The organism is Pseudotamlana agarivorans (assembly GCF_018860245.1).
GTDB classification, from domain to species: Bacteria; Bacteroidota; Bacteroidia; order Flavobacteriales; family Flavobacteriaceae; genus Pseudotamlana; species Pseudotamlana agarivorans_A.
The window spans coordinates 288358-403700 of record NZ_JAHKPD010000012.1 but is presented as its reverse complement, the minus strand read 5'-3'; the positions used below and the strand labels follow the sequence as shown (position 1 = coordinate 403700).

Genomic DNA, 115343 nt, shown 5'->3' with positions numbered 1-115343 from the left:
GGCTACGTGCACACGATGGAAGATATGGCCGAAGCCGTTGAAGCCGTACTCAAACAGCTTCGTATTAGGCGTTCTACGTTCATAGGACATTCTATGGGCGGTTATGTGGCGCTCGCTTTCGCGGAAAAAAATCCCGATAACCTTAAAGGTTTATGTTTATTAAACTCCACTGCAAGTTCCGATTCTCCTGAAAAGCAGCTTAACAGAACCCGTACCATTGCAACAATAAAAAAAAACCACAACACTTTTATACGAATAGCGATTACGAATTTATTCCGACCTAAAAATAGAATCATTTTTAGAGATCAAATCAAGCAACTCATAAAAGACGCACAACAAACACCGCTTCAAGGTATTATTGCCGCTCTAGAGGGCATGAAAATAAGAGATAACAGAGAAGCCTTATTACATTTTACACCCTTCAAAAAAATGATGATCGCAGGAAAAAGGGATCCCGTTTTAAACTATGAAACCCTTCTAGAACAAATAGAAGGCTCTCAAGTAGAATTTATTGAATTTCCAGATGGACACATGAGTTTTATCGAAAATGAAAGTGAAATACTACACGTTATAATGCATTTCATCGAAAAATAACTGCTCTTTGTCGTTTTATTTGGTTTAATTTATATATTTAGTGCAACCCAAACCAAAAAACCATGAAGACAACGTCCAACAAAGTCGCTTTAATACCGAAAATGTATTGTACGCTATTCGGCCATGATTATCAAGTATCTAGAAATGTAACTTCACATGTTAAGGAGTATACTTGTAAATCCTGCAAAAAGGAATTAACCACCGATAGTAACGGAAATCTCACAGAATTGACACCAACTTTTAGAGAAATAAACACCATTTTAGAACGCGTGTACAATTCAAAAACAGAACGTTTAAGAGATAAATCTGTTAGTTCATCGATTTACCAACACGTTTAGCCCCCCATTTTTTACTACCCTTAAATTCGATTGGTTATTACGCGTTAAAATTTTTCCAGCCTTGTGCTTTAATAGGAATTCGCGTATCTGCTCTAGTCACTAAATGCATTCCTTCACTGGCTTGCTTCATATGACCAATAACCGTTAAATTTGGATTAGCCTTAATCTTAACGTAATCATCTTGAGAAATAGTGAATAGCAATTCATAATCTTCTCCACCATTTAATGCTACGGTTGTACTATCAATATCAAATTCTTCGCAAGTAGAAATCACTTGAGGATCCAAAGGAATTTTTTCTTCGTACAAATCACAGCCCACTTCACTTTGCTTACAAATGTGAATAATTTCAGAAGACAAACCATCACTCACGTCTATCATAGCCGTAGGTTTCACACCAAGCTCTGCCAATAAAACTGGAATATCCTTTCTTGCTTCTGGCTTTAATTGTCTTTCAATAATATAAGTATAAGGCTCCAAATCTGGTTGATTATTAGGGTTTACCTTATAAACTTCTTTCTCACGCTCTAGAACCTGTAAGCCCATATACGCAGCACCTAAATCTCCAGAAACCACTAATAAATCGTTAGATTTAGCACCGTTTCTATACACTTCTTCGTTAGCTTCAACTTCCCCAAGTGCGGTTACAGAAATAAGTAAACCAGTAGTCGAGGATGTCGTATCACCACCAATAACATCAATACCGTAAACATTAGCGGCCGTTTCAATACCTGCATACAATTCCTCCAAGGCTTCCAAAGGAAAACGATTAGAAACCGCAATAGAAACCGTTACTTGAGTGGCTTTTGCATTCATGGCAAAAACATCAGATAAATTGACAACAATAGATTTATAACCGAGATGCTTCAATGGCACATAACTTAAATCGAAATGCACGCCTTCAACTAATAAATCGGTAGTTACCACAACACGCTTATTCTCAAAATTTAAAACTGCAGCATCATCACCAATACCTTTAACTGTAGATGATTGCGTTATTTTAAAATTCTGAGTCAGGTGATCTATCAATCCAAATTCACCTAAATCACTCAATTGTGTTCTTTGCTGGTTTTTATCTTCTATCATGCTGCAAAAATAAGAAGCAATTTTCGTTTTTACTACCTTTATTAAGAAACATCATATTTAAATTAAACATCCTTAATATCTAACAAACACAACATAGGCTGCCCTAAACTTATTTCAAGCCCCCATAAAGATGCTAATTTCTACTATTATAGCTTCTTTTTTCGCTTCCGCGGAAGCATAAACCCAACATCACATGCTTTACAAACAAATACTAGGATTTAAAAAATTTTACACTTCGGTAATCTGATTATGAAATCTTTAAAATTTCCGTAATTCACAAACAATAATAAAAATCTATAAAACTATCTACTAATATAATGTTAGGTTACATGGTAATGCATGACTTATATTGTATATTTGCACTCTGTTTTTGGAATCTTTCTAAATAAAAAGAAAAACCACTTTTTAATAGATTGATTTTAAGAATTTTAAGATGGCATGTATGAAAGAAAATATTACATGATAAAATCTAATAAAAACTATGATAAAAGTTTCTGAAACTGCTAAAAAGAAAGTGATTGAACTTATGACCGATGATGGTTATGATGCTTCAACCGATTATGTACGTGTTGGCGTAAAAAGCGGTGGTTGTTCTGGTTTGTCTTACGATTTAAATTTTGACAAAGCACAACAGGATGACGATAAGGTTTTTGAAGACAATGGTGTGAAAATTATTGTAGACAAAAAAAGCTTTTTATACCTAATAGGCACCACCTTAGAATATTCAGGTGGTTTGAATGGAACTGGGTTTGTTTTTAACAACCCAAACGCCAACCGAACTTGTGGTTGTGGCGAATCATTTTCGCTATAATTTACAACCGAAGATTAAACTAGAATTTGAAAAATTAAAGTTAGAAGTAAACAAAGTTTCAACATAATTAAGTCTCTTAAACACGATTTAAGTTCAACTTACAACTATTAAAACTTTATACTTTAAAACATAAAACAGCATATGAGCAAGTATACCGAGGATGATTTACGCGAAGAGCTAAAAACCAAAGAATACGAATACGGGTTTTATACCGATATAGAATCTGACACATTCCCTAATGGTTTAAATGAAGATATTGTGCGTGCCATTTCTAAAAAGAAAGAAGAACCACAATGGATGACCGATTGGAGACTTGAAGCTTTTAGAGTTTGGCAAGAAATGACCGAGCCAGAATGGGCAAACGTGCATTATACCAAACCAGATTTTCAAGGTATTTCATACTATTCTGCACCAAATAGTAAACCTAAATACGATAGTATTGATGAGGTGGATCCAGAATTACTGGAAACATTCGCTAAGTTAGGTATCTCACTAGATGAGCAAAAGAAATTAGCTGGTGTCGCTATGGATGTGGTTGTCGATTCCGTTTCGGTAGCAACGACCTTCAAAAAAACACTAGGTGAAAAGGGTATTATTTTCATGAGTATTTCTGAAGCCATCAAAGAGCATCCAGAATTAGTTAGAAAACATTTAGGAACTGTTGTACCTACTAAAGATAATTTTTATGCGGCGTTAAATTCTGCTGTATTTAGTGATGGTTCTTTTTGTTACATTCCTAAAGGCGTAAAATGCCCAATGGAATTATCTACTTATTTCAGAATTAACCAAGCAGGTACCGGTCAATTTGAAAGAACGTTAGTGATTGCTGATGAGGGTAGTTATGTAAGTTACCTTGAAGGTTGTACGGCTCCAAGTCGCGATGAAAATCAATTACACGCAGCCGTTGTAGAGCTTATTGCTTTAGACGATGCTGAAATAAAATATTCAACAGTACAAAACTGGTTCCCAGGAAATGCTGAAGGAAAAGGAGGCGTTTACAACTTTGTAACCAAACGTGGTTTATGCGAGAAAAACGCTAAAATCTCTTGGACGCAAGTTGAAACCGGTTCTGCTGTAACATGGAAATACCCGTCTTGTATCTTAAAAGGTGATAATTCGGTTGGTGAGTTTTACTCAATCGCCGTGACAAACAATTACCAACAAGCCGATACTGGAACTAAAATGATTCATTTGGGAAAAAACACCAAATCGACCATTATTTCAAAAGGTATTTCAGCAGGGAAATCACAAAACAGTTACCGTGGTTTAGTACAAATAGGCTCACGTGCCGAAAACGCTCGTAACTTTTCACAATGCGATAGTTTACTAATGGGTAACGAATGTGGCGCACATACCTTCCCGTACATTGAAGCCAAAAATAAATCGGCCAAAATCGAACACGAAGCCACAACTAGTAAAATTGGTGAAGACCAAATTTTTTATTGTAACCAACGTGGTATCGATACCGAAAAAGCCATTGCCTTAATTGTAAATGGATTTAGTAAAGAGGTTTTAAACAAACTCCCAATGGAATTTGCTGTTGAAGCTCAAAAATTATTAGAAATTAGTTTAGAAGGAAGTGTAGGATAAAATTTTTAGCAAAAACACACTTAGTTAGCTAAAGTGTCGTTTTAAGTTAAAACCCATTCAAAATGAAAAAAATATTTTTTATCACATTAATTCTAACAGCATTTATAAGTTGTAAAAGCGAATCGAAAACGGAAGAAACAACTTATAACGAAGACGAACTAACTACCATAAAAGGTGAATTTGTGTATTTCGATGGTGCTGGTGTCTTGCAATCTCACGACAAAATCTATGGCGTGTTAAATTCAGGAAAACTTAAAGCGCTTGTAGAGCAAGCAGATGAAATCAAAGAAGAACCAACAGACATGGTTCAAGTAGAGATAAAAGGAAAAGTTACAGATCAAAAAGATGATGTTATCCTTTGGGAGCAAAAGGTTGAAATTGTAGAAATACTTAAAGTTAAACCTGCTTCTAAAGCCGCTAACAACATTGTAAAAATAGGAAACGAATAGTATGTTAAAAATTGAGAATTTACACGCAAGTGTTGAGGATAAGAACATTTTAAAAGGTATTAACCTTGAAGTGAAACCAGGAGAAGTGCATGCGATCATGGGACCAAATGGTTCTGGAAAAAGTACATTATCTTCAGTTGTCGCTGGAAAAGAAGAATATGAAGTTACCGATGGTAAAATATTTTTTAACGGTGAAGATATTGAAGAATTAGCTGCTGAAGAACGTGCCCATAAAGGCATCTTCTTATCGTTCCAATACCCAGTTGAAATCCCTGGTGTGTCTGTGACTAACTTTATTAAAACAGCCATTAACGAATCTAGAAAAGCAAAAGGATTAGAAGACATGCCTGCTAAAGACATGCTTAAACTTATTCGTGAGAAATCTGAATTGCTAGAAATTGATCGTAAATTTTTATCACGTTCTTTAAACGAAGGTTTTTCTGGTGGTGAGAAAAAACGTAACGAGATTTTCCAAATGGCGATGCTAGAACCAAAATTGGCCATTCTTGATGAAACCGATTCTGGATTAGATATTGATGCCCTTCGTATCGTTGCTAATGGTGTTAATAAATTAAAAAGCAAAGACAACGCTGTAGTCGTGATTACACACTACCAACGTTTATTAGACTATATCGTACCTGATTTTGTTCACGTTTTACACAACGGACGTATTGTAAAATCTGGCGGAAAAGAATTAGCGCACGAGCTTGAAGAAAGAGGTTACGACTGGATTAAGGAAGAAGCAGCGAACGCGTAGTTAGTTAATGGTTAATGGTTATTAGTTTTTGGTTATTGGTTTGCCGAACGCATACCAACAACTATTAACAAACACAAGTGTTTCAAGTTCATGGCGACTATCAAACGGTTTGAAGATTTAGAGACTTGGCAAGAAGCCAGAAGACTATTTAATCAAATAAAAGATATTGCTAATGAAACAGCTTTAAAAACTGATTATAGACTAAAAGACCAAATAAAAGCTTCGTCTGGTTCTGTAATGGACAATTATAGCTGAAGGTTTTGAAAGGGATGGGAATTTAGAATTTCGTCAATTTCTTTCAATAACAAAAGGCTCGGCAGGAGAAACGAGATCACAATTATATAGAATTTTTGATTCAGAATATATTTCAGAAGAAAAATTCAAAACATTAGTTTCTGAATATGAACAATTAAGCAAGCGGTTATCTGCTTTCATTTCATATTTAAACAAAAAAGATTTTAAAGGAAGCAAGTTTAAATAAAAGGGATTGAGTGAGCAACTTTAAACTTTTTAAACCTTAAACTTGAAACGATTTATAAAAATGGATTTAAAAGACAAATTAGTATCATCATTTTTAGCATTTGAAAACAAGGTCGATATAGACACCCACGTTCATAATGTGAGATCTGAGGCTATAAAAGTATTTGAAGAAAAAGGCTTTCCTACCAAAAAGGAAGAAGCCTGGAAATACACCTCTTTAAATAAAATATTAAAAGAAGATTACAGCGTTTTCCCTAAACAGGAAAATGCCTTAGATTATAAAGACATAAAAAAATATTTTATTCATGAAATAGACTCCTATAACGTGGTTTTTATTGATGGGAAATATTCTTCACATTTATCACAAACCACACACGATGGTATTGATGTATGTTTAATGTCTTCTGCGCTTACGAGTCCGAAATACCGTTTAATTATTGAAAACCATTTCAATAAAGCAGCGACAGCAGACAGTCTTTCTTCTTTGAATACCGCCTTTTCGCAAGAAGGTGTTTACATTCATATTCCTAAAAACAAAATTGCCGATAAACCAATTCAGTTTATCAATTTTTCAACAGGAACGGAAGCTTCTACACTACTTCAGCCACGTAATTTAGTGGTTGCCGAAGAAAATAGCCATGTGCAAATTATCGAGCGTCACCAAAGTTTAACGGCTAATCCTGTTTTAACTAATAGTGTGACCGAAATTTTCACAAAAAAACGTGCTATTGTAGATTATTACAAGATTCAAAACGATAGTAAAAACGCTTCATTAATAGATAATACCTTTATTAAGCAACAGCGTGAAAGTATTGCTTCGGTACATACTTTTTCTTTCGGTGGAAAATTAATTAGAAACAACCTCAACTACTTTCAAGAAGGCGAGCGTATCGATTCTATTTTAAAAGGGGTAACCATTCTTGGCGATAAACAACATGTAGATCACAATACTTTGGTACACCATATCGAACCAAACTGTGAAAGTCACCAAGATTATAAAGGTATCTATGGCGATAAATCTACTGGCGTTTTTAACGGAAAAATTATCGTTGAAAAAGAAGCTCAAAAAACGAACGCTTTCCAATCTAACAACAATATTTTGGTAAGTGATAAAGCATCGATAAACACCAAGCCACAACTTGAAATTTTTGCAGACGATGTAAAATGTTCTCACGGTTGTACGATTGGTCAATTAGACGAAAGCGCTATGTTTTACATGCAATCTCGTGGTATTCCTAAAAAAGAAGCCAAAGCCCTTTTGATGTACGCCTTTAGTAATAATGTTTTAAGTTCGGTTAAAATTCCAGAATTAAAACAACGTATTAACAAGATTATCGCTAACAAATTAGGTGTAAATATCGGGTTCGATTTATAATAAATTCCCTCGAAAGAGGGAATCTCTTTACCATACTGAAATTTTTATTTGAAGCTATCTCCCGCTTACGGGTAAGTTTATCCTGAGTTGGGTCGAAGGACGCTCTGCGAGGAGCTTCAACAAATGCCTCAATCGGGGCTAAGCCAAACAGCCATGTTCAAAGTAGAAGACATCAGAAAAGATTTCCCAATTCTTTCACGTAAAGTAAATGGCAAACCTTTAGTGTATTTTGATAATGCCGCCACATCACAAACCCCAAAACAGGTTATTGATACTATGGTGGATTATTATTCAAATTTCAACGCCAACATTCACCGTGGCGTACACACCTTAAGTCAAGAAGCTACCGATTTATACGAACAAGCCCGTTATAAAATACAAGCACATTTTAATGCGAAGTTTTCACATGAAATTATTTTTACATCGGGAACAACCCACGGCATTAACCTCGTAGCTAACGGATTTTCATCACTGCTTAAAAAAGGTGACGAAATTATTGTATCAGCCTTAGAACACCATTCTAATATCGTGCCTTGGCAAATGCTTTGCGAACGCACAGGGGCGCTGTTAAAAGTGATTCCAATGAACCAAGAAGGGGAATTGGTTATGGATGCATTTGATAAATTACTTTCAGAAAACACCAAACTTGTTTTTGTAAATCACGTTTCAAACGCTTTAGGAACGGTTAATCCTATAGAATATATTATTGAAAAAGCACACCAGGTTGGTGCTGCCGTTTTAATTGATGGCGCACAATCTAGTCCGCACATCAAACCAGACGTTCAAAAATTAGATGTTGATTTTTATGTGGTTTCTGCACATAAAATGTGTGGACCAACAGGCGTTGGGATGCTTTATGGAAAAGAAGAATGGTTAAAAAAACTACCACCATATCAGGGTGGTGGTGAAATGATCGCCGAAGTGACATTTGAAAAAACGACCTACGCCGATTTGCCACATAAATTTGAAGCAGGAACACCAAATATTGCTGGAGGTATTGTTTTTGGCGCAGCTTTGGATTACATGAATGGCATTGGTTTCGATACCATTGCAGCTTATGAACATGAACTTCTAGAATATGCTACCGAAAAACTTTTACAGATTGACGGACTTAAAATTTACGGAACTTCAGAACATAAAACCTCTGTGATTTCTTTTAATTTAGAAGGCATTCATCCGTATGATGTGGGTACCATTTTAGACAAACTTGGTATTGCGGTAAGAACGGGGCACCATTGTGCACAACCTATCATGGATTATTACAAAATACCTGGTACTGTACGCGCTTCATTGGCCTTTTACAACACTAAAGCGGAAATTGACACTTTATTTGAAGGTGTTAAAAAAGCAAAGATGATGTTGTCTTAAACTGCTTTTCATTTTCATTTCGTAATTTTATTACAAAATAAATTTATGAAATTACTCAGCCTTCTTTTATGTTGCTTTATAGCCATGAAATCTTGTGGAACAGTAGATGGTTCTAAACAAAACCATACTTCAGTAGATTCTGAAACTTCACAAATTCCAACAGAAAACATGATTACTTTTGAGTATACGGCTACAACACGTGGCTCCTATCATAAAATAAGAGTCATAAAAAATATGATTGTTGTTTCCAAAAAAAGAGGAAAACCGGGCGCTCCCGTTATTTTGGAAGCTTCAGAATGGGAAAAATTAAAAAACCTATTAGAGTCGGTTCCTTTAGATGACATCAAAACCCTAAAAGCCCCTAGTAAACATTTTGCGTTTGATGGTGCCGCAAAAGCGAGTCTAAAAATGACTTCCAATGAAAAAACCTATGTCACACCACCTTTCGATCATGGGAATCCGCCCCAAACAATCGCCCCTTTAGTTAAAGAACTGCTATCAATCTCCGAAAACATTGAATAGCAACATTTCTTATTGTATTTTTGCATAAAATTTGAGATTAATGAGTATAAAAGATATCCAAAATGAAATAATTGACGAATTTTCAATGTTTGAAGATTGGGAGGAACGTTACCAATATATGATCGATTTAGGGAAAGATTTACCGCTTATTGACGACCAATACAAAACGGATAGCAACATTATAAAAGGTTGCCAAAGTAAAGTATGGGTTCATGCTGAAATGGAGGATGGTAAATTAATATTTACCGCCGATAGCGACGCCATTATAACAAAAGGTATTATTGCTATTTTAGTGCGTTCATTTTCAAACCAACCCCCAAAGGATATCATCCACGCCGAAACTGATTTTATTGATCAAATTGGACTTAAAGAGCACTTGTCGCCAACCCGTGCCAATGGTTTAGTAAGCATGGTTAAGCAATTAAAAATGTATGCCATTGCCTACCAAACACAAATGAAATAACGTGTAACTTCCTTTGAAAACAGGGGTTTAATGCCATTTCCGCCTTTGCGGAAATTAAAAAACAAATTGAAATATTATGAGTGAAACTATAGATACTGCCGAATTAGGAGAAAAGATTGTAAACGTTTTAAAATCCATTTATGATCCAGAAATCCCTGTAGATATTTACGAATTAGGTTTAATATACGACGTTTTTGTAAACGAAGATAATGATGTTAAAATCTTAATGACTTTAACAACGCCTAACTGCCCTGTAGCAGAAACCTTACCATTAGAGGTTGAAGAAAAAGTAAAATCACTTGACGAAGTAAAAGGTGCCGAAGTTGAAATCACTTTCGATCCACCATGGACGCAAGAATTAATGAGTGAAGAAGCAAAGCTAGAATTAGGCATGCTTTAATATAAGTCCCATATTCAAAATAATAGTTTACACAAACCAAACATTCTAAAACCACTACTTTTTTGAAAGACGAAATTATAAATCGCGTAGCAAATAGTAAATTAGTAACCCTCGACCTTGAAGACTATTACCCAAAAGGAAATCGTGTGTTATTTGATATTAAAGATTGGCTATATGAAGGTTTTGTACTTCGCGAAAAAGACTTTAGAAATCAAGTTTCTGAATTTGATTGGAGCCAGTTTCAAGATCAGTTCGTGGCATTAACATGTAGTAGCGATGCTATTATTCCGGGCTGGGCTTACATGTTATTAAGTATTCACCTAGAACCTTATGCTACAAAAACATTAGTTGGAACACTGGACAACCTTGAAACCGCCATCTACCAAGATATTATTAATGATTTAGATGTTAGCGCGTTTTCAGACAAGCCTATTATAATAAAAGGCTGTTCGAATAAGCCCGTGCCTCAAAACGCTTACATCATGCTTGCTAATAAATTAAAGCCGTTAGCAAAATCAATTATGTACGGTGAAGCGTGTTCGTCTGTGCCCTTATACAAAAAGAAATAATTCATCCCTATCTTATAAATTAAAGAAAACTGAAAAATTAATCCATTTATTAAAACTGAAAACTATGAAAAAAACGCTACTAATCGGTGCTTTATTTATCGGTGTTATTTCTGTTAACGCTCAAACCAAAGACGAATTAAAAGCTTTAAAATCAGCTAAGGAAGATTCTATTAGCGCGCTTCAATCGGAAGTTGACGATCTAAAAAAACAAATTGAAGAATTCCCTGGTTGGCACTATGGTGCATTTGGTACTATAGGCGCTAATCTATCTGAATTCAGTAATTGGTACGCACAAGGTACACCTAACAATTCTGCTGGAAACATTACAATAACAGCAAACCCTTTTGCTAAATTAAACAGAGAAAAGTTTTTCTGGTACAACACTGCTAACATCAACTTAAGTTGGGTGAAATTTGATGATAAAGACGACCCTAATGACGATGATAGTTTTCGCCAAGCTACAGATGTTTTTACTGTTACATCACTTTATGGTTATAAGTTCACCAAAACTTTAGCCGCTTCAACATTAGGAGAATATAGAACAACACTTTTAAATAATTTTAACGATCCTGGATATCTTGATTTAGGTATTGGTATTACATGGACACCAATAAGTGAATTGGTGGTTGTGGTTCACCCCTTAAACTACAATATTGTATTTAGTAATGAAACTACTATTTTCGATTCTTCTTTAGGTGCTAAAATTGTAGCAAACTATGCCAAAGAATTCGGAAAATTAAAACTAAAATCTAATCTATCGATGTTTCAATCGTATAAAAGTTCTAATTTATCCAACTGGACATGGACAAACGGTTTAGCATATGACCTTTGGAAAGGTATTGGACTTGGTTTCGAGTTTGGTTTAAGAGATAACAAACAAGAAGCTTTAAACTTTGCAATCAACGAGCTTGGAGATCCTAACGCTACGTTTGATAATGTTGACAATGATTTACAAACTTATTGGACTTTTGGTTTAAGCTATGCTTTCTAACTAAAACTTCTTATTCTAAAATATTTAAAGCGCCCTTGTGGCGCTTTTTTATTGGCATATGATTTGTTCAAGTCACAGTTCGTAAAGGTTTTAGACACCTATAAACGAAGCATATTATCTTGCGATAACACAGAGGAGCACAGCGTATTTCACAGAGAGCCACTAAGTATTTTTAGACACAGATTTCACAGATTTTCACAGATTATTGCGTGCTACGGCTTTGCGTCTTATCGAGAGATATTTTGTTAGTAAAAAGGTTCTTAACTGCGCCGATCTGCCGATATACTGGCTCGAACAACGTCGCTAGAGTTGACTATTTCCGGGCTTCGATTTATAGCTATATAACTTTGCTATTACACAGAGGTGCACAGAGCGTTTCGCAGAGATACACGGAGTTTTGACAGAACCTCTAATAAACAGATTTCAGACACAGGCTTCACTGATTTTCACAGATTCTTGCGTGCTACTGCTTTGCGACTTGGCACCTTTTCGAGAGATATTTTTTCTGAACAAAACTAAATCCTAACCCCATAAAAACAATATCAATCCCCCCTAAATTTCTTCTTTTTATGCTTTCGTGTAAACAAACGCTTCAGGAAGGAATCACGCTTTTCGGCTTCACAGTTTAAATCAGACTCCACCTGTTGTGATGGCCTTTCGAATTTAGCCTTTGTAATGGCGTTAAAAGTTGTATCGGCATTCATTTTTTGGTAAAACTCCGCAAAAATAGGTAAAGCCGAATTAGCCCCCTGCCCCATGCCTGTAGATTTAAAACCAATACCGTAATTATCATTTCCTACCCAAGTTACGGTAACGAGATTTGGAGTAATACCTACAAACCAACCGTCTTTATTATCTTGCGTGGTACCTGTTTTTCCAGCGATAGCATTTTTTAAACCGTAACGACTTCTTATGCGTTTAGCTGTTCCCTCGTCTACCGTGGCCTTCATATACTCTAACATCACTTGACGTGTGTAATCACTGAAAGCTTCGTCTTCTGAAACTTCTGGCTTAAAAGAGGCAATAATATTGCCATTTCGGTCTTCTATTTTAGTGATATAATAAGGTTTTACGGGACGACTACAATTTACAAAACTGGTATAAGCTGCTGTCAATTCCTTTAAATTTACTTGAGCAACACCCAAGGCTATCGATGGTTCAGCAGGCAATTTTTTAGAAATCCCCATTTTCTTAGCTTGCTCTAAAACCTTTGGAATACCAACCTTGTTAAGCACCTTTACCGCAATGGTATTCACCGAATGGCTCAAGGCTTTTTCTAAGGAATAATTTTCATAGGTATCATTTTCAGAACTTCCAGAATTACTTGGGGTCCAGCTATCATAGTTGGTATAAGTTACCTTGGCTAACGAAAAGTATTCACAGGGCTTCATACCGTTTTGTATCGCGGCGGTATAAACTATAGGTTTAAATGTAGACCCTACTTGGCGTTCACTTTGTGTGACATGATCAAACTTAAATACGCGGTAATCAATGCCTCCAATATAAGCTCTAACAGCTCCAGTACTTGGGTCTACCGATAACATACCTGTATTTAATAATTTCAAATACTGGCTTATACTGTCTCTTACATTAATGTTTCTAACAGTATCACCTTCCCATGAAAACAACTCAACATCACGTTTTATAGCTAAAGAATCATGTATTTGAGCATCACTCAACCCTTGATCTTTATACTGTTTGTACTTTGTTAGTTTTTTTATTTCAGCATCAATAAGTTTATCATTAGTCCATGGTCCCGAATCTCCATAAGAATTTTCAAAAGCCTTCTGTAATTTCGTCATGTGTGCTTTCATGGCCTCTTCAGCCAATTGTTGCATTTTAAAATCTAATGTTGTATGCACAATTAACCCGTCTTTATAAAGGTCATACGGCTCTCCCTCTGGGGATGTAATCGTATCTAGAATAGCGGTCAATTCCTTTTTAACCTGTTCTCTAAAATAAGGGGCAACCCCCATATCATGATTAAATGAACGGTAATGAAGAACCACATCTTCCTGTTTAATGACTTCTAAAGAATCGGTCGGTAAATAGCCATATTTCTCCATTTGATATAATACAACATCACGCCGTTTTTGACTGCGTTCTAAGTTTAATCTCGGATTGTAATACGTGTTTGCCTTTAAAGAGCCCACTAAAATAGCAGATTCTGAAATCGTTAAATCTTTAGTGGTTTTATTGAAAAATTTCTGAGAAGCACTTTCAATTCCATAGGTGTTGTCGGAAAAAGGAACCGTATTAAAATAGAGCGTTAAAATCTCTTCTTTTGTATAAATTTCCTCCAGACGCTTGGCAATAATGCTTTCTTTAAACTTATTTACCACAATGCCAACAAACTTATAATGCTTTCTGCCAAACAAGTTTTTTGCCAATTGTAAGGTAACTGTACTTCCTCCTCCAGATGATTTATCTTGAAGCAAGATACTTTTTACAAAAACACGTAATAAACTTACATTATCAATACCATCATGCTGAAAAAAACGTACATCTTCGGTAGCTACAAGAGCGTCAATTAAATGCTTAGGAAAGTCTTCAAATTCCAATGGCTGTCTATCATAAATATAATATTTACCTATCAAGACCCCGTCCTTATCTAGAACTTCAGTAGATTCTTCTTGAATGATAGTACTTAAATCTTGGGTGGTAGGCACTTTTCCGAAGGCACCTAAATAAATACTAAAATATAAGCCAATAAAAAAAAGCAAAACAAATGCGCCTAAAATAAATAAGCCCTTGATCCATTTGTTTTGCCATAATTTTTTTATCAGATTCATGTTCTTATTTACAAGCTATTCTTCAGCATCGTAATCTGGATATAAAAACGCGTTATAAGGAAAACGTGTTACGTGAATTTTACGAACTTCATCGTAAACACGCTTTTTAAAGTCTTCTAAATTTTGCTTATTTAATGCTGAAATAAACAAAGCATTATCTCCAACCTTACTCATCCAGGTGCTTTTCCATTCATCAAGCGAGTAATGTCTTTCGGTACGTTCGGTTTCTAAATCGTCATCGTCAACATGTTCTTGGTGGTAAGCATCAATTTTATTAAAAACCATGATGGTTGGTTTATCTCCACTTTTTATTTCACCTAAAACTTTCTCTACAGAGGCAATATGCTCTTCAAAATTAGGGTGTGAAATATCGACCACATGAAGCAATAAATCGGCTTCTCTAACCTCATCTAAGGTACTTTTAAAACTATCAACCAGTTGGGTGGGTAATTTTCGAATAAAACCTACCGTATCACTTAATAAAAATGGCAAATTTTGAATAACCACCTTTCTAACCGTGGTATCTAGGGTGGCAAACAGCTTGTTTTCAGCAAAAACTTCACTTTTACTAATCACGTTCATTAACGTAGATTTCCCAACGTTTGTATACCCTACTAAAGCCACACGCACCATTTTACCACGGTTCCCACGCTGGATAGCCATTTGTTTATCAATGGTTTTTATTCTCGATTTTAGCAAAGCAATTTTATCACGAACAATACGTCTATCGGTCTCAATTTCTGTTTCCCCTGGTCCGCGCATTCCAATACCACCTTTTTGACGCTCAAGGTGCGTCCACATACCACGTAAACGCGGTAGTAAATATTCGCATTGCGCTAACTCTACTTGCGTTCTAGCGTAGCTTGTTTGCGCGCGTTGAGCAAAAATATCTAGAATTAAATTGGTTCTATCTAAAACTTTAACTTCAAGAATTTTACTAATATTACGTTCTTGAGCTGCCGATAATTCATCATCAAAAATAGCTGTACTGATATTATGTTCTTGAATGTACTGACGAACATCTTCCATTTTCCCTGTACCAATAAAGGTTTTCGGGTTTGGCATATCCATTTTTTGAGTAAAGCGTTTTACCGCATACCCACCAGCTGTAAAGGTTAGAAACTCCAATTCATCTAAATATTCTTTAGATTTTTCTTCATTCTGTTCCTTGGTAACAACTCCTATTAAAACTGCTTTTTCTAAAGCGACATCTTTCTTTTCAATCATGTATATAATATATACTACAAAGTTACATAAATGCAAGCATTATAATTAAAAAAGTATTTTACTAACTTTTATGAGTCCGATACGAAAGTCGATTTAGATTTAAGAAACACCTTATTTTAAAATTTAACCCTTATTTTTGATGTTATGACAGACCTTTTTGAAGACATTCCAGTACGCCTCGATATGCAAACCGTTGGGTTTTACAATCTTGAAAACTTATTTGATTTAGTAAAAGACACCCATATAAATGATGATGATTTTTTACCCAACGCTCCGAAACGATGGACAGCAAAACGTTATGAGAATAAACTTCGAAAATTAGGTTATGCCATTTCGAACATTGGTCGTAGAGAAACAGGTAAACACCCTGCTATTATTGGTGTTGCAGAAATTGAAAACAAAAAAGTGCTTAACGATTTAATACAATCGAAACACCTAGAGGATCACAACTACGGCTATGTGCACTACAACTCGCCAGACGAGCGAGGTATTGACGTGGCTTTATTGTACGACCAAGATATGTTTACGGTTACACATTCTGAACCGTTTAGTATTAAACTCCAGCATGATGATGGCTCACCAGATTACACGCGAGATATCCTGCTTGTTACCGGGCTTTTAGATGGTGAAGAAATTCATGTTATTGTAAACCATTGGCCATCTAGACGTGAAGGCGAAAAGGAATCGGAACCCAAACGTTTGGTAACTGCTTCGAAAGTAAGTGAAATAATTAGCTCATTAAAAGAAACCAATGAGGACGCTAAGGTTATAGTCATGGGTGATTTTAATGAGGATTCTAACAACCCAGGCATACGTGAATTGGTAAAAACGTCGAGTTTGTTCAATCTCATGGAGACGCTGCGTTCCTACAATAGAGGTTCGACGTATTACAAACGCAAATGGGATTTATTTGATCAAATTTTAATCTCGACAAATTTCTTTAAAGCTTCCGACACCCGTTTTGAATTTAGTACCGCTAATATTTTTGATGAAGATTTCTTAAAAACCTTTAGCGGCCCATACAAAGGTACACCTTATAGAACTTACGTTGGAAGAAAATACAATGGAGGTTATAGTGATCATTTTCCCGTTTATGCAATTTTTAAGAAGTGATGATTGCACTTGTGGTTTATCTAAACGCAAACCAAATTGTGATGGTTCGCATAAGCAATTGGCGGGCTAGTTGATAAACACTTTCAATCGTATTAGTGCATAAATAATTATTTGGGACGTGATATCACCCAACTTTTATTTTTAGCCTAAACGAACACCAGCTTTCTCAAAAATAGCCTGCAACTCTTTTTCAATCGGAAATGATTTTAAAGGTGGCACATTGGCTCCACCTGGGTTTCCTACTGGAATTTTTCCAACAAAGGATTTCACGCCGCCAAAAATAAGCCGAGGTATTTGCCCTATGATTTCCTTACGACTTTTAATTTTAATTCCGAATTGTAACATTTTAAAATGTACTAAAGTATGCGAGAAAGGATATTGTTGTCCGATGATATGAGCCCTTTCTAAATTATTCCAAGCACTTTCTAAATTTCCGATTGAAAGCTCATCTTGGTATTTATTCAATTCTTCCAGATAATATGGTTTAATACTTTGGGGTATCGTCGTGTAAAATTTCATAAGTGATTAATAAGTTTTCTACTCCGTTGTAATTCTTAAGTTCTGTTTTCTAAAGCGATATCAAAAGATTTGACCGAAATGGCTTAAAAGTATGTAACGAGCGTCTAACCTCTATTATATTATTCTACCAATATGGTATAAACGCCTGATTGTGGTTTTGATACAAAATCGGATCCTGTTATTTTTATTTCATTGTATACTGTGAAACTACAACAATTTTCAGATGTTCTTTCGGCATCAACATAAAAGTCAAACAGGTATTGGTTAGAAACATAAAATTTTAAATTAACAATTTCAGTTGAATATCCAATGGAATATATTTCAATTTGATTGATATTGTCATGAGTAATAAATTCAAAATCAACCGATTCATTACCATCTAAAGTGTTAATAATTTCAATATCTTGATAATCATAAGTTCCATTTGTAAATAGATTTTCTCCACTTACTTTATCTACAATGTCAAAATAAAAATTATTAGGCGGCGTAAAACAATCTTCGCAATCTTTAATAGCATCACAGCTTAACAAAAAAAATGTAATGATAATGAATATATTTTTTTTCATAAATACTTTTACTTTTATAGCTAATTATTCTAACAAGGCCGATTCAAACCACGATCAACGTGTTTTAGGCAAATAAAAACTCAATTCAAAAAAATTTACAAACCATTTTATGATTTTAGTGGGCAAAACCTAACGATTTGTTGTTTTTTATATTCTATATTTTTGAATCTTCCTTTTTTGTACCTTTCGATCCATTTTAACCAGCTCTTAAACCTCAAATTTAATTAATGCCAAATTCTTTAGAAAGTAAAAAATGGAAAAAAATCGCTAAGATTTTCATTGGTGCTCTAACCTCGTTTATTTTAGTGCTTCTTTTTTTTCCTTTGTTATTCCATGGTTGGATCTCAGAAAAAGTATCTTACTACGCTTCCGAATACCTGACCAGCGAACTTCAATTTGAGGATTCACGATTAACATTTTTCCGTCATTTTCCATCAGCTACACTTAGTATGGAAGACGTGACAATTTATGGATCAGGACCGTATTCTAAAGCCCCTTTTATTTCAGCTAAGACCTTAGACTTCACCATAAGTATTTGGAGAATTTTACTCACCGATGAGGTCGCTTTAGAAAAATTTGATCTTGATAAAGCGCAGGTTTCAATGAAAGTAGACCGCTTCGGTCGCCCAAATTATGGCATTTTCAAATCATCAAAAACACCCACAGATACAACAGAAACTACATCACCTTTTGTAACCCTTAAAGGGATTAAAATACAGGATGTCAATATTAGCTATATCGATGACTTAAGAAACCTGGATATTCAAGCAAAGGGGTTTAGTTACGACGGGGCTGGAAACTTTAAGCAGGGACAACTTTCTCTGGGTTCTGAATTTGAAATAGCTAAATTGGATGTTATTTTTGAAGATGTGGCCTATCTTAAAGATAAGCACTTAAAAGCGTCAATTTCTTCTGTATACAACGATAATACAGCTTCTGTATCGCTAGATAAAAATGATTTACAAATCAATAGTCTTCTGTTTTCGTTAACAGGGAAAATTGATTTTGATCCAAAGGGCTTCCATTACGAAGCAGAAGTAAGCACTACAAAAAGTCATTTAAGTGAACTACTTTCCTTATTACCTCCTAATTATCAGGAGTGGCGAAAAAAGACAAATGTGGATGGCCTTTTGGACGCAAAGCTCCATATGAGCGGGTTTCAAAATGGTGTTAGCGACTCCCTTGAGCATTCTAAAATCGACCTACGCGTTCAGTTTAAAGATGGTACACTTCAATACAAAGAAACGCCAGAACCGATTGAAAATATTTTAGTAGACGCAGACCTTAAACTTGAAAATGATCAATTTGAAATTCAGGTCGACACCTTATCTTTTACCTTAGAAGATGATTTTTCCCGTGGTCATTTCTATGCCAAGGGGACCCAAAATTCCTTCAATCTAAAAACAAGGTTGCATACGCAACTGAACTTACATTTGTTACAGGAAAGCCTACAATTGCCAGATCTACATTTTGGTGGTCACCTGGTGGGAGATATTAATGCATCAGGTGTCTATGACATAAGTAAAAAGCTTTTCCCGATTACCGATGCCGAAATACAGGTTACCGATGGGTACTTAAAAACATCTTTTCCAGATCCTATTGAAAAAATTTTCATAGATTTTAAATTCCGTAATAAAGGGGGCAGACTTGAGGATTCTGCAATTTTACTCGAAGACCTTTCTTTTATGTTTGAAGATAATCCTTTTGATCTGAAATTCATGATAAGCAATCTCGAACAACCTGACTATACCATTCAGGCAAAAGGTTCATTAGACTTGAAGAATTTTACACAAGTGACACCTCTACCTTATATTTCAGGAGCCAATGGTTTTATACGTCTCGACGCGCTCTTTAAAGGACGTGCCAAACGAGGAAAGGCCGGTGGTAAAACAGAGTTTGATGTAGAATCGAATTCTGGCACGCTCTTTCTCGAAAATGTAGTCCTGGAATCAAAAGTACTTTTAGAACCTTTTGAAATAATTCATGGCGACTTTACCTTTAAATTAGACCGACTAGAATTCTCTGATTTTGAGTTAAAATATGCAAATAACTACGCGATTCTCAACGGATACTTCACCAACTACATACCTTACTTTATTGTGCCAAACGCTGTATTAGAAGGAGATTTTGACGTTCAATCGGATCGTATTAATCTTAATGATTTAATCCCGAGTGAGCCATTACACAAAGTAGCGCAAACCGATAGCCTAGCTCATATTCCTGCAGACTCCTTGCTCATTCCTGATGAAATTACAGGTGTCCTTCAAGTGTCCAAGAATATTAGTTTTAAGCTCAATGTTGACATTGACACTCTAGCCTACATGACGTTAAAGGCAAGTAATTTTAAAGGACAAGTTACCCTTACTAAAGGGGGGCTACTTTTTAACGATACAAGAATGGACTTGGTAGGCGGTACAGCATCCATGCAAGGTTATTACCGCCCTAACGGTAATAACGAAGCTTTTTTCGACTTTAAATTACTAGGAAAGAATCTGGACATAAAACGAGCCTATAATGAGATCGATCTTTTTAGAGATCTCGTTCCTGCAGCTGAAAAGGCGAACGGTATAGTTTCTCTCGATTATGAAGTAAAAGGGAGTATGGATAAAACCATGCAACCCATTCTTCCTTCACTGGAAGGCAGTGGGGTTTTAAATGCGAAGCATATACAATTTGAAAATTATAAGCTCTTTGGAACTGTATCTAAACAAACTCGAATCGGGGCGCTTAACAATCCAAAAATGGAGCAGATAACCATCGTATCTAAGATTGATAATAATTTATTGGAAATGGAACGATTTAAGTTTAAAGTACATCCTTTTCTATTGAGAATGGAGGGGCAAACTACTTTAGATGGCGATCTAGACTTACAGATGCGTTTGGGCTTACCACCATTTGGTTTGGTAGGCATTCCTATAAAGATTACAGGCGTCTCAGACAGTTTAAAAATTAAAGTTGGATTACGAGAAAAGGATTTAAGAGCATTAGACTACGACGATGACAGCTTAAGCAAAGAAGAGCGATTACGCTTCCTAATGCTTAGGGATTCCATTACCGAGCAAATGAACATAGAAGAGATTAAGGCTTTTGAAACACGAATGGACTCCATTTATTTTAGAAACCCTAACCTTCCAAAAACAACGGATTCAATTGCCACAGGAATATCAAAAGTTGAGTGAAATGGGTTCTATAAAGAAGTTATTTAGGACAGAAAGGCACTGAAGTCTATTGCAAACAGACCTAAATAGCATCAATTTATAAAAGTGTTCAAGTTAGTCTATTCCTAGAATACACTAAATCGCCTTAGACAACACAAAAGCTAAACCTAAAACCACAACTGGCACAAACCAAAGCACCCAGATATTATATTCGAGTTTTTTATTTTTAAGCATTTTAACGTTGAGCACTTTACGTTTTCTGCCGCCGTAATACATCCAGTTTTTAAAATACAAGAAAATTACAACCAAAGCGAAAAGCACCCATGCTTTAGTAGCAGACATGGTTTGTACATGCATTTGTCTAAAAAACCCGGCAAAAAAAACGCCTAAAAGCAGTAGTAAACTACTTTGTAAAAAGGAAACATAAAAGGTAGCAATCTCATTGGCCTTCTTGCTTTTTTTAGATTTATAGTATTGAAAAAAGTGAAAGAATAAATTATCGAATGTGGTCATGGTTATGTCTAAAAGTTTTCAAAGGTAAAAACTATTCCACATAATCAATACGAATATCATCCAATTCGTAAACCCCATCGAAAGATTCTTGTCCGCCACCCGTATATTTAAAGGCAATATGCATGGTGCCCGTTTCACAGGATAAATCGACTACACCAGAATTAAACCAAGGCACAAACGAATCGGAATCCTTCACCACATATGCAGCCGATAGCACACCCCAAGTCGCTTGGGTAACACCAGCTTCCGTGCCGTCCCAATTTTGACTATAAAGAACCTCCATAAAACTACTATCTGCCAAACTATTTGATGTTTTAAACCGAAGTGTTTCCCCTTCATGTTCATCTAAATTAATCGATGGTGTTATAAGCCACCCAATATTACTAACATCTCCAGAACTGGCGCTTTGAAAACGTGCAGAACGTCCCAAGGAAGCATTAGAAGATGTCGATGAATAGCCTTCCCAAGCCTGTGTACCGGCTTCTATGTGGTTGGTCCACCCATGAATTTCAACAGGTTTATTATTTTTTTGCGATTCGAATTCTTCTAAAAGTACATTCCCAGTACCATAGGTTTCTGAGAGTCCGCAATCCAGTTCTAAAGGATCGCAACGATTCGGATTATCAAAAGCCACATCGGTAGAACTATTAACGATTAAAACATTAAAATCATCACCATAATCACGACTATAAACCCCTGTAACAGAACCATTTTCTTGAGGAACGATTAAAGATTTAAAATCGGAGTAGGTGCTGGTTTGCATCATCATACTAATACCAGAATCACAACTTTCTAAAACTCTAAAACCATCAAATTCATCGAAAGATTCGCTGGCAAAAGTGGCACCCAATTCAAAACGATTGAGTTGCATGTTTTCCAATCGAATTAAGGTGTTTTGGTCATTTTTGGTTAAGTTTTCTAAGCTTACCAATTTAGGCGTTATAGCAGAGACTTCGTGACTTCGTAGAATAATAGCTTTAAATTCTGACGCTTGAATTTGTTCCAATTTTGCGGCATCTCCTTTTCCTATACATATGGTACCACTAGTTTCTCCAATAGTTAAACCATTCATTTTCACGTAAACTTTTTGCCCGAATTGAAAAGTATCAGACAGACTACTCACGTTAACCAACACACAAAATCCCAACCTAGGATCGTTATCTGGGTCGCTCCCGTCTGTTTTATTCTGAATGATAAGTTCCTCAAAAAAGTTACCCGATTTATCTGAAGACACCACAAAACCTTCAATATACAAATCGTTTTCAGATTGAATAACAACTGTTGAATTTCCGCCATTCACAGCTTGCTCATATAGCGATTTTATGGTTTTAAACGTCGTTATGTTTTCCAAAGGAATTTCGGGTTCACTCAGTAAAACATCAGGCAGGTCATAATCGTCTGTTTTTATACAGGACGCGATTATAACGACACACAGCAAAAGCACCAACAGATGAATTATTATGTTCAATTTTCTCATATCTTATCTAATTTCAAAAGCTAACATTCAAGTTTAAAAAATAAGTTGCCCCACGGCCGTACCAATATTTAGCACCAAAAACTGGCGTTTCCAAGGCTTTATCATCTCTTAATTCTCTATAATTTGCGTTTCTTCCTTGTTCGAAACCACCAGTCTTATAAATAATATCTAGCACATTATTTATGCTCGCAAAAAAACCGATGTAATATTTGCCGAGTTTCCAAGATTTACCCCCAACCAGATTCACGACCATGTAATCATCAAAACGCTCTTGTTCTAACAGCGTTTTCGCTACGTCTTCATCATAATCATTAAAAACATTCCCATCATAATCGGTACTAAAATTTGACGACCGCGTTAACGGATTCACATCTAAAAAGATGTTTGAGAAGAAGTTTGCAGTGGCTCCAAACCACCAATAATTAGGATCGCGATATTCAAAACCTACCGAGTAGGCGCTTTGTGGCCCAGTAGCCAAACGGTAGTTTTTTAACTTAGTCTCACCAAAATCTTTGATACCATCTACAAAGCCTGCAGCAGTAGCTTCAGCATCTGGTTCTGTGGTGAGCAATAAATTCGGATTATTGGCGTAGGTAAACTGCCCAACAGCCACCACGCCTTTTAACTTTAATGTTGGAGTCACTTGAGCTTCAACCCCCAATTCTGTACCAAAATGGTTTTTATCCACACCCCGTAAAATCTCTTGTACAAAAACAGCATTATCACCACCAACACCATCGGCAAAATAAAAAGAGATTTCGTTCGCGTTGGTCATTTTAGTAACATAACCTGTTAATTTGGCTTTGACCCTAGAGGCACGAAAAATATAACTGGCATCGGCTGATAGGGTGTTTTCTTCGGCAATATCTGGAACCACATTATGGTTTTCTCTAGAATTTGAAAACGTATTTTGAATGGTTGGTGGGCGTTTTAGGAAACCAGCATTCAGATTAAAAACATGTTTACCAGAAAATTTGTAGGTTAATCCAGATTTGCTTCCGAAGCCTAAAAAGTTCAAAGCCTCGCCTTTTCCTAAAGAATTATCGGGAAAACCACCATTTTTATAAAATCCCTCACGCTGGTATTTGGTATGACTGAAACATCCAGAAATGTAAAAATCGAATCTACTATATGAAAATTGTGCCTGTGCAAAACCATTCCATTCATTTGCAAAAATATTATAGTGGTATTTAAAAATATCATTTTCACCAACAACTCTGTTTGGGTTCAATAAATCATTCTGCGCATCGCTTATATTAGAGGCAAAAGCATCAACATCTAAATAGCTTGAAGCGCCCAATAAGTCCAATACGCTTGCGTAATTTTCAGAATTTAATGATTTATAATTTACTGAAGCATTTATCAATACATGGTCATTTATTGCCGAATTTAAAATGGAATTAACTGTAAATTGTTTATCATCAACACGGTCTTCATATAATGCATAAATCGCATTACCGCCTTGTTCCCTATTACTAATATTTGCAGTATACATGGCTTGCCAATCTATTTGGCCGTTATTTTGAAATGCCTTTAAGGCTTGGTAAGCATATTCTAAATTATCGGGAAAATTTCTTTCAAAATAACTCGGTAGTTTTTGGTAATATGTCGGACTTGGGTTCGAACCACCGCCTTGAGGCATGCCATCAATTAAATCGGTACCATTATAATCCAAACGGCTATTCCCCATTTTCCCGAACTGATAGCCGATATTCGTATTTAGTAACGTTTTGGCATTCCATCTCCAATAATGATTTAACATCACTATAGGTTCATTCACTTCTTTAATTCTTGAATTGCGCTTTTCACCACCTTGCCACCCCCAATATGCGTTGTACTTAATATCTTTTAAATCGTAAATCTCTTGTGTGTTTGGTGATGATTTTCCGCGTTTATTAGGGGTGTAAATGGCCGTTAAGTTTAAACTCTGTTTCTTACCTATTTTCTTTTCTACGGAAGTAAAAAAAGAATTCGAACTATATAGCGTCCCATCTTGATAGCCTTCGTGCCCCCAACGCCTACCAAATGAAAACGTATAGGCCCAATTATGTTTTAACAGGCCTGAAGCATGTTTAATCATCAAGCGATTTGAATAACTTCTATTGGACGACGAATAGGTTAATCGAGTGCCTGATCTAGCTTCTGAAGCCCGTACATTAATATGGGTTGATCCCATAACACCACCAAAATTATAATTTGAAGGCGCTAAACCTAGAGCCAATTCTTGATTACGAAGTACATCATTAATACCACCCCAATTGCTCCACTGCGGTCTACCATTGTACATTTTATTCATTTCAATGCCATTGATGAGCACAGAGCCGTTGTTAGAATCAAGGCCCCGTAATCTAAAAAACGAAGAACTAAACTCAAAGGCTACAGTTCGCTGAAAAACATCTAAAGACGCCGCTAATAATCCAGATACATTATCGGAAGCACTCGTATCGTCATTAAGTTCATCATCGTTTAAGGTTATTGTGAACAAATCATTTGTTTGATCTAAATCACGAGTTAAAACCATGTCGGTTATGTTCATAGTTTTTCCTTCATTTACAATAATGGGATAATATTTTGTTTTGTAACCTGATTTAGAAATAACAAGCATGTGTTCACCAAGTGGGATATGCTTATCAAAAACAAATTCACCCAAATGATCTGTTTGTGTTTGAAGTGTCGTGTCTTTCAAAAGAATAGTGACTGCTACCAATGGCTGAAATGTTTGATCATCGTTAACGCTCCCGGATATAACAGTACTCTGGGAGTTAGCCACCATTGAAATGGCTATAAATAAGCAATAAAACAGAACTCTATTCACATAAAATATTTGAACCCAAAACTAGTACTTTTTATTAAATGAAAATAAAAACTTACAACATTTGTTGTAATATCTTATTTTTACAGTTTTAAATAAGTAATATGACCTTTTTGAAATTCATCCTTTTTATACTGTGCTTAAGTTTTGCTACACCCTCAAAAGCTCAAGACAAACTCTATAAAATTCACACGGTTGCTTTCTATAATTTGGAAAATTTATTCGATACCATTAACGACCCCAATAAGCTTGACGAGTATAGCCCGATGATGGAATTAAAAACACAACGTAAAACGGCTTACGAGCAAAAAGTACGTAACATGGCGCAGGTATTAGCAGATATTGGCAAAGACCTCACTAGTAAGCCCCCTGCCCTTATAGGCGTTTGTGAACTAGAAAACAAGGCCGTTTTAGAAGATCTCATTAATCATAAATCATTACGCGACTTCAACTACAAATTTATTCATTACGATTCGCCTGACATTCGTGGTATTGATGTGGCATTATTGTATCGGGAAGACTTGTTTATACCGATAAATTCTAGCTCGCATGAATTAAAAATTTACGGCAATGAAAAACGTGTTTTTACTAGGGATCAATTATTAGTACGTGGTAAACTAGACCATGAAATGTTTCATATAATTGTAAATCACTGGCCTTCCAGACGTGGTGGTGAGTCTAAGAGTAATTATAAACGCGTGGCTGCGGCCAAATTGAATAAGCACTTAATTGATTCTTTACAGGTTATCGATCCTTACTCGAAAATTTTAATTATGGGTGATTTAAACGATAACCCAAACAACTCGAGTGTAAAAAATGCATTAGGCGCGAAAAGCAATCTGAAAAAAGTGAATCTAAAAGGCATTTATAACCCTTTTTCCAATTTTTACAAAGATGGCTTAGGCACTACGGCTTATAGAGATGCTTGGAGCTTATTCGATCAAATCATGTTTACTAAACCGCTTCTTGACAAAGTTTACGATACATTTCAATTCTATAAAGCTGGTATTTACAACAAAAACTATTTAATTCAGCAAAGCGGAACTTATAAAGGTTATCCTTTTAGAAGTTGGAATTACGGCGGCTTTTCAAATGGTTTTAGCGACCATTTTCCAGTTTATATTTATTTAATTAAGGCTATTGAATGATCTTAGCTCATCCAAGTACTCCAAGGAATACGGGATAAAAACAATACTAAGGCTAATGTGTAAAATATAGCGATTGTTTTTAATTTCATTTTAGAAGTTAGCTTTCTTTTGTGCTTAGAATAGCCAATAGTAATTAATGCGATGGCAAGGATATTCACAAATGGATGTTCTACTAGGTAAAGTCGCGCTAAAGAATTACTCATAACTTTACCTCCTAATTCGCCCCACAACTCAAAGCGTGGTGAAACGAAATACAAAACTAAACCAATTAACAATTGAATATGAGATACGATTAAAGTGAATAAACCTCTTCTGAAATCATTGTTTTCATATTCCTTATCGCCTACTGTTTTTATAATTGCAGTAACAGCAGTAATGGTTAAAATGACTAATACCAAATAGGCCCAATAAGAGTGAAGAGATAATATAATGTCGTACATGGTTTTTTGTTAAGAATTGAATGGCAAATGTAGTAATTTTAAACATAAAAAAAACCATGTATTGCTACATGGTTTTTTATGTTATTCAAACAATTTTTATTAGAAATTAAAACGTACGCTAAAATTCCATGTTCTGCCGTAACCAAAACGACCATTATTACTTGTATTAATACCTTTATAGTTTTCATCTGGATTAGCAGAAGCTGCAGTATTTCCAGAAACAGACTCTAAGTAAACCTCATCAAAAACATTGTTTAAGTTAAATCTGAATTGTAATGATTCATTAGAACCAACCATCACTTTATAAGATAAACCAGCATCCATAGTGTTATATGAAGGCATGGAAAGTGGCGCTTGATCTAATGCTCCAATAGAAAACATATCGTTATACCAGTTCCAAGCAGCATCAACACTAAAGTTTGAACAAATATCATAACTACCGTTAATTCCACCTGTTACTTGAGCAGCACCACCAACACTGTATCCGTCGATTACAATTTCTTCATCGGCACCAATTTGGTTTCCATCGTTATCAAAAGTTCTTTGGTTAGCGTTGTCTTTAAACTGCCATTCACCTAAAGAAAGGAAACCGTTAAGTCTTAAGTTATCTAAAGGACGTGTCATCACTTCAAGCTCAACACCGTAGTGCACTTGCTTAACGCCCATAGTTTGGTAACTAATGTAATCATCGCCGTTCTCTCCATTGTTTCTGTATTTTGTAACATTGTCCCAAGTGGTGTGGTATCCGTTTAAATTCGCTGAAAATGCTCTACCAGCCATAAATTGATAACCTAGCTCAAAACCAGTAATCTCTTCGTTTTCAGCTTCTGGCTGTAACAATTCATTTCCAGCTCTATCATTTTGATATAGCGTATCATGAAAAGGTTGACGCGAATAATACCCAGTATTAAAAAATACACGGTGTGCTTGGCTCAGTTCATAAGCTAAACCACCTTTCACATTAAACCCTGGATTATTTACTTTATCCCCTTCTTCTCCTTCACCAGGAGTTGAAGTGTTTAAAAACTCGGTACGTACGTGAGACTGTGTTGATAAAGCACCTTGGAAAAATGCTGAGAAACCATCTTTTGCATATTCTAACTGTCCGAAAAATCCACCATAATTAATTTGTTCAGAATAATCATATCCAAAACGTTGCAAGTGATCGGTATTAGGATTGAAAAACACCTTCCAAGGGTTAATTCCTCCAGCTTCAGTTAGTTGATAATCTTGACCGCCACTATATCCTGAGCTGTTCGTTACAGAATCTACAGTAATAAATTCTCTAATATCTCTAAAGTGATAACCACTGTATAAACGTACATCTGCACCAACATTAAAGTTTAAATTTTCAGTAATTTGATTGTTGTAGTTTGTTACTAAACCAAACCAATCGTGGTTATTATTTGATCCTCTAGCATAATCTACTGAACCAATAGATTGCGCAAAACTACCACGCCCCATTGAACCATATAATACGGTAGACATAGAAGACTTATCATTAATCGTCCAATCCCAGCTTAAGTTAGCCACTGGTTTATGATAAATATTTCGACCTCCAGGATATTTTCCACTAGTTAAAGTGTTTGGGCTATCTACCCCGTCAAAATTCCAAGAGTTATATTTTCTACCGTTATCAATAAATGATTGAATATCACCACTACCAGCTACAGCATGCCATTGAGGCGCTCCTGTTAACAAGAAGTTGAATGAATGATGATCGTTTGGTGTGTAACCCACAGAGAAGAAATACGTTTGCCCTTGTCCGTCTGTATCATCAACATATCCATCACCTTGCCAATAGCCTAATAAAGATGAGAATGACCAGCCTTTTTCACTAACTCCAGTTGAATAATAAGCTGTTGTTTTTGTATAATAATCATTACCTAACATTTGCTGGACAAAACCTCCTTCTTTTCTATCTATCGTTTTAGTTACAATATTTACCGTACCCCCAACTGAAGAAATGGCTAATTTTGAAGCTCCTAAACCACGCTGTACCTGAATTGCGTTTGCAACATCCATAACTCCAGACCAGTTAGACCAGTACATTTTACCGTCTTCCATACCATTAATTGGTTGCCCGTTTAATAAAAACGCCGTATTCGTTTGGTCGAAACCACGAACAAACATAGACCCTTCTCCAAATCCACCTGCTTTAATGTTTTGAATTGATGGTGTTGACTTTAAAACCTCTGGTAAATCCCAGTTTCCAGCTTTTTCTTGAATCTCTTTGGATTTAATTGTAGATACAGCCACTGGTGTTTTTCTGTCTTCAGCTAAATCAATAATACCACTACCAACGATAACAATTTCATCTAAGGTATTATCTGGCATTAGTTTAATTTGTCCAAAATCTTGATCACCACTAAAATCTAAAGTAATGGTACTATAACCAACATAAGAAACTACGAATTTCCCAGATGACACATTGGTTTGTAAAGTAAAATCACCTTCAAAAGTTGTAGTAGTCCCATTTGTTGTCCCTTGTTGAACAATATTAGCTCCAGGGAGCGGTGAATTCATTTCACCGTCAATAATAGTTCCTGTAATAGTACTTTGAGAGGAGGCCACAGCAGAACATAACAGAACTACCATCGCGAATAAAATTTGTGTAAATTTTTTCATGAATTAATTATTATGAATTAGTCGACCCAAAAATACAAATAAAATTCATAACTACATTAACACAATGTTAACACGATCAGATAGTTATACAAAAAAATAAAGCACCATTTTTTTAAAAATGATGCCTTATTTTTAATTGTATGCTATTTTTTTAACGTAATTTTTTGTAAAAATCTAATAAATTCTGAGTTGAAGAGTCGTGTTCGTTAGTAGCGCTTGTATTAAATTCTTGTAAAATTTTACTAGCCAATTGCTTTCCTAGCTCTACTCCAAACTGATCGTAGCTAAAAATATTCCAAATAATACCCTGAACAAATATTTTGTGCTCATACATGGCAATTAATTTCCCTAAACTTTCTGGTGAAAGTTTATTGATATAAATGGTATTTGTTGGCTTATTTCCACTAAATATTTTAAATGGGATTATTGCCTCTGGCGTTCCTTCTGCCACAACCTCAGCTTCCGTTTTACCATTAAGTAAAGCTTCTGTCTGCGCCAAGAAATTTGAAGTTAACTTATCTTGGTGATCTTGATTACCGTGTAATGACTTACCAAACCCAATAAAATCAGCTGGAATTAATTTTGTTCCTTGATGAATTAATTGAAAAAAGGCATGTTGCGAATTTGTTCCTGGCTCACCCCATATAATAGTTCCGGTTTGATAGTCAATTGGATTTCCATTTCTATCAACACTTTTCCCATTACTTTCCATAATCCCTTGCTGTAAATAAGTAGCAAACTGATTTAAGTACTGCGAATAAGGAATCACAGCTTCACTTTCAACATTAAAAAAGTTATTATACCAAACACTTAGTAAGGCTAAAACCACTGGAATATTAGAATCAAAATCTTCATTTTTGAAGTGATCATCCATTTTGTTAGCGCCTTTAAGCAAGCTATCAAAATGCTCATAACCTACAGCCAAACTAATCGTTAAGCCAACGGCACTCCAAAGTGAAAAACGACCACCAACCCAGTCCCACATCGGGAAAATATTATTAGCATCTATTCCGAAACCTTGAACCTTTTCAATATTTGTAGAAACAGCAACAAAATGCTCGGCAATAGCGTCTTCATTAGCCGATTTTAAAAACCACTCTTTTATGGTGTTTGCATTTGAAAGCGTTTCTTGGGTCGTAAATGTTTTAGAAACAATAACAAACAAAGTTGTTTCTGGATCTAATTTTTTAATCACTTCATTAACATGATCGCCATCTATATTGCTTACAAAGTGTGTTGTTAAATGATTTTTATAAAACTGTAAAGCGTCTACAACCATAGCAGGTCCTAAATCGGAGCCTCCTATACCAATATTTACAACATCGGTAAATGCTTTTCCGGTGTAACCTTTAAGTGTTCCACTTACAACGTCATTAGTAAAGCGTTCTATTTTTTCTTTAACAGCATAAATTTCGGGCATGACCTCTTCGCCATCAACTTTAAATTCTGCATTTTTCGGAGCCCTAAGTGCTGTATGTAGAACTGCTCGACCTTCAGTTTGATTTATAATATCTCCGGAAAACTGACTTTTAATCGCGTCTTTTAATTTAACCTCATCAGCTAATTGCAATAAGTATCCTAAGGTCTCTTCAGTAATCCTATTTTTAGAAAAATCTACATAAAAATCTTCCCATTTTATGGTGAATTTATTTGCTCGCTCTGCATCGGCAGCAAACAAATCTTTCATGTGTACATCTTTTACAGCTTCAAAATGTTCTTGAAGTTTCTTCCAAGATTTTGTCGTCGTTGGGTTTGTGTTTGGCAGCATATTTAAAAATTAGTTAGTTACGAAATTAGATTTTGATTACTTTGTCTAACCGTCTCCCCTTTAGGTTCTTCGATAAGCTCTGGTTTAACTTCAAAAGGAATATTATCCAATTGTTCTTTTATTGGTTTGATGAAGTCCAAGTATTCAATTTTTAGTGAATCTGATATCGATTTCGCCAATGGTAATTTCTGTTTAAACGGATCCACTTGTTTTCCATTCACCCAAAAACGATAACATACATGTGGCCCTCCTGTGTTACCCGTCATACCAACCCAGCCAATAACATCACCTTGCTTTACATATTCTCCCACCTTTACTTTACGCTTACTCATATGAAGGTACTGTGTTTCATAAGTAGCATTATGTCTAATTTTTACATAATTACCATTTCCTCCTCGACGTTCACTCTTGGTAACCGTACCATTGGCCGTCGCCATAATTGGTGTACCAATAGGTGCGGCAAAATCGGTTCCTTTATGTGGTCTTACCTTGTAACCATAAACAGCAATACGTCGCTTTAAGTTATATCTTGAAGAAATTCTACTAAACTGCACAGGCGCTTTTAAAAATGCGCGACGCAAGTTTTTAGCTTCGTCATTAAAATAATCTACTATACCCTTTTCGGCATCCGTCTCAAAAGCAAAGGCGTAAAAAGGTTCACTATTATGCTCAAAATAAGCTGCTTTCACATTATGAACGCCGGTATAAATAGAGTCGTCAATATACTTATCGGTATAAATAACTTTAAAACGATCTCCTTTTTGAAGTCTTCTAAAATCGATGGTCCATGCATAAATTTCATCGGCTAATTTAAAAGCCAATCGCGGACTTAACCCCTGCTCTTCCAATGCGACCGAAATACTACTATTAATAACACCTGTAGCCGATTTTTCAATATAGTTTATAGGTTTTTTATCGGTATAGGCTTGAATGGAATCTTTAAAATCAATGACCACATAATCCTCTGGATTTGGTTGATATATAAAACACTCAGGTGTTTCTAGCGAATCTTTAGCACACAAAAGCGTATAAGGTTTCCCTAATTGCAGGCTTCTAATATTAAAAGTGTTTTTTGCAGATTCTACTATATTATGAATGGTGGAATAACCGACGTTATTTCGGCCCAAAATCTGCCCAAAACTATCACCACTCTTAATCGTATCACGTTTGACTACAAAATCGTTCAGATTATAACCGAATTCTATGATATCCTTTACTTCTTCAATTTCCGGAATGTCTACTTTTACAATTGGTATCGGTGTTTTTGTTGCCTCCTTACAGGCTGAAAATAATATGACTAATAATAGTGCTGCTACTCTATATTTGTTCCCCATGCTTCTTTTTCTGTCTCTGTCCATAATTCTGGAAAAAATATTCTTTTTTGGTATTTTGGATGCATATACTTCACCCATTCGCTGCCCCCAGTTGCCTCGGCAGTTTCTCCTCCAATATTTAAATAATGATTTGCTGTTCTGTAATGCGCCATGACCCACTTGATATTCACAGTATAATCATAGTGTCGCATTGCTTTTACTAGAGCTTCGTTTTGTTGTGCAGATTTAGGTAACTGTTTAAATTTACTCCACAAATTATTGCTTTTATAAAACCGCGTAAAATTAATAAATTCTAATTTATACTTCTGTTCAAAAATTGTTAAAGTATAGCTCTTTTTTCCTGTAACAAAATCTTTTCCAGCCGCTTGCCAATACAAATGTTCAAAGGCATGTTCGTAAGATGTATTTCGATCAATTGTGTCTCGAAAACGCCTATCTATCAAATTTATAAGTTCTGTAGATGCAAATTCAATTTTTCTATATTGTGCACTTTGAAAACCACTTGCGGGCGTTAAAGTGGTTCTAAACTTATTATATTGCTCAATATCCATACCATCCTTCATGATACTAAATGAAGAAGTGAGTACATCGAAATAACGACTCACGCGCATAATTTTGTCTGTAAATAATTCGGGAGTTAAATTTTGAGCTTCGGCTACCTGCGTAATTTCACTAAGCACCATTTTAAATAAAAGCTCCGATATTTGATGGTACATGATAAAAACCATTTCATCCGGAAAATCGGTACGCGGTATTTGAAGGTTTAACAACGTTTCTGTATGAATGTAATCCCAATAATTAATTGGTTTACTATGCAACAAACCTTCAAGATGCGTTTCTAGGTCTTGATCAATCGCTTCGTACTTTTCTTTGAGTTTATTCGTAATATTAGAGTCCAACATGTCTAGTTCTTTGTTGTTTTAAACGGATGACTTAAACCACTAAAGTCTTCTAAATCGGCGCGCAAAGACCCTACTGCTAAATTTGCCTGGATACGTAAAGGGATTTTATTTTTGTCTTTAGACACCCAAAGGGTTAAACTTTCCTCTTCTTTAAAAACACGACCTGCCATAACATACGGTCTAAACTTTAAACTGCGTACTGGACCGAAACCTGTAGTGATGGTCTCTTCCCCAAGATACTTTAATTTAAACCCGTAATTTTCATCATCAAAAAACATATCGACATGTACTTCATGCCCTACCTTTAGTGATTTGGTATCCAATTTATTACGGAGATAATAAAATGTTGAAACCATATCTTGAACGTTTGGTTTCGTATTTACTGTTTTTTTGGACCCTCGCTTTTTGTCATGAACATAAGCTTTGTTTTTGTTTTGATCGAAATCGACAACTAGATCCTTTGTATGACCACCCTCATCAATATCTCTTACAAACTTATAAGGTACCAAGTATTCCTTATCAAAATAACTTTCATAGCGATCTTCAACCGCAAAAAACCACTTAATCATACCAGTGGTCCAACCTTTTCCAACCACATGATATACATCGCGACCTTTTAATTGACTTTCTTTCACAGTTAAAGTGGCGTTTCCCGCTTTAAGCCAATTACTATAGCTCATTTTAAACTTAAACCATTCACCCGAACGAAAAGCGGATTCCTGTTGGGCAAAAACCGAAGTGGTTGTTATTAAGACAATTATAATTAGCAATGTTTTTTTCATGATCCAAAGGGCAATTTACTATACAACTTACTGGTTGTATTTTTATTGTTTTTCTTGAATAGAACAATGACTATTCCAAAAATAAAAAATTCAATAGGAGGTATTGTATTAGAACCGCGATTCTAATTTCTATTTAAAAACTAAAGTACCAACTTATAGAAAATTAAATGTATTCAATTTATTTTCATAAAAAAAGACCTATTGGATATAATTACAACAGATCTATTAACAATACTTCAAGTTTTTACACTAATTTAATATATGCATTCAAATGGGGTTTTAGAACCAAAAACCAACATTAAAAAACCATATACTTTCGCCTAATTCAGGTGAATAGGAGTACTTAAACTGAATGGGACCAATAAAAGTTTCAACACCATAGCCTAAACTATACCCTGTATAATCTGGAAGGGTGAGCCACTCTCCCGAATCGAAAATATCATCTTCAATATTGGCCCAATTCCCTTCAACTAAAACATGTTGTTTTTTAAAAATCTCGTAGTCTAAGGTAAGTGATGATTTCACATAACTATTTCCTGTTAAGGACACAAAATCATAACCTAAAAAAGGCACGAAATTATTAATTAAATTACTCCCAAAACCTCCTAAAGCGAAATTTAAGGCACGATCAGATTTATCTCCAAACTTAAATCCGCCACTAGCTTGATAATTAAAAGCTAGTTTATTTGAAATTCTTGAAGCATAGCCCATACTAGCTTTAGCAATTGAATAATTTTCGAAATCACTTCCTTCACTTGAAGAGTAAAGGTATATATTTAATTGGCCATCAAAATATACGCCTTTTGATGGAAAATAAAAATCATCATATTGATCCATTTTTAAAGCTCCAACAAGCCCTAAGTAGTTTGTACTTTGAAATGAATACACGTTACTATCTAGCCCTGCTAAATTTTCGGTATCTAATTCCAAATGCTTATGCTCTGCACCCATACTAAAGGCAAAATCTCTTCGAAATAAGGTTTGTACATAAAACTGATTGGTGAAATCACGTAATTTTACATCAATCTTATTTAAACCACTACTTCTGGAAATCGATTCTTCTAAAACAAGTCCAGCACTCACTTTTTTATCAAACTGATTGTATCTTGATTTTAACCCGATACTCCAATAAAAACCTTTATCAATTAAATACTCAAAATCGTACCGCACATTATCTCCTAAAATAACATCCAGAGACATCTCATCGTTTTTAAAAAGCATTCTTTTTTTGGTAAGATTGAGTAATATGCCAGTTTTATATAAATCGTCGTAATGCGCACCAAATTTTATGTAGGTATCTATAGGTGATTCTTTTACCTTGGCAATTAAATCATACCCTATTGTATCCGTAGACTGTTTTAGCTGATACTCAAAAGCATCAAAATTATCTGTAGCAACCAAATTATCCACACCTTCATTAAAATCCTTATAACTTATTTTTTCATTTGATTTTAACTTGAGCTTACCTAAAATATACGCTCTTGTATAATCTTCATTCCCTTTTATTAGAATATTATTAATACCAATAGTATCGATATGCTTATATTTTAATGGCAGTTTTACACCATTTGGTTTATGTCTAGGCAGTTTCTTAAGGACTTTAACTTTGGTTAAAGCGGCCGCACTTCCGGCACCAATGATTTGCTGTCCTTCATCAAAAGAAATCACACTAAATTCCTTAATATTAGGCTTGATATAAATATCGGTTTTCATGACCTTTTGACGCATATCACTAATAGTACGAAAGTTATTTATCTGAAATAAAACATCTGGCGCAGTAGTTAAACGCTCGCGATCTGCCAGACCGTCTTGGACATCAACACCAATAACGATATCCATCCCAAAATCGCGAAGTTCATCTACAGGGTAATTATTTACTACACCACCATCAACAAGAACGGCGTCATTAATAATAACAGGTTGATATAAAGACGGTAATGCCCCACTTGCCATTATAGATTGCACCAAATTCCCTTTATTTAGAATCACTTGTTTACCATTTTCAATATTGGTGGCTACGCAAAAAAATGGTATTGGGAGTTTACTAAAATCATCGATCTCCCCCACAGGAAGTAATAATTCAGAAAATAAATTGTAAAAATTATGTCCCTTTGAAATGGCCGATGGTAATTTTACTGAAAAATGATCAAACGGTAATTTTATGGCATATTTTTCGGCCTTAACACGTTCTGAAAATGTTTTAGCCCCTCTTGGCAGTTCATCACTTAAGAGCTTATCAAAATTAATCACTTGAAATAAAGAATCCAACTGTTTCCCAGAGTACCCTGCCGCATATAGTCCGCCGATAATTGCGCCCATGCTCGTACCCGCTACATAGTCTATTTTTACACCTAAACTATCTATAACTTTCAACGCACCTATATGCGCTAAGCCTTTTGCTCCACCTCCACTAAGCACCAATCCCACTTTGGGTTTGTATTCTTGATTGCGCTTTTGCGCTTCCGCGGAAAAAACTGCGAGAATAAAAACAATGCATATGGATAGTTTTTTGATCAAATTATATTCGAAATTGTTAACTAAATCTTTTTATTTTTTGTGATAATGATTATAAATTTTTGCTGCCCTAGAAACTCCTACAACTGCTTCTAATGCTTCGCGATTGGCATTTGAAATCCGTTTAACCGATTTAAAATGCTTTAAAAGTTCTACAATTGTTTTTTCTCCAACACCTTGTATGGTTTCAAGCTCCGTATTCAATGCGCCTTTACTGCGTCTATTTCTGTGATGTTCAATTCCAAAACGGTGGGCTTCATTTCGTAAAAACTGAATCACTTTTAAGGTTTCACTCTTTTTATCTAAATACAACGGAATGGGATCATCCGGATAAAATAACTCTTCTAGGCGTTTCGCGATACCTATAATTGCAATTTCATTTCGCAAACCTAAATCATCTAAACTTTTCAAAGCGGAAGACAATTGCCCTTTTCCGCCATCTATAATAATAAGCTGTGGCAAGGGTTGCTCCTCTTCAACCAAACGCTTGTAACGTCTATAAACAACTTCTTCCATGGAAGCAAAATCGTCTGGTCCAACAACTGTTTTTATATTAAAATGACGGTAATCTTTTTTACTTGGCTTACCATCTTTAAATACCACACAGGCCGCAACAGGATTAGTACCTTGAATATTTGAGTTATCAAAACACTCTATATGTCGTGGTTCTTCCGATAACCTTAAATCAATTTTCATTTGCGCCATAATACGATTGGCATGGCGATCTGGATCTACAATTTTTATTTGCTTAAAACGCTCCATACGATAATATTTCGCGTTTCTTAATGATAAATCAAGAATGTGTTTTTTATCACCCAACTTAGGAATCGTAACTTTCATCTCATGACCTAAATCCACATTAAAAGGTACGTAAATTTCTTTAGAATTAGAATTGAAACGTTGACGAATTTCAGTAATGGCAAGCTCTAAAAGTTCTTTATCGGTTTCTTCCAACTTCTTCTTAACCTCCAAAGTATGTGAACGAATGATAGAGCCATAGGATATTTGTAAAAAATTAATATACCCGTAACTTTCATCACTCATTATAGAAAACACATCGACATTACTTATTTTCGGATTTATAATTGTAGATTTTGATTGATAATTCTGTAAAACTTCAACCTTTTCTTTTATTTTTTGAGCTTCTTCAAATTGCATATTTTCAGCAAACTCTTTCATTTGAAGCTTAAATTGCTGAAGCGAATCTTTAAAATTTCCTTTTAAAATCTCCCGAATCGCATTAATGTTTTCATTGTATTCGACTTCCGTTTCTAAACCTTCACAAGCCCCTTTACAATTTCCTAAATGGTATTCTAAACACACTTTATATTTTCCAGAATCTACCTTATCTTCAGCCAAATGATAATTACAAGTTCTCAAACTGTACAAGCCTTTTATTAAATCTAATAAGGTGTAAACTGTTTTTCCACTGGTATAAGGCCCAAAATACTCACTACCATCTTTAAAAACGCGACGTGTAGAAAACACGCGCGGAAAGCGTTCATTTTTTATACAAATCCACGGGTAAGATTTGTCATCCTTCAACAAAACATTATAACGTGGTTGATACTTTTTTATTAAATTATTTTCTAATAATAAGGCGTCGGTCTCGGTATCCACAACAATGTGTTTGATATCTACTATTTTTCGCACCAATACACGTGTTTTGCCGCTATCGTGTGTTTTAGTGAAGTAAGAACCGACTCTTTTTTTTAGATTTTTTGCTTTACCAACGTAGATTATAGTGCCATCTTTATCATAATATTGATAGACACCAGGTTCATTTGGAAGGGTTTTTAGTAGTATTTTTATATTAGGAGTATCCATTATAGTAAAGGTAATTCTTTTTAAATTTTTAATAAAAACAGCTCATCATATAAATCTCTTAAATATTTTTAAGTTATTTATCTTTGAGTAAACCAATCAATACTAATTATAACTACATTGCGCCACTTTTTAAAAATTACGAAATGAGCAAAAAAACGATTGGACGTACTGATATCGTAGACTTCCCCAATCTAGAATTATTTAATATCGATGTGAAAATGGACACAGGAGCCTACACATCTACCATCCATTGTTCTAAAATCATTGAAGATGGTAGCACCCTAAGATGTATTTTTAATAGCAATACTCATAAAAACTTTGGAAAAACTGAAATTGTTTTCGCAACCTTTCAGCGTACCGATGTTAAAAGCAGCAATGGGTTTAAAGAAAATCGTTACAAAATAAAAACTGATGTCATATTTTTTGGCAAAACATATAAGATTAACTTAACTTTAAGCACAAGAGACGATATGAAGTTCCCTGTGCTTATTGGCAGACAATTCCTAAAACAAAAATTTGTAGTAGATGTAGATTTACTAAACGTTTCTTTCTTAAAAAAATAAAATGAATATAGTCGTTCTATCCAGAAATTCACAGTTATACTCCACTGACCGCCTTATTGAAGAAGGGTTAAAAAGAGGTCACAAAATGGAGATTATTGATCCTCTTAAATGTGATATCATCATTGAAAAGGAAAAACCAACCATTTACTACAAAGACCGTTACCTGGATTACGTAGATGCCATAATTCCAAGAATTGGTTCTTCGGTAACTTTTTATGGTTGCGCCGTAGTGAGACAATTTGAAATGATGGGTGTTTTTACCATTGTAACTTCAGACGCTATACAGCGATCTAGAGATAAGTTACGTAGTTTACAACGCTTAAGTAAAGCGGGTATAGGCATGCCAAAAACAGTTTTTACAAACTACTCAAGAGATGTTGAAGAAGTTATTGAACACGTAGGAGGAACACCTGTAATCATAAAATTATTAGAAGGCACACAAGGTTTGGGTGTCGTTTTAGCTGAAACAAAGAGTGCGGCCGAATCTGTTCTTGAAGCTTTTAATGGTTTACAAGCTCGTGTAATTGTTCAAGAATTTATAAAAGAAGCTGGGGGTGCAGATTTACGTGCCTTAGTGGTAGATGGCCAAGTGGTTGGCGCCATGAAACGCCAGGGAAAAGAAGGTGAATTTCGCTCTAACTTACACCGTGGTGGATCGGCAAATATTATTAAATTAAGTCACGACGAGCTTAAGTTAGCGATGAGTGCTGCCGACGCTTTAAAGCTTCCCGTTTGCGGTGTAGATATGCTACAATCTTCGCGAGGCCCCTTGTTATTAGAAGTAAACTCAACGCCCGGACTAGAAGGCATTGAAAAAGCCACTGGACGAAATATAGCAAAATCTATTATCACCTTTATTGAAAAAAATAAGCGATAATGACTGCCATAAACAACGGTGACCTCCATATTCTTGGGGCCACCATAAAACTGGGCGAACGTAAAGAAGTTAATTTTAATGTTGCAAATTTACACTCATCAACGCCTGTAAACGTGCCTATAATTATAGAACGTGCAAAAAAACCAGGCCCCACTGTTTTATTTACAGCAGGAATTCATGGCGATGAAGTTAATGGCGTTGAAATTGTAAGACAGCTTATTGCTAAAGGCATCAACAAACCCAAATGCGGCACTGTAATTTGCATGCCTGTTATAAATATTTTCGGATTTATAAACTTAAAACGAGAATTTCCAGACGGCCGTGATTTAAATCGCGTGTTTCCAGGAAGTCCTACGGGTTCTCTAGCAGGACGAGTAGCCTATAAACTGATAAATGATGTGATTCCAAATGTTGATTTTATCATCGATTTTCACACTGGTGGTTCTGGGCGCTTTAATGCCCCGCAACTACGTTTTGAAAAAAGTAATGAAGCACTTATTGCTTTAGCTAAAGTATTTGGAGCGCCTTTTGTTTTGTATTCTAAAAACTTACCTAAATCGTTTAGGGCAACATGTTCTAAATTAGGGAAACCTATCCTACTTTTTGAAGGTGGAAAATCATTTCATATTGATGATGCCGTTACAAATTCTGGAGTGAATGGTTCCAAACGTATTTTGAAACATTTGGGCATGCTTAGTAGCACTATTAAATCTTCAAAACCAAGACATGACTGTGTATTTATAGATGACAGCAAATGGTTAAGAGCTAAATATTCTGGGATGTTTAAAGAAACCATACATATTGGCGCATACGTACTTCAAGGTGCTATTCTCGGCCATATTACAGACCCCTACGGAAAGTTTGATTACGCTGTAAAAGCACCAAATTCTGGCTACATCATAAATGTTAATGAAGCACCAATTGTATACCAGGGGGATGCCTTATTTCATATTTCAAAAAAACTAAAACGCGTATTAAATTAATATGAGTAAAACAGCTTTACGGAAAAAATATAAAACCCTTCGTAATGATTTATCAAACAATCAAATTGAAGATTTAAGCTTAGATATTTCAAATCAGCTTTTAAAGCTTGCTATTTGGGAACATTCCTTCTACCATATATTTTTAACTATTGCGGAATTAAAAGAAATAAACACCGATTATATTCTGAATATTTTATCTGGCAAAGACAAAAACATCCTCATTTCAAAAAGTGATTTTAATACCGGAGACATGCATAGTTTCCTGCTTACAGATAATACGGTTATTAAAAAAAACAGCTATAACATCCCAGAACCTGTCGATGGTATTCCAATAGATAACAATAAAACCAACGTGGTTTTCATTCCGCTATTGGCTTTCGATAATCTTGGAAATCGTGTGGGCTATGGCAAAGGTTTTTACGATCGTTTCCTAGCACAATGCGCGCCAGAAACTATAAAAGTAGGCCTGTCTTTATTTGAAGCTGACCCCGAAACCATCGATACTTTTGAAACTGATGTTAAACTAAACTTTTGCGTAACTCCCAAAAGGATCTATCATTTTTAATTGTTGCAATTCTCGCAATAAGTGGCTCTAAGATATGCATCGGCTAATAACTGAAATGTAACACCGCCATCTGCTACAGAATTAAAAAGCTTACAAAAACGCTCATGATTCATGTTGTAAGCATTTAACAAAATCGTTCTATAATCAGGATCCTGTGTTAACGCCTTGTTTACAAGGGTTAAATTTAAATAATAGTAAAGTAAATCTTCATCTACATCGATACTTTTAGCCTTATCTTTTAATAGCTCCTCAGACAAATCGATATTCGCGTAGTAACTAAAAAACTGGGCCAAGCTTAAATAATCATAATCCGATAAAGTAAATTTCTGATAATGATCATTTATAAAAGCAATGGATTTATCTTTCTTATCATATTCCCTTTTACGCATGTACCGCTCAGCTTTAGTAATGTGATAATTCACAAGCATTCTGGATATGAGCGCCTCATCAATGCCATAATTTTTTAGTGCATTAATTTGATTTTTCAACTTGACATCATCAATTTCTTGCCAATTAAAACGCCATATTTTAATTTTAAGGGCTACAATATTATATTTCACTTGAGCATTGTCTGGCACCAATTTTTCAAGCTCCAACAATTCATTATATACATTTAATCCTTGCCTAACGTCTAAAGTGGATAAAAAAGACGCGTTTTTATTCAAAACTTTAGCAAATTCAGCCTGTTTAGGGATGTCCATTTTTCCTAAATATAATGGAGAAATGGCGTTGGAATTAATTTTTGAAAATATGGAGTTTTGTATCACGATAGCCTCCTCTAAATCATGAGTACTTAAGGCATCATGAAACTTTTCTAAAAGCACATCTTCAGACATCACTTTGTATTTATCTTTTCGCTCTAGTTCCAATTCTAAAACGGCTTTTCTATGACGTTCTAATACAGGTTCTAATGGCGCACTTAGACCTCCCGCTAGTTTAGCTTTAACCTGTACTTTGGTTAATTTGTTTAAACTTTCATACTTAGTACCCTTAATATCATTTAAAAACTCTACCCAATTCTCTGAAGAACTTACCGTCGTTTCAATTGTGGGCTGCTGAAAAGTTTGTAATGCTGCCACAATACTATTGGCGCGTTGTTCCTGCAATTCCATATTACGTTCCAAACTACCTTCAACTGAAGCATATGCTTTAATATTTATAGTTTTAATATAATAATCTGTTAAACGCAAGGAATCATATATGGGCTTGATATCTTCCTGGGAATATTCAGATTTATCCTTTTCAAAAGGAATTTTGAATTTCAAGGTTTTGTTTTTTAGGATAAAAGCATCTTTAGATTTCGCCTGAATGCGCCTTGTACTATAAGTTAAAGTATCCAAATACATGCCCATATCCAATAAATCCCAAGGATAAGCTTCTAAGTCATAAATAAGATTATAGCGACATAAATTCTTATTGCCCAAAAACATGATATTAAACTCTATAGGCTTCTTTATTTCAATATCTGAAACGCGCCCAACATGTACTCGAAAACTATTTTCACCATGTGGCCGGAGCCCTTTTCTTAACCTAGAACCATATAATGGTTTTGTAAGTCTGCCTCTAATTTGAGTATTTAAAACGGTATCTAAACTACAAGCGTAATGATCTTTCGTAACAATATCTATAGCAATGCCAGCACCTTCGTCATGGAATAATTTATTAAACCAGTCTTTATCATTAACTTCAAAATAGAGATTATTACCATCCCTTTTAACAGCGAATTGAACTTCTTTAGGTTTTATTTGTAAGACTTCAAAACAAGTTTTACATTTTTCACTTCTCTCTTTTTGATTTCTAGGAAAAACAACATCAAATCTATTTTGAGCAACAATATTTTGACATAAAAAAACTAAGGAAATAGTTAATAGTAAGTGGCTAAGCTTCATAAACAAGGGATTAAGCCCCAAATATAGGAAATACCATACCACCAGAAAATTCTTCCTACAAAAAAATTACTCGATTTTGCTAGAAAAAGCCTGTTTATTAAAAACAATTAGCATAATAAACCCTGTGCTTATCGCCACATCGGCAATATTAAATACCGGTTCAAAGAAGTTAAAGCGTTGCCCCCCGTAAAATGGCATCCATTGTGGTAAATCGACTTCAATCAAAGGAAAATAAAGCATATCAACAACACGCCCGTGCAGTAACGTATCGTAACCACCAGCTTCAGGTAAAAAAGTAGCGACTTGATTATAACTATTTTCAAATATAACACCGTAAAAAACAGAATCGATAATATTCCCTAAAGCCCCAGCAAATATAAGTGCTATGGCAAGTATTAATATTTTTGAATTTTGTTTTCTAGTACTATCATAAAGCCAATACCCGATACCGAATATGGCAAAAACACGAAACAAAGTTAAAGCGACTTTAGCGGTTCGGTCTGAAATTAGAGAGGTAAAATCACTAATTTTTGTCCCCCAGGCCATACCATCATTTTCAATGAAGTAGATTTTAAACCACGAAAACACATCGACACTTTCGTGAAGCGCAAAATGCGTTTTTACATACACCTTACTAACCTGATCGATTAGTAAAATAACAATTATTATAAAAATGGATTTTTTTAAAGACATGTATTCCGTTTAAAATCTTTACAAAAGCAGCCTTCTTGAAACTTATCATGAAGACCAACAAATGTATTAAAATGAAAAACGCCTCAATGTTATTGAGACGTTAAACTATAATATTTAAAAAAACTTACTGTTGCATGTTTTTTGCTTCAATACTTAAAGTAGCATGAGGTACAAGCTCTAAGCGTTTTTTATTAATCAATTTTCCTGTAACACGGCAAATACCGTAAGTTTTATTTTCAATACGAATAAGGGCATTTTTTAAATCGCGAATAAATTTCTCTTGACGAATGGCCAATTGAGAATTCGACTCTTTACTCATAACAGCACTACCTTCATCAAAAGCTTTGAATGTAGGAGAGGTATCTTCAGTACCATTAGTAGAATCGTTCATATAGGCGCTTTTAATAAGATCTAAATCGTACTTTGCCTTTTCTATTTTTTCAGAAATTAATACTTTAAACTCTGCTAATTCTGCATCCGAATATCTTACGTTATTTTCCATAATTTCAATGTTTTTGGATAAACAATTTGGTATTGACATCATCAAACGCAATTTCTATACCATCATCTAGTTTATCAACTATTTCTAGTTCGTTGGTTAAAGTTTCCGACTTAATATAAGCCACATTTGCCGCTACAGCATTTGTAATTTGCTCATCTTTTTGAAGTTTTACAGTAATTTTATCTGTAACCTCAAAACCTGAATCTTTTCGTAAATTCTGGATTCGGTTAATTAACTCCCTGGCAATCCCTTCTTTACGTAATTCTTCAGAGATAGTAACATCTAAAGCCACTGTTAAAGCACCTTCATTTGCTACCAACCACCCCTCAATATCTTGCGAGGTAATCTCAACATCCGAGCGTTCTAATGTAATATTTTTTCCATTAACATCAACTTCCAAAGCACCATTTTGTTCAATTTTGTTAATATCTTCCGGTGTAAAGTTAATTACTATTCCAGCAATGGCTTTCATATCTTTTCCAAAGCGCGGACCAAGAACTTTAAAGTTTGGCTTGATTTGTTTCACTAAGATCTCTGAAGCATCATCAAGAAGTTCTATCTCCTTAATATTTACCTCATGCTTAATCAATTCTGAAACTGCAGCAATCTCTGCCTTTTGCTGTTCAGAATCTACAGGAATCATTATTTTTTGAAGTGGCTGACGTACTTTAATCTTCTCTTTCGCTCTTAATGAAAGGACTAAAGATGAAATCACTTGCGCATTTTCCATTTTACGCTCTAAACTCTTGTCGACAAAAGCTTCATTATACACAGGGAAATCTGCTAAATGCACACTTTCAAACTGCTCCTTATTCGAAACTGAATTAAGGTCTAAATATAATTTATCCATGAAAAACGGTGCAATTGGCGCAGCCAACTTAGCAATGGTTTCCATACAAGTGTATAGGGTTTGATAAGCCGAAATTTTATCCTGCTCGTAATCCCCTTTCCAGAAACGCCTTCTACTTAAACGCACATACCAGTTACTCACATAATCTTGTGTGAAATCTGAAATAGCACGTGCTGCTCTTGTAGGCTCGTAATCGGCATAAAAAGCATCGACCTTCTGAATTAAAGTGTGCAACTCTGAAAGAATCCAACGGTCTAATTCCGGACGTTCTTCTAAAGCGATATCTGCTTCAGCATAACTAAATTTATCTAAATTAGTATATAAACTGAAAAATGAATACGTATTATAAAGGGTTCCGAAGAACTTACGTTTTACCTCTTCTATTCCTTCTAAATCAAACTTTAAATTATCCCAAGGGTTAGCGTTTGAAATCATGTACCAACGTGTAGCATCTGCACCGTAATCACCTAAGGTATCAAAAGGATCTACCGCGTTTCCTAAACGTTTCGACATTTTTTGACCGTTTTTATCCAACACCAATCCGTTAGACACCACGTTTTTATAAGCCACAGAATCGAAAACCATCGTTGCAATCGCATGAAGTGTATAGAACCATCCACGTGTTTGATCGACACCTTCAGCAATAAAATCTGCAGGGAACGATTTATTCTCGTCAATTAATTCTTTATTCTCAAACGGGTAATGCCATTGCGCGTAAGGCATAGAACCAGAATCGAACCACACATCGATTAAATCGCTTTCGCGGAACATTTTCTGCCCAGTTGCAGAGACCAATACGATGTCATCAACAATACTTTTATGTAAATCTAATTTCGCATAGTTTTCTTCAGAATTGTTTCCAACTTCGAAATCTTCGAATATATCTTTTGCTAAAACCCCTGCTGAAACTGCTTTAGTCATTTCGGCTTTTAGCTCTTCAACCGAACCTATACAGATTTCCTCTTTACCATCTTCACTTCTCCAAATTGGCAATGGAATTCCCCAGTATCGAGAACGTGATAAATTCCAATCATTAGCGTTTGCTAACCAGTTTCCAAAGCGCCCTGTTCCCGTTGATTTTGGTTTCCAGTTGATGCCTGCATTTAATTCATGCATACGCCCTTTGATATCGGTTACCTTAATAAACCAAGAGTCTAACGGGTAATAAAGGATTGGTTTATCTGTTCTCCAACAATGCGGATAATTATGCTTGTACTTTTCAACCTTAAAGGCCTTATTTTCTTCTTTTAATTTGATAGCGATTTCAACGTCTACAGAACGTTCTGGCGCTTCGCCATCGTCGTAGTATTCGTTTTTCACGTATTTACCTGCAAATTCAGCCATTTCTGGTCTAAACCTCCCTTGTAAATCGACTAAAGGCACTAAATTACCATCTTTATCTTTAACTAACATTGGAGGAACTTCAGGAGTTGCCTGTTTAGCAACAATGGCATCATCTGCCCCAAAAGTTGGTGCCGTGTGTACGATTCCTGTGCCATCTTCAGTTGTTACGAAATCTCCAGCAATGACTCTAAAAGCATTTTCAGGATTATCGTTCGGTAAGGCATAAGGTAAAAGTTGTTCGTATTTAATACCAACTAAATCTTTCCCTTTACACCCTTTTACAATTAAATAAGGGATTTTTTTATCACCTGCTTTATATTCTAAAAGTGCTGCATCATCTTCAACCTTTTTAAACTTCCCATCAAATTGTTTTCCAACCAATGGTTTAGCTAAAACAACCTGTATTGGTTCAAATGTGTATTGATTATACGTTTTTACTAATACGTAATCAATTTTTGGCCCAACAGTTAACGCTGTATTACTAGGAAGCGTCCATGGTGTAGTCGTCCAGGCTAGAAAAAAGGCCTCCCCCGACCCCTCCAAAGAAGGAGGGAAATCAAATGCTTTAGCAATTGAGTTTTCTATGCCCCCTTTGGGGGTTAGGGGGCTTCTAAACTGAGCAACAATAGTGGTATCGGTTACATCTTGGTAAGCTCCTGGTTGGTTTACCTCATGAGAACTTAAACCGGTACCAGCTTTAGGTGAATAAGGCTGAATGGTGTAGCCTTTATACATTAAATTCTTAGTGTATATTTCTTTTAACAACCACCAAACCGACTCCATGTATTTAGGTTCATAAGTAATGTATGGATCGTCCATATCTACCCAATAACCCATTTTTTCGGTAAGGTCATTCCAAACATCTGTATAACGCATTACGGCTTTTCTACAAGCTGCGTTATAATCTTCAACTGAAATGGATTTACCAATATCTTCTTTTGTGATACCCAATTCTTTTTCCACACCTAACTCAATAGGTAAACCATGTGTATCCCAACCAGCTTTTCGCTTTACTTGGTAACCTTTCATGGTTTTATAGCGCGGAAAAATATCTTTAATAGCACGCGCCAAAACGTGATGCACACCAGGAAGTCCGTTCGCAGATGGTGGCCCTTCAAAAAACACATAGGGCGCTTTACCTTCTCTAGTTGTTACACTTTTCTCAAAAATGTTGTTTTCTTTCCAATACTGTAGTACTTCTGCTGCTACGTTTGGTAAGTTAAGACCTTTATATTCAGGAAATTTAGCGTTCATTTACTTGAAATTCTAATAAGTTCGCGAATTTAAGGAATTATACTTAAAATGATAGGCTTTTAAAAGAAAATTAAGGAAGCCTTATTACCTTAATTTACTCAAAATTTAACTTAAAATCACGCTAATATATAACCGCGCTTTCGGTCATACTTTTTGTATTTCACTTACCATTAATACAAAGAAGTCATCTACACGCCTCTATTTTCGATAAACAACTCAATCAAACTATAGTGAATAAGCTCTAAGCCTCCTTATCATTTTCCAGAATAGATTTAATTTTTCAGATTAATCCTTTAAATTTGAACTTTCATACTCAAAAAAAAGAGATCTGATCCTAAATAAAAAAAAAAGACTAAAACGACAAGTTCCTAAATAAAACCACAATTTTATAAACAAATGAAGTCAAACTACATTATAACTTTTGCAATTCTTTTATTATCAATTAAAACCTTTGCTCAAGTACAGGACACTATTAGCTACCCTTACGTTTTACCTATATGGGCCGATAAAGTAGCAGAACGAGGAATGGCCGATCAACTTCAACTTCCTTTTGGTATAAATGTGAATTACGTGAACGCCTTTATGGATTTAGAAATTACAGAATTTGGATTAGACATTGCTGGCAAAGATGTATCAAACATAATTAATGTAGAAACCCTTAATTTCACAAAGGTTGATGCAACTACTAACGGCTTAAACTTAAGAGCAGATGCCTGGATTTTACCTTTTATGAATGTTTACGGCTTGTTTTCGGCTGTAAAGGGCGGCACAGCAGTGAGCCTACAACCCACATGGAGAAACGCAGAAGGTGAAATTATCTTACAATTACCTGAATTTTCGTCTAAAGTGGAGTTTGACGCTATGACTTATGGAATTGGTACCACCTTAATTTTTGGTTGGAACAATTACTTCTTAAGCACCGATTTTAATTACTCAAGAACCAGTACCGAATTATTAAAAGAACAAGTGGGTTACGCTACATTGTCTGGTCGAGCTGGCCACCGATTTGGTTTATCTAAAAAAAACAAGGACTTTTTTATCGCCCCATATGCTGGAGTTATGTATAGAGACTTTATTGGCGCCAAAGGAAGCTCCGGAGAAATTGGCTTAGATGAAGTTTTCCCAAATTTAGACATGAATTTTAATGAAAAAATAAACGGCAAAATCACTAGCAATGAAGCCATTATAAACGACCCTTCCACGAGCCCTGCGGAAAAAATAAAACTACAAGCTCAGAACCAAGCTTTAACCACAATTCAAGAAACAGTTAACGATAGTGGTGTATTTTCAACAAAAATCAATTACAACATAAAAAAAGAAATTGCTCAAACTGTAACTTTTCAAATGGGCTTTAATTTACAAATTAATAAACACTGGATGTTTAGAGGCGAATTTAGCTTATCAGACCAACAACGATTTATTTTAACAGGGCTTCAATACCGCTTTGGAATTAAGAAAAAAGGCACTTATTAAATCGAGTTGAAAATGTAAAAAACGATACGTTATATTAAGCCTAAACGATATAATCGACTAAATCTTCCATTTTCGATATCAACTGAATTTTTATTGCCGTATTTTGGAGTGAAATTTTATTGTATTTAGATACAAATATTGTGGAAAAACCTAATTTTTCAGCTTCTAAAATACGCTGCTCCACACGTTGTACCGGACGAATTTCTCCAGACAAACCAACTTCTGCAGCAAAACAATAATCTTTCGGAATAGCCACATCTTCATTAGAAGACAAAATTGAAGCCACAACCGCCAAATCGATCGCAGGATCATCAACCGTAATACCTCCAGTAATATTCAAAAACACATCTTTAGCCCCTAACCTAAAACCTGCTCTTTTCTCTAAAACTGCCAAAAGCATATTTAGGCGTTTGGCATTAAATCCTGTTGCCGAACGTTGTGGAGTTCCATAAACCGCTGTACTTACCAATGCTTGAACCTCAATCATTAAAGGTCGCATACCTTCTAAAGTGGCCGCAATAGCATTACCAGATAATTCTTCGTCTTTTTTAGATATTAGTATTTCTGAAGGATTAGAAACTTCACGAAGACCAGTGCCTTGCATTTCGTAAATCCCCAATTCGTTCGTAGAACCAAAACGATTTTTGTTCGCCCTTAAAATCCTAAACACATGATTACGGTCGCCTTCAAATTGCAAAACCGTATCCACCATATGCTCCAATATTTTAGGACCTGCGATATGTCCATCCTTAGTAATATGACCAATTAAGAGCACAGGAGTTGCCGTTTCCTTTGCGAATTTGATAAGTTCGGTAGTGCATTCCTTTATTTGAGAAATGCTTCCAGAAGAAGATTCAATATAATCACTATGAAGCGTTTGTATAGAATCGATAATTACAATATCTGGCTCTAGAGCTTCAATTTGTTTGAATATATTTTGGGTCTTAGTTTCGGTTAAAATATAACAATTACTGTTATTTGGATTGACACGTTCTGCACGCATCTTTATTTGTTTCTGGCTCTCTTCACCTGAAACGTATAACGTTTTATAGGGCAACCCTAAAGACACCTGAAGCAATAAGGTGCTTTTTCCTATTCCAGGTTCTCCACCTAATAAGGTTAATGACCCTGGTACAATACCACCACCTAGAACACGATTTAACTCGCCATCAAATGTATTTAAACGCGGTTCTTTTGATGTATCAATTTGATTAATTAATAGCGGAATTGACGCCCGTTTGGCAGAAGAAGCAGGTGTTTTCCAATCACTTTTTTCTGGCTTTTGAACCAATTCTTCAACAATAGTATTCCATTCCTTACAAGCGTTACACTGCCCTTGCCATTTTGCAAATTGCGTTCCACAGTTCTGACAAAAAAAAGTAGTTTTAACCTTAGCCATTAAGTCAATTGTATTTTAAAACAAAAGTTTACAAATTAATTACAATCCGAAATCTGCCTTTATTAAATCGGCTCTATCCATGACATCATCCTTTGTTATACCCGCTATTTCATCTAGAGTATAAGCCGATTGATAGGTTCGCATAGCACGTTTAGCCTCTCCTGTTTCTTCGTAAAAGCGACCAATATAATACCCCCCTAACAAAGTTTCTGGATAAGCCTCTCTAGCCATTTTACCTAATGCTTCATAATATTCATAGGCCTCCTTTTTCTCAATAGCAGCAGCAATCGCTTTAAAATCATTAATTAAAACAGGTTTTTCAATACCTAAAACATCATTAATTTCTTGATACTTCTCTTGAAGGTATAAAACAGGTGATGTTTCTAATTTTAACACCACTTCTTTATACTCCTTTTTAGAAATAGGCTGGTAAATTTTAAACATCTTCTCCAATGCCACGGGAATAGCGTTCGTTGGCACCGAATAATGAGAAGGCTCTTTAAAATTATTGAAATTATAGACTAAAAGATCGTTCTCTACTCCAGATATATCTGAGTTCAGAGCATCGGTCATCGATTTTATAGACTCTGAATCTTTATCTGTATTCGCTAAATAGTAAAACGTTTTAGACTGCACTTTACGTAAGGCTTCAGGTAAATAATCCAACATATTTGGTGCTAAATCTGGACTAATCGCAACATACGATTGAAATAATGGCTGTGGTTTCAATAAATAATAATTGATAAAATTAGCAGACTCACTATGCCCTATTACAACTTTAAAACGGCCGGTTCTATACGTTTTTTCAATATGAGGAATTAACTCTAAACCAAGAAATTCAAAAAAATTAGCACCAGAATCTATCGGTAATGAGTTTTGTTCAGAGTACATGCAATCATCATAACGTTTATTTAACTGATTCACACCCACCACAATGGAGGCCGGCATATCTTCCCAGTAAGAAAAATAATCAACGTTCCCTGCAACCGCTTCAAACATATAATCGGCATCCAAAACAAGAATTAATGGATAAGACTTATTGTCTTTATCATAACCTCGTGGCAATTGAATTTTAAGCTCACGATCTTCCCCTAACTTTGAAGAATGAAAATTTTGATACTTAACTTGCGCTCCCATATAAGTACCTGATATGGTAAACAATAAAATAAAAAGTAGGTGTTTCATCTTAATTATTTGGTTTTTGGTTCGATGGGGCAAGGTAATAAATAAACGGTGAGTTTAAAAGCAAAGTTTCACCAAGTAATGGTAGATTAAAATACCACTTGACAATCAATTACTTTTTATTTATTCTATTATAAATAGGTAAGTATATTAATGATAAACCGCCACACAAAATTATAACAAATGTTTGCGACGCCCACATGATCCACCCATAAGCGATACTAGGCTCCTCCGGGATTCCAAAAAGCGAAAAAGCCGCAAAAACCGCTAACGGATAAGACCCAATACCACCGTTTGTTGCTGCGATACTAAAACTTGCTGATATAAAACCAACTAATATAGCACCAGGAGAAACTACTCCTAATTCCTTAATAGCAAAAGTAGTGGTGTAGAACATAAGTACATACATGCTCCAAATAAAAAGGGTATGAAAAATATACGCCCATTTATTTTTCATTTTAAAAATACTAAGCACACCTTCAACTAATCCGCTTACAAAACTTTTAATTTTTAAAGCTATTTTCAAACTACTTCTTCTAATGAATATTGAAGCTATCACAAACAAAACAGCAGCCACAACCATGGCTAAAACAACTTTAGTAGGATTAAATTTTTGAATTAAAAATCCATATATAAAATCGAATTGCAAAAAAAGTGTGATGGTCATAATACACAACATGACAATCATATCTGCTATACGTTCGGCCACTATGGTTCCAAAACCTTTCTCAAAAGGAACGCCTTCATAATTAGAAAGCAATGAAGCACGAGCTACTTCGCCAGCTCTAGGTATGGTATAATTTATCAAGTAAGCTGCAAAAACAGCCATAAAACTATTGCCAAATTTCACATGATACCCCATGGGAGCTAACATAAATCGCCAGCGGTATGCGCGAGAAATATGACTTAGAAGTCCTAAAAACATGCCAAAAACAATCCAGATATAATCTGCGTTTTTAGCATAAATCAATAATTTATCAATGGAAACTTTAGACAGCGAATACCAGATTAAAAAAACTCCCAACAATAGTGGGAGTGTAATCTTTAAAAGATTTTTTATATTCTGGTTCAATCGTTTATTTTAACAAGTTTGTCGCTTCATCAGGAAATACCAAAGCAGGTTTAAATCCTTTTGCTTCCTCGAAATCCAAAATCGCATAGGTTATTAATATTAACGTATCTCCAACGGCAACTTTTCTTGCTGCAGCACCATTTAAAGTGATTTCTCCAGTATTTCGAGGTCCGGGAATACAATATGTTTCAAGACGTTCACCATTATCATTATTAACAATCTGAACTTTTTCGCCTTGTATAATATTAGCAGCTTCCATTAAGTCTTCGTCAATGGTTATACTGCCTATATAATTGAGTTCTGCACCAGTGCATTTAACTCTATGAATTTTAGATTTTACTACGTGAATTTGCATGCGGCAAAGATAATTAATTTAGAGCGATATTATCAATAAGTCTGATGTCATCAGCATAAACAGCGATAAAAGCTCTGTATTTTTTAAATTTTATTTTTTTTGATACGGTTTTCAGGGTGTCTTCGTCTGCAATAACAAAATATTCTAAATCCAATAATTTATGCATAGAAAACTGTTTATCAACCCATTCCATCACCTCAACAGCACTTTCTATGCCAAATTTAGCTTTGGCAGCTGTTAATGTTTTGTAAATAAATGGTGCCGCTTCTTTGAATTCAGGCTTAAGCCTTACATTTCGTGAACTCATAGCTAATCCATTCATTTCTCGATAAATAGCACATGGCACAATATGTACAGGCATGTCATGTTTTTCAACCATTTTTTTAATGATCGCCAACTGTTGAAAATCCTTTTCACCAAAATAAGCATTATTAGGCTTAATGATTTCAAACAATCGTTTAACAATGGTACCAACACCATCAAAATGTCCAGCCCTAAATTTACCCTCCATTTCAAACTCCAATCCATCGAAATCAAATTCTTGAGAAACCAAATTACCTTCGTAAACATCCTCAACGGAAGGAGCATATACCATAATTCGGTTTGCGTCTACCTCTTCAAGTAGTGCAACATCGGTTTCTAATGTCCTTGGGTATTTCTCTAAGTCCTCTTTATTGTTAAACTGCGTTGGATTCACAAAAATGCTCACTACAACAGAGTCATTATCTAATAAAGCCTTTTTAACCAATTCCAAATGACCATCATGTAGGGCGCCCATAGTAGGCACCAATCCTACCGATTGATTTTTTGCCTTTACTGCATCGAGGGCTAACGTAATTTGTTGTTTTTCTGAGTAAACTTCCACTATTTAATATAAAATTAACGGGTGCAAACTTAAGATTTTACAACCAATTTGCATAAATTTTTGTATTTTTGCGTGTTTTTTATTTTCAATTGCTAAAAGTAACACCTCTACAAAGTTTCATGACAAAACGTGAAACATGTAATGATTACGTGAAGTAGAGGCTATTTAAAGTCAACAAAAACCATCATATGAAAGATAAGAGGATATTATATGTATCATCTGAAGTAGTGCCCTATTTACCTGAAACCGAAATTTCTTCTATGTCATTTGAAGCACCTAGAATGGTGAATCAACAAGGTGGCCAAATTAGAATATTCATGCCAAGGTACGGCAATATAAATGAGAGAAGACACCAATTACACGAAGTTATACGATTATCTGGTATCAATTTAGTTATTAATGATCTTGATATGCCTTTAATTATTAAGGTAGCCTCTATTCCAAAGGAGCGTATTCAGGTTTATTTTATTGATAACGATGAATATTTCAAAAGGAAAGCTACGTTAACAGATGAAGCTGGAAAATTATTCCCAGATAACGATGAGCGTGCGATTTTCTTTGCAAAAGGTGTTATTGAAACCGTGAAGAAATTAAACTGGGCTCCAGACATTATTCATGTACATGGATGGCTAGCTTCCTTATTACCTCTTTATTTTAAAGAATACTACAAGGACGAGCCGCTATTTAGCGAAAGTAAAATTGTAACTTCTGTTTATAACCAAAGTTTTAGTGGTTCACTAAATGAAGAAATGATAAACAAAATTAAGTTTGATAATATTGATGACGAAGCTGTAAAACCGCTTGAAGAACCGACCTATACAAACTTAATGAAAGTTGCAATAGATTATTCAGACGCCTTAATTATTGGATCTGAAACTATTCCGGAAGACTTAAACGCTTACTTAAAAGCATCAGACAAACCTATTTTAGAGTATAAAACAAAGGATGAATTTGGTGAAGCTTATACAACATTTTTCAACGATACCGTTTTAAGCTAAACATCAAAGTTATTTATATTATATGAAAAAGACAATCAATTCCCTTAAGATTCCTGTTGTTTTTCTTCTTTTGGTTAGTGCTTTTATTGCCTGCGATAAAGATTATAGCGTTATAGAAAGTGATGTTCTGGGCGACGAAAATTCAGATTTCACTACAGGTGACTCGCTTTGGTCGGTTACCGCTTATAATAAAAAACTAGATTCGTTACAAATTAATAATCTTGGTACAACCAGTATTTCTGCAACCGCAGGGAATTTACTAGGTGTATTTAACGATCCTTCATACGGTTTAACTACAGCAAGCATTGTGTCTCAACTCGTACCTTCAACTTTTTCACCAGAATTTGATGAGAATCCAGTTGTAGACAGTGTGGTTTTAAACATTCCGTACTATAACACCGTAGTAAGTTATGACGAGGATAACAATCCAGAATACCGATTAGATTCTTTATTTGGAGACAATGACACCCCTATTAAACTTACCATCTATAGAAGTAATTATTTCTTAAGAGATTTTGACCCTAACAATCCAGAAAACGTTTCACAAAAGTATTACTCCAACGGTAGTAGCACTGAAAATTCTGCCCTTAACGGGACTTCGGTTATTAAATTTGATGATCATATTGATAACATATCGAATCCCATTTATAGTAACGCCGCTTTTAAGCCAAGTAATTTGGCTACCATAACAACAGTTGGAGATGGCGATGATGAGGTTGCAACAAAATCAGGACCTGCACTTCGTAAATTATTAGATAATGATTATTGGAAATCGGTAATTATTGATAAGGAAGGAGATCCGGTTTTAAGTAGTCAAAGTAACTTTAAAAATTATTTTAGAGGGCTTTATTTTAAAGCTGAAGCAAACACCAATGATGGCTCAATGCTACTTTTAAATATTGCAGCAACTGCCGCCAACATAACCATGTATTATACTTCTGGAGCAGATGGTAGTAGAACTCAAGAAACTTATGTCATGAATTTTTCTGGCAATATCTTAAATACTTTTGTTAACGATTACAGCATACCGCTTTATGATGGTGACAAAATTTTAGGTGACAATGAATTACACCTAAAAGGCACAGAAGGGTCTATGGCCGTAGTTGAAATTTTTAGTGGAAAGGTTGATTGTGATGGTGATGGTATTTTAGATTTAGACGCTATCGATTGCTTCAAGCAAAACTATAGACAACTGGATGATAATGGAGACTATGTAAAAGACCCTATCACGAACAGATATAAGCTTAAAAAACTTATTAATGAGGCTCAATTAGTGCTCACAGAACTGGATAACTTACCAACAGGAAGCGTAGAGGATTATCACACCTACGATCGTATTTATGCCTATGACATAAAGGGTAATTCAACAACTTTAGATTATAGTATTGATCCCACAACAAATACTTCAGACCCGTTAAATTCTAAAATTATTAGTCTAGGACAAAGAAATGACACGGGGGTTTTCAAAATTCGTCTTACACAACATTTAAATAATATTTTATTTACCGACTCTATAGCAGAAAACACACCTACTACAATTGGGTTAGTGCTTTCTAACAATGTTAATTATACTGATAACGCGGAAATTCTTGATAGTGGAGATACGGTTACAACCGTTCCAAGGGCTTCTATTTTATCACCTAGAGGCACAATAATCTACGGAAGTACTCAAAACACTGATCCTAAAAAAAGGTTACAGTTAAAAATATTCTCTTCCGAAGCTAAAGATTAATTTAAAGTATAACCTTATTAGTGACTTTCATCGTATAAATTGAAAGTTCATATAATAAATAAGATTGATAAGTTATTATTTCACATATTTGTCTGTAATAATCAAAGTCAATATCAAAAAGAAAAAATATGTGTGGAATTGTTGGATACATAGGCCCAAGAGAGGCTTACCCTATTGTAATTGAAGGTTTAAAACGTTTAGAATATAGAGGTTATGACAGTGCCGGAATAGCTCTTTTTGACGGTAAAGATCTTAAAGTATCTAAAACAAAAGGAAAGGTCGCTGATCTAGAAGCGATTGCTGAAAAAGAAATTACAAAAACAGGGAATGTAGGTATAGGTCATACCAGATGGGCAACACACGGCGTGCCAAATGACGTAAACTCACATCCACACGTTTCTAATTCTGGGAATTTAGTAATTATTCATAATGGAATTATTGAAAACTATGAATCTTTAAAACAAGAATTATTAACTAGAGGCTATACTTTCAAATCTGACACAGATACCGAAGTTTTAATTAACCTTATTGAGGAAGTCCAAAAGCAAGACGATTTAAAACTTGGAAAAGCGGTACAAGTAGCCCTAAACCAAGTTATAGGCGCTTACGCGATTGCTGTTTTTGACAAAAACAAACCCGAAGAAATTGTCGTAGCACGTTTAGGAAGTCCTTTAGCTATAGGAATTGGTGATAATGAGGATGAATTTTTTATCGCTAGCGACGCCTCTCCGTTTATAGAATACACAAAAAATGCTGTTTATCTCGAAGATGAAGAGATGGCAATTATAAGATTCCATAAAGGCATTAAAATTAGAAAAATTAAAGATGATTCTGAAGTCGATACTTATGTTCAAGAATTAAAAATTAACTTAGAACAAATTGAAAAAGGTGGTTACGACCACTTCATGCTTAAAGAAATTCATGAACAACCTAAAGCCATAACAGACACTTATCGTGGTAGGTTATTAAGAAATGAAGCTATTATTAAAATGGCAGGTGTTGAAGACAACATGAAGAAATTTCTAAACGCTAACCGTATTATCATAGTGGCCTGTGGAACCTCTTGGCATGCTGGATTAGTTGCAGAATATATTTTTGAAGATTTAGCTCGAATTCCTGTAGAAGTAGAATATGCCTCAGAATTTAGATATAGAAACCCCGTAATTACTGAAAATGATGTGGTTATCGCTATATCTCAATCTGGAGAAACTGCCGATACTTTAGCAGCAATCAAGTTAGCAAAATCTAAAGGTGCTTTTGTTTTTGGTGTTTGTAATGTGGTGGGTTCATCAATCGCTAGAGAATCAGATGCAGGTGCTTATACACATGCTGGACCAGAAATTGGAGTTGCTTCAACAAAAGCCTTTACAACTCAAATTACGGTATTGACATTAATCGCTTTAAGGTTAGCCAGAGCTAAAGGAGCTATTAGCAGTTCAGACTTTAGAACACATCTTCTTGAACTAGAAATGATCCCGAATAAAGTTGAAAAAGCACTAGAATCGGATGCTAATATTCAAACTATTTCTAACATCTATAAAGATGTTGATCACTTTCTATACTTAGGACGTGGATATAATTTCCCTGTTGCTCTTGAAGGTGCATTAAAGCTAAAAGAGATATCATATATTCATGCGGAGGGTTACCCTGCTGCAGAAATGAAACACGGTCCTATCGCATTAATTGATGAAAATATGCCTATAGTGGTTATCGCTACTAAAAAAGGGCATTATGAAAAAGTAGTAAGCAATATTCAAGAAATTAAATCTAGAAAAGGAAAAATTATAGGTATTGTAACAGAAGGAGACACACAAGTAAGAGCACTTGCCGATCATGTTATTGAAGTTCCCGAAACTTTAGAATCGCTCTCTCCACTTCTAACTACAATTCCATTACAATTATTATCATACCACATAGCTGTTATGTTGGATAAGAATGTTGATCAACCAAGGAATTTAGCAAAATCGGTTACTGTAGAATAGTTAACAAATCTTATTATACTTTATAAAAGGTCGGAACATTTCAATGTTTCGACCTTTTTTTATAGGCGTATTTGACTATTCCATAATAAATTGCACATTTTTTTGTATAAAAATACTATGCGCGCATATATTTTTATATTTTTAGCAATCAACTATATTTCGTTCTTTTGCGCAATATTGTTTTAAACTTAAACTAAACATAACCAATGAAAAAAACTCTCCCACTTCTCTTGTTGTTTGTATGCTACCTAACAAGTGCCCAGACAACCGTTACAGGAACTGTAGTCGACGATACAAGTTTACCAATTCCTGGAGCAAATATCATCGTTTTAGGTACGACCGTAGGAACGGTATCCGACTTTGACGGAAAGTTCACCTTAACCTATAACCAAAATCCACCATTCTCTATTCAAGCAAGTAGTGTGGGTTTTGAAACCTTAACAAAAGAAATTACCACTGCAAACGAAGTCATCAATTTTGTTTTAGTTGAAGGCACAGCTTTGGATGAAGTTGTTATATCGGCTTCGAGAACACCAGAACGCATCTTTGAATCGCCTGTAACAATTGAACGCCTTGGGTTAAAGGACATAAAAAGCACGGCTTCAGCCGATTTCTATGACGGTCTAGAAAACCTGAAAGGAGTCGATGTAAACACCAACTCATTAACTTTTAAATCGGTCAACACTAGAGGTTTTTCAACATTTGCGAATAATAGATTCATGCAACTTGTTGATGGTATGGACAATTCAACTCCGGCACTAAACTTTCCAATTGGTAATTTAGTGGGTATGACTGAAACCGATGTATTAAGTGTAGAGCTTTTACCAGGAGCGTCTTCAGCCTTATATGGCGCCAACGCCTTTAATGGTATTTTATTTATGCGTAGTAAAAACCCTTTTGACCATGGAGGAATTAGTGCTTCTATAAAAAAAGGTTACACTTCTCAAGAAGCCTCAGGAACCAACCCTTATACCGATTTAAGCATTCGTGTAGCTCATAAATTTAGTGAAAAATTTGCGGCTAAAGTTAATTTTGGATATCTAGAAGGTACAGACTGGGCTGCGACGAGCGTAGAAGATAGAAATATGGAAGGTGGTACACGAGGGACCAATTTAAACTATAACGGTGTAAATGTTTATGGTGATGAAGTTTCTCAAAACTTAAGACAAGTAGCCATACTATTAGAATCGGCTATTAACCCAGGTACTGGGCAACCTTATTTACCTGCCGGAGCTAGCGCCTTAGCTCCTTCTGTTGATGTAAGTAGAACAGGTTATAACGAAAGTGAATTAACAAACTATGAAGCGCGAAGTATTAAAGCCGATTGGGGTTTATACTACCGTCCATTAGAGAATGATTTTGAAATTTCCTATGTTGGTAAAGTAGGTACTGGTACTACAATTTATCAAGGTTTAAATCGCTACAACATTGATAATTTCTTTCAAGAACAACATAAAATTGAGATTCGTAATAGAAATTTTTTCTTAAGAAGTTATGTTGTTGCCGATAAAGCCGGTGATTCATACGATATGGTTTTTACGGGCATTAACATTAATAGAGCTTGGAAACCAGATTTAAACTGGTTCGCAGAATATGCAGGAACTTACATTCAATCCACACTAGCAGGTGCCAATGATACCCAGGCACATTCAGCTGCCCGTACCCAAGCTGAAACAGGTCGTTTCGAACCTGGAACTCCTGAATATATTGCTGCTTTCAATAGAAGTATAAACGATCCCGATTTAACAACAGGGTCTAAATTCCAAGATGCTTCAAAATACTACCACATGGATGGTAACTACAACTTTAGTGAAATTATTAAATTCGCTGAAATTCAAGTTGGTGGTTCTTACAGAAAATACAATCTAAATTCTTTTGGAACCATTTACACAGATTACGATGGCCCTATTGAATATTTTGAATACGGCGTATATACTCAAATTCAGAAAAACATCGAATTAAACGAAAGTTTAGAATTAAAATTAACAGGATCTCTACGCTACGATAAGTCTGAATTTTTCGATGGTTTCTTTTCTCCTAGATTATCGGGAGGTTTAACATTAAATAGAAACCATAACTTTAGAGCTTCGGTTCAAACTGGGTTTAGAAATCCTACAACGCAAGATTTATTTATTGGTTTAGATGCTAATCGAGCGATTTTAGTTGGCTCATCCCCTGACAATTTAGATCGTTATTCTGGCGATTACAATGTAAGTGGTAGCGGACAAAATGCAGGACAACCTAGTGTAATAACACAAACAGGTGCAGCTGCATACAATAATTCATATTCAGAAGCTTCTGTTTTAACATACAAAACTACAGGTAATACAAATGATTTAGTGGTTTCAAATCCTGATCTAATAAAACCTGAACAAGTGACCTCTGCAGAAATTGGATATAGAGGAAAACTAAAAAGATTAACTATCGATTTTAGTGCTTATTACAACAGTTATAAAGATTTTATTTCTCAAGAATATGTGGTCGCTCCATTATATGGACAGGTTGGTGACAATTCATTATCTATCGATGCCATTAATAGAGGGGATGACATTACTTATAATGCCTACACGAACTCTAAAGCAGCAGTTAATTCTTATGGGGCTTCAATTGGTCTTTCAACAAAAATATTCGGAAACTATGATTTAAGCGGAAGTTACACTTTTGCTAAGCTAGATTTTGACCAAGAAAAATACCCAGACTTTGTAACAAACTTCAATACGCCAGAGCATAAATTCAAAGCAACCTTTGGAAATACCAACCTATTTAAAAACTTTGGTTTCAATATTGCGTATCGCTTTAGTGATGATTACTATTGGCAATCTACATTTGGTGACGGGTTAGTTCCTGAATACCATGTGATGGATGCGCAAATAAATTACACCATTCCTAGTTTTAAATCTACTTTTAAATTAGGTGCAACCAACTTATTAGGAGATGAGTATTTCACAGCTTATGGAACTGGATATATCGGCTCTATGTACTACATTTCTTGGACAATTAACAACTTATAAACTTACAATCATGATTAAAACTAAATATATAGGCCTAATCCTTGTTGTACTTGGATTTACAGCGTGTAATTCACCAGAAGATGTTATGCCTCCTGTGGATAATGAAACGGCACCAGAATTAGAAGCCGGTACAGCTAATTTTGAAAAATATGTCTCGGTGGGAGCTTCCCTTACAGCTGGCTACTCTGATTTCGGATTATTTATTGCTGGACAAGAAAACTCATTCCCTAACATGTTAGCCTCACAATTTGAAAAAGTTGGAGGTGGTGATTTTACTCAACCACTAGTTAGTGACAATACAGGTGGTATTTTGGTTGGTGGCACCCCAGTTCGCGGCTACCGTTTAACCTTTAATAGCGAAATTCCTGGACCACAACCTTTAAATGAATTTTTAGCTGGATTGGGTGCTCCCGTTCCACCTATAACCACAGAAGCCGGGGTTAATATTGGAAGTGACTTTAATAATTTTGGAATCCCAGGAGCAAGGAGCTTTCATTTTATTGCCCCAGGGTACGCAGGTGCAAACCCATATTACGCCAGAATAGCATCGGCTCCAACCGCCACAGTTATTGATGATGCTATAGCTCAAAACCCAACTTTTTTCACCTTATCAGATATTGGAGCAGCCGATGTATTAGGTTATGCATTATCTGGAGGTGACGATTCTGATCCTATTACAGATGTAGCTACATTTAATGGCTCATTAGGAATTATTGTGGATAAATTAACCGCTAATGGCGCTAAAGGTGTAATTGCAAATGTACCTGATATTTTAAGTGTTTCTCATTTCACTACGGTAAGCCATAACCCCGTGCCTTTAGATGCAGCTACTGCGGCATACTTAAACAGCATGAATGCTTATGGAGCATACAATGCTGGGATTACACAAGCTTATGCTTTCCTCGTTGCTAATACACCGCTTACCCAAGAAATGGCTGATGAAGAAATAGCTAAACGTACCATTGCGTTTGCAGAAGCACCAAACAATGCCTTGGTTATTATGGATGAAGATTTAAGAGATTTAACAGCATTAAATCCTGCGTTAGTCAATTTAAGACAAGCAACACCTGAAGATTTAATTCTTCTTACTGCTTCTTCTGAAATACCAAAAGGTGTCGGAGTTTCAACGCCAATGGGCGATAATTTCGTGCTTACGCCAGAAGAACAAAATAACATTAACGATGCAGCCATGGGCTACAACCTTGGTATTGAAGCCGTAGCTCAAGCGAAAGGCTTAGCTGTAGCCGATTTAAAAAGTGTGATTGAAGAGGCCTCAACAAACGGTATTGCTTTTGATGACTATTTTTTAAATACAGATTTAGTTTTTGGAGGCTTGGTAAGTTTAGATGGAGTACACCTTACCGCAAGAGGTTATGCGTTAATGGGGAATACTTTTCTAAAAGCAATTGACGAAACCTATGGTTCAAATTTTGAAGCTTCAGGCAACCTTATGAAGGCTGGAGATTATCCAACTGCATACTCACCAACATTAGAATAAAATAGGGGCTTCCCTTACTAAATAATCCACAAAAAAAAGGTAGTGATTTTAAATCACTACCTTTTTTTTATTAAAAGCATTATAATTAAACTAATGCCATTATTTTCTAACCGCTTGTACGATTGCTAAAGCATCTTTTACATCTTGCTCTAACTTCGCATAATCTTTATTTGCGATAATGTCTTTAGAGATTAATTGAGATCCCATTCCAACGCAAGTTGCACCGGCATCAAACCATCCTTTTAAGTTTTCTTCAGTTGGAGAAACACCACCAGTTGGCATAATGCTAGTCCAAGGTTGAGGCCCTTTAATACCTTTTATGAATTTTGGTCCGTATAAATCACCAGGGAATAATTTTACGATTTCACATCCTAATTCTTCCGCTCTAGCGATTTCAGTTAAAGAACCACATCCAGGAGACCAAAGTACTTTTTTACGGTTACAAGCGATAGCGATATCTTCTCTCAATACTGGAGTAACGATAAAGTTAGCACCCAAAGCCATATATAATGAAGCCGCAGCACCATCTGTTACCGAACCAACACCCATAATCATTCCTGGTAATTCAGCAATAGCATATTTAGTTAATTCTCCAAAAACTTCGTGAGCGAAATCACCACGAGCAGTAAACTCCATTAAACGAGCTCCACCATCGTAACAAGCTTTTAATACTTTTTTACTAAGCTCAATGTCATTATGAAAAAATAAAGGAATCATTCCAGTTTCTTTCATGGCTTGAGCAACTTCTAATCTTGAAAATTGTGCCATTTTATTATTTTTAAATTTTTTAATTCCAGTTTAAGATTTTCTTAAAATCGTATGCTTCTGGATTTGGTAAATATTGTTTTGCTTTTTCATAATCTTTTTCTTGAATAAAGAATAAATTATTAATAAAAAGCTGAGCCATATCTGATTCGATATCGACTAATCTTGGTGGAATTTTTCCGCTTTCATCTTCAAAATCCTTTAAAAACAAAGGCGCAATATCACCATTAGAGTTTGCACTCACGATACAACCAGAGATACCCTGATCAAATAATTTTTTAACACCAATGCCTAATAAAGAACATAATGTTAAATCGAATGCAATGGGGTTACAACATCTTAATTCGTAACCAAGCTCTACGGGTCTTGTTTTCACTTTTAAACCAATCTCTTTCAGTTTTACCTGTAATAGATAGTTAAAAATATGTGATTTACTTACGTTTCCTAATTCTGGATGACCGTGATCATCGTAAGTAAAATTAATATCGGAATTAATAATTTCTTCTTCATCCATGAAATGAAAAACTCCTTCACTTACAAGCGCTACGCCATATTCAATACCTTTGATCTTACATTTTACAATGGAAGACACAATCATATTAATAAGCTTATCGAAAGTAATTTTGGTATTATTAAACATTTCTGGAATAATCATCATTTGAAAATGACATGCAGAAGCGATTCCGAAAGCTAAATGTCCAGCCGAGCGTCCCATAGCCGACATTACAAACCAATTCTCACTGGTTCTAGCATCTTCATAAACGGTATTACCAATTCTAACCCCCTCGTCTTTAGCCGTGTGAAATCCGAAAGTTGGATTTCTATCAGGCAAAGGCAAATCGTTATCAATGGTTTTAGGAACGTGTACATGAGCCACATCGAGCTCTTGTTTTTGAAGATATTTGGTTAACCTATTGGCGGTCGATGCTGTATCGTCACCGCCAATAGTTACCAATAATTTGACATTATTATTTTTAAAAAAATCTGCTTTAAAATCGCTGTCTTTCGGTTTAAATCTACTCATTGTAATGGTAGAGCCACCTCGACTAAAAATACGATCTGCAAGTGCAAAATCAAAAATCTTTACTTCTGGATTTTCAGCAAGTATGCCTTTAAATCCGTGATGAACTCCAATAACCTTATAGCCATCTTTTATAAAAGTTTTAGCTATGGTGCTTACAACTGTATTAATTCCAGGTGCAGGACCGCCCCCACAGATAATCGCAATAGATTTTTCCATTTTTACTTTATCGTACTTTATATAATTTTAAAACAATTAATGTGGATTATCTAGCTACACGACCAGAAGCATCACCACCCATAAGTTTGTTAACCTCAGCAACAGTAACTAAGTTCGCATCACCTTTAATAGTGTGTTTTAAACAAGATGCAGCAACTGCAAAGTCTAATGCATTTTGATCGTTATCAGGGTACGTTAATAATCCGTAGATTAAACCTCCCATGAATGAATCACCACCACCTACTCTATCAACGATATCTGTAATTTGGTATTGACGTGTTTCTAACATTTTAGTTCCATCGTATAATACGCCAGCCCATGTGTTATGAGAAGCAGAGATAGAGCCTCTTAATGTTGTAATTACTTTTTTAGCTTTAGGGAATTTTTCCATCATTTGCTTACAAACAGATAAAAAAGCTTCCGCTTTAACATCGTGTCCAGCCGTTTGAACAGCAGCACCATCAGGCTTAATTCCAAAGTGCATTTCTGCATCTTCTTCATTTCCTAAAACAACATCACAGTAAGATGTTAATTCGGTCATGATAGATTCTCTATGAGCATCATCACAGAAGTTCCATAATTTAGCGCGGTAATTTAAATCTGTAGAAATAGTAATGCCTTTTGCACTAGCCGCTTTTACAGCTTCTAAACAAACATCTGCAGAACTTTGAGAAATTGCTGGAGTAATACCAGTCCAGTGAAACCACTCTACACCTTCGAAAACAGCATCCCAATCAATCATTCCTGACTCAATGGTAGACATTGAAGAATACGCTCTATCGTAAACTACTTTAGATCCTCTAGATACGGCTCCAGTTTCTAAGAAATAAATTCCTAAACGGTCTCCACCCCATACAATCTTATCAACACCAACGCCTCTTTTACGCATCTCCATCATAGCACACTCACCAATGTCATTCTTAGGTAAACGTGTTACAAAATCACAAGAAACACCATAATTAGCTAATGATACTGCTACGTTAGATTCACCACCACCATAAACAACATCAAAATTGTTCGCTTGAGAAAATCTTAAAAATCCTTGAGGAGCTAATCTTAACATGATTTCTCCAAACGTTACTACTTTACTCATTTCTATTTTATTTAATATTATAAAAAGTATTTTGTTTAAACGTTTAAGCAAAACTTAAAAAAAACTCAATAACCCAACATATCACGTTTTGATTATTAAAATTTAAGAATTACCTTTGCTTAAACGTTTAAGCAAAGATATAAAAAAAATAAATATCAAAAAAAAAACAACCATAAAAGATATAGCTAACGTGCTAAGTATTTCTCCTGCAGCGGTTTCTAAAGCGCTTCATGACGATTCACGTATTAGCGAAAAAACTAAAAAAGCGGTAAGACAGGTCGCAAAAAACCTAAATTATCACCCCAATCATCTGGCTAGTGCGCTTAGAAAAGGAAAAAGTAACTTAGTTGGCATTATTGCCCCGAGAACTAATAGTCATTTTTTTTCAGGTGTTGTGCAAAGTATGGAGGAGGTTCTCAATAAAAAAGGTTATAATATTATCATGACCCATTCTAATGAGTCCTATAAAAAAGAATGTGATAACATTGATACTCTTTTATACACACAAGTAGATGGTATTATTGCATCTATGGCTAATGAGACCATAGATTTGTCCTATTTTAATAAGATTAAAACAAAAGGCATTCCCCTTATATTATTCGACCGCGGTGAAAATGATTTGAACGTTGACTACATAGGTATAGACGATTACAAAAGCAGTCATATTATAGTAAAACATTTAGTTGACCAAGGCTGCAAGCGCATTGCTCATATTGGAGGCTATAAACATACTAGAATTTTCAACAACCGTATTCGTGGTTATATTGATGCCCTAAAGGAACATAATTTACCTCTCGAAGACGAGCTACTTCTTGAAAGTAGTTTATCTATTGATGATGGCAGAAAAAAAATGAAACAACTTTTAAGATTAAAAGACAGACCAGACGCTGTTTATGTTGCTAGTGATTACGCTGCTTTAGGAGCGTTACAGGTTTTAAAGGAAAGTAAAATAAAAGTACCTGAAGACATCGCACTGGTTGGCTTTGGTAACGAACCTTTTACAGCTATGGTTTCGCCTTCCATTACAAGCATCAATCAACATAGTGAGGAAATTGGCAAATTAGCCGCCAAGACCTTTTTAGAACACATGAAATCTCCTGTAATAAAACAAAGTTTAAACAAAAAAATTCTTGAGGCCGAACTTATCGTTAGAGATTCTTCGAAAAAATAAAAGCCTAAATTTCTAAAATCATTTTATTCAATGATAATCTGCTTTGTTTTAGGTGAACTTAGTAATGGACTTAAAATCCTTTTATGATTTTTAAAAAAATTCAATAAAAAAAAGAAGCTGTCTAAAAGTAAAGTTTTCGTCAACCTGAACTTGATCCAGGCTCTCATAATGATTGGTTATCAAATTGATGCGATTCTAAAATAAATTCAGAATAACGTACTTTAATACTTTTTGTACAGCCTCTTTTATAAGGTCTTTAAATTTTTATGTACTCAATTAATTCTTGATTATTTTTCTAATTTGCGAAGTAGATGCTCCCGTTACTTTAATTAGATAAAATCCAGCTTCGAAATTATTTAAATCAACTGCACGCTTTCCTCCAGTAATATAGCCAGTTAACATAACTTGTCCTGAAGTGTTTAGAATTTGATATTGGGCATTCTCATCATTTGCTAAATCAATATTAACCTGTCCATCAACCGGATTCGGGTAGATTTTAAACATAGAAGTATTTTCTTCAACTGACTTATTTGAAGTAAATTTCGCTGTTTCTAAACATCCTGATGCAGTAGCATCCGGCCCAGTGACTTCCATGAAGTCAATATTACCCAATCCTGAGGCACCAGTGGCTTCAAGTCTTACTGTTTTAACACCAGCTCCTAATGTGACTGTTGTTGATCCAGTAGTAGTCCAAGTTGACCAACCACCTGAAGGATTAAATTCAACGCTACTTGCAACTGTCGCACCATTTATCAAAAGGGCGCCCGGTCTGCTCGTTGTGCTGGCATATCCCCAGGTAAATGTATATGAACCAGCTGATCCATCAATTTCCCAATTCACACCATTACCAAGCGCATTTGCTGTATTAGCAAATCCATCACCCGTGTAGTTGAGGTTATTGTTATTAACGTTACCATCTACCGAACAAAAACCAGTTTCATTTTCCTGTATGATAAAGGTATTGATCGTTGGGTTGCTTGAACCTCCTCCTTCATACACCTGTACTTCGGCCAATGACAATGCACTGGTAGCGTTCAACTGAATTTTTATAATCTTACCCTGTACGTTTCCTGCATTCATGCTAACTGAAGGGTCAGGATAAGTAGTATAAGTATTGGAATAGGTCGTTACATCACTGCTATTAATAACAGAAACCGTAAAGTTAGATAACCTATCTATACAACAAGCATCAGTTCGACCGAAGACATTGATATCCCCAATGGTTGTATCAAAGCCCAAATCAACTTGCCACCATGGATTTGCTGTACTAGCCGTATGAGTAACTGAACCACCCGCCCATTTACCGTTAGTATCTCCATCGATAGCACGGGAAGGTATACCACCAGAGGCTAGTGATGATTGTGAAGCTGTTCCATTCAAAGCCAGATTCCCACCTGTTGAAGGAACTGTAACCGTAACTGAACAATTATCGGTAAATCCTCCATCGGCGGTAGTGGCAGTAATTGTTACTGATCCTGCACCTTGTGCTGTAACCAATCCATTTGAATTTACTGTCGCGACTGAACCATTACTAGTACTCCAAGTAATATTCTGATTGCTTGCATTTGCTGGGCTTACAGTCGCATTCAGTTGTTGTGTATTACCAATAGTTAATGATGCGCTAGAAGGAGAAACACTAACTCCGGTTACCGGAACACTCGAACTCCCTACGCCATAAACCTCAACCTCAGCGATAGTTAATGCCCATGATAAGTTTGACGTGATCCTGACAGTTCTACCTGTTACACCACCTGCATTATATGTTGAGGCTGGATTAGGATAGCCAGTTACATCTCTAGAATAAACTTCGTTATCATTGTTATCTCTTATAGTAATTGTGAAATCTGATAACCTATCTATGCAACAAGCATCCGAACGGTTATATATTACTATATCACCAATATTTGCATTAGCACCTAGATCAACCTCCCACCATGGGTTGTCTTCAGCAAGTGTATGAGTGACTGATCCACCTGACCATTTCCCATTGGTATTGCCATCAATAGCGCGTGATGCTTGAGCATCATAATCTGTTGAAGATTGAGATGCTGTGCCTCCTAAAGCGAGGTTTTCATCGTCTTCATTACCTCCACCTCCATCATATTCATAATCATCTATAAAATCAATCTGTGTCCATTCGAAATTAATCGGATCATTATCCTGCTGGGCCCCAGGAGTACTTCTCCCATCTAAGATATATTTTTTCAGAAGGGAACCTAATTCGTTTACCTTAGCGGCATTAGAGGTTTGAAGGTTATTCGTTTCACTTGGATCATTATTTAAATTATACAATTGAATAGCTGGCAACCCACCTGTATTAGCAGCTGTTGGATCACTCCAACCACCAGAACCCGGACACAAAATTAATTTCCAACCGTCTTTAGTGATGGCAAAATCGCCATCAATAGCATGCGTGACAGCTGCCTCTCTTAAGAAAGAGCCAGGATTATTTTCTAGCAAAGGCATCATGCTATAACTATCCTCACCTTCATCATCCAATAAATTATACCCTACGATATCTGCACATGTAGCCATAAAATCGGCGGTAGAAATCAATGCATCAGACACTTGACCTGCTTGTATTTTATTAGGCCATTTGGCAATAAAGGGTACCCTATGGCCGCCTTCAAAAATGTCGGATTTCATACCACGGTAAATCCCACTAGGGTCGTGTCCATTTTTCGCTAGAGCTGAAAAATTGGCTTTTGGTGAACATCCGTTATCAGATGTAAAAATGATCAGGGTATTATTCTCAATTCCAGAAGCTTCAACCTGATCCAACAATCTACCAATATAGTCATCAACCATGATTACAAAATCGCCATACAAGCCCAATCCACTTGTACCTAAAAATTCTTCGGTAGGCAAAATAGGCGTATGAGGTGATGGCAAAGGAAGGTACAAAAAGAACGGTTCGTTTCCATTGGCATTTTCTTCAACATAGTCTATGGCGAGGTTAATAAAGTTAGGCGTCACATCTTCGTGCACAAAATCGTCTGCCGTAAGACCATGCCTCCATGATTGCTGACCTGTATTGCTGGTATACACCGTGGGTACGCTTGTCGGCATTCCATTTTCAACGTACACATAAGGTGCCATATCTAAAGATCCGCAATGACCAAAAGCATAATCAAATCCCAGGTCGTTTGGCCCATGAGTCAAGGGTTGTGAGAAATCTATATCTCCACCCGACATGGCCCAATTCCAACCCAAATGCCATTTTCCGATATAGGCTGTTTGGTAGCCATTACTTTGTAGCATAGATGCAACTGTTTTCCTGTCACTTGGGATGAGGGATTCTGATTCCCCATCTAAAACGGACGATTTTAATTCAGTTCTCCAATTGTACCTACCCGTTAAAATGCTATATCTCGTGGGAGTACAAACAGATGATGTGGTATGCGCATCGGTAAACATTAGGCCTTCTGCCGCAAGTTTATCAATATTGGGCGTATTTATTTTACCATCTTCATAATAAGCTGAAATATCACCATAGCCCAGATCATCGGTTAATATGTAAATAATATTTGGTTGATCCTGCGAAAAACTCTTCAAACTAAGAGTCAAACAAAATAGCATAACACTTAATATCTTTATCTTTTTTAGTGTGTTCATAATTTTAAAGGTTATTAAAAAAAGTACCAGCGTTTGCCAGTACTTTTTAATGAAATCTTTTAATTCTTGATCATTTTTCTAATTTGTGAAGTAGATGCTCCCGTTACTTTAATTAGGTAGAATCCTGAATTCAAACTACTTAAATCTAGAACACTAGTACCGTTGTTGATAACTCCCGAACGCATAACTTGTCCTGAAATACTTAAAACCTCATAATCGGCACGTTCAGTTGTTTCTAATTGAATAGTCACCATGTTCTCTACCGGGTTTGGATAAATCTTAAACATAGAATTATTTTCTTCAACTAGCTTATTTGAAGTAAATTTCGCTGTATCTAAACATCCTGATGCAGCAGCATCTGGACCTGTTACTTCTAAGTAATCTATATTACCCAAACCTAAAGCGGTGGTGGCCTCGAGTCGGACTGTTTTAACACCAGCAGCCAATGACACTGTAATTGACTCTGTAATCCAGGTTGACCAACTACCTGAAGAAACTGAAACAACATTAGTTGCAACTTCTGTTCCATCTATAAAAAGATCTCCTGCTCTACTATTTGCGCTGGCATATCGCCATGTTAAGTTATAAGAACCAGCCGATCCATCAATTTCCCAATTAACGCCATTACCCAAGGCGTTTGATGTATTTGCAAATCCATCACCAGTGTAGTCTAAATTATTGTTACTAATTTTCCCATCAACTGAGCAAAAACCTATTTCATTTTCCTGTATTGTAAAGGTATTTACAGTTGGATTAACTGGACCATCCCCTTCAAATATCTGTACTTCGGCTAATGAAAGTGCGGTGTTAGTCGCATTTAATTGAATCCTAATGATACGGCCATAAACACCGCCCGCGCTAACTGAGCCTTCGGGGAAGTCCGTTAAATTTGCAGAAAATGGCGTTTGGTCATCATTGATAACAGATACTGTGTAATCTGACAGCCTCGCCGCACAACATGCATCCGTTCTACCAAATATATTGATTTCCGCAATGCTATATAAACCACCAAGATCAACCTCCCACCATGGGTTTTCTTCAGGAGATGTGTGGGTAACGGATCCACTGGACCACACCCCATCAGTATTGTTATCAATAGCTCTAGATGCATCGCCAGTATAAGCTGTTGATGATTGTGAGGCCGTGCCATTTAATGCCAAGTTTCCACCGGAATATAACACAGTAATGGTACAATCATCGGTAAATCCTCCATCTACAGTAGTACCAGTAATTATTGCTGTTCCGTTACTTAGTGCTGTTACCAAACCATTAGAATCCACTGAAGCAATTGAAGCATCACTAGTTTCCCAGGTAACATCCTGATTGCTTGCATTTGCAGGCAACAAGTTCGCATTAACTTGGCGGGTTGCTCCTACGGTTAATGAAGTGCTAGAAGGTGAAACGCTAACTCCTGTTGCCCCAACTACTGGGTTGCAGGTATATACTTCCACTTCAGCTAAAGATAATGGCGTGTTAGTCGTGTTCAGTTGAACTCTAACAGTACGCCCTAAAGCACAACCGGCACTTACAGTTATGGATGGCGTTGGAGTTCCTGAAATTGTCTGTGAGAAGGTTGTTACTCCATTGTCATTTATTACAGACACGGTAAAATCACTTAACCTATCCATGTAGGCTACATCTGTACGATTGAAGACAACTATTTCATCAATTTCATTTTCATCACCTAAATCGACTTCCCACCAAGCATTGTCCTCAGCGCTAGTATGCGTAACAGATCCACTAGCCCATGCGCCATCGGTGTTATCATCGATAGCTCTAGAAGCAATTCCTGTATAGTCTGTAGATGATTGAGAAGCTGTACCGTTTAATGCAATGTTACCACTGTTAGGTGATGAACCGCCATCTGCAGTTAATTTTATTACTGTATCCACCGCGTCCCATGAATCACTAGAATCTAAAGTGACATTTACCTGATTCGAAGTCTGAGAAAAAGTACAAGCGTTGCCTGTACGTAAGTTAACAGCAGAAGTATATACTCTTCCGTCTTCTGGCGCATCAATAGTTAGCGTATTTCCTGAAGGAGCAACCAATACATGTAGGTATTCGAAGTCACCATCGACCGATCGGGTTGCAATACCCCATTCTAATTCTTGAAGCCGCGTTCCTTCTGGCTTAGGCCATGAATCACTCGGCACCGTACTTTTAATAGACTCTCCAACTGCATCGATCTTTTCTCCTAATTCTATCATCCCAGAGCGTACACCAGGATTCCAAGACATATCGGCGTACGTACCCATTGCCCATGCCACGCCTCCACCTTCTTCGTTTACACCAGCCTGAAGCACAGTGTACCTATACATCTGTTCACTTGTATAACGAATACTTCCAGGGGTTGCAGTCCAACTTTGATCTGAAACAAAAGAAACGGATCTCTCCCAGGCTGGCCATGTGTTCTCATCAAAATTAGAAACATTAGGGTATCCTCCCAAGTTTTCGAAAGTTTGAGTCGGGCTCTTCGTCTCAAGGGCACCAAAATCAGCACTCTCGTTAGCGTAAGTATTCGCTATCAGAATGGCATCTGGCATTATAGATCTAATTGTTTCCCCAATACGTGGTCTATCTGTACAACCATAGGACAAACCTTTGTCAAACCAGAATCCTTTAACTTGAGATTTATAACGATTTGTCAATTCGGCGATCAACTCATTAAGGAAATCGTTGTAAGTTTCTGTTGGTGTACTTCTATTTACATACCCAACTGCTGCTTGTTCTTCAGGCGTAAAATTATGAGCCTCCGAAGGTTGTATATACCAATATACATCAAGATCAATGGCTTCGCAGGCATCAAGTATTTCCTGCAATACATCTCGCTGAGAACAGTGACCTTCACCCAGCCAACTATCCAGCACATCACTTGGATATAATGGATGCTGCCAACAATGCCATGCTGTGAATATTAGATACTCTGGTTTCATTGCGGCGATATCGTCCACAAAGCCTTGTACGTCGAAATTATCGGCTGTCTCATCAACGTTTTGAGGGTAAGAACCATCAGGATATGGTGTGATCGCACACCCATACTGACTTTCTGCTGTACCTCCCCAGCCATGATGTATAAATATACCATAGCTTTTTGAACCATAATCGTGTTGTTGTGCATTGGTTTGGATCATAGATCCTGCAACCAAAAGGAATGTGAAAATTGCTGTAAATTTTAAATTCATCTTAATAGGTTTTAAATTAATAATTTATTGAGAGATGAATAGTTGGATACATATCATTAAATGATGATGACCAGGTTTATTTGCATTAAACAATAAAAACCAACAATTCTTTATTTTGAACCTTAATCCTGTAGGTTTGGATTAAAAATTCTGTAGCAATTTGGCGTATTGACATACTACGATTAAACAACAAGCTATAAGTTAATCTTGTATTATGTCTTTTATTTAAACTTCCACATGAGCAAATGCGGTATTTAATTTAGCCTTAAACAAGCGGTGACTACAACTTGTTTATGATATTCTATTCTTGATTCTTTTTCTAAATTATGAAGCCAAAGTATTGTCTCTTCTAGTAGAAGATTTGAATCGGCATCTCTGCATTTCACCTCATAAACAATAGTGCAATCTTTAATCTATTTTTTTGGTAGTTAATACTGATTATTTCATCGCTATACCCCATTTTCATGGTTTATTATTTACCCATGAACAAACTTGATGGAGTCATGTCAAACTCGATAGGTTTCTTGACATGGCTTAGTTAGAATTCAAACAGAATGTACGCTGTTATTAATCTAATAGTGCAGATTATTATGATTAAAAATCATAATAAAAGAATGTGTGTCTGTGGTTTTAATACAAAAAAAAAGGAAACACATTATAATTTAAAATAATATGTTCCCTTTTTTATTTAATCATTTATTGTGTGATTAGAAATTAATATCCTGGATTTTGATTTCCTTTTAAGGCGGTATTAACATCCATCTCTGCCTGAGGTATAGGCAATAAGTTATGTTTTGGCGATACAAAACCACTTCCTGATAAAACTGTTGCGGCTTGACCAGTTCTTACTAAATCAAAAAAGCGTTCACCTTCCATGGCTAACTCCACACGTCTTTCATGGTATATAATATCTCTTAAAGCATCTTTAGAACTTCCATTTATAGATACTAAATTTGCTCTATTACGCACACGATTCAAATAAATTTCAGCTTCTGCAGTTTTCCCTTGCTCATTAAGTGCTTCTGATAACAATAAAAGAATATCAGCATATCTTAAAACCTTAAAATTTACTGGAGAATCGATAACGCTAGTACCTTCAGGACCTACCACATATTTTTTATTTCTGTAACCTGTAGGAGCCTGAGCTGTATAAGTAAGTCCACCAACAACATCTCCATCTCTAAAAATGGTTGCAATAAGTCTAGGATCATCTTGTAAAGTCACCGTTTTTTCATAAGCATCGACTAAATTTTGCGTTGGCGTATTAAATCCCCATCCATCAAATCCGGTACCTTGTGGACCATTTGTAGTATTAAGCGATGATCCATTTTGATCTGCAGGTGTTTCCCATGGCAATACAGAAATACCAGCCGCAAATTGAACTTCAAATAAGCTTTCCACTGAATTTTCAGCATTACCATCAAAAAGCGATCTGTAATCAGCAACCAAATCATAAACAGCGCCAGAACCTTCAGTAACTTTCTTCAAGGCCACCTCTGCTTCTTGCCATTTACCTTGATACACCAATGCTTTTCCTAATAATCCGTATGCAGCTCCACGAGAAGCCCTACCAACATTAGAAGCATCGTAAGAAGTTGCTAAAGGTAAAACACTCGCTGCTTCTTCTAAATCTTGCTCAATTTGAGCCCAAGTATCTGCTGCAGTTGCTCTAGGTACATTTTGCTCATCAATTCCCATTTGAGTAGTTATCAACGGCACACCTCCATAAGCTATAACTAAATTGTAATAATTTAATGCTCTGATAAATTTAGCCTCTCCAAGAATTCTTGATCTTAAAGTTGCGTCCATATCAATATTAGGCACATTATCAAGTGTAATATTCGCCCTTGCTATCCCAGTATAGATGGCTTGCCACCTGTGTCTTAACGCAGCATTATCAGGGAAAATATTAAAATCATTTAATAGTTGATATTGCGCTTGATCTCCTGCTCCAAATCCACCTTTAACCGCGTCGTCTGATGCTATATTTCCTGTATAAATAAAGAAATTAGCATAATACTCCCAAAATTGAAAAGGATCATATGATGCATTTATGGCTTGTATAGCGTGCTCTTGAGTTTTAAAAAACACATCAGTGGTAAATTGATCTAAGGGTTTTTTATCTAAAAAATCACTAGAACAACTCCCTAATATGAAAAGAGTTATAATGGCTACTGTATATATTATTTTTTTCATGTTTATAAAGTTTAGTTAAATAATTAAGTTTAGAATTATAAGCCTAAATTAAAACCTATTAAGAAAGTTCTTGGAATAGGATAAGCCCCTCTATCTATACCTGAATTAAGGTTATTTTGGTTAAATGCACCAATTTCTGGATCATGACCAATTTTATATTTTGTTGCCACAAAAACATTTTGGGCAGACACATATAATCTCATTTTATCAATACCCCATCTATTTGTAAGTCCTGAAGAAAGCGTATAACCTAATTGAACATTTTGTAATCTTAAATAAGACCCATCATGCACATATCTATCTGAAATTCTACTATTGTTATTACCACTTGATGCATCTGCTCTTGGAATCGTATTACTAGTTCCTGGCCCTGTCCATCTATCCAGTACCGTACTGTATTTATTATCGTTGGTGGTCATGCCTTCATTTCTTATTTGAACAACATTATAAATATCATTACCACTAACTCCTTGAAATGAGAAATTAAAATCTAGGTTTTTATATCCCAATTGCGCATTTAATCCATAATAGAAATCTGGTATTGGATTACCAATAAACGTTCTGTCCTTATCATCAATAACACCATCTTCTACGATATCTTTAAATCTTATATCCCCTGGCGCAGCTCCTGGTTGCGTAGCATGTGCAGCTACTTCAGCTGCTGTATCAAAAATACCATCTGTTACGTAGCCATAAAAAGAACCTATTGGCTGACCTACTTCTGTACGTGTTTCAAAGTTTGCATTACTATTTATAATTGTTGAACCCGAGCCCAAACTTTCTACAACATTATCTACAGTTGTAATGTTTGCGCCAATTTCCCATGTAAAATCACCTTTACCATCTCGATAACTAACTTCAGCTTCAAAACCTTTGTTTCTTACAGTACCTGCATTTACAATTGGGTTTCTTGGAGCAGATGTACCAAATTCTGAAAATCCAGAAAGTGATAAACCAGCAGTTAAAGGAATCACTTGAGCAAGTAAAATATCTTCAGTCAACTTATCGTAATAATCTACGGTAACATTTAATTTGTTTTTAAACAAACCTAAATCTATTCCTATATCTGTTTGAGAAGTTGTTTCCCATGTAATATCTGGATTTGCTATTTGTGGTAAGAAAACTCCAGGGGCAATAGATCCAGATCCCAAGACATAAGATCCGTTGGTTGACAGCACAGGAAGGTATTGAAATAAGGCTATTTCTTGGTTTCCTGATTGCCCCCAACTAGCTCTTAATTTTAAATCTGTAGAATTATTTTCTCCTCCGAAAAAGGGTTCATCTGAAATCACCCAACCTGCAGAAAATGCAGGGAAATAACCATATCTATTTCCATCTGCAAATCTAGAAGAACCATCGGCTCTTACACTAGCAGAAAATAAATAACGCTCTTTAAAGTTATAATTTACTCTTCCAAAATATGACCTCAATGCCCATTCTGATGCGCCACCTTCAGCTGAATCTCCTGCAGTTCCAGCATTTAAGTAAATTAAATCATTTACAGGGTAATTGTTTTTTCTACCTAAGTGTGTTTCTAATTTAGAAGCTTGTTGACTAAATCCAGCCAATAGGTTCAGATTATGGCTTTCATTAAAAACTTTAGAATAACCTAAGGTATGTTCTGTAAGCCATATAAGTTCATTACTATCAAATCTAGCACCGCTCGCTGTTGGATTCACACTGTTTCCATTTGCATAAGTAGGTACAAAGTTATTTGAGTTAGAATAAAGAAAATCTGCTGCTAAATTTAACCTATATTTTAGTCCGTCTATAATTTCATATTCAGCGAAAATATTACCTAAGAAACGGTATTTATTATTTTCGTTCGTACGTTGTTCAGCAATAGCTAATGCATTATTTCTAACATATCCATAAGGTGAAGGATCTGTAGAACCAGCATAACTTCCGTCAGGATTATAAATAGCATCAGTGGGGTGAGACCCAAGCGCAACACCAACAACACCTTCTGTACCTTGATCAGAGAACACGACATTTTCATTAACACGACTTACGGTCATGTTATTTCCAATTGAAACCTTATCAGATAGTTTATGCTTAGAATTAAACCTAAATGAATATCTATTGAAATCGGAATTTTTTATTATACCTTCTTGATTTAAATACCCTCCAGATAATAAAAACTGAGATTTCTCATTACCTCCAGAAACAGAGACTTGTAAATTAGTAACAGCTGCATTTCTAAAAATAGCATCCTGCCAATCTGTACCTTCACCTAATGATTCTGGGTTATTATACCTAGGATTAAGTGGTACACCTGCTGCACCAAACATTTCGTTCATTAAACCTGCATATTCTGACGCATCTAACAGATCTACTTTTTTTCTTACAGATTGCATACCAGTATAACTATCAACGTTCACTCTATACTTTCCGTTTTTACCACTTTTAGTTGTAATAAGTACAACTCCATTTGCCGATCTAGATCCATAAATAGAAGCCGATGCACCATCTTTTAAAACCTCAATAGATTCAATATCTGCTGTATTAATACTATTTAAAACATTAGAGCTTTGACCAAATTCAACACGACTCCTGTTGCTATTATCGTTAAAAACAGGCACGCCATCAATAACATATAATGGCTCACTATTTCCTGTGGTACCAACACCTCTAATTCTTACGGACATATTTCCTCCAGGTGCACCAGAATTTTGTAATACATGTACACCACCAGCTTTACCATTAATTGCTTGGTCTAATCCTGTAACTGCGATTTTCTCTATATCCTCAGATTTCACAGAAGATATCGATCCTGTAAGCTCTCTTTTTGTTTGTTGACCATAACCAACAACGATCACCTCATCTAAGTCAGATGCATCTTCATCAAGCATTATTTTGAAATTTGCTTGACCAGCTACCGGTACTTCTTTAGTTGTATATCCTAAATACGAAATTACAAGTACACCATTAGCATTCTGTAATGTTAAAGAAAAATCGCCATCAAAATCAGTTTGAGTACCATTTGAAGTCCCTTTTTCAATAATGTTAGCTCCAGGTAAAGGTATTCCAGAGTTATCTGTTACTTTTCCCGATACTTGAACACCCTGAGTTATTTCATTATAACCTACGGTACTTTCTTCAATTAAAATCGTACCATCTTCAGTAAGTGAAATTTCAAATTCACCTCTTGACAAACTCTTTTCTAACAGCTTTATGGTTTTAATTTTACCTTTTGCTAGATGTACTTTGGGGAATTTATCAAATATCCCTTTTTGATAAATAAACTTGTAATCTGTTTGTTGCTTGATAAGCGAGAAGACCTCATCGACTGTCAACACTTTATCTACATCAATTATTACTTTTGAATTTTGCGATATAACACTACTTGGTGATAGGCTAAACGCAGTGGCGAAAAACAAAAAAATAAAAGTTTTCATAATATTCATTAGCCACTTTCTTCTTACAGAGAAGTAGCTACTCTTTAGTTTAATTTTCATAAATTTGGTGGTTTTTAGTTGGTTAATTGTTATTAATCAATTATTAATAAATAAAAAGGGGATCGAGTCTTACACTTTGCACGGTTTAAACTCTTTTCCCTTTACTTTTGTTAATGTTAATTTAGTCTTACTGTTTTGTCATTTATTTCATAGTTTTTAATTATACTTAAAGTTTTTATTGTTTCTAAAATCGTTTTAAGACTTTGGTCTTTACCTAAAACACCTACAAACGTAATAGTCTCTAACTCTGAATTCTCAAATATTACATCGACATCGTACCATCTTGAAATGACCTTCATTATATCTTTCAATGACTTCCCATTGAAACTAAAAACGCCATTTTTCCAAGATATCTCACTCATCACATCAACTGTAGCTACCGTCATGTTGCCATCTATCATATTTAAGTTTGATTGTTGATTTGGTACTAAATTTTGTTTTACACCGGCAGTACCAACAGAAACTTTACCTTCTACTAGTGTTGTATAGATATTGGTTTCATCTTTATAGGCTTTGATATTGAACTCTGTTCCATAAACCTCTACTTCTTGTGCATTGTTTAATACTTTAAATGTGGTACCATTATGAAGTTCACTTGGTGATACATCAAAATAAGCTTCTCCATAGACTAACTCTACCTGTCGCGTTTCCCCTTCAACAAAACTAATTGGGTATTTCAATTGGGATTCAGAATTAAGCCAAACTTTAGTACCGTCGGCTAAAACAATAAAGAACTCACCGGCTCTTGGAATGGTTAAATAATTATAAGTAACCTCTGTTACGCTTTGTGATGTCTTATTATAGATAATTTCTTCACCATTACTATTTGCATTTTGAGTTTGAAAAGCCCCTCCTTTCTCCAACACCACAGAAGAACCATCTTCCAAAGTTAAAGTCGCTTTATTTGTCCCTGGCTCAACACTAATATTGGTATTAACTATTTCAGGAATTGCATCTACAGGTGTTTCAAAAAAATGTTCTTTAAAAATAAACCCTAAACCAAAAAACAATAGAACTACAGCTGCGTATTTTAAAACGTTATAAACCTTATACTTATAGAATACACTTGACTCCTGTTTTATCTTTTCAGACAATGCATTTTTAACGTTTTTATTATCAAATTCGTTAAAATTAACATCTAAAGCATAATTAATTTCTATATATTCACCAAATAACTTAACATTTTCTTTGGTTTTAAGCCAAACACCTAATTGATCTAACTCCTCTTCGTTAGCACTGCTAATCAAGAACTTAACAATTATATTTTCAATTTCTTTATTCATAATAATTCACGCGTCTTATATAATAACGTATGCCCTTTTAAATACCCCACGCTTTCTCATAAAAATTTTTCTATATTTACTTTCATCATTTTAATTTTTTCAACCTCTTAATACCATTGAAAGTAGAAAAGTCAGATGACATAGAATTTTTAAAAAAGCTTAAAAAAGGGAATCAAGAGGCCTACAACTACCTCGTCGATTTACACCATCATGAGCTTTGTGTTTATGCAAGAGGGCTTAGTCGCGATCCGTTTTTAGCAGAAGATATTGTTCAAAATGTATTTTTAAAACTTTGGGAACAGCGAAACAAATTAAATGGCAAGTTTTCTGTTAAAGGTTTTCTATACCGATCTGTTTATAATGAATTCATTGATCAATACCGAAAAAACACGAGGTTAACAGCTATGGAAAAACATTATAACAGCAAATTAAATGCTCTTGTTGAGGAAGAAAACGCAGCAAATACCTCAAAATTAATCGCTTTGGTAAAGAAAGAAATTCAAACCTTACCTCCTAAATGTAAAGAAGTGTTTTTATTAAGCAAACAAGAGGGCTTAACTAACGTGGAAATTGCTGATTATTTAAAAGTATCTACAAAGGCAGTTGAACGCCAAATGACTAGAGCTTTTTGTATTATTCGTGAAAAAGTTGGAGACAAAGCGTACCCTATTTTATTTTTAATATTTGGAAATCATCCATCCCATGATAAAATAGCTTAATGCAACTTGCCCTATTTTAATTTCAGATGAATTTAAGGGATCCTTGGAAATAAAAAAGAATAAGTTTTAAAAAGGCAGACCATAATCGTACAACTAAAAGGTTTAAATAAAAAAACCTCCTGAAAATCAAACGATTAACAGGAGGTTTAGTACTGAAGACGGGACTTGAACCCGTACGTCCTAATGGACATTGGATTTTAAGTCCAACGTGTCTACCAATTCCACCACTTCAGCATTCCTGAGTGTCTACCTCCCGATAGTTATCGGGATCACCACTTCAGCATTGGTATATTTTTAAGAAAGTTTCAGAGCGAAAGACGGGATTTGAACCCGCGACCCCCACCTTGGCAAGGTGATGCTCTACCCCTGAGCTACTTTCGCAGTCATTTTAATGAACGTGCAACATTGCTATTGCGGGTGCAAATTTAATACTTTTATGCAAATACCAAAGCCTTTTTTAATTTTTTTTCAATTTATTTTTAAGCTTGTTTTTTCTTAACCAACATGCGCTTAATTTCATTCAATTTCATAAGCGCTTCTACCGGCGTAAGTGTATCAATATCAGTACCTAAAATTTCCTCCTTTATGTTTTCTAATAAAGGGTCGTCTAGATTGAAAAAACTGAGCTGCATATCATCTTCTATAGATTTTACTTTATCCGTTAATTCTTCGCTAGAATGAGATTTCTCTAATTTCTTTAATATTTTATTGGCGCGGTGCAACACCTGCTGTGGCATACCGGCCATTTTAGCCACATGAATACCAAAACTATGCTCACTACCACCCTCAACAAGCTTTCTTAAGAAAAGTACATTATCTTTTAATTCCTTAACCGATACATTAAAGTTTTTTATGCGCCCGAAGGTTTCACACATTTCATTCAGTTCATGGTAATGCGTTGCGAAAAGTGTTTTTGGTTTTGCTGGATGCTCATGTAGATATTCACTAATGGCCCAAGCGATGGAAATCCCATCATAAGTACTGGTACCACGACCAATTTCATCTAGAAGCACCAAACTACGGTTAGAGATATTATTAAGAATAGAAGCCGTCTCATTCATTTCGACCATAAAGGTGGATTCGCCCATAGAAATATTATCGCTAGCCCCTACTCTGGTAAAAATTTTATCCACCAATCCTATTTTAGCTTCTTTGGCTGGCACAAAACTTCCTATTTGAGCTAACAATACAATTAAAGCGGTTTGTCGTAAAATCGCCGATTTACCAGACATGTTAGGCCCGGTAATCATAATAATCTGCTGCGATTCACGATCTAAAAATACGTTGTTCGCAATATAAGCCTCACCTATAGGTAATTGTTTTTCAATCACTGGGTGACGTCCATCTTTTATATCTAAATCATGAGATTCATCAATAGTTGGGTAAATATAATGGTTGTCTTTTGCTAATTGCGAAAATCCGCATAAACAGTCCAATTGCCCAACTAAATAAGCATTTTGCTGTACCGGCTTAATATATTGATTCATCCATATTACTAAATCTGCAAAAAGCTGCTGCTCGATGGCTTGAATACGATCTTCGGCACCTAAAATTTTGGCTTCATATTCTTTAAGTTCTTCAGAAATATAACGCTCGGCATTTACCAAGGTTTGCTTTCTAATCCATTCTTCAGGAACTTTATCTTTATGTGTGTTTCTTACCTCAATATAGTATCCAAACACATTATTAGAAGCTATTTTAAGTGAAGTAATACCTGTACGCTCACTTTCACGCTCCAGCATACTATCTAGGTAATCTTTCCCTGATTTTGACAAACCACGTAACTCATCTAATTCTGCCGAAAAGCCTACCGCAATACTATTCCCTTTCAACACATTTACAGGTGCATCTTCATTTAAGGTGGTCTTTATTTTTTCACGAAGTACATCACAACTTTGAAGTGTATCGCCAATAATTTTTAAAGAATCATTATCACAACTTGAAGCCATTTCTTTTATTGGCACAATAGCTTCTAAAGAATTTTTAAGCTGAATAACCTCTCGCGGATTTACTTTCCCTGTAGCTATTTTTGAAATTAAGCGTTCCAAATCACCTATTTGCTTGATGTGATTTTGAATTTTATGAAGCACAGATTCTTCCGCAGATAAATAACTCACCACTTCATGGCGCTGTTTTATCTTTTCAATATTCTTTAAAGGCAACGCTAACCAACGCTTAAGCAACCTTCCGCCCATAGGCGAAATGGTTTTATCAATCACATTTAATAAGGTAACGGCGTTGTTATTTGTAGAATTATAAAGCTCTAAGTTTCGAATAGTAAAACGATCCATCCACACATAATCGTCTTCTGCAATACGCGAAACCGATGTGATATGCTGCAGTTTATGATGTTGGGTTTCTCCTAAATAATGTAAAATAGACCCCGAAGCAATAATGCCTTCATATAAATCTTCAATTCCAAAACCTTTAAGCGTTTTAGTATCAAAATGTTTTATAAGTGTTTCGTAAGCATAATCGGTTTGGTATACCCAGTCTTCTAAATAGAAGGTATGAAAATCGTCGCCAAAGGTTTCATTAAACAAACTTCGTTTTTGTTTGGAGACTAAAACTTCACTAGGACTAAAATTCTGAAGCAGTTTATCAATATATTCGGCATTTCCTTGAGAGGTTAAAAACTCTCCCGTAGAAATATCTAAAAATGAAATCCCAATGTTCTTTTTATCAAAATAAACCGAACATAAAAAGTTGTTCGATTTAGACACTAAAACCTCATCGTTAAGTGCTACACCAGGCGTAACCAATTCGGTAACCCCACGTTTTACAATTGTTTTTGTTTGTTTTGGATCTTCTAACTGGTCGCAAATCGCCACTCGCTCACCGGCCTTTACCAGTTTTGGCAAATACGTGTTTAGTGAATGATGCGGAAAACCAGCCAATTCAATTTCACTCTCACTCCCTGCACCACGTTTGGTTAAAATAATCCCTAAAATACCTGCTGTTTTTACAGCATCAGACCCGAAGGTTTCATAAAAATCTCCCACCCGAAACAACAATAAAGCATCTGGATACTTTGCCTTTATTGCATTGTATTGTTTCATTAACGGCGTTTCTTTTTTGGCTTTTTTCGTCATAATGCTGTTTCCATGCTCCCAGAAAATCACCCGAGGTCATGTTGTTTTTAAGTCTTATTTTTGCGGAAATTGCAAGATTGCTAATGTAGCGTTATTTTGATTTTTTATAAAATCATGACCTTACAAGTTATTTACAATTAAAAATAGATTTCAACAAAGGTACAGGCTTGACTCTAGTAGCTCTTATCTTTTTATTAAACAGAATACCATGCGTAAATTAAAAAACAGCGAATTAGACCGATTGACTGTAGACGACTTTAAAGATGCCGAAAAAACACCCATTATAATCGTATTGGACAACATAAGAAGTCTGAACAACATTGGCTCTGTATTTAGAACAAGTGATGCTTTTTTAATTGAAAAAATTTACCTCTGCGGCATCACAGCCACTCCGCCTCATAAAGACATTCACAAAACAGCTTTAGGAAGCACCGATACGGTAGACTGGGAATACATAGAAAACACTATGGATTTGGTTGAAAAACTTAAAGCTGATGGTGTAAAAATATGCGCCATTGAACAAGCTGAAAACGCCACCATGCTAAATGATTTTGAAGTTGAAAAGAACACGACTTACGCGCTTGTTTTTGGCAATGAAGTTAAAGGTGTTTCACAAAAAGTAGTATCTGAAAGTGATGTGGTTGTTGAAATCCCGCAATTTGGCACGAAGCACTCCTTAAATATATCTGTAAGTTGTGGGGTTGTGGTTTGGGATATATTCAGTAAATTAAGGCGATAAAACCTTTATGTCATGGTACTAAAATTTATTTACGCACTTTCCTTCGGATTACTACTAACAGTTTCTCCAATACACGCTCAAGAAATCCCTATAAAGCATCTAGACATGGCCTTGGATGTCAAACTAAAACAACCAAATCAAAACATTTTAAAAGATGAAATTGATGGCGTAACCACAGAACACATTATCATTGACAGCAAGATTACCAAAAAAATCACCCCTAATAACGCCTACAAAACAGTTTATTTATTCATAAAAGGCTACGGCACTCTAACCTCCGCAGGCAAAACTTACGATATCGTACCAGAAACAATCATGCTTCCTAATAATGTTACCGACATTACTTTTAAGGCTGCAAAAAATGATGTCCTCCATTATTTAAAAATATCCGTTTTTCAAACTGAAGTAGACCTTGAAGACATCAAAACCTTTCCAAAGGAAAATATTGATAACATCTATTTCAAAAAATTCACAGATTGCGAGTCGTACACCGAACCTATTAAAAGTCCTCAAACCACTAGTCGAACCATACTTCCTAACAAATACATTCCTCGTGTTGCCATGGGAACCGTTAAAACTATTGGCCCTGACAAGGTTGGAGCACATGTTCACGGCATGCTTGAACAATTATTTTTAGGTCTTGACAACAATGAAAGTATCGTTTATGCCGATGATGCACAAGTAGATTTCCCACCATATTCATTACTTCACATCCCATTAGCTTCGAGCCACTCGGTAGAAGTAAAAGCTAACAAAGAAATGTATTATGTTTGGATGGATTTCTTTGTGGATAAAGAAGGTGAAGAATGGTTAAAAACACACAATAAAGAAGATTAAACTCCGAATTAAACAAGTGATTAAAAAAGTAAAACAACCATGGCCTACCAAAAATGTCATGGACCAGATTTACGATAAACATCTTTGGGGTGGACAAGAATTTGATTTTTATTCTGGTGATGGTTCACATAACCCTGAAATCATTACTCCTTATTTGGAGGCTGTTTCTGCATTCTTAAAGACCAAAAACAATACGCTCACGATTTGCGATTTAGGCTGTGGCGATTTTAATATTGGCAAGCAACTGCTACCCTTTTCAAAAAAATATATCGCCATAGATATTGTTGAAAAACTCATTGACAGAAACGAAAAACTTTATAAATCTGACAAGCTCGAATTTCACTGTTTAGATATCGCCAAAGACCCCTGGCCAAAAGCAGACTGCATTATTTTGCGCCAAGTTTTGCAGCATTTATCAAACAAAGAAATACTGCAGGTGCTTGAAAAGCTCAAGGCTTACCAATATATTATTCTAACGGAACACATCCCTGAAGGTGATTTCATACCGAATAAAGACATTATTTCCGGACAAGGCATCAGATTGAAACAAAATAGTGGCGTAAATCTGCTAGAAGCACCTTTCTTTTTGAAAATTAAATCTGAAATCGTATTAGCTGAACACTTCCCTGAACAACACAAGGGACGTATTGAAACGAAATTATATATGCTTTTCTAAGACTTTTGATAAAGACAAGTAGTTACCTATAAATTTTATAAGTAAATTATTAGTAGCATGTCAGCTTGATTCCCATGACGTAACCAAACTATTTTTGATATAAATTTTCAGATTATATTAGGAAGAATGTAGGTTCTCGACTCCACTCGAACACCGTTTCTAAAGTTGTTTGTTTACCGTCTTTTCGCAGTCGAGATTTTTTTCCAATGCATCGCTCTCGACTGCACTCGAGCTGACAACAGTGCCTTATTGAGTGTTCTATTTTTAAATTATGACGAAGCAATTTGCTCTAAAACCCACAAATAATCGGCGCGACTTCCAACAAAATCACGCTGTGATACATCTATAATTTTCACATTAAAATCGGTTTGCGTTTTTAAGAACTCGAGATAACCGGCGTTGATTTTCTCCAAATAATCATCCTGAATATTTTGCTCGTAATCGCGACCGCGTTTTTTAATGTTTTGCTGAAGGCGCTCGGTGTTTTGATACAAATACACATATAAATCAGGCTTTCGAAGCTCTTTATACATCAAGTAGAATAACTTACGATATAAGTTAAATTCATCTTCCGCCAAGGTGATTTTTGAAAAAATAAGCGATTTAAACACATCATAATCACTGACTATAAAATCTTTAAACAAATCGAGTTGCGATAAATCGTCTGAAATCTGCTGATAACGATCAGCTAAAAAAGACATTTCTAAAGTAAAGGCATAGCGCTGGGCATCTTCATAGAATTTAGGCAAAAACGGATTATCAGCATAACGTTCTAAAATCAGCTTAGCATTAAAGTCCTCAGAAATTTGAGTCGCTAAAGTGGTTTTCCCTGAACCAATATTCCCTTCAATAGCCAGGTAATTGTATTTTGAAAGCTCAAAACTGGTACTTGGCTTCTCTAGGCGAATCTCCAAAGCTTCCAAAGCAGAATCATCTGGACAAGTTCCCAACAATTCAGCGATTTTCTTCTTCAAAACAGGATGCTCCTCTTGAGAGGCGATATCATTTAATGGCAAGAGTACAAACTTACGCTTACTCATTTCGGGATGTGGCAACTGCAAGGTTTGGGTGTTAATAATTTCAGCTTCAGCTAAAACAATATCTAAATCTATAACACGCGCCTCATAACCACTTGTTTGTGTTCTTACACGTCCTAAATCAATTTCAATTTTCAGTAGTAATTCTAAAACTTCTTGGGGTTCTAAAACACTTTTTAAAGCCAAACAGCAGTTTAAAAAATCGTCACTCTTAAAACCAAAAGCAGGCGATTGATACACCTTTGAAATACTCAAAACACACCCAATTTGCTCATGAATGGCTTGAATAGCAGCTTGCAAATTTTTAAATTTATCGCCTTTATTGCTTCCTAAAGCAATATAATATATCATTGATTTTTGCATAAGAGAGGCAAAATAACTAAAACAATTTTTAATACTTTATATTTACAACACGTATTTATTCACAATCACTATGTCTTTAAGAGATAAACTTGCCGCTCAACGTATTTACTTGCTTTTAGGTGGGTTGTTTATAACATCGTTAGTGGTTTCAAACTTAATTTTTCAGAAGTTTTTTTATTGGCATCCTATAAATATTGAAATTTTTGGCAGCAAACTTTTTGAAATTTCTGTTGGTGTACTACCTTATCCCATCACCTTTTTAATAACCGATTTAATTAGTGAAATTTATGGTAAAAAACGTGCTAACGACGTAGTAGTCGTTGGTATTTTCGCCTCACTTTTTTCACTTTTAATTATTCATGTGTCAAGCTTAGCACCTGCAACTTCATGGTCTTACGTAGACGACACCATGTTTAATACCGTTTTTGGCAACACATCAATTGCTGTCTTTGCCAGTATGATCACCTATTTGTTCGCACAGTTTATCGACATCCAGATATATCACTTCTGGAAGCGCCTCACTTTTGGGAGATACCTCTGGCTTCGAAACAACTTTTCTACTTGGTTTTCACAATTTATAGACACGTTTACTATTGTGTTTTTACTGTGCTCTTTCGGAATTATTGACTGGGAAAACTTTAAAGGTTTAGTGGTTAGCGGATTTCTATTTAAAGTGATTATCGCTGCTTTAGACACGCCTTTTTTATACCTAGGTGTTTTTCTTTTTAGAAAACGTTTTCGCCTAAAAGTAAATCAAGAAATTGACTTACTGTAGTTTCTCCCATCTACATGATATGCGTTAATAATTAACTTTAAACAGCGTACTTACTTTTCGTAAAACCGGTAACTTTGCTCATCCTAACCCAACGTCAGACCTTTATTTATGAAGAAAATTCTAAAAATTACAGGAATCATCCTTATTACTATAATCATGGCATTAATAGCGATTCCGTTTATTTTTCAAGGCCGTATTCAAGAACTTGTAAAACAAACAATTAACAAGAACATTAATGCCAATGTAGCGTTTAACGATGTTAGCCTTAGTTTTATAAAGAATTTTCCAAAAGCAGGTATTAGCGTTACCGATTTGGTAATCACAAACTTTGAACCTTTTAAAGATGAAACTTTAGCAACTGCTAAAAGCATCTCGTTTACCATGTCGGTAAAGGAAATTTTCAAAAGTGCTAACGAGGCCATGGTAATAAACTCCATTTATGTAAACGAAGCCCTGATCACTTTAAAAACCGATAAATTCGGAAATAACAATTATGATATTGCAAAAGAATCAGAAGAGGTTAACGCTTCCGCGGAAGAACAACCTAGTAATTTTGCCTTTAGTATTAAAGATTATCAAATAAAAAATAGTGCTTTCACTTACATTGACGAACTATCAAATACTACGGCTCATATTTCTGAATTCAATCATGAAGGCCACGGCACTTTTACTTCCGAAGTTTCAGAACTAGATACTGAAACTGCATTAAATCTAAGCCTATCCATAGATAGTACCAATTATTTAAGCAACAATCCGATAAAGTTGGACGCTATCATTGGTGTAGATTTAAACAATAACAAATACACCTTTAAAGAAAATAAAGCACAAATTAACGAGCTTCCTATCCATTTTGACGGTTTTGTTCAGCGACTTGATGAAGGTCAAAACATCGATATCACTTTTGAAAATCCGGAATCCGATTTTAAAAACTTCTTAGCACTTATCCCGAAAACCTACTCTAAAAGCATTGAAAATGTAAGAACTACTGGTGATTTTATAGTAAAAGGCCTCATAAAAGGTAAACTTACCGAAACCACCATTCCAACTTTCGATGTAAGTATTGTTTCAAACAACGCCTCTTTTAAATATCTAGATTTACCAAAAAGTGTGGAGCAAATTAGTATCAACACGGTTATTAAAAACACCACAGGAAATACCGACGACACTTTTATTGATGTCAATACCTTAAATTTTAAAATTGATCAAGATGTTTTTAAAGCATCGGCCCACATAAAAAACATTACAAAAAACATGTTGGTAAACGCTAATCTTAATGGTGTTTTAAATTTAGCCAATCTCACAAAAGCGTATCCTATTGACTTGGATCACAAATTAACAGGCATCCTAAAAGCAAATATAAACACAGCTTTCGATATGAATGCCATTGAAGCCAACGCTTACGATCGTATAAAAAATAGTGGTTCGGCTAGTCTTTCCGATTTTGAAATGACTTCGGAAGATTTCCTAAAACCTATCCAAATTTCACAAGCAGATTTAACTTTTAATCCAGGTAAGGTATCCTTAAAGCAATTTAAAGCAAAAACAGGCGAAACCGATTTAAATGCTACCGGAACGATTAACAACCTATTAGGTTTTATGTTTAGTAATAAAACTTTAAAAGGTCATTTTGATTTGAATTCCTATCTTTTTAAGGTGAATGATTTTATGTCTAAAACCCAAGAAAAAACAGAACAATCTACTGAAACCACAGCGACTATCGAGGCTATAAAAATTCCATCATTTTTAGATTGCGCCATTAATGCCAAAGCAAATATGGTTGTTTACGACAATTTAAATTTAGAAGATGTTACAGGTACTCTAATTATAAAAGATGAGCAAGTTTTACTTAAAAATGTAAACTCCAGTATATTTAACGGAAAACTTGGACTGTCTGGAAACGTATCTACAAAAACAGAAATACCTAGTTTTAACATGGCTTTAGATGCCGATAGTTTTGATATCGCACAATCGTTTAAAGATCTTGAATTACTTAGAAGCTTAGCACCAATAGCGCAAATATTTCAAGGAAAACTAAACACCAATATTAACATCTCGGGAGATTTAAACAATAATTTTACGCCAAAATTAAACAGTCTTACTGGTCAAGCATTGGCTGAATTACTTTCTACTCAAATTAATAAAGATGAAAACGGATTAATAAGCAAGCTTGATAACGCTGTAGATTTTATAGATTTTGAAGATATTAATATCAATGATATAAAAACCAAACTAGAATTTGCGAATGGAAAAGTTAGTGTTTCACCTTTCGATTTAAATTATAAGGACATTGATATTACAGTTACCGGTGCACACGGTTTCGATAAAACCATTGATTACAGCGCTGTTTTTAATGTGCCTGCTAAATATTTAGGGAGCGATATAAACCGTTTGATTGGCAAAATTGACGATGCTCAAGTAGATAAAATGTCAATTCCCGTAACGGCTAACATCACAGGTAGTTATACGAGTCCGAATGTAAAAACCGATTTAACAAGTGCCGCTAAAAACTTAAGCAATCAGCTTTTAGAAATTCAGAAAGAAAAATTACTTAATCAAGGTAAAGACGAGATTAACAATCTGATTGGTGATGTTATTGGAGGAAATAAAACCAAATCAGACTCCTTAAAGCAAGACCAAAGTAAACACGTTGAAGATGTTTTAAATGGCATTATAGGTTCTAAAGAAAGTACAGATACCACCTCAAATAAGACGAATGACTCTAAAAAAGTGATTAAAAATGTGTTAGACGGTTTCTTAGGCGGAAGGAATAAAGAGCAAGACCACTCAAAATAAGCTTATGCGCTCATTTTTATAAGGATTTAGAAAAACATAAAAACTTGAAAATGGATCAAAAACCAGTCACTTTTGTTCACTTTGAAGGGTTTTTCATAACAATAAACGGATTTATTAGGTTTTTCGCTACAAAAATCATACATTAAAGGTTCGACATAATCTTAAAAAATCTACATGAGGCAATTAAAAATTACAAAACAAGTTACCAACCGCGAGTCCAAATCTTTAGACAAATACCTTCAAGACATTAGTAAAATACCGTTAATCACCGCCGAAGAGGAGGTAGAATTAGCACAAAGGATCAAAAAAGGGGATCAAAAAGCTCTAGATACACTCACAACCGCTAATTTACGTTTTGTAGTTTCTGTTTCAAAACAATATCAAAATCAGGGTTTAACTTTACCCGATTTAATCAACGAAGGCAACGCTGGCCTAGTAAAAGCGGCGAAACGGTTTGACGAAACTAGAGGTTTTAAATTCATCTCTTATGCCGTTTGGTGGATTCGACAAGCAATTCTTCAAGCTTTAGCACAACAATCTCGAATAGTTAGATTACCTTTGAACAAAATTGGTTCTATAAATAAAATTAATAAAGCTTATTCATTTTTAGAACAAACCCATGAAAGAGCGCCTAGCGCTCAAGAGATTGCTACAACACTCGACCTTACTGTAAGTGATGTAAAGCAATCTATGAAAGTTTCTGGAAGACACGTATCCATGGATGCACCGTTGAAAGAAGGCGAAACTTTTAGTTTATATGATGTGGTTAAAGGGAATGAGGGTAATGCACCCGATTCCGATTTGATTAAAGAATCATTAAACGCCGAAGTTAATCGTGCTTTAGAGACGCTTTCAGATAAAGAAGCTCAGGTTATTAGATACTATTATGGTATTAGTGTCAAGCAACCTAAAAGCCTCGAAGAAATTGGCGATGCTTTTGGTATAACAAGAGAACGCGTAAGACAAATAAAAGAGCGCGGCATTCGCAGATTGCGACACGCCTCAAAATGTAGAGTACTAAGAACTTATTTAGGGTAAAACTTAAATATTAAAATTATAATTTATTAAATACGAGTCATGTTAAAAATCATTGTAAAAGACGGCGAAAACATAGAGCGTGCCTTAAAACGCTACAAAAGAAAACACAGAAATATTAAAGTAATGCAAAACTTAAGAGACGGACAATTCTTTACAAAACCATCTGTAAAAAGACGTCGTCAAGTTCAAAAAGCAGCTTATATTCAAGGTTTAAGAGATCAAGAAGATATATAGACTTCACTCTCAAATTTATATTAAAACCCATTTATAATTTATTTTATAAGTGGGTTTTTAAGTTTTACAGAATAATGCTGGTCGCGTAAAACGGATAAAGGAAATATATTTCAAGTATAAAAACTTATTGTTTATAACTTGTAAAACGCAAAAGCAAAATTTGGCCTAGGTTTACAAGCTGTATTGTGATGTGTTATTTTTTTCGTGCCATTAATAAAACGGAATCGTTATCATCAAATTCGGTATAAACTTCGATAGACAAAATTTCAAAATACGCTCCATAGGCTGCAGATAATGTTAATGCATTATGATAATTAACAAAAAGACCTTTAAAAATTTCTGAGCTTTCACCTTTCCAGAATGAATGACAAATTATTCCATTCGAGTTTAGAATCTCGCTTTGCCTTTTAACAGATTCACTTAATTCGTTATCTTTTAAATGATGCATCACTTTATTGGAATATATTCCATCAAATCTCAAATCCGTATTTAATGAAATTGCATCTAATTCAATGAATTTTCCATTAGGATTATCATTTGATAAATGATCCAAAAATTGACGTGAATTATCAGAACCTGTTACATTATAATACGCGTTCAATATTTTCCAATCGGTTCCGGGACCCGAACCAATTTCAAGTAATACGGATTGCTGAGGCAAAATCTGTTTAAGCTTTTCTATTAATTGCTTACCATTAACGTCTTTTGCCAATCTAATATATTCTTCAACAGACTCTTTTGTTTTGTAATAACCCGCTTTCATATATGAAGTTCTAATCCATTACGACAGAAATCTTTACCACTAAACCTTCGTTAGCACGAACATTAAAAACAGTATCATCTTCAAAAATGAGATACTGACCTTTAATACCTACCAACTTTCCTGAATATTCGAGTTCTTTTTTAATATTTAAACTCTTAGGTTTTTCCGGATATTGATGTACTGGAAAATCCAAATGCGTTTCTGTATTGTTCTGAATGAAATAATCTTTAGCTTCCGCAGGAATATAGTCTGACAAACGGTCTCGCCAGGCTACCAAATTTTCATCATCAATATCATTTTTCAACATTTTACGCCAGTTTGTTTTATCGGCAACATGTGCTTTTAAAGCCACTTCGGTAATTCCTGCCAAATAACGATTAGGCACCTCGACAATTTCTATAGCCTCATGCGCTCCTTGATCAATCCAGCGTGTTGGAACTTGTGTTTTTCTTGTCACACCTACCTTAACATTACTGGAATTCGCCAGATAAACAATATGCGGTTTTAATTGTACCGCTTTCTCATACTCCAAATCACGATCTTCTTTACCCAAATGCGCCGTACTTAATTCGGGATGCATGATCCAATCTGCCGCCTGAGGCACTTCAAAAAAACACTGTCTATCAAAACCTTGTCTATAAATTGGCTTATCCTTTCCGCAATTTAGACATTGGTATTTAACAAACTGAATCTGTATGTTTTTGTCCAACATTTGATTCATATTCAAAAAATCATTTTCGAACACTAAATAATATTGAATCGGACTAGAAAACTCAGTCTCCATTTTTGTCAGAACACCTTGGTAGGTCATAAAAAAAAGTATTATTTTTAAAAAATTAAAGATAAAATAAATTATGTCAATACCCATAGTTAATTCGATTGCATCTTGGTTTTTAAAAAAGCGTTTTCACCAAATTGAATTGTTTTTAAAATACCCAAACGAGGTACAAAACGAATTACTATTAAGTTTAATTGCCTTTGCAAAAGACACAGAAATTGGCAAAGAACACGATTTTGCTTCCATAAAAAACTACAGCACTTTTGCCGAACGTGTTCCTATCAAAAATTATGACGGATGGCAAAATGTAATTGAGCGATCAAGAAAAGGTGAAGGCAACATCTTTTGGCCCACGCCAATAAAGTGGTTTGCAAAATCTAGTGGCACCACTAGAGCCAAAAGTAAATTTATTCCCGTAAGTGAAGAATCCCTTGAAGACTGCCATTACGCAGCGAGCAAAGATTTATTGTGCATGTATTTAAACAACAATGAAAATGCTCAATTATTCACTGGAAAGAGCTTACGCCTAGGTGGCAGTAAACAACTGTATAAAGAAAACGGCACCGCTTTCGGCGACCTATCTGCTATTCTTATTGACAACATGCCTTTTTGGGCAGAGTTTAGTAGCACCCCTAGTAATAAAGTATCCCTAATGAGCGATTGGGAATATAAAATGCAGGCTATTGTAGATGAAACTAGAAACGAAAACGTAACAAGCCTAGCTGGTGTTCCATCTTGGATGTTGGTATTATTAAATAATGTTTTAGAAACAACAGGAAAGAAAAACTTACATGAAGTCTGGCCAAACCTAGAAGTGTATTTTCATGGTGGAGTAAGTTTCACACCGTATACCGATCAATACAAAAATATCCTACCACAGGATAATTTTAAATACTACGAAATATACAATGCTTCAGAGGGTTTCTTTGCCATTCAAGACCAAAATGATTCGAACGATCTTTTACTAATGCTAGATTACGGGATTTTCTATGAGTTTATCCCAATGAATATCTATGCAACTACTGAGGAAAAAGCCATTCCGCTTAGCGAAGTCCAATTGAATCAAAATTATGCCGTAATCATCACAACAAACGCTGGATTGTGGCGCTATAAAATAGGAGACACCGTAAGGTTTACATCTTTAAACCCCTACCGTATTCGAGTTTCTGGGCGCACTAAACACCATATTAATGTTTTCGGTGAGGAACTTATTATTGAAAACGCCGAAAATGCCTTAAAATCGGTTTGTAACCAAACAAATTCAGAAATTGTGGAATATACAGCGGCTCCTATTTTTATGCAAGGCAAAGAAAAAGGCGCCCACGAATGGCTTATCGAGTTTAAGACCGCACCTAATAACATGAATACATTTAATGAATTATTCGATAACGCGTTGCAATCATTAAACTCTGATTACGAAGCTAAACGTTATAATAACATGACATTAAATAAACCTACTATCCATGTTGCTCGTAAAAACCTATTTTATGATTGGTTGAAGCAAAACAATAAACTAGGCGGACAACATAAAATACCAAGACTCTCAAATACAAGAGAATATATAAGTGAACTATTGGCCCTAAACACAACTATTTGAAGTAAAATACTTACTTTTTTAAACACACAACGAATTATACCACTGTTAATCTATAGAGTATTATATTGACATAATTGTGCTTTATCTTTACAAGAATCCAATAATTAACTTAACCATTTTTAATATGAAAACGAAACTTTGTTTTCTTTTATTATTAGTAACCAACTTAGCGATAGGACAGGATACAACGATTAATACTGCAAATAACACAACAACTTCGACTTCCTTAGGAGAGAACGGCTTTAATTTTGAAATCACCCCGACCTACGAAAACACGGAGTTTTCTGAAATTGGTTCAGGATTTTTTAAAGAGAAATTTATTATGGTTTCCTCTAAAAAAGCTGGAGGTTTATCAAAAATTGATCACAAAACAGGAGAAGCCTACAAAGACCTATATTGTTTAAATATCGATGATGAAAACGGATTAATTAGCAGACCTTTATCCTATTCGAGAATATTAAACACACATTTTAGCGAAGATCAAATTACATTTTCTAAGAATGAAGAAACCGTGTACTATACCCGAAGTTCTCACGAAAACTCTTTAGAATTCAAGCTTTACAAATCAGATTTAGAAAAAGATTCTAACGGGAACTGGATAAACCAAATGGCATTAAGCATTAACCAACCCAATGTTTCCATTGAAACCCCATTTACTAACCGTGCTGGAGACAAATTATATTTTTCTGCCAACTATCCTGATAGTTATGGCGGTTTCGACCTATATGTTTCAGAAATTAAGCCAGACGGCACTTTAGGCGCTCCTAAAAACTTAGGAAGTACAGTAAATACCGCTAAAGATGAAAAATACCCTGCGCTATCTTTGGATGAAAAATATTTATTCTTCGCATCTAAAGGACACAAAAACTTAGGTGGTTATGACCTATTTAGAAGCAAACTTTCCAACAGGGGCATTAGACAACCTAGAAACTTAGGGACTACCATCAACACAGAACAAGACGATATTGCCTTATTTTTTGCCACAAAAAACCGCGGCTATGTTACTTCAAACAAACCTGGAGGAGTTGGAAGTTATGATGTTTATATTTTTATTAACCATGACGTTTTACAATCACTTACAGGAACCGTATCTGATTTAGAAACGAAAATTAAACTACCAAATGCTAAATTAACTTTACGTGATGACGACGGAATAGAAATCGCTAATACATTTTCTGCCGAAGACGGTTCTTTTAAATTTGAAGTTGCCCCTTTTGAAGAATATAGTATAACAACTAGCAAGGCAGGTTTTATAACCAGTTCAGTTGCTTTTACTGCAGATCATACCGAAGACAAATACATTTATGTAAAAGACATTTACCTTCAACCAACCGTTCCTATTATTAAGGATTCAAAAATTATGTTAGAAAACATCTATTTTGATTTCGATAAATGGAACATCAAAGAAGAGTCGTTTGTAACCCTTAATAAAGTCGTTACCATTTTAAATAATCATCCAGAGATGAAATTAGACATCCAAGGCCACACGGATAATAGAGGTAGCGCGAGTTACAACCTCCTATTATCTAAAAGACGTGCAGCCTCTACGGTTAAATACCTAGAAGAACATGGCATCGCTTCAGATCGCTTACAATCTGAAGGCTATGGAGAAACACGACCGGTAATTGATTGTAAAACAAATTGTTCTGAGGAAGAACATCAAACTAATCGACGTATTGAATTCTTAATCGTGAAATAATCCCATATCAATTTACGATACTTCATAAAAACAAAAAACCACACGAAAACGTGTGGTTTTTTATTGATCTATGGTTACATTTAATGCTTAAGAAACTGCTTTTAATTTCTTTAAAGTCGTTTTTGTTAACTTCTCTTCAGCATAAGCTTTTGTAACATTTAACTTACTCTCCTTACTTGTAGGTAATTCGAACATCGCATCGGTTAAAATCTCTTCACAAAGAGAACGTAAACCACGTGCTCCTAGTTTGTACTCAATAGCCTTCCCAACAATAAAATCTAAAGCACCATCAGTAATAGAAAACTCTATTTCATCCATGGTAAACAGTTTCTTGTATTGCTTTATAATGGCATTTTTAGGCTCTGTAAGGATTGCTCTAAGCGTTTCGGCATCCAGAGGATCCATATAAGTTAAAACAGGTAAGCGCCCAATAATTTCAGGTATTAAACCAAAATCTTTTAAATCCTTTGGAATAATATATTGTAATAAGTGATCTTGATCTACAACATCATCAGACATCGAGGCACTATAACCAACAGCCTGCATATTTAATCGTTTTGAAATAACACGATCAATACCATCAAAAGCACCACCAGCGATAAATAAAATATTTTCAGTATTTACCTCAATAAATTTTTGATCTGGGTGTTTTCTTCCGCCTTTTGGTGGCACATTAACAACCGTTCCTTCTAAAAGCTTTAAAAGTGCTTGTTGCACCCCTTCACCTGAAACATCGCGAGTAATAGAAGGGTTATCACTTTTTCTAGCAATCTTATCTATTTCATCTATAAAGACGATACCTTTTTCGGCCTTCTCTAAATTATAATCTGCCGCTTGTAACAAACGCGTTAAAATACTTTCTACATCTTCACCCACATAACCCGCTTCAGTTAAAACAGTAGCATCAACAATAGCTAATGGTACGTTTAACATTTTCGCAATGGTTTTAGCCATTAAGGTTTTACCTGTACCGGTTTGCCCCACCATCATGATGTTACTTTTCTGGATTTCAATATCGTCCTTAGTAACCGGTTGTAATAGTCTTTTATAATGATTGTAAACAGCTACAGACATTACTTTTTTAGTAACATTCTGGCCAATAATATATTCATCTAAGAAATCTTTAATTTGCTTAGGTTTTCTTAGTTTTAATTCTGCTGAGAGATCACTACTATCACTTTGCTTAGATTCCTCCAAAACAATACCATGGGCCTGCTCAATACATCTATCACAAATGTGTGCATCAAGACCAGCTATTAATAGATTTGTTTCAGGCTTCTTTCTACCACAAAATGAACATTCTAATTCTTCTTTCGCCATTTAATCTTAATATTTAAGGAGTAAATTACTACAAACCCCTCTATAACAGTTATTTAAAATTACAAATTTTTTATTTAATTACGCGCCAATATTTCGTCAATCATACCGTACTCCTTTGCTTTATCAGCTTTCATCCAGTAATCACGATCACTATCTTCATAAACTTTGTCGTAATCCTGCCCCGAATGCTTACTAATTATTTTGTAAAGTTCTTCTTTTAAGGTAATGATTTCTCTAGCTGTAATTTCAATATCACTCGCTTGACCTTGTGCACCACCTAAAGGTTGATGTATCATAACACGAGAATGTGTTAATCCACTACGTTTCCCTTTTTCACCTGCACATAATAAAACAGCCCCCATAGAAGCAGCCATACCCGTACAAATGGTAGCAACATCAGGTTTAATAAACTGCATGGTATCATAAATACCCAATCCAGCATAAACACTTCCTCCTGGAGAATTGATATAAATCTGAATGTCTTTATTAGCATCTGTACTTTCTAAAAACAACAATTGAGCTTGTACAATATTAGCCACCTGATCGTTAATTCCAGTTCCTAAAAAAATAATTCTATCCATCATTAAACGCGAGAACACATCAAAGACAGCAATATTCATTTGGCGTTCTTCAATAATGTTAGGAGTTAAGCTTTGAGGATACATGCTACTTATAATTTTATTATAATACGTGCTACTAATCCCTTGATCTTTTATCGCGAATTTTTCAAATTCCTTTGCGTAATCCATAGTTTTCCTTCTTATTGATTTATTATACTACTAACCTACAGCAAATTACACTGAGAGTCTTTTAAAAAGCAATTTTGTATTAATGCAAAATCGCTTAAACCTTCCGGTTTAAGCGATTAAAGATAAGCATTTATTCTTTTACTTATTTATCACCATAAACTTCTTTAACAAAGTTTTCGTATGTTAATTCTTTAACCTTAAGGTTTGCTTTTTCTTTATAAACGGACAATAATTTTTGACTAATTAATTGTTCTGAAATACGACGCGCCTCATCTTGATTTCCTAAAACACGTGCAGCGATATCATCCAATTCTTTATCAGAAGGGTTCATTTGACCAAATTGAGCCATTTGCCCTTTAATCATTTCTTTAGCATGATTTTTAATGTCGTCCATAGTTACTTGAACGTCATTATCGGTAATCAATTTTCCTTCAATTAATTGGTAACGTAAACCTTTTTCAGATTTCTCGTACTCTTCTTTAGCTTGATCTGCATCAATATCTTTTTCACCTGCCGTTTGCATCCATTTGGTTAAAAACTCAGCTGGTAAATCGAATTTTGTGTTTTCCACTAAATATTCTGTCACGTCGTTTAACAATTTTTGATCGGCTTGTTGCACGAATTGTTTTTCAGCGTCTTCTTTAATTTTAGCTTTTAATTCTGAAACTGATTTTACTTCACCTTCACCAAAAAGTTTATCAAATAACTCTTGATCTAAATCGGCCAACTCACGGGCGTTAACTTCAGTAATTGTAAAGTTTACTTCAATATCTAAACCGTGAATATCATCATGGCTTAATTTTAAGGCATGCATTAATTCATGATCATCGTCGTAAAGACCTTTTGTTTTTAATGTAATAACATCCCCAACTTTAGCGCCAACAAATTGTTTAGCAGTAGCCTTTCCTTTAAATTTATCTAAAGTTAAAGTTACTGTATTATCAATTTCTTTTTCTTCGTTAGTAAATGCTCCTGTGATTTCACTGTCTTTTTCAACAGCATCTTGAGGCACTAATTTTCCGTATTGTTTTTGAATACGTTCAATTTGCTCATCAATCATTTTATCATCAGCAACAATATTATATTGTGTGATTGCTTTTTTGCTTTTTAACTCTACATCAAATTCTGGCGCAAGACCTAATTCGAATTCAAATGAAAAACCTTCAGCATCCCAATCAATTTCTTCTTGAGTTCTTGGTAACGGTTGTCCAAGTACGTCTAATTTTTCCTCGGTTAAATATTTGTTTAAAGCTTCTTGTAATAACTTGTTTACTTCATCAACTAAAACAGCTTTTCCATACTGTTTTTTTACCATTCCCATTGGCACATGTCCTTTTCTAAAACCTGGAATGTTTGCTGTTTTACGGTAATCGGTTAAAATTTTTTCTACTTTATCGCTATAATCTTCCTTAGCGATATCCACTTTAACAACAGCATTTAATGCATCAACGTTTTCTCTTGTAATATTCATTTTAAATGATATAAAGCCTTAAATCAGGCATTTAACAATAAGGTTTCTTCTAAAAACCTAAAAAAATATAAATCCCTACTATTCCGGGGAAGCCAAATTCAATGGAACTATAAAATTCATTTTTAGCCACCAAAATTGGGATGCAAAAATAATATATTTTTACATCCTATGCAAAGTTTTTAAAGGCTTGATTTTTAGTATGCTCTAATCGGCTTTAAGAAAAGAATGCAGTATAGATTCAAGAATAGATAAAAGAACACTAAAAAGTATGGCGGTCCAGACACCATCTACCGAAAATCCACTTATTAAATTACTCGCTATTAAAATGATAAACGCATTAATAACTAGCAAAAATAAACCTAAGGTTAATACCGTAATTGGTAATGTAAAAATAACCAAAATAGGTTTAATAAAAATATTGAGCAAGCCCAAGATTACGGCCACAATCAAGGCCGTCATATAACCATCTACATGAACTCCAGATAATACATTAGACAGCACAAACACAGCAAGTGCTGTTAATAATAAATTTAAAAGTAATTTCATCTTTCTCTGTTTTTTTATAATAATTTACACAAATGCCATCACTTCCGCATAAAAATCTTTTGGATTTTCAGCATGCAACCAATGTCCAGCATTTGAAATAGTTTCAATACGAGCGGCAGGAAAATGTGTTTTTATGATACTTTCATCACCAACACCTATATATTCCGATCGGTCTCCACGCAAAAACAAGGTGTCACCATCAAATATAGCATAACTTGGCAAAGCTTCACCAACTTCGACAACTTCATTTTGAAGTACATCTATATTTATACGTAACCCAAGCTGCCCTTTTTCAACCCAATACAAGTTTTTAAGTAAAAACTGTCGGGTTCCTATATCTTGAACATATTCACTTAAAACCTTATCTACTTCTCCTCTGCTTTTAACCGCATCAAAGTTAATAGCACTTAAGCCATTTAAAATCGCATCATGGTGCACTGGATAAAATCTTGGAGAGATATCGGCCACAATCAATTTTGAAACCAACTCTGGATTTAAAGTTGAAAATAGCATGGCCGTTTTTCCGCCCATAGAGTGCCCTAACAATACAATGTCTTCTAAATTGTGATGAATGCAATAAGCTTTTAAATCTTCAGCAAGCACTTCATAACTAAAAGCATTGTCGTGAAAACTACGTCCGTGATTACGCTGATCCACTAAATGCACTTCATATCCAGCCTCACTAAACTGCATCCCTAAGGTTTTCCAGTTGTCGCTCATGCCTAAAAACCCGTGTAAAATAACAAATGGCCTGCCTTCACCTAAAATAGTTGAATGTAATATCATTTTTTTATATCTTAATTTCCGCATAAGCGAAAAACAATTTCAATTTTTTTTTGTTTTTTCAGCCGTGACTCTGAATATTATTTAGGGTCTCATCGTCAATTATTGAGTTTCAAAACTAAAGCTAGTGAGATCCAAATCGAGTTCGGCATGACGAAATGAATACCTTACTTCAACTTATTCAAATACATTTGAATCACGTTTTCAACACCTAAATACAAACTTTCAGCAATTAAAGCGTGACCAATAGACACTTCCAGCAAATTAGGCATTTCATCTTTAAAAAACTTAATATTTTCTAATGATAAATCGTGCCCTGCATTAATACCTAAATCTAATTTACTTGCCAATTCGGCGCTTTCCACATATGGTTTAATAGCACCTTCATTACCTAAACTGTATTGATGCGCAAAGGCTTCAGTATATAATTCAATACGATCGGCTCCTGTTAATTTTGCGCCTTCAATTTGTTCTAAAACAGGATCGACAAAAATCGAGGTGCGTATCCCATTATTTTTAAATTCCTTAATAACATCAACCAGAAAGTCTTTGTGTTTAATGGTGTCCCAACCAGCATTACTCGTAATGGCATCAATAGCATCTGGCACCAACGTTACCTGAGTGGGTTTTACCTCTAAAACCAGTTTTAAAAAAGACGTCACTGGATTCCCTTCAATATTATATTCGGTATACACCTCTGGTTTTAAATCGCGAGCATCCTGATAACGAATATGTCTTTCATCTGGCCTAGGATGAATAGTAATTCCTTCTGCTCCAAAACGCTGTGCATCTTTTGCAAATTGCACCACATTAGGCACATCACCGCCACGAGAATTCCTTAACGTTGCTATCTTATTGATATTAACACTTAACTTTGTCATAAATACATTTTAAAAAAACAAAAATACAAAGTAGAACAGCCTAACATACTTTTTTTTTGATTAATTTGCAGTCCAATTTAATAGGAATCATGAAACTTTTAGAATTCATCATTAACGATATAAAACCGCTAAACATTAGCAATAACGTGCGTGATTTGCAATTACTATTTAATCAGCTTACCTTTTCACACATTCCTATTCAAGATGAAAACGGTATCTATTTAGGTACTTTTTCGGAAGCTGACGCCTATTGTTTTGAAAAAGAAAAACCTTTATTTGAATACAAATATTCGTTGGAAAACTTTTTTGTTCGAGACACCACACTTTGGCTAGATGTATTAGAGGTATTTGCCACCAACTCAACAAACATCATGCCTGTACTTAATGAAAAAAACGAGTATCTAGGATATTATGAGCTTAATGATATTATAAGTTTATTTGGTGACTCTCCTTTTTTTACTGAAGCAGGTGGTGTATTAGTAATTGAAAAAGGAATCAACGATTATTCATTTAGTGAGATTAGCCAAATTGTAGAATCTAATGGAGGAAAAATACTCGGGGCTTTTATTTCAAAAATGAACACTGATTTAACACAAATCACTTTAAAAATTGGTCAGTCGGGACTAACAGATATCATCCAAACTTTTAGAAGATACAGTTACAACATCGTGTCTGGACATGAAGAAGACGGCTATATTGAAAGCCTGAAAGAACGTTCGGATTATTTAAAAAAATACTTAAATATCTAAATATATGAAAGTTGCCGTTTTCGGACGATTTTACAATAAAACCACCTCGGTTTCAGTGGAAAGATTATTTAAATTTCTCTTGAAAAAAAATATTGATGCCTATATTCAAACCGATTTTTTTAACATTATTCAAAAAGAATCTTCTAACAATAATAGTTTCAGTTCATTCAAAACATTCGACTCTTTAGACAACACTTTTGACTTTTTAGTAAGTATCGGTGGTGATGGCACCATATTAAGAGCCATAACTCTGGTAAAAGACAAAGACATCCCTATTGTAGGAATCAATACCGGTCGATTAGGTTTCCTGGCTACCATTCAGGTAGAAGTTATAGAAAGTGCCATGCAAAACATTATTGATGGTAATTATAAAATATCGGAACGCAGCCTTTTATCGGTAGAAACTTCGCCAGAGAACAAAGACATTACATCTTTTAATTTTGCATTAAACGAAGTGGCGGTGAGTAGAAAAAACACCACATCCATGATAAAGATTGAAACTCATTTAGACGGAGAGTATTTAACATCGTATTGGAGCGACGGATTAATTCTCTCTACTCCTACAGGATCTACAGGGTACTCCTTAAGTTGTGGAGGCCCAGTAATTACACCAAGCACTAACAGCTTGGTTTTAACACCTATAGCACCTCACAATTTAAGTGCCAGACCTTTAATTATACCAAATTCAACCGAAGTTCACCTAAGAGTTAGTGGTCGTGAAGAAAGTCATTTAGTTTCTTTAGACTCTAGAGCTGCCACACTTGAAAATGGCTCTTTAATTAAAATTAAAAAAGCCGACTTCAAAATAAAAATGATTGATCTTTTAGATGAAAGTTTCTTAATTACCTTGCGAAAAAAACTGCTTTGGGGTATTGATAACCGAAACAAATAACCAAACTACTAAACCTATAAAAGCAATAATAATAAAGAAATTATGTTTTACACTAAGACTATTTAGTTCTAGGCACTACAAACTAATCTATTTTATTATATTTGCAAACTTTTGAACATTTATGAGGCATTTAACCCTATTGATAATAAGCATTTTAAGCATCCAATTAAGCCAAGCTCAAATACATGAAATTGGAGGCTTTGCCGGAGGAAGCAATTTAATTGGTGATATTGGAGCAACAGATTTCATTGCACCAAACGCACCGGCACTTGGTCTTTTGTACCGTTGGAACAGAAGTACGAGACATTCTTGGAGAGCATCTGTGATTTATTCCGATTTAAAAGCGTACGACTCTAAATCTGGCGACCCAAGACGTATTCAAAGAGATTATAACTTCGATTCGAATTTATTAGAAATCTCTGCAGGAATGGAATTTACATTCATAGATTTCGATTTACATTCTGGAGAAAAAGAGTGGACACCCTATTTATACTCAGGGATCACCTCGACGCGCCATGGAAATTATTATTTTATAAATGGTAAACAAGCTGCGGAAGGTGAATCTAGTTGGGCTTTTGGCATACCAATGTCTTTAGGTGTAAAAGCTAGAATAATTGGTAATTTTGTAATCGGGGTTGAAGTTGGAGCACGATATACTTTTTCAGATGAAATAGATGGCAGCATGCCAAGTTCAGATGCCTTAAAGCCACAATATCAAATAGGAAATATAAACAATAACGACTGGTACATGTTTTCAGGTTTCACCTTAACATATACTTTTGGGGAAAACCCGTGTTATTGTGTAAATTAGAAATGGATTTAAAAAATAAAATACTACCCGATACTTTACCTAAACACATTGCCATTATCATGGATGGGAATGGACGTTGGGCCAAAAAACAAGGTATGCTGCGTGCTTTTGGTCATGAAAATGGCACAAAGTCGGTAAGAACCACCGTCGAGGCATGTGCAGAACTTGGCGTTGAAAACCTAACACTTTACGCTTTTTCTACAGAAAACTGGAACCGACCACAATTAGAAGTAAAAACACTAATGAAGCTTCTAGTTTCTTCCTTAGCTAAAGAATTAAAAACACTTCAAAAGAACAACATCAAACTTTGCGCGATTGGCAATCTGCATTCTTTACCTAAAAAAGTATTTAAAGAATTATCCGATGTTATAGAAACTACTAAGGGTAATACACGAATGACGCTCACTCTAGCCTTAAGTTATGGTTCTAGAGATGAAATCATAAACGCCATAAAAGAAATTAGCATTAAAGTTAAAAATAATATAATTTCGCCCGAAAATATTGATGAATCAATTATTAATGAGCATCTTTACACGCAAAATTTGCCAGACGTAGATTTACTTATCAGGACCAGCGGAGAGCAACGCATAAGTAACTTTTTATTATGGCAAATTGCTTACGCCGAATTACATTTTACAAGTGTGTTATGGCCAGATTTTACCAGACAACATTTGTATGAAGCTATTATTGAATATCAAAAAAGAGAACGACGATTTGGGAAAACTAGTGACCAACTTAGTTAATAGAACTTCTGTATTAACATTTTTGAAATATTGTACTTCTATAATTCTCCTTATGGGTTGCTTGAATATTGAGGCTCAAAACCCTAATACAAAGTACATTTTAGGAGAAATTACCGTATCGGGTAACACTACTTTTAACGAACAAACCATAATTACTTATTCTGGATTAAGTAAAGGTAAAGAAATCTTTGTGCCTGGTGAACAAATTAGTAACGCCATTAAAAAACTTTGGAATTCTAAATTGTTTAATGATATTGAAGTTTATGTTACCAACATAGAAGGTAACGTGGTTTCCCTTGAAATTAGATTATCCGACTTACCACAACTTAATGATTTAAAAATAAATGGCGTTAAAAAAGGTAAAAAAGAGGATATCATTAAGGAAAACAACTTAAATAAAGGGGTGAAAGTAACAGAAAACCTAGTTACTACGACCAAAAATTTCCTGACCAAAAAATATAAAAAAGAAGGTTTCTACAACACCAAAATTCATGTGAATACCATTGAAGTAAAAGACTCTATGCCTACGTCTAGAGTTAATATGGTATTAAATATAGATAAAGGTGAAAAAGTAAAAATAAAAGACATCACCTTTAACGGAAACGATGTTTTAGAAGACAAAAAACTTAGAGCTAGTATGAAAAGTACGAAGAAGAAAAACTTTCTTCGTGTTTGGAAACGATCAAAATTTATTGATTCTGCGTATCAAGCAGACTTGGGTCACGTTATCAATACGTATAAGAAAAATGGGTATAGAGATGCCCGAATACTATCAGACAGTTTAATTATAAATAACGATAAGACTATTTCTCTTCAAATTAATGTTACCGAAGGAGAGCAATATAAATTTGGAGAAATTACATTTATAGGTAACTCGGTTTATTCAGATGAATATTTAAAAAGACTACTTCGTATCAACAAAGGTGACACTTACAACAGCATCTTATTACAAGAACGTATTGCAGACAACTCTAAACCAGATGCTTTTGATATTACCAATCAATATCAAAACAATGGGTATCTATTCTCCAGCGTAAACTCTGTTGAAGTTAATGTTGAAAATCACGTTATTGATACAGAAATAAGGATCTCTGAGGGGAAACCAGCCTATTTTAATAGTGTTACTGTAGTAGGAAACGACAAAACAAACGATCACGTTATATACAGAGAAATAAGAACCCGTCCAGGAGAATTATACAGTAAAGCAAATGTTGTACGTACAGTAAGAGAACTAGGGCAATTAGGTTTTTTCGACGCACAAGAATTAACACCAAACTTCCTAAACCCAAACCCTGTTGAAGGAACTATCGACATGGAATATGCGGTGAAAGAAAATGGTTCAAGTCAAATTGAATTACAAGGTGGTTACGGCGGTGGTGGCTTTATAGGTACACTAGGTTTGTCGTTTAACAACTTTTCCATAAAAGATATCTTTAAAAAAGACGCCTATAAACCAATTCCTATGGGTGATGGCCAAAAATTAGCGTTACGTTTACAAGCCAGTCAATTTTATCAAACCTACAGTTTCTCGTTTTCAGAACCTTGGTTAGGCGGTAAAAAACCTGTTCAATTTTCTGCGTCATTATCGCATACCAAACAATTCGGTCAAAATATATACGATTATACTGTAGACAAAGAGAGAAGTTTTAATATAACGGGAATCACTTTTGGTCTTGCTAAACGACTAAGTGTACCAGATGATTTCTTCACATTGTCTCAAGCCATTAGTTACCAACGTTACGATTTAAATAATTACAATACAGGGTTGTTTGAATTTGGTGACGGTTATTCAAATAACTTAGCCTATACTATTGGTATTACTAGAAACAATACTAGTGTAGATCCTATTTACCCAACCGGAGGTTCTAGTTTCTCTGTTAGTGCTAAAGTTACGCTACCTTATTCGGCGCTAAATAATGTTGACTATGAAGCCCTTAAAAATGAAAGGGATGAAAATGACATCATTAGGAATGACGTTAATAGCAACCCAGATGAAATCGTAGATGCAAATAATAGAATTTCAGAAATTGACCAAGAACGTTACAAGTGGTTAGAGTTTTATAAAGTAAAATTTAAAGGTGAATGGTATACACAAATCATGAAAGATTTAGTGTTGCGACCAAGCACCGAATTTGGTTTTTTAGGGGCTTATAACAATGATAGGGGGGTAATTCCTTTTGAGCGTTTCTTCGTTGGAGGGGATGGTTTAGGAAACTATAGTTTAGACGGAAGAGAAAACGTCCAATTAAGAGGTTATCCTAACAACTCCTTATCTGGACAAGATGGTGGGACCATTTATAACAAGTTTTCTTTAGAATTACGTTACCCGATTACCTTAAAAGCATCGGCTAAAATATTTGTATTAGGTTTTGCTGAAGCTGGTGCCTCATATGATAACTTTAAAGATTATAACCCATTTGATTTATATAGATCGGCTGGTGTAGGTCTTCGAATTTTCATGCCTGCATTTGGATTATTAGGTATCGATTTTGGTTACGGTTTCGACGCCTTACCAGGAACAAACGTAAGCAATGGCTGGGAAACGCATTTCATTATTGGACAACAATTTTAATAGTTAATATTATTTTGGCACGGTATTTTCTAATAACACTTAAATGTTTTGCATTGGAATTAAAATTTTTAAGATTATATTTCGTTAATTTTGAAGATTGTATTCAAGAAACCAAATACTAAACATTAACCAAATGAAACGCGCCTTGTTAAAAAAAACAAATCAAATAAAAAACAATATAAGCCCGTTGCCTGTTATCAAAAATGGAAACATGTTGAAATACATTAATAACAACGTTCTTTTTTTACTGATATTAATTTTCGCCGCTAGTATGTCATCGCAAGCACAACGTGGCGTTAGAATAGGCTATATCGATACAGAGTATATTTTAGAAAATGTACCAGAATACCAGGAAGCCTCAAACCAGCTGAATCAAAAAGCTGAAAAATGGAAAAACGAAATCCATGAAAAGCTAAAAACGGTTGAACAAAAACGCAAAAATCTCACCACAGAAAAAGTCCTTTTAACAGAAGAACTTATCCATGAACGTGAAGAGGATATCGATTTTGAGGAAAGTGAAATTTTAGATTATCAGCAAAAGCGATTTGGCCCAAACGGTGATTTGTTCATACAGAAGAAGCAGCTTATGCAGCCTATTCAAGATCAAATTTTCGCTGCAGTACAAGACATTGCTGAAGGTAAAAAATATGATTTTATTTTTGATAAATCTTCAGATGCGACGATGCTTTTTTCTGCTAAACGCTATGATTTAAGTGAACAGATTTTAAGAAGTATTTCTAGATCTGCTAAAAGAAATCAAGCACAAAATAGAGCGCAACGTAAAGCAGCAAAAGAAGAGGAATTAATTCCTGAAATTAATGAAGAACTAGATGCTAGAGAACAAGCATTAAAAGACAAGAAAACAGAACGCGATAGCATAGTAGAAGCACGCCGCCAAGCGGCCTTAACGGCTAGGGAAGCTAAAAAACAAGCTGCAGCAGACAGACGTAAGCAAATTATAGAAGATAGAGAAAAGGCGCAACAAGCTAAAATTGATGAAAGAAATGGTGTGACCCCACAGGAACAAACTCCAAACTCTGATGCATTGAATTACGAAGAAAAAAATGAAAATGCTCCTGAAACAAAAACAAGAGAGCAATTAATACAAGAGAACAAACAAAAAAAACTAGCCGATCGTGAAGCTAGAAAAAAAGAATTAGAAGAGCGAAAACGAAAAATATTAGAAGAACGTCAACGCGTAAAAGACAGTATAAACCAAAACAAATAATCAATTTATAACACACTTAATACTATTTAAAATGAAACAATTAAAGAATCTATTATTAGCAACTGCATTATGTATTGTTACAGTTAGTTTTACACAAGCACAAAGCAAGATTGCTCATATAAATACACAAGAGCTTATTGCCTCAATGCCAGAAGCTAAAGCGGCACAAACTGAAATTGAAACTTTAGGTAAAACATACCAAACAGATATTCAAGCTTCAATTACAGAGTACCAAAATACGGTAAAGCAATACGAAGCTGAAGCGGCAACGAAAACTGATGAAGAAAACCAAAAAAGAGGTTTAGAGTTACAAGAAAAGCAACAACGTATTCAACAATTTAGATCTGATGCACAACAAGACATCGCTAAAAAAGAAGCTGAATTATTTAAGCCTATTCAAGAAAAAGCAATGAAAGCTATCCAAGAAGTTGCAAAAGCACAAGGATACCAATATGTTGTTGACAGAGCTTCATTAATCGTTGCAGATGGAAAAGACATCTTAGCAGACGTAAAGAAAAAAATGGGTATCTAATTAATTATTAGATTTCAAAAAAACTTATAAAAAAAAGCTGCCTGATTGGGCGGCTTTTTTATTTTTGTTAATAATGAACAAACAACCTATCGGCATTTTTGATTCTGGTGTTGGAGGCACTTCCATTTGGAAAGAAATCCAAACACTCCTGCCACATGAAAACATGATCTATCTTGCGGATAGTATCAATGCGCCTTATGGCCCTAAGGGAAAAGAAGCCATTATAGACCTGAGTATTAAGAATACCGAGTATTTGATACATAAAGGATGTAAACTCATTGTAGTGGCTTGTAACACGGCTACAACTAATGCAATAGATTATCTTAGATCACAATATGACCTGCCGTTTATAGGTATCGAACCAGCCATAAAACCAGCTGCACTACAGAGTCAAACACACAACATTGGAATCCTAGCTACCAAAGGCACACTAAGCAGTGAATTGTTTCATAAAACATCACATCTTTTTGCTAACACTGCTAATATATTAGAACAAGAAGGGAACGGTATTGTTGAACTTATTGAAAGTGGGAACCTGTATTCCGATGAAATGAAAGCGCTTTTAAAAATTTATTTAAATCCTATGGTAGAATCAGGAATAGACTATCTGGTTTTAGGCTGCACGCACTACCCGTACTTAATCCCTTTGTTGATAGAACTATTACCTAAACACATAAAAATAATTGATTCTGGTGAAGCAGTAGCAAGGCATACCAAAGCCGTTTTAGAGCAGAATGACTTATTAAATAAAACTTCAATTTTAGGAAAAACTAATTTTTTCACAAACGGAAAACCTAAAGTTATGGCCTCACTCTTAGGAAAGACTCACACGGTTAGTTATCTAAAATTTTAATAATACAACCCATTGCGTTAGCGGTTGTAGCGGCATCCTTTTTTGTGCTTTACGTAAAGTCTAAGCATAACCTAAAACACAACCCAATCTATTTTCTTGAAGGTAAACAGTTACAACATAGCACAATAAAGATATAGCGGAAAACGCGACCCTTGTGGTAACGCCCAAATATAACTTTAACTCAAAAGAACTAAAGGTACTAAAATCGTAAAGTATTAAGGCTATTCTTTAAACCAACTAGAATATTTGATATAATTATCAGCTATTCGGTTAATTTCTCCCGAGATAAGTTCTTCACTAATGTCTTTCACTTTTTTAGCTGGCACACCCGCATAAATACTGCCAGCTTCTACTCTAGTATTTTTAGTTACAACAGCACCTGCAGCGATAATACTATTACTTTCTACCACGCAACCATCCATAACAATGCTTCCCATACCGATAAGCACATTATCATGTATGGTACAACCATGCACTAAGGCATTATGACCTATAGAGACATTGTTTCCAATATTTGTTGGTGCTGTTAAATAGGTGGCGTGAATCACCGCACCATCTTGAACATTCACCTTATCACCCATTTTAATATAGTTTACATCGCCACGAATAACCGCGCTAAACCATATACTCCCTTGTTTACCCATAGTCACATCGCCAACAATAGTAGCATTTTCGGCTATAAAACAATCTTCTGGTATCTGTGGCGATTTTCCGTTTACGGGCATTATTACAGGCATAGGTAATTTATTTTAATGAATGAAACCTAAAATTAATTTACAGCAGGACAATGGCATTCGTAACGTTTTGCTGCACAATTGAAATTATATCCAATAGATAATTGATGAAAACCACTATTATCTAGCACGACATCGTTTGTTTGGTACGTGTAGGTATAAGCAAACATAAATTTATTATAGTTGACACCAACAATTGGGGTTATTTGATTGAGTTTCTGACTACTAATACTACCTGAATCGGTAAGATATTCTGCACCATCTAAACTCTGTCTGTATGATATACCCGCCCAGAATTGACCAAAATCCATACTTTTATAGGCCTTAGCATTGATGTCAATAATACTTTCTTTAGTTCCCGATTTGAATTGATATAACACGGAAGGCTCAAAAGCCCAGGAGCTACCAAATTTATTATACACGTAGCCCGCGGATAACAAAAACCGTCGTAAATTACTGGTTATTTGAAGATCGTTATTAACCCCCGGATTATTCAATAAATTTTTCACGGTCGCATGCGCGTAAAAATCTAAATAGTGGTATGAAAACCCAAAATCAAGATTAAAATTAGTTTCACTTTGCACGATTCCCCCGATAATAGGGTCACGAACAGGTAAATCATTATTAAATTCGGTTTCATCCAATTGATATTGAATAAATCCGGCACTTAAACCAAAAGAAAGCATATTTAAATCGGTTACACTTCTAGAAAACATTAAATGGTGTGCATAGGTTACGTAGCCACCCTTTTGGGAGTGATAGCCGTTATTATCGGCATAAACTATAGCTCCTAGAGCAGATTGGGATTCCCCTAACTTACTATTAACACTCATTGTTAAAAGTTTTGGAGCGTCATCCTGACCAAACCACTGCTGTCTGGCGGTCACTCTAATTTTGGCACAATTAGCAGCCCCAGCCATTGAAGGGTGAATTAA

90 protein-coding genes, 2 tRNA genes and 1 pseudogene (2 of these 93 only partly in view) are annotated in these 115343 nt (G+C 35.2%); 46 read left to right on the top strand and 47 right to left on the bottom strand.

The window, feature by feature from the left end; translation table 11 throughout:
• Together KO493_RS08130 and KO493_RS08125 are read left to right on the top strand one after the other, a co-directional pair.
• Positions 1-594, top strand: partial view of an alpha/beta fold hydrolase gene (locus KO493_RS08130; RefSeq protein WP_216067440.1) — the 3' portion only. It extends 183 nt beyond the left edge of the window; 594 of the gene's 777 nt are visible here — the last part of the coding sequence; its start codon lies beyond the left edge, outside the window; it ends in the stop codon at positions 592-594.
• Positions 595-656: 62 nt separating this feature from the next.
• Positions 657-932, top strand: a complete 276-nt coding sequence (locus tag KO493_RS08125; protein ID WP_216067439.1) for a hypothetical protein — start codon at positions 657-659, stop codon at positions 930-932.
• 37 nt (positions 933-969) lie between these two features.
• Here the strand turns inward: KO493_RS08125 and thiL are convergent, their stop codons facing one another.
• Positions 970-2016, bottom strand: a complete 1047-nt coding sequence (gene thiL, locus KO493_RS08120) for a thiamine-phosphate kinase (RefSeq protein WP_216067438.1) — start codon at positions 2014-2016, stop codon at positions 970-972.
• A 481-nt stretch (positions 2017-2497) separates the two neighbouring features.
• Here thiL and KO493_RS08115 point away from each other — a divergent pair, with 481 nt between their 5' ends.
• The 12 genes and pseudogenes from KO493_RS08115 to KO493_RS08060 all read left to right on the top strand — a co-directional run bounded on the left by KO493_RS08115 (position 2498) and on the right by KO493_RS08060 (position 11791).
• On the top strand, positions 2498-2827 hold the full coding sequence (locus tag KO493_RS08115) for a HesB/IscA family protein (RefSeq protein ID WP_216067437.1): 330 nt from the start codon (positions 2498-2500) through the stop codon (positions 2825-2827).
• A 141-nt stretch (positions 2828-2968) separates the two neighbouring features.
• Positions 2969-4417, top strand: coding sequence for a Fe-S cluster assembly protein SufB (gene sufB / locus KO493_RS08110; RefSeq protein ID WP_216067436.1), 1449 nt, complete (start codon positions 2969-2971; stop codon positions 4415-4417).
• Positions 4418-4479: 62 nt separating this feature from the next.
• On the top strand, positions 4480-4866 hold the full coding sequence (locus KO493_RS08105) for a hypothetical protein (protein ID WP_216067435.1): 387 nt from the start codon (positions 4480-4482) through the stop codon (positions 4864-4866).
• Between the two features lies 1 nt (position 4867).
• Positions 4868-5623 carry a Fe-S cluster assembly ATPase SufC gene (gene sufC, locus KO493_RS08100; protein WP_216067434.1) on the top strand — a complete coding sequence of 252 codons (756 nt, stop codon included), beginning with the start codon at positions 4868-4870 and terminating at the stop codon, positions 5621-5623.
• 90 nt (positions 5624-5713) lie between these two features.
• Positions 5714-6104, top strand: a pseudogene (locus tag KO493_RS08095) (four helix bundle protein).
• 60 nt (positions 6105-6164) lie between these two features.
• On the top strand, positions 6165-7478 hold the full coding sequence (gene sufD / locus KO493_RS08090) for a Fe-S cluster assembly protein SufD (protein ID WP_216067602.1): 1314 nt from the start codon (positions 6165-6167) through the stop codon (positions 7476-7478).
• 153 nt (positions 7479-7631) lie between these two features.
• Positions 7632-8846 carry an aminotransferase class V-fold PLP-dependent enzyme gene (locus tag KO493_RS08085; RefSeq protein WP_216067433.1) on the top strand — a complete coding sequence of 405 codons (1215 nt, stop codon included), beginning with the start codon at positions 7632-7634 and terminating at the stop codon, positions 8844-8846.
• Between the two features lie 45 nt (positions 8847-8891).
• On the top strand, positions 8892-9368 hold the full coding sequence (locus tag KO493_RS08080) for a hypothetical protein (RefSeq protein ID WP_216067432.1): 477 nt from the start codon (positions 8892-8894) through the stop codon (positions 9366-9368).
• Between the two features lie 40 nt (positions 9369-9408).
• Complete coding sequence (locus KO493_RS08075; protein ID WP_216067431.1) at positions 9409-9831, top strand: SufE family protein; 423 nt, start codon at positions 9409-9411, stop codon at positions 9829-9831.
• Positions 9832-9907: 76 nt separating this feature from the next.
• Complete coding sequence (locus tag KO493_RS08070; RefSeq protein WP_216067430.1) at positions 9908-10231, top strand: SUF system Fe-S cluster assembly protein; 324 nt, start codon at positions 9908-9910, stop codon at positions 10229-10231.
• A 62-nt stretch (positions 10232-10293) separates the two neighbouring features.
• Positions 10294-10800, top strand: a complete 507-nt coding sequence (locus KO493_RS08065) for a DUF2480 family protein (protein WP_216067429.1) — start codon at positions 10294-10296, stop codon at positions 10798-10800.
• A gap of 64 nt (positions 10801-10864) precedes the next feature.
• Positions 10865-11791: a DUF3078 domain-containing protein gene (locus KO493_RS08060; RefSeq protein WP_216067428.1), complete on the top strand. Its 927-nt coding sequence runs from the start codon at positions 10865-10867 to the stop codon at positions 11789-11791.
• A 542-nt stretch (positions 11792-12333) separates the two neighbouring features.
• Here the strand turns inward: KO493_RS08060 and KO493_RS08055 are convergent.
• Both KO493_RS08055 and hflX read right to left on the bottom strand, forming a co-directional pair.
• Positions 12334-14583: a transglycosylase domain-containing protein gene (locus KO493_RS08055; protein WP_216067427.1), complete on the bottom strand. Its 2250-nt coding sequence runs from the start codon at positions 14581-14583 to the stop codon at positions 12334-12336.
• Between the two features lie 15 nt (positions 14584-14598).
• Entirely contained in the window at positions 14599-15810 is a 1212-nt protein-coding gene (hflX, locus tag KO493_RS08050; protein ID WP_216067426.1) for a GTPase HflX, read from the bottom strand.
• Positions 15811-15954: 144 nt separating this feature from the next.
• Between hflX and KO493_RS08045 the strand changes: the two genes are divergently transcribed.
• Positions 15955-16923: an endonuclease gene (locus tag KO493_RS08045; protein ID WP_216067425.1), complete on the top strand. Its 969-nt coding sequence runs from the start codon at positions 15955-15957 to the stop codon at positions 16921-16923.
• 141 nt (positions 16924-17064) lie between these two features.
• Here the strand turns inward: KO493_RS08045 and KO493_RS08035 are convergent, their stop codons facing one another.
• Positions 17065-17442 carry a DUF3703 domain-containing protein gene (locus KO493_RS08035; RefSeq protein ID WP_216067423.1) on the bottom strand — a complete coding sequence of 126 codons (378 nt, stop codon included), beginning with the start codon at positions 17440-17442 and terminating at the stop codon, positions 17065-17067.
• 119 nt (positions 17443-17561) lie between these two features.
• Positions 17562-18008 (bottom strand): hypothetical protein, encoded by a 447-nt coding sequence (locus KO493_RS08030; protein ID WP_216067422.1) that lies wholly within the window; start codon positions 18006-18008, stop codon positions 17562-17564.
• Positions 18009-18235: 227 nt separating this feature from the next.
• On the opposite strand from KO493_RS08030, the gene KO493_RS08025 reads away from it, so the two are divergent.
• Positions 18236-21187 carry an AsmA-like C-terminal region-containing protein gene (locus tag KO493_RS08025; RefSeq protein WP_216067421.1) on the top strand — a complete coding sequence of 984 codons (2952 nt, stop codon included), beginning with the start codon at positions 18236-18238 and terminating at the stop codon, positions 21185-21187.
• A gap of 114 nt (positions 21188-21301) precedes the next feature.
• Here the strand turns inward: KO493_RS08025 and KO493_RS08020 are convergent, their stop codons facing one another.
• From KO493_RS08020 to KO493_RS08010, 3 genes are read right to left on the bottom strand one after another with little or no spacing between them, the layout of a single operon-like run.
• A complete protein-coding gene (locus KO493_RS08020) occupies positions 21302-21679 on the bottom strand; it encodes a hypothetical protein (RefSeq protein ID WP_216067420.1) in 378 nt (125 codons plus the stop codon).
• 31 nt (positions 21680-21710) lie between these two features.
• A complete protein-coding gene (locus tag KO493_RS08015) occupies positions 21711-23156 on the bottom strand; it encodes a DUF5689 domain-containing protein (protein WP_216067419.1) in 1446 nt (481 codons plus the stop codon).
• Positions 23157-23169: 13 nt separating this feature from the next.
• On the bottom strand, positions 23170-25971 hold the full coding sequence (locus KO493_RS08010; protein ID WP_436839522.1) for a carboxypeptidase-like regulatory domain-containing protein: 2802 nt from the start codon (positions 25969-25971) through the stop codon (positions 23170-23172).
• 101 nt (positions 25972-26072) lie between these two features.
• On the opposite strand from KO493_RS08010, the gene KO493_RS08005 reads away from it, so the two are divergent.
• Positions 26073-27116: an endonuclease/exonuclease/phosphatase family protein gene (locus KO493_RS08005; protein WP_216067418.1), complete on the top strand. Its 1044-nt coding sequence runs from the start codon at positions 26073-26075 to the stop codon at positions 27114-27116.
• A gap of 2 nt (positions 27117-27118) precedes the next feature.
• Here KO493_RS08005 and KO493_RS08000 read toward each other — a convergent pair whose 3' ends face one another.
• The 8 genes from KO493_RS08000 to uvrC all read right to left on the bottom strand — a co-directional run bounded on the left by KO493_RS08000 (position 27119) and on the right by uvrC (position 39311).
• Entirely contained in the window at positions 27119-27556 is a 438-nt protein-coding gene (locus tag KO493_RS08000) for a hypothetical protein (RefSeq protein ID WP_216067417.1), read from the bottom strand.
• A 99-nt stretch (positions 27557-27655) separates the two neighbouring features.
• Positions 27656-30184 (bottom strand): TonB-dependent receptor, encoded by a 2529-nt coding sequence (locus KO493_RS07995; protein WP_216067416.1) that lies wholly within the window; start codon positions 30182-30184, stop codon positions 27656-27658.
• Positions 30185-30335: 151 nt separating this feature from the next.
• Positions 30336-31952, bottom strand: coding sequence for a glucose-6-phosphate isomerase (gene pgi, locus KO493_RS07990; protein WP_216067415.1), 1617 nt, complete (start codon positions 31950-31952; stop codon positions 30336-30338).
• 17 nt (positions 31953-31969) lie between these two features.
• Positions 31970-33310: a peptidoglycan DD-metalloendopeptidase family protein gene (locus KO493_RS07985; protein WP_252723184.1), complete on the bottom strand. Its 1341-nt coding sequence runs from the start codon at positions 33308-33310 to the stop codon at positions 31970-31972.
• Positions 33265-34188, bottom strand: coding sequence for a tryptophan 2,3-dioxygenase family protein (locus KO493_RS07980; RefSeq protein WP_216067414.1), 924 nt, complete (start codon positions 34186-34188; stop codon positions 33265-33267). The genes KO493_RS07985 and KO493_RS07980 overlap by 46 nt, the downstream gene beginning before the upstream one ends.
• 2 nt (positions 34189-34190) lie before the next feature.
• On the bottom strand, positions 34191-34970 hold the full coding sequence (locus KO493_RS07975; RefSeq protein WP_216067413.1) for a DUF3108 domain-containing protein: 780 nt from the start codon (positions 34968-34970) through the stop codon (positions 34191-34193).
• Between the two features lie 279 nt (positions 34971-35249).
• On the bottom strand, positions 35250-37487 hold the full coding sequence (locus tag KO493_RS07970) for a patatin-like phospholipase family protein (RefSeq protein WP_252723183.1): 2238 nt from the start codon (positions 37485-37487) through the stop codon (positions 35250-35252).
• A gap of 30 nt (positions 37488-37517) precedes the next feature.
• Positions 37518-39311 (bottom strand): excinuclease ABC subunit UvrC, encoded by a 1794-nt coding sequence (gene uvrC / locus KO493_RS07965; RefSeq protein WP_216067412.1) that lies wholly within the window; start codon positions 39309-39311, stop codon positions 37518-37520.
• Between the two features lie 143 nt (positions 39312-39454).
• Here uvrC and KO493_RS07960 point away from each other — a divergent pair, with 143 nt between their 5' ends.
• Genes KO493_RS07960 through KO493_RS07945 form a run of 4 tightly spaced genes read left to right on the top strand, consistent with a single transcriptional unit; the run spans position 39455 to position 42299 of the window.
• Positions 39455-39874, top strand: coding sequence for an ATP-dependent zinc protease family protein (locus KO493_RS07960; RefSeq protein WP_216067411.1), 420 nt, complete (start codon positions 39455-39457; stop codon positions 39872-39874).
• Between the two features lies 1 nt (position 39875).
• Positions 39876-40751, top strand: coding sequence for a 30S ribosomal protein S6--L-glutamate ligase (gene rimK / locus KO493_RS07955; RefSeq protein WP_216067410.1), 876 nt, complete (start codon positions 39876-39878; stop codon positions 40749-40751).
• Positions 40751-41734, top strand: coding sequence for a succinylglutamate desuccinylase/aspartoacylase family protein (locus KO493_RS07950; RefSeq protein ID WP_216067409.1), 984 nt, complete (start codon positions 40751-40753; stop codon positions 41732-41734). The genes rimK and KO493_RS07950 overlap by 1 nt, the downstream gene beginning before the upstream one ends.
• Position 41735: 1 nt before the next feature.
• On the top strand, positions 41736-42299 hold the full coding sequence (locus tag KO493_RS07945; protein WP_216067408.1) for a 5-formyltetrahydrofolate cyclo-ligase: 564 nt from the start codon (positions 41736-41738) through the stop codon (positions 42297-42299).
• Here KO493_RS07945 and KO493_RS07940 read toward each other — a convergent pair.
• The 4 genes from KO493_RS07940 to ileS form a co-directional block, all read right to left on the bottom strand.
• Positions 42296-44188: a hypothetical protein gene (locus tag KO493_RS07940; protein ID WP_216067407.1), complete on the bottom strand. Its 1893-nt coding sequence runs from the start codon at positions 44186-44188 to the stop codon at positions 42296-42298. The two genes, KO493_RS07945 and KO493_RS07940, sit on opposite strands and share 4 nt — an antisense overlap.
• A 66-nt stretch (positions 44189-44254) precedes the next feature.
• On the bottom strand, positions 44255-44881 hold the full coding sequence (locus tag KO493_RS07935; protein ID WP_216067406.1) for a lipoprotein signal peptidase: 627 nt from the start codon (positions 44879-44881) through the stop codon (positions 44255-44257).
• 124 nt (positions 44882-45005) lie between these two features.
• Positions 45006-45383: a TraR/DksA family transcriptional regulator gene (locus KO493_RS07930; RefSeq protein ID WP_216067405.1), complete on the bottom strand. Its 378-nt coding sequence runs from the start codon at positions 45381-45383 to the stop codon at positions 45006-45008.
• Between the two features lie 4 nt (positions 45384-45387).
• Entirely contained in the window at positions 45388-48831 is a 3444-nt protein-coding gene (ileS, locus tag KO493_RS07925) for an isoleucine--tRNA ligase (protein ID WP_216067404.1), read from the bottom strand.
• A 396-nt stretch (positions 48832-49227) separates the two neighbouring features.
• Between ileS and KO493_RS07920 the strand changes: the two genes are divergently transcribed.
• Entirely contained in the window at positions 49228-50304 is a 1077-nt protein-coding gene (locus KO493_RS07920; RefSeq protein WP_216067403.1) for a hypothetical protein, read from the top strand.
• 40 nt (positions 50305-50344) lie between these two features.
• Here KO493_RS07920 and radA read toward each other — a convergent pair whose 3' ends face one another.
• The 5 genes from radA to panC form a co-directional block, all read right to left on the bottom strand.
• Positions 50345-51703, bottom strand: a complete 1359-nt coding sequence (gene radA / locus KO493_RS07915; protein ID WP_216067402.1) for a DNA repair protein RadA — start codon at positions 51701-51703, stop codon at positions 50345-50347.
• A 39-nt stretch (positions 51704-51742) separates the two neighbouring features.
• A complete protein-coding gene (locus KO493_RS07910) occupies positions 51743-52888 on the bottom strand; it encodes an alpha/beta hydrolase (RefSeq protein ID WP_216067401.1) in 1146 nt (381 codons plus the stop codon).
• 109 nt (positions 52889-52997) lie between these two features.
• On the bottom strand, positions 52998-53957 hold the full coding sequence (locus KO493_RS07905; RefSeq protein ID WP_216067400.1) for a lysylphosphatidylglycerol synthase transmembrane domain-containing protein: 960 nt from the start codon (positions 53955-53957) through the stop codon (positions 52998-53000).
• Positions 53958-53961: 4 nt separating this feature from the next.
• The gene (panD, locus tag KO493_RS07900) at positions 53962-54312 is read right to left on the bottom strand and encodes an aspartate 1-decarboxylase (RefSeq protein WP_216067399.1); all 351 of its coding nucleotides are present in this window, start codon (positions 54310-54312) and stop codon (positions 53962-53964) included.
• A 13-nt stretch (positions 54313-54325) separates the two neighbouring features.
• On the bottom strand, positions 54326-55177 hold the full coding sequence (gene panC / locus KO493_RS07895) for a pantoate--beta-alanine ligase (protein ID WP_216067398.1): 852 nt from the start codon (positions 55175-55177) through the stop codon (positions 54326-54328).
• 188 nt (positions 55178-55365) lie between these two features.
• On the opposite strand from panC, the gene KO493_RS07890 reads away from it, so the two are divergent.
• The 5 genes from KO493_RS07890 to KO493_RS07870 all read left to right on the top strand — a co-directional run bounded on the left by KO493_RS07890 (position 55366) and on the right by KO493_RS07870 (position 64398).
• Complete coding sequence (locus tag KO493_RS07890) at positions 55366-56175, top strand: glycogen/starch synthase (protein WP_216067397.1); 810 nt, start codon at positions 55366-55368, stop codon at positions 56173-56175.
• A 22-nt stretch (positions 56176-56197) separates the two neighbouring features.
• Positions 56198-57907, top strand: coding sequence for a DUF4270 domain-containing protein (locus KO493_RS07885; RefSeq protein ID WP_216067396.1), 1710 nt, complete (start codon positions 56198-56200; stop codon positions 57905-57907).
• 128 nt (positions 57908-58035) lie between these two features.
• Entirely contained in the window at positions 58036-59889 is a 1854-nt protein-coding gene (gene glmS / locus KO493_RS07880; RefSeq protein WP_216067395.1) for a glutamine--fructose-6-phosphate transaminase (isomerizing), read from the top strand.
• 206 nt (positions 59890-60095) lie between these two features.
• On the top strand, positions 60096-62900 hold the full coding sequence (locus tag KO493_RS07875; RefSeq protein WP_216067394.1) for a TonB-dependent receptor: 2805 nt from the start codon (positions 60096-60098) through the stop codon (positions 62898-62900).
• 10 nt (positions 62901-62910) lie between these two features.
• Positions 62911-64398 carry a G-D-S-L family lipolytic protein gene (locus tag KO493_RS07870; RefSeq protein WP_216067393.1) on the top strand — a complete coding sequence of 496 codons (1488 nt, stop codon included), beginning with the start codon at positions 62911-62913 and terminating at the stop codon, positions 64396-64398.
• Between the two features lie 99 nt (positions 64399-64497).
• Here the strand turns inward: KO493_RS07870 and KO493_RS07865 are convergent, their stop codons facing one another.
• From KO493_RS07865 to KO493_RS07855, 3 genes are read right to left on the bottom strand one after another with little or no spacing between them, the layout of a single operon-like run.
• On the bottom strand, positions 64498-65166 hold the full coding sequence (locus KO493_RS07865) for a bifunctional 4-hydroxy-2-oxoglutarate aldolase/2-dehydro-3-deoxy-phosphogluconate aldolase (protein WP_216067392.1): 669 nt from the start codon (positions 65164-65166) through the stop codon (positions 64498-64500).
• Positions 65167-65185: 19 nt separating this feature from the next.
• Entirely contained in the window at positions 65186-66403 is a 1218-nt protein-coding gene (locus tag KO493_RS07860) for a 6-phosphofructokinase (protein ID WP_216067391.1), read from the bottom strand.
• A 46-nt stretch (positions 66404-66449) separates the two neighbouring features.
• The gene (locus tag KO493_RS07855) at positions 66450-67496 is read right to left on the bottom strand and encodes a sugar kinase (protein WP_216067390.1); all 1047 of its coding nucleotides are present in this window, start codon (positions 67494-67496) and stop codon (positions 66450-66452) included.
• Positions 67497-67611: 115 nt separating this feature from the next.
• On the opposite strand from KO493_RS07855, the gene KO493_RS07850 reads away from it, so the two are divergent.
• Complete coding sequence (locus KO493_RS07850; protein ID WP_252723182.1) at positions 67612-68667, top strand: LacI family DNA-binding transcriptional regulator; 1056 nt, start codon at positions 67612-67614, stop codon at positions 68665-68667.
• A gap of 276 nt (positions 68668-68943) precedes the next feature.
• Here KO493_RS07850 and KO493_RS07845 read toward each other — a convergent pair whose 3' ends face one another.
• From KO493_RS07845 to KO493_RS07825, 5 genes are all read right to left on the bottom strand, one after another.
• Complete coding sequence (locus KO493_RS07845; RefSeq protein ID WP_216067389.1) at positions 68944-72282, bottom strand: sulfatase-like hydrolase/transferase; 3339 nt, start codon at positions 72280-72282, stop codon at positions 68944-68946.
• Positions 72283-72341: 59 nt separating this feature from the next.
• The gene (locus KO493_RS07840) at positions 72342-75467 is read right to left on the bottom strand and encodes a galactose-binding domain-containing protein (RefSeq protein ID WP_216067388.1); all 3126 of its coding nucleotides are present in this window, start codon (positions 75465-75467) and stop codon (positions 72342-72344) included.
• Positions 75468-76181: 714 nt separating this feature from the next.
• Positions 76182-77663, bottom strand: coding sequence for a RagB/SusD family nutrient uptake outer membrane protein (locus KO493_RS07835; RefSeq protein WP_216067387.1), 1482 nt, complete (start codon positions 77661-77663; stop codon positions 76182-76184).
• A gap of 35 nt (positions 77664-77698) precedes the next feature.
• Complete coding sequence (locus KO493_RS07830) at positions 77699-81121, bottom strand: SusC/RagA family TonB-linked outer membrane protein (protein WP_216067386.1); 3423 nt, start codon at positions 81119-81121, stop codon at positions 77699-77701.
• Between the two features lie 116 nt (positions 81122-81237).
• Complete coding sequence (locus KO493_RS07825) at positions 81238-82404, bottom strand: FecR family protein (protein WP_216067385.1); 1167 nt, start codon at positions 82402-82404, stop codon at positions 81238-81240.
• 116 nt (positions 82405-82520) lie between these two features.
• Here KO493_RS07825 and KO493_RS07820 point away from each other — a divergent pair, with 116 nt between their 5' ends.
• A complete protein-coding gene (locus KO493_RS07820) occupies positions 82521-83123 on the top strand; it encodes an RNA polymerase sigma factor (protein ID WP_216067384.1) in 603 nt (200 codons plus the stop codon).
• A gap of 150 nt (positions 83124-83273) precedes the next feature.
• Here the strand turns inward: KO493_RS07820 and KO493_RS07815 are convergent.
• The 3 genes from KO493_RS07815 to mutS all read right to left on the bottom strand — a co-directional run bounded on the left by KO493_RS07815 (position 83274) and on the right by mutS (position 86215).
• Positions 83274-83357 (bottom strand) — tRNA-Leu (locus tag KO493_RS07815).
• Between the two features lie 75 nt (positions 83358-83432).
• Positions 83433-83504: transfer RNA gene (locus KO493_RS07810), tRNA-Gly, on the bottom strand.
• A gap of 98 nt (positions 83505-83602) precedes the next feature.
• The gene (mutS, locus tag KO493_RS07805; protein ID WP_216067383.1) at positions 83603-86215 is read right to left on the bottom strand and encodes a DNA mismatch repair protein MutS; all 2613 of its coding nucleotides are present in this window, start codon (positions 86213-86215) and stop codon (positions 83603-83605) included.
• A gap of 208 nt (positions 86216-86423) precedes the next feature.
• On the opposite strand from mutS, the gene KO493_RS07800 reads away from it, so the two are divergent.
• Genes KO493_RS07800 through KO493_RS07790 form a run of 3 tightly spaced genes read left to right on the top strand, consistent with a single transcriptional unit; the run spans position 86424 to position 88467 of the window.
• On the top strand, positions 86424-86954 hold the full coding sequence (locus tag KO493_RS07800; protein WP_216067382.1) for a TrmH family RNA methyltransferase: 531 nt from the start codon (positions 86424-86426) through the stop codon (positions 86952-86954).
• A gap of 12 nt (positions 86955-86966) precedes the next feature.
• Positions 86967-87791 carry a hypothetical protein gene (locus tag KO493_RS07795; RefSeq protein ID WP_216067381.1) on the top strand — a complete coding sequence of 275 codons (825 nt, stop codon included), beginning with the start codon at positions 86967-86969 and terminating at the stop codon, positions 87789-87791.
• Positions 87792-87807: 16 nt separating this feature from the next.
• Positions 87808-88467, top strand: a complete 660-nt coding sequence (locus KO493_RS07790; protein WP_354667426.1) for a class I SAM-dependent methyltransferase — start codon at positions 87808-87810, stop codon at positions 88465-88467.
• A 269-nt stretch (positions 88468-88736) separates the two neighbouring features.
• On the opposite strand, the gene folK is transcribed toward KO493_RS07790, so the two are convergent.
• Positions 88737-89855: a 2-amino-4-hydroxy-6-hydroxymethyldihydropteridine diphosphokinase gene (gene folK / locus KO493_RS07785; RefSeq protein WP_252723181.1), complete on the bottom strand. Its 1119-nt coding sequence runs from the start codon at positions 89853-89855 to the stop codon at positions 88737-88739.
• Between the two features lie 82 nt (positions 89856-89937).
• Between folK and KO493_RS07780 the strand changes: the two genes are divergently transcribed.
• From KO493_RS07780 to rpsU, 4 genes are all read left to right on the top strand, one after another.
• A complete protein-coding gene (locus KO493_RS07780; RefSeq protein WP_216067379.1) occupies positions 89938-90642 on the top strand; it encodes a queuosine precursor transporter in 705 nt (234 codons plus the stop codon).
• Between the two features lie 108 nt (positions 90643-90750).
• Positions 90751-93435 (top strand): AsmA-like C-terminal region-containing protein, encoded by a 2685-nt coding sequence (locus KO493_RS07775; RefSeq protein WP_216067378.1) that lies wholly within the window; start codon positions 90751-90753, stop codon positions 93433-93435.
• Positions 93436-93609: 174 nt separating this feature from the next.
• Positions 93610-94473 (top strand): sigma-70 family RNA polymerase sigma factor, encoded by an 864-nt coding sequence (locus KO493_RS07770; RefSeq protein ID WP_216067377.1) that lies wholly within the window; start codon positions 93610-93612, stop codon positions 94471-94473.
• A gap of 39 nt (positions 94474-94512) precedes the next feature.
• Positions 94513-94707, top strand: coding sequence for a 30S ribosomal protein S21 (rpsU, locus tag KO493_RS07765; protein ID WP_216067376.1), 195 nt, complete (start codon positions 94513-94515; stop codon positions 94705-94707).
• A gap of 193 nt (positions 94708-94900) precedes the next feature.
• Here rpsU and KO493_RS07760 read toward each other — a convergent pair whose 3' ends face one another.
• A complete protein-coding gene (locus KO493_RS07760; RefSeq protein WP_216067375.1) occupies positions 94901-95470 on the bottom strand; it encodes a class I SAM-dependent methyltransferase in 570 nt (189 codons plus the stop codon).
• A 10-nt stretch (positions 95471-95480) separates the two neighbouring features.
• A complete protein-coding gene (locus tag KO493_RS07755; RefSeq protein ID WP_216067374.1) occupies positions 95481-96281 on the bottom strand; it encodes a DUF2797 domain-containing protein in 801 nt (266 codons plus the stop codon).
• 43 nt (positions 96282-96324) lie between these two features.
• On the opposite strand from KO493_RS07755, the gene KO493_RS07750 reads away from it, so the two are divergent.
• Together KO493_RS07750 and KO493_RS07745 are read left to right on the top strand one after the other, a co-directional pair.
• A complete protein-coding gene (locus KO493_RS07750) occupies positions 96325-97845 on the top strand; it encodes a GH3 auxin-responsive promoter family protein (RefSeq protein WP_216067373.1) in 1521 nt (506 codons plus the stop codon).
• A 124-nt stretch (positions 97846-97969) separates the two neighbouring features.
• The gene (locus tag KO493_RS07745) at positions 97970-99544 is read left to right on the top strand and encodes an OmpA family protein (RefSeq protein ID WP_216067372.1); all 1575 of its coding nucleotides are present in this window, start codon (positions 97970-97972) and stop codon (positions 99542-99544) included.
• Positions 99545-99631: 87 nt separating this feature from the next.
• On the opposite strand, the gene clpX is transcribed toward KO493_RS07745, so the two are convergent.
• The 6 genes from clpX to KO493_RS07715 form a co-directional block, all read right to left on the bottom strand.
• Complete coding sequence (gene clpX / locus KO493_RS07740) at positions 99632-100864, bottom strand: ATP-dependent Clp protease ATP-binding subunit ClpX (protein WP_216067371.1); 1233 nt, start codon at positions 100862-100864, stop codon at positions 99632-99634.
• Between the two features lie 74 nt (positions 100865-100938).
• Complete coding sequence (gene clpP / locus KO493_RS07735; protein WP_216067370.1) at positions 100939-101613, bottom strand: ATP-dependent Clp endopeptidase proteolytic subunit ClpP; 675 nt, start codon at positions 101611-101613, stop codon at positions 100939-100941.
• A gap of 142 nt (positions 101614-101755) precedes the next feature.
• Positions 101756-103084: a trigger factor gene (tig, locus tag KO493_RS07730; RefSeq protein WP_216067369.1), complete on the bottom strand. Its 1329-nt coding sequence runs from the start codon at positions 103082-103084 to the stop codon at positions 101756-101758.
• Between the two features lie 204 nt (positions 103085-103288).
• Positions 103289-103630: a phage holin family protein gene (locus KO493_RS07725; protein ID WP_216067368.1), complete on the bottom strand. Its 342-nt coding sequence runs from the start codon at positions 103628-103630 to the stop codon at positions 103289-103291.
• A gap of 24 nt (positions 103631-103654) precedes the next feature.
• Positions 103655-104416, bottom strand: coding sequence for an alpha/beta fold hydrolase (locus KO493_RS07720; RefSeq protein ID WP_216067367.1), 762 nt, complete (start codon positions 104414-104416; stop codon positions 103655-103657).
• Between the two features lie 164 nt (positions 104417-104580).
• Complete coding sequence (locus KO493_RS07715) at positions 104581-105294, bottom strand: pyridoxine 5'-phosphate synthase (RefSeq protein ID WP_216067366.1); 714 nt, start codon at positions 105292-105294, stop codon at positions 104581-104583.
• A gap of 89 nt (positions 105295-105383) precedes the next feature.
• Here KO493_RS07715 and KO493_RS07710 point away from each other — a divergent pair, with 89 nt between their 5' ends.
• The 8 genes from KO493_RS07710 to murI all read left to right on the top strand — a co-directional run bounded on the left by KO493_RS07710 (position 105384) and on the right by murI (position 113674).
• Positions 105384-106043, top strand: coding sequence for an acetoin utilization protein acuB (locus tag KO493_RS07710; RefSeq protein WP_216067365.1), 660 nt, complete (start codon positions 105384-105386; stop codon positions 106041-106043).
• A gap of 4 nt (positions 106044-106047) precedes the next feature.
• On the top strand, positions 106048-106935 hold the full coding sequence (locus KO493_RS07705) for an NAD kinase (protein WP_216067364.1): 888 nt from the start codon (positions 106048-106050) through the stop codon (positions 106933-106935).
• 121 nt (positions 106936-107056) lie between these two features.
• Complete coding sequence (locus tag KO493_RS07700) at positions 107057-107746, top strand: DUF6089 family protein (RefSeq protein ID WP_216067363.1); 690 nt, start codon at positions 107057-107059, stop codon at positions 107744-107746.
• A gap of 2 nt (positions 107747-107748) precedes the next feature.
• Positions 107749-108489, top strand: coding sequence for an isoprenyl transferase (locus KO493_RS07695; protein WP_216067362.1), 741 nt, complete (start codon positions 107749-107751; stop codon positions 108487-108489).
• Positions 108422-111061 (top strand): BamA/OMP85 family outer membrane protein, encoded by a 2640-nt coding sequence (locus KO493_RS07690; RefSeq protein ID WP_216067361.1) that lies wholly within the window; start codon positions 108422-108424, stop codon positions 111059-111061. The genes KO493_RS07695 and KO493_RS07690 overlap by 68 nt, the downstream gene beginning before the upstream one ends.
• 133 nt (positions 111062-111194) lie before the next feature.
• Positions 111195-112289: an OmpH family outer membrane protein gene (locus KO493_RS07685; RefSeq protein ID WP_252723180.1), complete on the top strand. Its 1095-nt coding sequence runs from the start codon at positions 111195-111197 to the stop codon at positions 112287-112289.
• A gap of 31 nt (positions 112290-112320) precedes the next feature.
• Entirely contained in the window at positions 112321-112821 is a 501-nt protein-coding gene (locus KO493_RS07680) for an OmpH family outer membrane protein (RefSeq protein WP_216067360.1), read from the top strand.
• Between the two features lie 73 nt (positions 112822-112894).
• Complete coding sequence (gene murI / locus KO493_RS07675; protein ID WP_216067359.1) at positions 112895-113674, top strand: glutamate racemase; 780 nt, start codon at positions 112895-112897, stop codon at positions 113672-113674.
• Between the two features lie 221 nt (positions 113675-113895).
• Here murI and KO493_RS07670 read toward each other — a convergent pair whose 3' ends face one another.
• A complete protein-coding gene (locus KO493_RS07670) occupies positions 113896-114411 on the bottom strand; it encodes a gamma carbonic anhydrase family protein (protein WP_216067358.1) in 516 nt (171 codons plus the stop codon).
• Positions 114412-114443: 32 nt separating this feature from the next.
• Positions 114444-115343, bottom strand: partial view of a PorP/SprF family type IX secretion system membrane protein gene (locus KO493_RS07665; protein ID WP_216067357.1) — the 3' portion only. Its footprint extends 111 nt past the window's final position; only the last 900 of its 1011 coding nucleotides appear in the window; its start codon lies off the right edge, out of view — the gene reads right to left on this strand; the stop codon is at positions 114444-114446.

Coding starts and splice junctions, on each gene's coding strand:
- KO493_RS08125 (WP_216067439.1), top strand. CDS start 657: ATGAAGACAACGTCCAACAAAGTCGCTTTAATACCGAAAATGTATTGT.
- thiL (WP_216067438.1), bottom strand. CDS start 2,016: ATGATAGAAGATAAAAACCAGCAAAGAACACAATTGAGTGATTTAGGT.
- KO493_RS08115 (WP_216067437.1), top strand. CDS start 2,498: ATGATAAAAGTTTCTGAAACTGCTAAAAAGAAAGTGATTGAACTTATG.
- sufB (WP_216067436.1), top strand. CDS start 2,969: ATGAGCAAGTATACCGAGGATGATTTACGCGAAGAGCTAAAAACCAAA.
- KO493_RS08105 (WP_216067435.1), top strand. CDS start 4,480: ATGAAAAAAATATTTTTTATCACATTAATTCTAACAGCATTTATAAGT.
- sufC (WP_216067434.1), top strand. CDS start 4,868: ATGTTAAAAATTGAGAATTTACACGCAAGTGTTGAGGATAAGAACATT.
- sufD (WP_216067602.1), top strand. CDS start 6,165: ATGGATTTAAAAGACAAATTAGTATCATCATTTTTAGCATTTGAAAAC.
- KO493_RS08085 (WP_216067433.1), top strand. CDS start 7,632: ATGTTCAAAGTAGAAGACATCAGAAAAGATTTCCCAATTCTTTCACGT.
- KO493_RS08080 (WP_216067432.1), top strand. CDS start 8,892: ATGAAATTACTCAGCCTTCTTTTATGTTGCTTTATAGCCATGAAATCT.
- KO493_RS08075 (WP_216067431.1), top strand. CDS start 9,409: ATGAGTATAAAAGATATCCAAAATGAAATAATTGACGAATTTTCAATG.
- KO493_RS08070 (WP_216067430.1), top strand. CDS start 9,908: ATGAGTGAAACTATAGATACTGCCGAATTAGGAGAAAAGATTGTAAAC.
- KO493_RS08060 (WP_216067428.1), top strand. CDS start 10,865: ATGAAAAAAACGCTACTAATCGGTGCTTTATTTATCGGTGTTATTTCT.
- KO493_RS08055 (WP_216067427.1), bottom strand. CDS start 14,583: ATGAATCTGATAAAAAAATTATGGCAAAACAAATGGATCAAGGGCTTA.
- hflX (WP_216067426.1), bottom strand. CDS start 15,810: ATGATTGAAAAGAAAGATGTCGCTTTAGAAAAAGCAGTTTTAATAGGA.
- KO493_RS08045 (WP_216067425.1), top strand. CDS start 15,955: ATGACAGACCTTTTTGAAGACATTCCAGTACGCCTCGATATGCAAACC.
- KO493_RS08035 (WP_216067423.1), bottom strand. CDS start 17,442: ATGAAATTTTACACGACGATACCCCAAAGTATTAAACCATATTATCTG.
- KO493_RS08030 (WP_216067422.1), bottom strand. CDS start 18,008: ATGAAAAAAAATATATTCATTATCATTACATTTTTTTTGTTAAGCTGT.
- KO493_RS08025 (WP_216067421.1), top strand. CDS start 18,236: ATGCCAAATTCTTTAGAAAGTAAAAAATGGAAAAAAATCGCTAAGATT.
- KO493_RS08020 (WP_216067420.1), bottom strand. CDS start 21,679: ATGACCACATTCGATAATTTATTCTTTCACTTTTTTCAATACTATAAA.
- KO493_RS08015 (WP_216067419.1), bottom strand. CDS start 23,156: ATGAGAAAATTGAACATAATAATTCATCTGTTGGTGCTTTTGCTGTGT.
- KO493_RS08005 (WP_216067418.1), top strand. CDS start 26,073: ATGACCTTTTTGAAATTCATCCTTTTTATACTGTGCTTAAGTTTTGCT.
- KO493_RS08000 (WP_216067417.1), bottom strand. CDS start 27,556: ATGTACGACATTATATTATCTCTTCACTCTTATTGGGCCTATTTGGTA.
- KO493_RS07995 (WP_216067416.1), bottom strand. CDS start 30,184: ATGAAAAAATTTACACAAATTTTATTCGCGATGGTAGTTCTGTTATGT.
- pgi (WP_216067415.1), bottom strand. CDS start 31,952: ATGCTGCCAAACACAAACCCAACGACGACAAAATCTTGGAAGAAACTT.
- KO493_RS07985 (WP_252723184.1), bottom strand. CDS start 33,310: ATGGACAGAGACAGAAAAAGAAGCATGGGGAACAAATATAGAGTAGCA.
- KO493_RS07980 (WP_216067414.1), bottom strand. CDS start 34,188: ATGTTGGACTCTAATATTACGAATAAACTCAAAGAAAAGTACGAAGCG.
- KO493_RS07975 (WP_216067413.1), bottom strand. CDS start 34,970: ATGAAAAAAACATTGCTAATTATAATTGTCTTAATAACAACCACTTCG.
- uvrC (WP_216067412.1), bottom strand. CDS start 39,311: ATGGATACTCCTAATATAAAAATACTACTAAAAACCCTTCCAAATGAA.
- KO493_RS07960 (WP_216067411.1), top strand. CDS start 39,455: ATGAGCAAAAAAACGATTGGACGTACTGATATCGTAGACTTCCCCAAT.
- rimK (WP_216067410.1), top strand. CDS start 39,876: ATGAATATAGTCGTTCTATCCAGAAATTCACAGTTATACTCCACTGAC.
- KO493_RS07950 (WP_216067409.1), top strand. CDS start 40,751: ATGACTGCCATAAACAACGGTGACCTCCATATTCTTGGGGCCACCATA.
- KO493_RS07945 (WP_216067408.1), top strand. CDS start 41,736: ATGAGTAAAACAGCTTTACGGAAAAAATATAAAACCCTTCGTAATGAT.
- KO493_RS07940 (WP_216067407.1), bottom strand. CDS start 44,188: ATGAAGCTTAGCCACTTACTATTAACTATTTCCTTAGTTTTTTTATGT.
- KO493_RS07935 (WP_216067406.1), bottom strand. CDS start 44,881: ATGTCTTTAAAAAAATCCATTTTTATAATAATTGTTATTTTACTAATC.
- KO493_RS07930 (WP_216067405.1), bottom strand. CDS start 45,383: ATGGAAAATAACGTAAGATATTCGGATGCAGAATTAGCAGAGTTTAAA.
- ileS (WP_216067404.1), bottom strand. CDS start 48,831: ATGAACGCTAAATTTCCTGAATATAAAGGTCTTAACTTACCAAACGTA.
- KO493_RS07920 (WP_216067403.1), top strand. CDS start 49,228: ATGAAGTCAAACTACATTATAACTTTTGCAATTCTTTTATTATCAATT.
- radA (WP_216067402.1), bottom strand. CDS start 51,703: ATGGCTAAGGTTAAAACTACTTTTTTTTGTCAGAACTGTGGAACGCAA.
- KO493_RS07910 (WP_216067401.1), bottom strand. CDS start 52,888: ATGAAACACCTACTTTTTATTTTATTGTTTACCATATCAGGTACTTAT.
- panD (WP_216067399.1), bottom strand. CDS start 54,312: ATGCAAATTCACGTAGTAAAATCTAAAATTCATAGAGTTAAATGCACT.
- KO493_RS07890 (WP_216067397.1), top strand. CDS start 55,366: ATGAAAGATAAGAGGATATTATATGTATCATCTGAAGTAGTGCCCTAT.
- KO493_RS07885 (WP_216067396.1), top strand. CDS start 56,198: ATGAAAAAGACAATCAATTCCCTTAAGATTCCTGTTGTTTTTCTTCTT.
- glmS (WP_216067395.1), top strand. CDS start 58,036: ATGTGTGGAATTGTTGGATACATAGGCCCAAGAGAGGCTTACCCTATT.
- KO493_RS07875 (WP_216067394.1), top strand. CDS start 60,096: ATGAAAAAAACTCTCCCACTTCTCTTGTTGTTTGTATGCTACCTAACA.
- KO493_RS07870 (WP_216067393.1), top strand. CDS start 62,911: ATGATTAAAACTAAATATATAGGCCTAATCCTTGTTGTACTTGGATTT.
- KO493_RS07865 (WP_216067392.1), bottom strand. CDS start 65,166: ATGGCACAATTTTCAAGATTAGAAGTTGCTCAAGCCATGAAAGAAACT.
- KO493_RS07860 (WP_216067391.1), bottom strand. CDS start 66,403: ATGGAAAAATCTATTGCGATTATCTGTGGGGGCGGTCCTGCACCTGGA.
- KO493_RS07855 (WP_216067390.1), bottom strand. CDS start 67,496: ATGAGTAAAGTAGTAACGTTTGGAGAAATCATGTTAAGATTAGCTCCT.
- KO493_RS07845 (WP_216067389.1), bottom strand. CDS start 72,282: ATGAACACACTAAAAAAGATAAAGATATTAAGTGTTATGCTATTTTGT.
- KO493_RS07840 (WP_216067388.1), bottom strand. CDS start 75,467: ATGAATTTAAAATTTACAGCAATTTTCACATTCCTTTTGGTTGCAGGA.
- KO493_RS07835 (WP_216067387.1), bottom strand. CDS start 77,663: ATGAAAAAAATAATATATACAGTAGCCATTATAACTCTTTTCATATTA.
- KO493_RS07830 (WP_216067386.1), bottom strand. CDS start 81,121: ATGAAAATTAAACTAAAGAGTAGCTACTTCTCTGTAAGAAGAAAGTGG.
- KO493_RS07825 (WP_216067385.1), bottom strand. CDS start 82,404: ATGAATAAAGAAATTGAAAATATAATTGTTAAGTTCTTGATTAGCAGT.
- mutS (WP_216067383.1), bottom strand. CDS start 86,215: ATGACGAAAAAAGCCAAAAAAGAAACGCCGTTAATGAAACAATACAAT.
- KO493_RS07800 (WP_216067382.1), top strand. CDS start 86,424: ATGCGTAAATTAAAAAACAGCGAATTAGACCGATTGACTGTAGACGAC.
- KO493_RS07795 (WP_216067381.1), top strand. CDS start 86,967: ATGGTACTAAAATTTATTTACGCACTTTCCTTCGGATTACTACTAACA.
- folK (WP_252723181.1), bottom strand. CDS start 89,855: ATGATATATTATATTGCTTTAGGAAGCAATAAAGGCGATAAATTTAAA.
- KO493_RS07780 (WP_216067379.1), top strand. CDS start 89,938: ATGTCTTTAAGAGATAAACTTGCCGCTCAACGTATTTACTTGCTTTTA.
- KO493_RS07775 (WP_216067378.1), top strand. CDS start 90,751: ATGAAGAAAATTCTAAAAATTACAGGAATCATCCTTATTACTATAATC.
- KO493_RS07770 (WP_216067377.1), top strand. CDS start 93,610: ATGAGGCAATTAAAAATTACAAAACAAGTTACCAACCGCGAGTCCAAA.
- rpsU (WP_216067376.1), top strand. CDS start 94,513: ATGTTAAAAATCATTGTAAAAGACGGCGAAAACATAGAGCGTGCCTTA.
- KO493_RS07760 (WP_216067375.1), bottom strand. CDS start 95,470: ATGAAAGCGGGTTATTACAAAACAAAAGAGTCTGTTGAAGAATATATT.
- KO493_RS07755 (WP_216067374.1), bottom strand. CDS start 96,281: ATGACCTACCAAGGTGTTCTGACAAAAATGGAGACTGAGTTTTCTAGT.
- KO493_RS07750 (WP_216067373.1), top strand. CDS start 96,325: ATGTCAATACCCATAGTTAATTCGATTGCATCTTGGTTTTTAAAAAAG.
- KO493_RS07745 (WP_216067372.1), top strand. CDS start 97,970: ATGAAAACGAAACTTTGTTTTCTTTTATTATTAGTAACCAACTTAGCG.
- clpX (WP_216067371.1), bottom strand. CDS start 100,864: ATGGCGAAAGAAGAATTAGAATGTTCATTTTGTGGTAGAAAGAAGCCT.
- clpP (WP_216067370.1), bottom strand. CDS start 101,613: ATGGATTACGCAAAGGAATTTGAAAAATTCGCGATAAAAGATCAAGGG.
- tig (WP_216067369.1), bottom strand. CDS start 103,084: ATGAATATTACAAGAGAAAACGTTGATGCATTAAATGCTGTTGTTAAA.
- KO493_RS07725 (WP_216067368.1), bottom strand. CDS start 103,630: ATGAAATTACTTTTAAATTTATTATTAACAGCACTTGCTGTGTTTGTG.
- KO493_RS07720 (WP_216067367.1), bottom strand. CDS start 104,416: ATGATATTACATTCAACTATTTTAGGTGAAGGCAGGCCATTTGTTATT.
- KO493_RS07715 (WP_216067366.1), bottom strand. CDS start 105,294: ATGACAAAGTTAAGTGTTAATATCAATAAGATAGCAACGTTAAGGAAT.
- KO493_RS07710 (WP_216067365.1), top strand. CDS start 105,384: ATGAAACTTTTAGAATTCATCATTAACGATATAAAACCGCTAAACATT.
- KO493_RS07705 (WP_216067364.1), top strand. CDS start 106,048: ATGAAAGTTGCCGTTTTCGGACGATTTTACAATAAAACCACCTCGGTT.
- KO493_RS07700 (WP_216067363.1), top strand. CDS start 107,057: ATGAGGCATTTAACCCTATTGATAATAAGCATTTTAAGCATCCAATTA.
- KO493_RS07695 (WP_216067362.1), top strand. CDS start 107,749: ATGGATTTAAAAAATAAAATACTACCCGATACTTTACCTAAACACATT.
- KO493_RS07690 (WP_216067361.1), top strand. CDS start 108,422: ATGAAGCTATTATTGAATATCAAAAAAGAGAACGACGATTTGGGAAAA.
- KO493_RS07685 (WP_252723180.1), top strand. CDS start 111,195: ATGAAACGCGCCTTGTTAAAAAAAACAAATCAAATAAAAAACAATATA.
- KO493_RS07680 (WP_216067360.1), top strand. CDS start 112,321: ATGAAACAATTAAAGAATCTATTATTAGCAACTGCATTATGTATTGTT.
- murI (WP_216067359.1), top strand. CDS start 112,895: ATGAACAAACAACCTATCGGCATTTTTGATTCTGGTGTTGGAGGCACT.
- KO493_RS07670 (WP_216067358.1), bottom strand. CDS start 114,411: ATGCCTGTAATAATGCCCGTAAACGGAAAATCGCCACAGATACCAGAA.